The organism is Herbaspirillum sp. GW821-FHT09A12 (assembly GCF_059418325.1).
In genome coordinates this window covers 55,880-161,463 of the sequence record NZ_JBWKPR010000011.1, presented here as the reverse complement: position 1 = coordinate 161,463, position 105,584 = coordinate 55,880, and the positions used below count along the sequence as shown (strand labels likewise).

Below are 105,584 nucleotides of genomic sequence, written 5' to 3'. Positions count from 1 at the left end.
GGTCGCCTTCTTTGGCTTACTTTTCTTGGCGAGACAAGAAAAGTGAGCGGCTGCCGGGCCGCCCCCGGCGCTCCGCTCCGACCGGAGAGAGAAAAGACTAAAGCCAGTACATCTGCACGAAGCAAGAGCAGACTACCAAAAGTACATCGACCAGCAGCAAGAGCAGACTACCCAAAACAACAAAACAAAAAACCGCATAAGCATCCATAGAAATATTCGTGTCTCAAGAAAAGCCGCCTTCCTATACTGGGACTCCCCAAAATCCACCAGAATAAAAAATGAAGAAATTCCTGAAGCTCTTGGCAATCTCGGCCACCCTGCTGGCAGCGACCAACGCACTGGCCCAATCGAAAGAGGTCGTCATCGCCTACCAGGACATGGTGGTGCCATGGCGCTACGCCCAGGATGCGCAGGCGCTGGAAAAGAAGACCGGCTACAAGGTGAGTTTCCGCAAGCTGGCCAGCGGCGCCGACGTCATCCGCGCGCTGGCTTCGGGCTCGGTGCAGATCGGCGAGGCCGGTTCTGCGCCGATCGCTTCCGGTTTGTCGCAAGGGCTGGATATCCAGCTGTTCTGGATCCTCGACAACATCAATGACGCCGAGGCGCTGGTGGCGCGCAACGGCAGCGGCGTCAATTCGCTGGCCGACCTGAAGGGCAAGCGCCTGGCGGTGCCGTTCGTGTCGACCTCGCACTTTCACACCTTGCTGGCGCTGGAAAACGCCAAGGTCGACCCGCGCGGCGTGAAGATCGTCAACCTGCGTCCGCCCGAGATCGCGGCGGCCTGGGAGCGTGGCGACATCGACGCCACCTTCATCTGGGATCCGGTGCTGGCCAAGGCCAAGAAGAACGGCGCCGTGCTGACCACCTCCGGCAAGATCGCCCGTGAAACCGGCAAGGCCACCTTCGATGGCATCGTCGTCTCCAAGGCATTCGCCAAGGACAACGACGCTTTCCTGACCGAGCTGGTCAAGGTGCTGGCCGACACCGACGACAACTACCGCAAGAACAAGGCCGCCTGGAGCGCCGACTCGCCGCAGGTGAAGGCGGTGGCCAAGTGGTCCGGCGCGGAAGCGGCCGAAGTGCCGGCCAGCCTGGCATTGTATGAATTCCCGACCTTGCAGCAGCAGGCGTCGGCCGAGTGGCTGGGCGGCGGCGCGGCCAAGTCGCTGGCGGCTACCGCGGCGTTCCTGAAGGGCCAGGGTACGATCCAGAACGTGTTGCCGGATTATTCGGCGGGCGTCAATGCCACATGGGTACGCAAGGCGGCGCAGTGAGCCATTGCGCTCCCTTGAACGCCGGCCAACCCGCCGGCGGTCGGATCGAAGCGCACCGCTTGTCGGTGCGTTTTGCGTCTGCGCGGCCGGACGATCCGCTGGCGTTGGCCGGTGTCGACTTGTCCATCGCGCCGGGCGAATTCGTGGTGGCGCTGGGGCCGTCCGGCTGCGGCAAGACCACCTTGCTCAATTGCCTGGCCGGTTTCATCGGGCCTTCGCAAGGCGAGGTGCTGCTGGATGGCGAGCCGGTGGCCGGACCCGGCCCGGCGCTGGGCGTGGTGTTCCAGAAGCATGCGCTGATGCCGTGGCTGAATGTGGAGGACAACGTCGCGCTGGGTTTGCGCTTTCGCGGCCTGGGGCGCGCCCAGCGGCTGGCGGTGGCGCATGAGAAGCTGAAGCTGGTCGGGCTGGAGCGCCATGCGGCGTCGCCGGTCTACCAGCTCTCGGGCGGCATGCAGCAGCGCGTGGGCATCGCCCGCGCATTGGCCAACGATCCGCGCGTGCTGCTGATGGACGAGCCGATGGGGGCGCTCGATGCGCTCACCCGCGAATCGGTGCAGGAGTTGCTGGCGCAGCTGTGGGCGCGTACCGGCAAGACGATTTTCTTCATCACCCACAGCGTCGAAGAGGCGCTGTTCCTCGGCAGCCGCGTGATCGTGATGTCGCCGCGGCCGGGCCGCATCGAACATGATTTCGCATTGCCTTTCCTGAGCCGCTATATCGAGACCGGCGACGCGCGCGCGGTCAAGTCGTCGCCGGAATTCATCGCCTGGCGCGAGCGGCTGCTGCAACTGGTTCACGGAGGCAAGCCATGAGCAATGCCAATATTGTTGCCGAAGATATCGCCGTCGCGAACGATAGCCGGCAGGCCATCCCCGCGGCATTGCCGCCGGCGCGCACCTATCCGCGCCCCGGCAGCGGGCCGACCACCGCGATCACCGTGGTCACCGTGATCGCCGTGCTGCTGGGGTGGTGGGGCGTGACGGCCGCCGGCCTGATCGCGCCGCTGTTCCTGCCGCCGCCGTCGGCGGTGTGGCTGGCGGCGGTGCAGGCCTGGGAAGGCAACGTGCAGGGCGGTTTGCCGCTGCTGCAGCATATTGCCTGGAGCTTGTGGCGGGTGTTCGGCGCCTTCCTGCTGGCGGCCGTGACGGCGGTGCCGGTGGGCCTGCTGATGGGCGCCAGCCGGGTGGCGCGCGGCATCGTCGATCCCTTGCTGGAGTTCTACCGGCCGTTGCCGCCGCTGGCTTACCTGCCGCTGATCGTGATCTGGTTCGGCATCGACGAGACCGCCAAGCTGCTGCTGATCTACCTGGCCTGCTTCGCCCCCATCGCGGTCTCCACCCGCGCCGGCGTGGCCGGGGTGCCGGGCGAGCAATTGCATGCCGCGCTGTCGATGGGGGCCAGCCGCTGGCAACTGCTGCGCCACGTGATCCTGCCGGCGGCATTGCCGGACATCCTGACCGGCCTGCGCATCGCCATCGGTTTCGGCTGGACCACGCTGGTGGCGGCGGAGATGGTGGCGGCCACGGCGGGCCTGGGCCAACTGGTGCTCAATGCGTCGAACTTCCTGCGCACCGATGTGGTGGTGATGGGGATCGTGCTGATCGGTTTGATCGCTTACCTGTTCGACCTGGCGATGCGGCGCTTGTCGGATGCGCTTACCCCGTGGCGGCAGCACCGCTGAGCCACTTGGCGAACAGTTGCGCTTCGGCGCCGGCCTGCTGGCTGATGCCGAGATAATAGGGCGCCAGCGGCATGCGCATCTCCGGCAGCGGGCAGACCAGCCGTCCGGAACGCAGGTCGTTGTCGGCCAGCGAGACCGGCGACAGCGCCAGCCCCAGGCCATCCACGGCGGCCTGCAGCACGAAGTGCAGGTGGTCGAAATGCAGCATGGCCTGCGCGCGCGAGCGCTTCAGGCCGGCATGTCTTTTCCAGTCGTCCCAGTCGCGGCTCCTGCTGCGCGAGAGCAGCAGCGTGTGGCCGGCGATGGCGCGCACGTCGGGCAACGGGGCGTTCTTCAGCAACGCGGGCGAGGCTACCAGCAGCAGTTCGTCTTCGAGGAAGCGTTGCATCTTCAGCGTTTCGGGCCAATTGGTCTCGCCGCGCCGGATGGCGATGTCGAACGGCGAGGGCGCGCGGCCCACGGCGGCCACGCTGGTCACCACCTGCGGTTCGATGCCGGGATAGCGTTCGACGAAGCCCGAGAGGTGCGGGATCAGCCAGCGCACCGCGAAGGAGGGGCGCACGTTGATGCTGACCGAGCGCGTCGGCGCATCCCGCATCACGCGGCGCGCGGCGGTGGCCAGCATCTCCAGCGCCGGGCTGGCTTCTTCGAAGAACTGGCGGCCGCGCTCGGTCAGCGCCACCTGGCGGATGCGGCGCTCGAACAGCGGCATGCCGAGGTAGTCTTCGAGGTTCTTGATCTGGCGGCTGACGGCGCCGTGGGTGACGTTGAGTTCTTGCGCCGCCAGCGTGAAGCTCTGGTGGCGCGCGGCCGCGAGGAAGGCGCGGATGGCGTTGAGCGGGAGGGTGAGATCGGCCATGCGTCAGATTTTATCACGCATGGATGGAATTAATATCGTTTGTCAGGCTGCCGTCGCGCCCCGCATGATGGCGTCCATGACCTCACCCGAACTTCGCCAGGCCGATCTCGATTCGCGCCACGCTGCATTCTCGCTGTCGGCCGCCTTGCCCTGCGATATCGTGCTCTACCTGCTGCTGCCGATGTATGCGGAGCAGTTCCATGTGACGCTGGCCGAAGTCGGGCTGCTGCTGGCGGCCAACCGCCTGGTACGCATCGCCGGTTATCGCTGGGTGGCGCGCTTCTATGCCCAACGCGGCGACCGGCCGACCTGCATGCTGGCGGTGTGCGCCGCCATCCTGTGTGCATTCGGTTACACCGTGGCCAGCGGCTTTTGGGCCTTGCTGCCGCTGCGCCTGTTGTGGGGCATGGCGTTCGCCGGACTCAACCTGTCGACCCAGGCCATGTCGACCGCCAACCCGATCGGCGCGGCGCGCCGTTCCGGCCGTTCGCGCGGCGTGATCGCCATCGGCCCGATGCTGTGGCTGCCGCTGGCGGCGCTGCTGGCCAGCCATTACGGGCCGCGCATGGTGTTCGCGCTGGTGGCGTTGACCGCCATGCTCGGCTTGCTGGCCGCGCGCCGCCTGCCGGCCCACGCCTATCCGGAACCGCCGGCGCGGCGCTGGAAGCTGCCCAATGCGCTGGACTGGTGGTCTTTCCTCGAAGGCCTGACGCTGGACGGCTTGTTCATCGTCGGCCTGTCCTACATGAGCAAGCAATCGTTTTCCGAACATGCCGAACTGATCGCCGGCGTGCTGATGGCCTTGCGCTATTTCGGCGAGATCGTGCTGAGCCCGCTGGGCGGCTGGCTGGCCGAACGCTTCGGCGCGGTGCGGGTGCTGGTGGTGCTGTCGCTGGCGACTTGCGCGGCGCTGGTCGGTTTCGGCGGCGGCGCGCTGTGGCTGTTCGCCGGGCTGATCGTGGTGCTGCGCGCCTTGCAGTTGCCGCTGTTGGCACCCATCGTCGCGGCGCGCACGCCGCCGGCCGAGCGGGTCCATGCCTTGGCCGGCCGGGCCATCTGGCGCGACATCGGCGCCGGGCTGGGGCCGATCATGGCGGGCTTGCTGCTGCCGGTGATGTCGTCGCTATGGATCTACAGCCTGGCGGCATCCGCGCTGGCGCTGGCAGCCTTGGCCTGCGGCCGCGAATCGGCGCCGGTCAAGGCGCAGGTTGCTGCCGAATAGTCGGGTCTTATACGCAAGTCGGGTGTTATACGCACGGCGGATATGCATGTGCGGATTGCTTCGTTCCAGCCGGAGCGGGGCTTGGCTAGGATGGCGCACATAGCCTGCCGCATTTCTGTTCCTATTCCTATTCCCCGGCGGCGGGCGTCACGACATTCGGAGCCAGCATGACCGACCACTACCTTCATCAGGAACTCGGCCCTATCGCCATCGAGCCGCTGCAGCCGACCGAGCGGAAACTGATCAGCGCGGTCTTCTTCCTCGGGCTGGCATTGCTGGGCAGCCTGTTCTTCCTGCAGCGCTGCTTCCCGCTGGCCGGTTGAGCGCCGGCCGCAATTCCATTTTTACAGTTTGCTGCACTCGCTGAGCATTTCCGCCTGCGAGACATTGCTGCCCGGCGGCACGCTGTGCGTGAGCCAGACATTGCCGCCGATGACCGAGCCCTGGCCGATGGTGATGCGGCCCAGCACGGTGGCGCCGGCATACACCACCACATCGTCCTCGACGATGGGATGGCGCGGGATGCCTTTGACCAGGGAGCCGTCGGGCTCCGACGGGAAGCGCTTGGCGCCCAGCGTGACGGCCTGGTACAGGCGCACGTTGCGGCCGATGATGGTGGTCTCGCCGATCACCACGCCGGTGCCGTGGTCGATGAAGAAGCTGGGGCCGATCTGCGCGGCCGGGTGGATGTCGATGCCGGTCGCCGAATGCGCGATGTCGGCCACCAGGCGCGCCAGCAGCGGCGCGCCCAGGCTGTGCAGCGCATGCGCCAGGCGGTGGTAGATGATGGCGGTGGTGCCGGGATAGCACAGCAGGATTTCCGAAATGCTGGAGGCGGCCGGATCGCCATGGTAGGCGGCCTGGATGTCGCTGACCAGCAGGTCGCGGATGGCCGGCAACTGGTGCGCGAAATCGCGCGTGATGACGGCCGCGCGACTGCGCAGTTCGGCTTCATCCTGCGGTTCGTCGGAGGCGAAATACAGTGCGCGGCGCACCTGTTCCTTCAATACGCACAGCGCGGCATTGAGCTGGCTGCCGACGAAATAGTCGATGGTCTCGTCGGACAGGTCGGTGTGGCCGTAATGCGTGGGGAACAGCGCCGCCTGCAGGTTCTGCAACAGCTTTTGCATCGCTTCGCGCGAGGGCAGTTCGCGGATTTCGCCGCGGTAGCGGATCTTGTTGGTGACTTCGCGCGAGGTGCGCAGGCCGGCGACGACGGCGGACAGGCCCAGCCCCGCCGTATCGGCCAGGGCGCTCAGTTCGGGAGTGTTCGAGGTATCCATGCCGGCATGCTATCAAAAATGCGCAAGCAGTGTCGGCGGCCGCCAAAATACCCGCCGGCAATGGAAGCGGGCGGGAGCGGGACGCGGGGCGGGCAAGAGAAATGAGGGGGGAGCGATTCGCGGCGCCCAGTCCTATCTGAAAAGTGGCGCCGCTCTGTGAATCAACTCTGGAACGACTATATCGCGTACCGGAAAGTTACGCCAATGCCATTTGGAAATATCCATATGCGACAGATGTTTTTGCCATGACAACTTCGCGGGCGGTTTCGATGCATGCCTGACAAGAGCGCGGAAATTATCATCCCGATCCCGTTTGTGCCCATATCCGTTCGCGATTTTTGCGCCGTATAATGCAAGGTCGCGAAAGTTGCCCATGGAAAACAAGAAAATACATTCGCTTACCTACGCCGCGCAGTATCGGAACTTCGATATCAGTATCGTGGGCCTCCAACTGGCCGACGGCTGGCGCTTGTCCGTGCAGATCAACAAATGGGGGCGCCCGCCGATGGCGCTCTGGCGCGACCGCGACAATGTCTATCCCGATTTCAATTGCGTGCGCACCGCGGGCCTGCAGTGGTCCAAGGAATTCATCGACGGCAGCATGCATTGAGCCTCGTTCTGCCTGCCTGAAATCCCGGCAGTTTTTCCCTTGCCGACTCTTCTTCGGCATGCGTGCCGCTGGCGCGCGCCGGGGCCACGGCAATAAAAAAGACGCCGCCGCGCCATGGTCATCGCGGCGGCGTCTTCATTGGCGGCGCGGAAGATCGATCAGGCCTTGAACTGCAGCGCGTTGGTCAGGTCGCCCATGGGTTTCTGGCCGCGCGCGATCATGGCGTCGTCGCGCTGTTTCAAGCCATCCAGTTGTTCCAGGCCGAAGGTGCGGGTGACCAGGCGCAGGATGGAGGCGGTGTCGTACACGGTGTGGTCGACGCTGCCCTTGCGGGCGAACGGCGACACCACCAGCGCCGGCACGCGCGTGCCGGGGCCCCAGCGGTCGCCCTGGGGCGGCGCCACGTGATCCCACCAGCCGCCGTTTTCGTCGACGGTGATGACCACCACCATGTTCTTCCATTGCGGGCTGGCTTGCAGGCTCTTGACGATGTGCGCGATGTGGCGGTCGCCGGAGGCGACGTCGGCATAACCGGCGTGCATGTTGAGGTTGCCCTGCGGCTTGTAGAAGGTCACCGGCGGCAGGCGGCCGGCTTCGGCATCGGCCAGGAAGCGGTTGGTGCGCGCTTCGTCGCCCAGGCCGCCGTCGCGCAGGCGCTTGTTGCGCTCGGCCGGATTTTCCGGGCCCAGGCTCTTGAAGTAGTTGAACGGCTGGTGGTGGTACTGGAAGTTGGGGATCTTGGGAATGCCCTTGGAATCCTTGAATTCATCCAGCGTGGCTTGCCAGGCGCCGGCGTACCAGGCCCAGTCGATGCCTTTCTTGTTGAGCTTGTCGCCGATGTGCTCGTGCGTCTGCGGCACCAGCACGCTGGGCTGGTTCGGTTCGGAATAGGCCGGGTTGTTGCGGTCGCGGGTCCAGGTCGGCCAGTACGGCGGGGCCATGGTGTTGACCGCGTAGCCATCGGGCGTGAGCGCGCTCGGGCCGAACTTGGGGGCACCTTGCATGGCGCCGGCCGGGCTGCCTTCGGCAGGCGTCAGTTCCGTGCCCAGCGGATCGTTGTTGACGGTCTTGGCCACCTGGGTGCGCGCGACCGAGCTCATCACATTCGGATAGTAAGGGGCGGTCGCGGCGATCAGGTAGTGGTGGTTCAGGAAGGAACCGCCGAATGCGCCCTGGAAGAAGTTGTCGCACAGCACGAATTCGCGCGCGATATCCCACAGGCGCAGGTTGTATTTCGTGTCGGCGTAATGGCCCATCACCAGACCGCCGGAATCGGCCCAGGCGACGAAGCCGTCGTTCTTGCCGCCGTTGATCTGCATCTGGTTCTGGTAGAACACGTGCCACAGGTCGCGCGTGACCAGGCCCAGCGGCAGCGCTTCGCCTTGCGGGCCCTTGAGCGCGAAGGGGGCGTTGGGAAGGTTGCTCTGGTACTGCTTGCCGGCTTCGTAGGTCACGCCTTCGACGACCTGCTCCTGGCCGAGCACGCCGTTCCAGGCCGGCGGCAATTGCTTCAATACGCTGCCGTCGCGGTCGCGCTGGGTATAGTCGGCGGGCTTGAGGCCGGATAAGGGCCTTTCGACGCCGGGGAAGTCGCCGAACAGGTTGTTGAAACTGCGGTTTTCGGCGTAGATCACGACGATGGTCTTGACGTTGTCGCGCAGGGCCTGGTCCAGCGCGGCGGCATTGGCCGGATCGCCGTTCGGGTATGGCACGCCGCCGCTTTGGCCATCGGTGGCGCAGGCGCTCAGGGCACCGCCGGCGCCGAGGGCTGCCATGCCGCCCATGCCGCCCAGGAAGCGGCGGCGGCTATTGTTGGGCGGGGCTGCGGATGCCGTGGCGGCGTCCTGCTGTTCGGGAATGGGCGGATTGCTGCCGCCACGGGCGGACTCGTCGTGGATGCTCATGGATGCTTCCTATTGGATATTGTTGTGGATGATGGCGCGGAACCGGAGCAGGATAGCGCAGCCATATGACAGGAATATGTCTTTTCAAAGACATGCATCCAGGGCCGCATCCGGGGCCGTTTGGCGGGACTGCGGGGGCTTGGGGAGGGCGGGGTTGAGGAAGGCGCGCGGAGCCGGTGAAAAAACTGGTAAATGTGACGCTGCCGCCATAATTTACAGTGACAAGATCATTACAATCACGCCACTTGCATAGGCATTCATAGGCATTGACGGACGCCGATGAGGGCAAGGCCGCGTGGGAATGCAGCCTTGTACAGGAGCCGCCCGGCTCCCGTTTCAGCGTCCGGTACTGATGGCAAACATCGATTTTTCTGGGGAATCCATGCTGCTCAAGACTTTTCAATACATCATCATCGCCGCCGGTTTCGGCGCCTGCATGCTGTTCATGCTGCTGCTGGCGCTGACCGAACCGCTGGTTTGAGCGCCGGCCGGGCTTTCTTCATTTGCGCAGGAAAGCCGGCTTGCCGGAACGGTTGACCACGATAAACAAGGCCATCAACGCCAGGAAGCCCGCGAACAGCAGGCCGGAGTTGAGGATCACGCGCGGGTATCCCAACGTACTGACGTTGATGAAGGGATAGGGATAGAAGCCCGACAGGGCGCCGCGCCACAGCGTGATGACCAGGTAGCCCACCGGATAGACCAGCCACAGCAGGGATTTCTTCAGCGAAGCCTGGAACACCGGTACAAAGAAAATCCAATAGACGATCGCCAGCAGCGGCACCACCGTGTGCAAGCTTTCGTTGACCAGCGAGCGGAACCCGGTGGGCGCCCATAGCTGGCGCAGCAGCAGGTTATAGGCGATGCCGACGAAGGTCAGGTAGGCCACCACCGCCGAGATCACCGAGGGCTGGCGAAAGAAGCGGCTGATCGGCGTCTTCAGCGACAGCGCCAGCGAGGTGAAGCACAGCGCGCCCATCAGAATGGTGAGGTTGGTCAGGTACATGGTGAGCCGGTCCAGCCCGTCGAGCACGCCGCCGCCGTGCGACAGCAGGCGGCCGAAGGTGATGTCGGTCTGCGCTACGAAGGCGAACCAGCTGATGGCTGCGATGGCCGCCGCCAGGGCGCGGGCGGCATTGGAGGTGCCCTCGGCGGGGAAGATGTTGGAGCCGAAGGAGTCCAGCGACTCCTGCGGAGGGATCTGGCGATGGCTCATGGCGTGGTCCGGGAGATAACGTTGACGTTGGCGTTGCGGTGCAGGCTGATGCCGGAAAATGGGCAGTTGCACAATCGCTGCATCATAAAACGATTTGGCCGTGCGCGCAGCCGGTATGACATTCACTTTCACCGCTTACAAGGTGTCACAAAATCCGGTGCGCCCGGCCGTCGCTTCACGGTCGGCGATCGGCAGGCGAGTCACGCGTCAAGGATGAGCGCGGGCCACGCTGAATCGAGGGATGTTTTTGGGCGGCGTTTTGGGCGGCGTAAATATCGCGGGCCTACGCCAAGGGGTGCTTCCATTTTTATTGCGCCGCCGTCGCCGCTTTGCACGCTCCAATGTGCGGCCGGGAAAAATTGCCATCGTCCGCAACGCCAGTAGAGGTGCGCGTTTCCGCGCATGGCGTGTCGCCTGCAGGCGACGGTTTTTTCCTGCAACTGTTACATCTTTTTTAGTTACAAGACGCGCGGAAATATAAATAATTTGCAGTGCATCCATCGCGCAGATTTCGGCAGCGCCACCTTCGTGAAGCGTCTGGACTTCACTCCATTTCTTGCCTTCCCGGCCATCGCGCAACACCGGCGAGGATGGCGTTCGCGATGCGCTTGTTCGCGCATGTGGAAACAGCGTTTTGCTGTTACAAAATTCTCGTGAACTTTCGAAAAGCTACTTTGCCGAACCGCACAGGTTTCTTGCATGGCAAGCATTTCCGGGATATCGCCGGCGCCCTGCAAGTTCATGAACCTGTTTATGCCGCGACGCGCATCTGGCATCAGTTATCCGGACCCGACAGAAGGTCTTTCGAATCCGCACGGCATCTGCATGCGAACCATTCGATCCACATGCGCGCCGCCTTGTTTCTTTCGTGCTTCCCGTTTTGCACGCTCTTTCAATTTCAGGAGATCACATGCTTCGCTCAGAATCCCTCTTCGGCAAACGTGAAACCAATTCGACCAATTCCCCCTTCAGCAATGCCGGCAGCGCCGTCTCCCATCCTGCGGGCAGCGCCGTCTCCAGCGTGCAAAAGCCTGGCCAATATCCTGCCTCGACCGGCACTGCGGCGCCCGCCGGCGAAGAAACCGGCAGCAAGCTTACCGTCGGCCCCAACATCAAGGTCAAGGGCGAGATCGAAGATTGCGACACGCTGGTCGTCGAGGGCCGTGTGCAGGCCACCATCAATTGCCGCGTGGTGCAAATCGCCGAACGCGGCGCTTTCAAGGGTTCGGCCGAAATCGACCTGGCCGAGATCCGCGGCGAATTCGATGGCGACCTGACGGTGCGCCAGAAGCTGGTGATCTACGCCAGCGGCAAGGTCACCGGCAAGATCCGCTACGGCAAGCTGGTCATTGAAGAGGGCGGCCAACTGTCGGGCGACCTCCAGGTCGGCGGCCAGGAACAGAAGGAATTGCTGCAGGCGGCCGTCAAGACTGCCTGAGCGCGCCAACTGGCGCCGGGCGTCGCGCAGGCGGCGTCATTTTGTTTCTTTTTTGAAATGTTTGGTGCGAATGGCCCGGAAAACCGGGGCATTCGCCCTTGCATTGCCATAAAACAGGGTGGAATTTTGTCTGTATGGGCTCGCCATGCGACAATAGCGCCTTTCGTCTTTTTGCCGGCAAAGGAAGCGCCGGCAGCGGCTTGCCGGATCATCCGCGCGGCTGGACGTTGGCGTTTTTCAGTTCATTCTCATGGCTCACCCGGAATACATCCTCACCCTGTCCTGCCTGGACCAGCGCGGCATCGTGCATCGCGTCTCGGGCTTTTTGGCCGACCACGGCTGCAATATCATCGACTCCGCCCAGTTCGGCGACGGCCAGTCCAAGCTGTTTTTCATGCGCGTGCATTTCTCGTCGGAAGACGCGGCGATGGGCGACGTTCAACTGCGCACCGATTTCGGCGTGCTGGGCGACGCCTTGCAGATGAACTGGCAACTGCACGATGCGACCAAGAAACCGCGCGTCATGCTGATGGTGTCCAAGATCGGCCATTGCCTCAACGACTTGCTGTTCCGCTACAAGAGCGGCCTGCTGCCGGTGGAGATCCCCGCGATCGTGTCCAACCACACCGACTTCTACCAGTTGGCCGCCAGCTACAACATTCCCTTCCACCATCTGCCGCTGGCCAGCGGCGCGTCGGCGCAGGCCAAGCGCGCGCAGGAAGAGCGCATCATGGAAATCGTCAACGCCAACCAGATCGACCTGGTGGTGCTGGCGCGTTACATGCAAATCCTGTCGCCGGAGATGTGCGAAGCCCTGCGCGGCCGCGCCATCAACATCCACCATTCCTTCCTGCCCAGCTTCAAGGGCGCCAAGCCGTATTACCAGGCGCATGACCGCGGCGTGAAGCTGATCGGCGCCACCGCCCACTTCGTCACCAGCGACCTGGACGAAGGTCCGATCATCGAGCAGGGCGTCGAGCGCGTGGACCACTCCATGGGCCCGGACACGCTGACGGCGATCGGCCGCGATATCGAATCGGTGGTGCTGGCGCGCGCGGTGAAGTGGTTTACCGAGCACCGTATCCTGTTGAACGGGCATAAGACGGTGATCTTCAACTGATCGCCTGAACCTGCCTTGCCACGCAAAAACGCCGTTCGGCCCGCAAGCCGAACGGCGTTTTTATTTGCGGCTATTTTCTCCGTCGTCCTGACGAAAGTCAGGACCCAGCGTCGTTCAACCGCCGTCGCGGCATTACAAACGCCGCTGGATCCCGGCCTTCGCCGGGATGACGCATTCAGGAAGCAGGATATTGTTCCCGCATCGCCCGCTTGTTGAGCTTGCCCACGCTGGTGCGCGCCAGCTCCGTCACAAACTCCACCCGATCCGGCACGCCGTAGCGTGAGATCTGGCCGCCGTCGGCGGCGGCCGTCACATGGCTGCGGATGTCTTCTTCGGTGACCTTGCCTGCGGCGTCCTGTTTCAGCACCACCAGCGCCACCGGGCGCTCGCCCCATTTGCCGTCCTGGATGCCGATCACAGCGGTTTCCGCCACGCCCGGATGGCGCGCGATGATCTCTTCGATCTGCAATGACGATACCCACTCGCCGCCGGTCTTGATCACGTCCTTGATACGGTCGGTCACCTGCAGGTAGCCGCGCCGGTCGATGTGGCCGATGTCCTGCGTGTGCAGCCAGCCGCCGCGCCACAGCTCTTCCGAGGCTTCCGGCTGGTGCAGGTAGCCTTGCGTGAGCCAGGGCGCGCGCACCACTACTTCGCCGGTGCTACGGCCGTCGCGCGGGCAGTCGCGCATGTCTTCGTCGACCGTGCGGATCGCCACCAGCGGCAGCGGCCGGCCGGTCTTCACGCGCAGCGCGGCATCGGTCTCGCCGCCGAGCTCATCGGTGGGTACATGGGCCAACGTCAGGATCGGGCAGGTTTCCGACATGCCGTAGCCGGTGAAGACATCGATGCCGCGTTCGCGCGCGGCCTGGGCCAGGCTGCTGGTCATGGCGGAACCGCCGATGATCATCTTCCAGCCGGACAGGTCGGCTTCCTTCGCGGCATCACAGCCCAGCACCATCTGCAGGATGGTCGGCACGCAGTGCGAGAAGGTGACTTTCTCGCGCACGATCAGGCGGCAGATGGTGTCCGGCACATAACGGCCCGGATAGACCTGCTTGAGCCCGGCCATGGTCGCCACGTAGGGCAGGCCCCAGGCATGCACGTGGAACATCGGCGTCAACGGCATGTAGACGTCGTCGCGGTGCAGGCGGCCCTGCTGCGGCGCCAGCGCCAGGCCGGCGGTCGCGCCCAGCGTGTGCAGCACCAGCTGGCGGTGGCTGAAGTAGACGCCCTTGGGCAGGCCGGTGGTGCCGGTGGTGTAGAAGGTGGTGGCGCGCGCGTTTTCGTCGAAGTCCGGGAAATCGTAGGCGGCGTCGGCTTGCGCCAGCAGCGCCTCGTATTCGCCGGCGAAGCCCGGGCCGTTGGGCGGCGGGGCGCCGTCGTCGGTGATCAGTACGCAGCGGGTGAGCGTGTTGAGTTCGCCGCGGATCTGCTTCAACACCGGCATGAAGTCGGAATTGACCAGCAGCACGTCGGCCTGGGCGTGGTTGAGCGTATAGGCGATCTGCTCCGGCGACAGGCGCACGTTCACCGTCTGCAGCACGCAGCCCATCATGGGGATGGCGAAGAAGCATTCCAGGTAGCGGTGGCTGTCCCAGTCCATGACGGCCACGGTATCGCCCGGTTGCAGGCCGATTTCCTTCAAGGCATTGGCCAGGCGCTGCACGCGGCGGTAGAACTCGGCATAGCTGTGGCGACGCTCGCCGTACACGATTTCCTGGTCGGCGGCGGTGGCCAATGCGCTGTGCAGCAATTGCTTGATCAGCAGCGGATAGCCGTAGGCCGATGGGGTGATGCCGGTGGGGTGGGACATGCCGTTCTCCTCTGGTTTCCCTGGCGCCGGGCCGGGACCTGTTTTTGGAATATAAGCGTCAGATGATAACGCCAACGGCAGCCCCGGATTGTCTGGCAGGCGATGAAATTTGCGGGCGGCAATGGTTCCCGGCGGGGCCGGGAACCAGTTTTCGCAGCTTACTCCCGCGCTTCCAGCGAGGTCACGGTCAGCGCGCCATCCACGCGCTGCGCGGTGAAGTTGACCTTTTCTCCTTCGCGGGCCTTGGCCAGCAGTTCCGGAGCGGCGCGAAACACCATGGTCATCGGCGGCATCTCCAGGTTGGGAATCTCGGCGTGGCGGATGGTCAGCTTGCCGGCGCCGGCGTCGACCTTGCGGATCTCGCCTTGCACTTGCGGCGCGGCGTCCTGCGCCAGGGCGCCGAGCGCGGGCAGCGCGAGCGCCGCGGCCAGCAGCAGGCGGGAGAGAGTAGGGATAGCGGTAGGCATGGGATCCTTTCGTTGCGGTCTGGACGATCAGCCGGGGATGGCTGCGTAATGGCGATAGGTGGACGTCGAGCCGTCGGCGGCCACCAGCAGCACCTCATACGCGGCGCGCGCCTGCGGGTTGCGCGGGTCTTCCATGCCGGGCGAACCGGCCGGCATGCCCGCCACGGCCAGGCCGGTGGCGCGCGGCTTATCCTTGAGCAGGCGCAGGATATCGGCGGCCGGCACATGGCCTTCGATCGCATAGCCGGCCACCTGCGCGCTGTGGCAGGAAGCCAGCCGATCGGGCATGCCGAAGCGGCGGCGGTAGACGCCGGTGTCGTCGACGTCGTGGCTGGCGACATCGAAGCCGGATGCCTGCAGGTGCGCCACCCACTGGCTGCAGCAACCGCAGTTGGCGTCCTTGTAGACGGCGATGCGCGGCCGGGATTGCTGCGCATGCGCCAGGGCGGGCAGCGCCAGGGCCGCCAGTGCGGCGAGGCTGAAGTGTCGTCGTTGCATGTGTTTTCCTTTGGATTGGAGAGGGATTAGGGCTTGTTAACATTTAATTTGCGAGATGCGTTGCCTCCAGAAGGCGGGGTGGCAAGGCGCGCGGTGAGGCTGGTAGTGGGCCACCAGCCTCACCGTGCAACGCGGGCAGCGGCAACCGTCACGCTGCCTTTCATGCCGGCATCGTAGTGGCCGGGTTGCAGGCAGCCGAATTGCACGGCGCCGGCACGGTCGAACTGCCACACAAGCTCGCCGCGCTGGCCGCCCTCCAGCGTGACCTGGTTGGCGTCGGCATGCTCCATGTCGGGGTTCTTCAGCATCGCCGCGTAATGGGCCTTGAGGTCGTCGGCGCTGCCCAGCACCAGCTCGTGCCGCAGCTTGCCGCTGTTGGTGACCACGAAGCGGATGGTTTCGCCTTGTTTCACTTGCACGCTGGCGGGCGAGAAGCGCATGCCGTCGGTCATGTCGACCTTGACGGTGCGCGCGGCGGCTCCGGGCTTGCCGGGACGGCCGATGGCGGCATCCCCGGCCTCATGCTGGTGCGGGGCGTGGTCCATGCCTTGCATGCCGGCGGCCAGCGCGGGCAGGGTTGACGTTGCCAGCAGGGTTGCGGCCAGCAGGCGAGTGGTGGTGGTGGTCAGGTGTTTCATCATGTTTCCTTTCGGTGGAGTGAGGGGGCAATGCATGTCATGGGGCGAAATTCAGTGGCCGTAGCCGGGTTTCGTTGCCGGCGCATGGTGCGGCGGCGGCGCGCCGCCTTTCCATTCGTAGGCCACGCTGCCGGCCGGCGCCCGGTACCAGCCGGGATCGCGGTAATCGCCGCGCGCCAGGTTCTTGCGCACCTTGACGGTGCTGAACATGCCGCCCATCTCGATGGCGCCGTAGGGGCCGTTGCCGGCCATCATCGGCAATGTGTTGTCGGGCAGCGGCATTTCCATTCCATCCATCGAGCCGCCCTTGTCGCCCATGGCCATGTAGTCGGGGATCAGCTTGCCGATCTTGGCGGCGAGGCCGGATTGGTCGACCCCGATCATGGTCGGCACGCCGTGGCCCATGGCGTTCATGGTGTGGTGCGCCTTGTGGCAATGCAGGGCCCAGTCGCCTTCCTCGGTGGCGTCGAATTCGATGGCGCGCATCTGGCCCACCGCGATGTCGGCTGACACCTCCGGCCAGCGCGAGGCCGGCGGCGTCCAGCCGCCGTCGGTGCCGGTGACGGTGAACTCGTGGCCGTGCAGGTGGATCGGGTGGTTGGTCATGGTCAGGTTGCCCACGCGGATGCGCACGCGGTCGTTTTGCCGCACCACCAGCGGGTCGATGCCGGGGAAGGCGCGGCTGTTCCAGGTCCACAGGTTGAAGTCGAGCATGGTGCTGACCTTGGGCGTGGCCGCGCCCGGCTCGATGTCGTAGGCGTTGAGCAGGAACACGAAGTCGCGGTCCACGCGCATGAAGTTGGGATCCTTCGGATGCGTGACCCAGAAGCCCATCATGCCCATGGCCATCTGCACCATCTCATCGGCGTGCGGGTGGTACATGAAGGTGCCGGCGCGGCGCGCGGTGAATTCATAGACGAAGGTCTTGCCCGGCGGGATGCCCGGCTGGGTCAGGCCGGCCACGCCATCCATGCCGTTGGGCAGGCGCTGGCCGTGCCAGTGCACCGAGGTCGCCTCGGGCAGCTTGTTGGTGACGAAGATGCGCACCCGGTCGCCCTCGACCACTTCGATGGTGGGGCCGGGGCTCTGGCCGTTGTAGCCCCACAGGTTGGCCTTCATGCCGGGCGCGATTTCGCGCACCACCGGCTCGGCCACCAGGTGGAATTCCTTGACGCCGTTCTTCATGCGCCAGGGCAGGCTCCAGCCGTTCAGGGTCACTACCGGCTGGTAGGGACGGCCGCCGGTGGGCGCCAGCGGCGGCTGGGTCTGCGCGCTTTGTTGCAGCGGCGCTTCAGGCAGGCTGGCCGCGCCGGCGCGGCTGACGGCCGATGCCGTCACCGCCAGGGCCGAGCCTTGCAGGAAGGCGCGGCGGCTGATGTTGGTATCGCTCATGGTTGTTTTCCTTGTCGGTTGTCGGTGGCGGCAGGGCCGCCCAGCGCCAGCTGCAGGCCGGCGTCGGCGATCCAGAAATCGCGCTCGGCCTCGATGGCGGCATTGACCGTGGCGGCCTGTTCGCGGGCATCGGCCAGCAGCTCGAACACGCTGATGAGCATGCCGTTGTAGCGCAGCAGGGTTTCATCGGAGACCTGGCGGCGCAGTGGCACGATGGCGTCGCGGTAACGGCGCGCCAGCGCGAAGGCATCCTGCCGCTCGCGCCAGGCCAGGCGCACCTGCGAGCGGGCGTCGAGCGCGGCGGCGGCCAGCTTGTGGGCGCTTTGCATATAGATCGCCTCGGCCCGGGCCACGCGCGCCTGGCCCCAGTCGAACAGCGGGATTTCAATGTCGACCTGATAGCCGATCTCGGGCGCCTTGCCGCTCTCCGAGGTGCGCAGTGCGCCCAGGTCGAGCACGTTGATGAAGCGGGTGGCGCGCGTCAGTCCCAGCGAATCCTGCAGGCCGGCCACTTCCAGCCGGGCAGCCTGCACATCGAGACGCTGCTCCATGGCCCGGCGTTCGATATCGGCCGCTTCCTCGATCTGCGCAGGCAAGTCGGGCAGCCGCTGCGGCAACGCGAAAGCGGGGGCCATGCCCAACAGGCGCGCCAGCGCTTCCTTGTCCTGCAGCGCGTCGCGCCGGGCGCGGGCCAGGCGGGTCTGGGCGTCGGCGTAGAACAGCTGCTCGCGCGCGGCATCGAGCTTGCTGAGATTGCCGCGCCCGGCCATCCTGGCGGCCAGTTCATGGGCGGCCTCGGCGGCCTGGTTGACTTGCTCCTGATAGGCCAGGCCCTGTTGCGAAGCCAGCGCCCGGTAATAGGCCTGGCGCGTTTGCGCGGCGGTACGCAGCAGCTTGTCGGCCAGCAGCAGGCGCACCTGGTCGAAGCGGCGCGCCTCGATGCGGGAGGCGGCCGGCATGGTGAAGAGCCTCATCAGCGCCAGCGACAGGCTGCGCTCGATCTTGATGTCGCCGCCGGCATGCGTGCGGGCGAACGAGAAGCCCGGGTTGGGCAGGCGGCCGGCTTGCACCAGGTCGGCCTCGGCGATGCCGAGATCGGCGAAGGCGGCTTGCAGGTCGGGATTGTTGATGAGCGCGATCTGCACCGCGTCGTCGGCATTGGCCAATTGCCCGGCTTGCAATAGCTGGGCGATGCGCGTTTCGCTGCGCCGGGTATCGTCGGCTGTGCGGTTCCAGGCGGGCGTGGCACCGAGCTTTTGCGCGGCGATGTCTTGCACCCGGCCGAAACCGCCATCCTCGGACAACGAGGCGCAGCCGGCCAGCAGCACGCAGGCGGCCAGCGCGCTCGCCCGCAGGGGGCGTGAAACTGGGGGAATCATGGAATCCTCTTCTGATGATGACCGTCATCCGCCGCGGGTGTTGTGGCCGGGCGGGGTGGGCGCACGCGCTAGCGTGCGCGATCAGGCATCAGAGGGAGGAAGGGGGCCGGTCGGGGTTTTCCGGCAGGTAGCCGACAAAGCCGGTGGCCGGCAGCGCGATGAATTCGCGCGAGGGAAGATCGGGGGCGGGCGGCGCGTCCAGCGCCAGCGGCAGTACCGCGCCGGTGGTGCAGGCGGCGCAGTAGCTGCAGGAAGCGTTCTTGTGCTGGGCGTGGGGCGCGTCGTGCGCGGGCGCCGTATTGGCGACTGCATCGGCAACCGCATCGGCAACCAGCGCGGCTTGCGCATGCTGGCCATGCTGGTGCGCCGTCGCCTGCGCATGTTCGTCCTGTTTCATGGCGTGCGCCGCATGCGCGCCGTGCCCGGCGGCAGCCGTTTGCAGCATGGCCGGCGCGCAGGCCTGCAGCACGGCGGCGAACCCCTGGACGGGGATCGCCAGCGCCAGCAGCCACAGCAGGAAGATTTTCGCGCGCAGGATCATGGCGGCAAGTATAGCACCAGGCGCTTACCCGACCCGCGACGGCACTCCGCGCACCAGTCGCAGGCCGTTGAACACCACGATCAGGCTGGCGCCCATGTCGGCGAACACCGCCATCCACAGCGAGCTCATGCCGGCCAGCGCGAGCGCCAGGAACACCACCTTGATGCCCAGCGCGATGGCGATGTTCTGCGTCAGCACCGCATGCGCCTTGCGGCTTAAGCGGATGAAATCGGGGATCTTGCGCAGGTCGTCGTCCATCAGCGCGACATCGGCGGTTTCCAGTGCCGTGTCGGTGCCGGCCGCGCCCATGGCGAAACCGATCCGGGCGCGCGCCAGCGCCGGCGCATCGTTGATGCCGTCGCCTACCATGCCGACCTCGCCATATTGCGTACCCAGCGCTTCGACGGCCTTGAGCTTGTCATCCGGCAGTTGGTCGCCGCGGGCGTCGTCGATGCCGGTCTGGGCGGCGATGGCTTGCGCGGTATGCGCGTTGTCGCCGGTCAGCATGACCACGTGCACGCCCAGTTGCTGCAGCTCGGCGACCGCCTCGCGGCTGCTCGGGCGCACCGTGTCGGCGACCGCCACCAGCAGTTGGGGCTGGGCGCCACGGCATAGCAGGGTGGTGGTCTTGCCCTGCTTCTCAAAGGCTTGCAGGCGCGCTTCCAGTGCCGGGCTGCACATGCCCAGTTCATGCACCAGGCGATGGTTGCCCAGGTGGTAGAGTTCGCCGCCGATGCGTCCTCGTACGCCGCGTCCGGCCAGCGCTTCGAAGTCGCTCACCTCCAGCGCGGCGGCGCCTTGTTGGGCGGCGATGGCGCGCGAGACCGGATGGTCCGAGCGCGCGGCCAGCGAGATGGCCAGTTGCAGCAGCGCGTCCTGGTCGGCAGCGGCGGCGAGCGACACCACGTCGGTCACCACCGGCTTGCCGAAGGTGATGGTGCCGGTCTTGTCCAGCGCCAGCGCGCGCAGCTTGCGGCCCTGTTCCAGATAGACCCCGCCCTTGACCAGGATGCCGTGGCGTGCCGCCGCCGCCAGCCCGCTGACGATGGTGACCGGGGTCGAGATCACCAGCGCGCAGGGGCAGGCGATCACCAGCAGCACCAGCGCCTTGTACAGCCAGGGATGGAAGTCGGCGCCCAGCAGCAGCGGCGGCAGTACCGCCACCAGCACTGCCATGGCGACCACCGCCGGGATATAGACTTGCGCGAAGCGGTCGACGAAGCGCTGGGTCGGCGCGCGCTGGCCTTGCGCCTGCTGCACGCTCTTGACGATGCGCGACAGCGTGGAATCGCCCTGGGCGGCGGTGACGCGCAGCACGAACGCGCCGTGCTCGTTGATGGTGCCGGCGAACACCGCGTCGCCCGGCTGCTTGGCGACCGGGATGCTTTCGCCGGTGATCGGCGCCTGGTTGATGCTGGTTGCGCCTTCGGTGATCACGCCATCGAGCGGCACGCGTTCGCCCGGCGCCACGCGCACGATGGCATCTATCGCCACCTCGCGCGCCGGCGTGCTGGCCCAGCTGCCGTCGGCGCCGCGCACGGTGGCGAGGTCGGGCGCCATCGCCATCAGGCCGGCGATGGCGTTGCGCGCGCGGTCCAGCGACAGCGCCTCGATCATCTCGGCCAGCGTGAACAGCACGATCACCATCGCCGCCTCCGGCCACTGGCCGATCACGGCCGCGCCGATGACCGCCAGCGACATCAGGAAATTCATGTTGAGCGAGAAGTTGCGCAAGGCGATCCAGCCCTTCTTCAGCGTACCCAGCCCGCCCAGCGCAATGCCCAGCAGGGCCAGCGCGATTACCGGCAGCGAACGTTCGTCGCCGCTGGTCCAGGCCACGATCTCGGAACCCAGCGCGGCGATGCCGGCCAGCCCCAGCAGGATCCAGCGGCGCGCCGGGATGCGGTAGGCCGCGGCCTGGTCGATGGCGCCGGCCTGCGCGGCGGAGGCGTCCAGCGAGTCGGACTTGACCGCCGGCAGCATGTCCAATGCCTTCAGGGTGGCGACGATGGGCGCAATGGACGGTAACTGGTGTTGCACCGTCAGTTCGCGCTGGATCAGGTTGAATTCCAGCGCGCCGACGCCGCTCATCTGCCCCAGCCGCTCGCGGATCAGCTTTTCCTCGGTGGGGCAATCCATCTTCTGGATGAAGAACACCGCCTCTTCGGCGTCGCCCGCCAGGCGCCGGGCCGCCGGCATTGGCGTTTGCAGCGCCTGGTGCGCGTGGCCGCCGCAACAGCTGCCACCGCCGTCGGCATGCGCATGGCTGTGGTCATGATGCGCGTGATCATGGTCATGACTGTGGTGGTGTCCATGCGGGTGTGCGGCCATCGCTTTTTCCTTTTCTCCAGTGCAGCGGATTTGTTTACCGGTTATATTAAAAACCCTGGAGTAACTACAAGGTCAAGCGCACCATGGATACACTGAAAATTGGCGAACTGGCAACGCTGGCCGATTGCCCGGTCGACACCATCCGCTATTACGAGAAGGAAACCCTGCTGCCCGAGCCGACTCGTTCGCAGGCCAATTACCGGCTGTATGGCGCGCGCCATGTCGAGCGGCTGCAATTCATCCGCCACTGCCGTTCGCTGGATATGACGCTGGATGAAGTGCGCGAGCTGCTGCGCCTGCGCGATGCGCCCGAGCAGAATTGCGGCGAGGTCAATGCCTTGCTGGACAAGCACATCGGCCACGTGGCCCAGCGCATCGAACAATTGAAAGCCTTGCAGGGACAATTGCACGTATTGCGCGCGCAATGCGACGCCGACCAGCCGGCGCGCGACTGCGGCATCCTGCAGGGATTGGCGAATCTGCCCGACGATGTAAAGCCCGCCAATCTCGGCAGCCACGGCGGCGGCTGCCACTGACCGGAGGGCATGGCAGGCCGATGGCGGCGTTGCGCCTGCTTGCCGTACCTTGGTACTGCCTGCGCCGGCGCGCCTTGCCCTCGGCCCGCCATGCCCTCCGGCCCCAGGAGAATCAGGCGAGTGTCAGCGCGCCAGCCAGGCCATCACTTCCGCGATCACCTCGTCCGGCTTTTCCCGCTGCGGAAAATGGCCGGCGCCATCGATCACCACGCGGCGGTAGCCGTTCCCGAACAGCTTGTCCTTGCCTTCCGAGGTCGAGGGATGGTTGGCGCCATCCTCGCCGCCGTGCAGCATCAGGGTCGGCACCATGATCACGGGTGTCTGCGCCAGCGTGGCCTCCAGCCCGGCATAGGCCGGATCGCCTTCAGCGAAGCCCCAGCGGTGGCGGTAGGAGTGCAGGCAGATGTCGGCCCAGTCGGGATTGTCGAAAGAGGCCGAGGTGTTGGAGAACTCGCTGTCGGCGAAGGACCATGACGGCGACCAGGTCGTCCACATGAAGCGGGTGAAGGCGCGGCGGTCCTGCTTCAGTTCGTCGGCCCCACGCGGCGTGGCGAAGAACCAGTGGTACCAGTAGTTGCGTGACTGCTGCAGCGACAATTTCTGGTCGGCGGTATTGGTGCCCCAGCCGACCGAGAGGGTGATGCAATGGCTGATGCGCTCCGGCGTCTGCGACGCGGCGATGTAGGCGGCGCGTGCGCCCCAGTCGTGGCCGATCAGCGCGTAGCGCTGCAGCCCCAAGGCATCGACGAAGGCCATCAGGTCGGAACCCAGCGCGGCCAGCTGGCCGCTGCGCGGGGTGGCGTCGGACAGGAAGCGGGTCGGCCCATAGCCGCGCAGGAACGGGCGGATCACCCGATAGCCCGCCGCGCGCAAGGGTTGCAGGAAGTGGTCCCAGGTGCGCACATCGTCCGGCCAGCCATGTACCAGCACCACGGCGGGCGCATCGGCCGGGCCGCTTTCTTCAAAGGCGATGCGCAATGTGTCGGTGTCGATGAAATTCAGGTGATTGCTGTGCGGCATGGCAGGCGTTCTCCGATGGATGCGGCGATATTCGCTGTGGTGACCGAGGATCTCGGGTAAATCATCGCAGCAGTGCCGCACCGGGACAATGTAAAAAAACCGGGCCGGGATGAAATTTCCTCATGCCAGGCGCGGCATGTCAGTCATTGCCGTCAGCCTGCAATCTTGCCCAGGATTCGATCCATCATCCACGCCGTGTGTGCGGCGCTGTCGCCGCAGGACGGATGGCGCGCGCCGCCGGCGAGGTGCGCGCGCATGTTGGCGACGTGATGCAACTGGATGTTTTCCGGATGGGGGATTTCCAGGCGTTCGATGCCGTCGGCAGTCGTCAATTGCAGCGCCTGCTCTTCAAATACCGAGAAGTCGATCTTGCCTGCGCTACCGGTGATTTCCACCCGGTCGGCGCGCTCGAAGCTACCGAAGTGCCAGCTCCCGCTGCCGGTCACCCCTGATGCGTAGCGCCAGCTGGCGACGACTGCATCGCATGCGCTGTACAGGCCCTGCTGGTTGACGCTGTTGCCGCAAGCCTGTGCGACTTCGCCGAAGAAATGGGAAAACAGGTCCAGGCCGTGGCTGGCCAGGTCGTCGAAATAACCGCCGGGCGCAATGCGCGCGTCGGTGCGCCAGCGGTAAGTTCGGTTGAGGTCGTCCGCGGCCGGGGTGCGCGCCAGTTGCCAGTGGAGATGGCGCGGCGTGCCGATGCGGCCATCTGCAAGCCATTTCCGAACCTGTTCGAAGCGCGGCAGCGAGCGCCGATAGTAGGCGACGAACAACGGCAATCCGGCCAGCCCGAATGCCTCGACCATGGCCAGGCATTCGGCGTGGCTGGGCGCCATCGGTTTTTCGACGCAACAGGGTTTGCCGGCGGCGGCGACCTTCAGCGCGTAGTGCAGGTGCGTGTCGGGCGGGGTGGCGATGTAGACGGCATCGATGCCGGCATCGGCGATCAGCGCATCGGCGTCGTCGAACCAGCGCGGCACGCCATGGCGGCGCGCATAGTCGGCCGCCAGCGCCGTGTCGCGCCGCATGACGGCGGCCAGTTCGAAGCCGGCTGTCTTCTGGTAGGCCGGGCCGCTCTTGCGTTCGGTGACGGCGCCGCAGCCGATGATGCCCCAGCGTAGCGGCTTCATGCGGCGGCCTTGGGCGCGTGTGCGCAGGATTCGTCCCCGGCGCCCAGCGCATCGAGGATGGGGCAGTCGGGCCGGTGGTCGCCGTGGCAATTGCGCGCCAGCGTTTCCAGTGTCGATTTCATCGCCTGCAGTTCGCGGATGCGCTGGTCGAGTTCACCGATATGCGCCTCGGCCAGTTGCTTGACCTTGCGGCTGGAACGCGACTGGTCCAGCCACAGGCCGATCAGGTCGGCGATCTGCTTCATGGAAAAGCCGAGCAGGCGCGACTGGCGGATGAAGCGCAGCAGGTGCACGTCGCGCTCGCGGTAGACGCGGTAGCCGGCATCGGTGCGACCGGCCTTGGGGATCAGGCCGGTCTCTTCGTAATGGCGGATCATCTTGGCGCTCACGCCCGAAGCGTTGGCGGCTTCTCCGATATTCATGATGTCATTCCTGATGAGGTTTCCAGCGGCGCAGCAGCAGCGCGTTGCCGACCACACTGACGCTGGAGAAGGCCATGGCGGCGCCGGCCAGCATCGGGTTGAGCAGGCCGAAGGCCGCCAGTGGAAGGCCGACCAGGTTGTAGATGAAGGCCCAGAACAGGTTCTGGCGGATCTTGCCGTAGGTGCGGCGCGAGATATCGATGGCGTCGGCGGCCAGGCCGGGGTCGCCGTGCATCAGGGTGATGCCGGCCGCCTGCATGGCGACATCGGTGCCGGTGGACATGGCGATGCCGACATCGGCCGCGGCCAGCGCCGGGGCGTCGTTGATGCCGTCGCCGACCATCGCCACCACGGCGGGTTTGCCGCCGATGCCGTGCTGCGCGCGCAGCGCGTCGACGGCCTGCGCCTTGTCGGCCGGCAGTACCTCGGCGCGGAAGTCGTCGATGCCGAGCTGTGCCGCCACTTGCTGCGCGGCGCCACGGTTGTCGCCGCTCAGCATGACGGTGGCGATGCCCAGTTGTTGCAAGGCCTGTACGGCGGCGGCGGCGCCCGGCTTGATCTCGTCGCCGAAGGCCAGCAGGCCGAGTACCTCGGCGCGTTCGCCATCCTTGCGCGCCAGCCAGGACAGCGTGCGGCCTTGCTGCTGGAGCGTGTCGGCGCGCTGTTGCAACGACTGCGTCGGCGCTTGCAGTTCCTGCATCCAGCGGCTGCTGCCCAGGTAATAGGGCACGCCATCGATGCAGCCTTCGATGCCGCGGCCCGCCACGCTGCGCACTTCGGCCGCTTGCAGATGCGGCAGGCCGGTTTGCGCCGCGGCAGCATCGACGACTGCGCGGCCCAGCGGGTGCTCGCTGCCGGATTGCAGCGCCGCCGCCAGCGCCAGCAGTTGCGCATCGTCCTGCAGCGCCTGCCATTCGGTCAAGTGCGGGCGGCCCACGGTCAGCGTGCCGGTCTTGTCGAAGGCGACGACATTGATGCGATGCGCGATCTCCAGCGCCTGCGCATCCTTGATCAGGATGCCGTGGCGCGCGGCCACGCCGGTGCCGGCCATGATCGCGGTCGGTGTGGCCAGCCCGAGCGCGCAGGGGCAGGCGATCACCAGCACCGCCACGGCATTGAGCAAGGCCTGCTCCCAGTCGCCGGCATACAGGCCCCAGCCCGCCAAGGTGACCAGCGCCAGCACCAGCACGGCCGGCACGAAGACGGCGCTGACCTTGTCCACCAGCCGCTGGATCGGCGCCTTGGCCGCCTGCGCCTGTTCCACCATGCGCACGATCTGCGCCAGCACGGTCTCGGCGCCGACGGCGGTGGTTTCAAGCAGCAGCACGCCATCGGCATTGATGGCGCCGGCGGACACCTTGTCGCCGGGTTGCTTGTCTTGCGGGCGGCTTTCGCCGGTCAGCATGGATTCATCCAGATGGCTGCGGCCTTCGCGCACCACGCCGTCGACCGGCACCCGTTCGCCGGCGCGCAGCACCACCAGGTCGCCGACCCGTACTTCGGCCAGCGCCACGTCGACATCGCGCCCGTCGCGGCGCACACGCGCACGGTCCGGACGCAAGGCATTGAGCGCGGCGATGGCGTCGGCGGTCTGGCGCTTGGCGCGCGTTTCCAGCCATTTGCCCAGCAGCACCAGCGTGATCACCACCGCCGCGCTTTCGAAGTAGAGATGGGGCGCCGCCATCGCGTGGCCGGGCATGGCTTGCGCACCCAGCCATTGGTACAGCGACAGGCCGTAGGCGGCGCTGGTGCCCAGCGCCACCAGCAAGTCCATGTTTCCCGTGAACGCGCGCAGCGCGCCCCAGCCGGCGCGGTAGAAGCGCCAGCCCAGCCAGAACTGCACCGGCGTGGCCAGCAGCCATTGCCACAGCGGCGGCAGTTCGAACCGGATGCCGAACGGCATCAGCAGCATCGGCAGCACCAGCGGCAGCGACAAGGCGGCCGACAGCGCCACCGGCCACCAGGAGGGCAGGGCGGGACTTGCTTTCTTCCGTGGCGCATCTTCGGGCCGCGCATGCGCGCTGGCCTGGTAACCGGCTTTTTCTACGGCGGCGATCAGGGCGGGGAGGGGGATGTCGTCCAGGGTCGAGATGCTGGCCGTTTCGGTGGCGAGGTTGACGCTGACGGCCGACACGCCCGGCACCTTCTTCAAGGCCTTCTCGACACGGTTGACGCAGGAGGCGCAGCTCATGCCTTCGATATCGAGACTGAATTCACGGGTGGTGCTGGTCATGGCAAAAACTCCGGGGAGAGGATGGTCATGGCTGCATCATCATCCTTCCCATCATGGTAAGGTCAAGCGGGATTTTCGCATGGATTGGTGTTTGGAGTACTTGACCTTACCATTGTTGGAAGGTTTAAGCTTATGCTCGTCTACTTCACTTTCTGAAAGGAACCAGCATGAGCACGACATTCACCGTCAACGACATGACCTGCAACCACTGCGCGAGTGTCATTACCAAGGCCGTCAAGGATGTCGATGCCAACGCCAAGATCGACATCGCCGTGGCAGAAAAGCGCGTGGTCATCGACAGCGCGCTGCCGGCGCAGGAGTTTGCGGAAGCGATCGCGGAGGCGGGTTATACGCCGGTTGCTGCCTGATTGCAGTTGGCGGGAAGAGACATTTTGCTTAAACAAGCCGTCATCCCGGCGCAGGCCGGGATCCAGCGGCGTTTGCCGTATTTCTCCAGCCACTGGCACGACACTGGATCCTGACTTTCGTCAGGATGACGGCGCGCGAGGGATTGAGGTCGGCGGATACGATAGAGCTTATTTGCTCAACAACCGCATCGCCCGCTCCAGCCCATCGATGGTGAGCGGGAACATGCGCTCGTTCATCAACTGGCGGATCAGCGCGATCGACTGCCGGTATTGCCACAGCCCTTCCGGTTCCGGATTGAGCCAGGCGAAGCGCGGGAAGGCGGCCGTGAAGCGTTGCAGCCAGACCGCTCCCGCCTCGGCGTTGTTATATTCCACCGAGCCGCCCGGTTGCGCCACTTCGTAAGGGCTCATGGTGGCGTCGCCGACGAAGATCAGCTTGGTGTCCGGCGTGTACTTGCGCAGCACGTCCCAGGTCGGGAAGCGTTCGGCGTGGCGGCGCCGGTTGTTCTTCCACAGGTAGTCGTAGACGCAGTTGTGGAAGTAGAAGAACTCCATGTTCTTGAACTCGGTGCGCGCGGCCGAGAACAGCTCCTCGGTACGCGCGATGTGGTCGTCCATCGAGCCGCCGACGTCGAACAGCATCAGCACCTTGATGTTGTTCTTGCGTTCGGGCTGCATGCGGATGTCGAGATAGCCGGCATTGCTGGCGGTGGCGCGGATGGTGTCGTCCAGCGCCAGTTCCTCTTCCAGCCCGGAGCGGGCGAACTTGCGCAGGCGGCGCAAGGCCACCTTGATGTTGCGCGTTCCCAGTTCGCGCTCGCCGTCGTAGTCCTGGTACTCGCGCGCATCCCATACCTTGACCGCGCTGCGGTTCTTGCCGACCCCGCCGATGCGGATGCCTTCCGGGTTGTAGCCGCCATGGCCGAAGGGCGAGACGCCGCCGGTGCCGATCCACTTGCTGCCGCCTTCGTGGCGCTCCTTCTGTTCTTCCAGCAGTTGCTTCAGGCGCTCCATCAGCTTGTCGTAGCCGAACTTCTCGATGGCCGCTTTCTGTTCCGGCGTGAGCTCGCGCTCCAGTTTTTTGAGCAGCCATTCCAGCGGGATCTCGGGCTTCTTCTCGAACAGGGTTTCGATGCCCTTGAAGTAGGCGCCGAAGGCGCGGTCGAACTTGTCGAAATTGGCCTCGTCCTTGACCAGGGTGAGGCGGGAAAGATAGTAGAACTCATCCATCGACGGCGCGATGACCTGCTTGTCCATCGCTTCGAGCAGGGTGAGGAATTCCTTGATCGAGGCCGGCACGCCGGCGTCTTTCACGGTAAAGAAAAAATCGATCAGCATCGACGTCGGCCGCGGGCGTTCAGCGCCCCAGCTTGTACTGCAAGTGGCGCCGCACGGAGGGCCACTCGGATTCGATGATGGAGAACACCACGGTATCGCGCAGCGAGCCGTCCGGCATGCGCTGGTGGTTGCGCAAGATGCCGTCCTGCTTGGCCCCCAGGCGGGCGATGGCGGCGCGCGACTGCTGGTTCATCCAGTGGGTGCGGAATTCGACGGCGATGCAGTGCATGTCTTCGAAGGCGTGCGTGAGCATCATCAGCTTGCATTCGGTATTGATGCCGGTGCGCTGGGCGCTGGCGGCGTACCAGGTGGAGCCGATTTCGACGCGGCGGTTGGCGGCGTCCGCATTCATATAGGTGGTCATGCCGCACAGCGCGCCGGTGTCGTTGCGCCGGATCACGAAGGGCAGCATGCTGCCTTGCTGTTGCAAGTGCAGGCGGCGCTCGATCTCGGCGCGCATGTTCTCCGGCTTGGGGACGGAGGTGTACCAGAGCTTCCACAGCTTGCCGTCGGAGACCGCGGCGATCAGGGCATCATGGTGTTCGAGGGAAAGCGGTTCGACATTGGCGAAATGGCCTTTGAGCGTGATCGGCGAGAGGAATTGCATGGCGTCTCCGGGGCGGGTGGCAAGCTAGCGGTTGTTGCGCGACATGAACACCAGGCGCTCGAACAGGTGGACGTCCTGTTCGTTCTTGAGCAGCGCGCCGTGCAGCGGCGGCACGGCGGCCTTGCCATCCTGGCTGTGCAGCGCCTCGGGCGGGATATCTTCCGCCATCAGCAGCTTGAGCCAGTCGATCAGTTCCGAGGTCGACGGTTTCTTCTTCAGGCCGGGCACGTCGCGCACTTCATAGAAACTCTGCAGCGCCTGCGCCAGCAATTCGCGCTTGAGGTGCGGGAAGTGCACGTCGACGATCTGCTGCATGGTGTCCTTGTCGGGGAACTTGATGTAGTGGAAAAAGCAGCGGCGCAGGAAGGCGTCGGGCAATTCCTTCTCGTTGTTGGAGGTGATCACCACCAGCGGCCGGTGCCTGGCCTTCACCATTTCACGCGTCTCGTAGACGTAGAACTCCATCCGGTCGATTTCGCGCAGCAGGTCGTTGGGGAACTCTATGTCGGCTTTGTCGATCTCGTCGATGAGCAGCACCACCGGTTCGGGTGAAGTGAACGCCTGCCACAGTACGCCCTTGACGATGTAGTTGTGGATGTCCTTGACCCGTTCGTCGCCCAGTTGCGAATCGCGCAGGCGCGAGACCGCGTCGTATTCATACAAGCCCTGCTGCGCCTTGGTGGTGGACTTGATGTGCCATTGCAGCAGCGGACGGTTCAGCGCCGCCGCCACTTCCTCGGCCAGCATGGTCTTGCCGGTGCCGGGTTCGCCCTTGATGAGCAGCGGGCGCTGCAGCGTCAGCGCGGCGTTGACGGCCAGTTTGAGGTCGTCGGTGGCGACGTAGGTGGCGGAGCCGGTGAAGCGTTCCGGGCGTGCGGCATGGTCGGGCATGGGCGCGGTCCTTGGTGAGGTCTCAATTGTCGAGCCGCGCCGTCCTGTGCATGGTGCATGGCGATGCGGGCAGGCGGGCGCGATGATGTGGTTCCGTGCGGCCAATTTCCTGCGCCGGGTGCTGCGGCGCAAGACATCGGCTGGTCAATTTGAACGAGTATAAGGGAAAACCCGGGTTGGCTCCGTGGGTTGAAATTTGCGGATTCGCCCTTATTTAGGGAATTCCGCATGCATAACGCTGACAAGACACATGAAATTCCTGTTCTTCAAAATGCTGGTGGTGTGGAGACGCCTGCGGCACGGCATGCAGGCCCGCTACATGGCCCGCCATGATGCCGGGCTGCAACTCGACAGTTTGATGCGCCGCGCCGATCCCGCATCGGCCTGGCATGAGCGCGCCAACTGGCTGATCGACGTCGCCGAGTGGCTGCGCCACCGGCCCGCAGTGTCCCTGCTGGACCGCCAGGCCTGGAGCAAGGTTCGCAGCCAGCGGCTGGCATTCATGCTGGACTGGCTCGACCAGCACCGCGAGGTGCGCCGCAACGTGCAGAATGCGATGCAAAAGACCCTGCGCGAGGCCAACGGGCCGGAGTTGTTTTCCACCACCGGCCTGCCGCATGAGCCAGGCTTCTTCGGCGAACTGGCCGAGCGCCTGGCGCGCATGGTCCTGCCGCGCCATCTGTCCCCGACCGACCTGTCTTCGCTCTTCACCGCACTGTTTCCCGATCCGGACGATGCCAACTGGCTGCTGGAACTGGACAATGAACTGCTGGTGCGGCTATGGAAGCTGTTTGCCGACGACGGCATTTCGCACATGTACTGGCAGCAGATCGAAGAGGCCATTACCTACCTCACCACGACGGTCATCGCCGACGGCATCAGCCCGGCCTTTCGCCAGCGCCTGGAACCCAAGATGCCCATGCGCGCCACGCCTTTCCTGGCGCTGCGGCGCGAGATCGAGGCCTGGCTGCGCACCAACCCCTACGACCTGGCCGCGCTGCGCAGCGTGCGCATGCTGGTGGCGGTGTGCCATGCGCAGACCGACCGCATCTATGCCCACCTGGATGAATACGGCGTCTCGGTCAGCCTGGTGTACCGCATCGAGCGCATGCGCGCGCATCTGCAGCGCATCGGCCGCCTGATCGATGTGCGCGCGGCCGTGCCCGGGGAACCGGGCGCGGGGCGCGTGCAGTTGTTGCTGGCCGACCTGATTTCGGCGCACCACAACCGCGGCTCGGTGCGCGGCCTGATGCGCCGCAGCTTCGCCCTGCTGGCGCGCAAGATGGTCGAGCGCAACGCCAACCACGGCGAACAGGCCATCGCGCGCGATGCGGCCGGTTACCGCAAGGTGGTGATGGGCGGCTTGCTGGGCGGCGCGGTATTGGCCGGCACGGCGCTGCTGCAGATCGGGGTGGCCAGGCTGGGCACGGCGCATTTCTTCGAGGGCGCGCTGGCGTCGCTCAACTATGCGGCGAGCTTCCTGCTGATTGCCGCCGTGGGCGGTGTGCTGGCCACGCGCCAGCCGGCCGTGGCGGCGCCGATGCTGGCCTCGCATATGGGCGAGCTGGATGCCGATGGCATGCGTGGCCTGATCGCGGAAGCGGGCTTGCTGCTGCGTTCGCAATCGGCCGCCATTTTCGGCAACCTGTTGGCGGTGGCGCCGGTGGCGGCCCTGGTTTGCGCGGCCGGCTGGTTCCTGTTCGGCGTGGTGCCGATGGGAAGCGGGCAGGCGCATGCCGAGTTGGCTTCCCTGTCGCTGGTCGGCCCCACGCCGCTCTATGCCGCGCTGACCGGCGTGCTGCTGTGGCTGTCGAGCCTGGCGGCGGGGTTCGCCGACAACTGGTTCGCCTTGCGCCGTGTGCGCGAAATCATGTCCAACCAGCGCCGCCTGGTGCATGCGCTCGGCCCTTTGCGCGCCGAGCGTTGCGCGGCCTGGCTGGAACGCAATGTCGCCACCATCTCCGGCAGCGTGGTGCTGGGTTTGCTGCTGGGGATGACGCCGGTGCTGGCGGAGTTCTTCGGCCTGCCGCTGGAGGTGCGCCAGGTGACGCTGGCCGCCGGCACGTTGGCGGCAGCGGCATTCAGCCTCGGTTGGCAAGCGCTGGCCACGCCGGCATTCTGGCTGGCCGCCGGCGGCGTTGCCATCAGCGCGCTCTTGAGCGTGGGGGTGGCGTTCGCCTGCGCGTTGACGCTGGCCTTGCGCGCGCGCGACGTGCCGCGCCGCATGCGGCGCTTCGTGCAGCGGGCGGTGTTGCGCCGCTTCGTCATCGCGCCGGCATTTTTCATCTTTCCCGAACGCGCCGGGGCGGGCGCCGATGCGGCAGTGCACGATGAGGCGGACGGTGGCGAGGATGAGGATGGGGACAACGGTGCAGACGATGGCGGCGAGACCACGGCCGATATCGCCGACGGTGCGCAAACACAGGCCGAATGGCCCGGCGAGAGCGCCCGCGACAGCGAACGCAACGTCCATCCCGAGGGGTTGCGGCGGCACGGGTGAGCCACGGGTGAGTATTGATTGATTGCCAAGGCTATACCCGTCATATTGCAGTGCATATATTGGGGTATTTCCTGCAAGCCCGCTCCGGGCGGGCTGTTGCGCCGATTTTCAGGGCGCCGGGGAATGGGTGACTATGCTGAGTTTATTAGGTTAGAATCAAACGGTTTTTTGCGTAAGCAGGGGGAGTGGAGAGACATGCTTAAGCCGAAAGAACGGTTGAGCCACAGTAAAACAGCCAAACCTGCCGAACCAGTGTGCAAATGAACCAGTAAGACAAATTGCCGCCGGTTGCAAAAGATTCGTTTCGGAACCTGCTCTAAGTCCAATTTACTTACCCTGCGAACATGAAAAAACACCTCGTGCTTCTTGCCTTGAGCGGCGTTGTCGGCAGTGCGTCTGCGGCGGACATCGTCGGTAATGCCAAAGCTGCTGAAAATAAAGTGTCCATGTGTATCGGATGCCACGGCATCCCCGGTTACAAAGCCACCTTCCCTGAGGTCTACCAGGTACCCATGCTGGGCGGCCAATCCCCCAAATACCTTGAAAACGCGCTGCGCGCCTACCAGAAGGGCGAACGCACGCATCCGTCGATGCGGGGCATCGCCGGCAGCCTGTCGGACCAGGATATCGCCGACCTGGCCGCCTATTATTCGCAGCAGAAGTGAGGGGACGCACGAGATGAACAACATGATTACCCGCATGGCCGCGGCGTTGGCCGTATTGTCCGCCGTTGTTTTGCCGGCCCAGGCGGCCGACCTTGTCGCCGGCCGCGCGCTGGTCGAGAAGTACAACTGCGCTTCCTGCCACGGCAAGGACTACAATTCGCCGATCGATCCTTCCTATCCCAAGCTGGCCGGCCAGCATGAGGATTACCTCAAGCATGCGCTGATGGCGTACCGCCGCGGCGACACCGCCATGAATGGCCGCACCAACGCGATCATGGCGGCGCAGGCCAAGCCGCTGACCGATCGGGATATCCAGAATATCGCCGCCTATCTGCATAGCCTGCCGGGCACGCTGGTGCTGCGCAAGTAAGCGGCGCCAGTAAGCGGCGCAATTGCCGGCGCCATGAAAAAGCCACGCAAACCGCGTGGCTTTTTCGTTTGATGGCGCCGCAAGTCAGGCTTGCGCGCGGCGCTTGATGCTGTCGATATAGGCCGCGCCGTCCGGCGGCAGGCCGTTGCGCTGGGAATTCCAGATCATCTGGCCCAGGCATTCCATGATCTCGTGATGCGCCTCATGCTCGGAGCCGCGACGCTGCGCCAGCATCTGGAACGCGGCACGGATGCCGGGCGGCTGGTCGATGGAAATCTGTTCGGTAATCGAAAGATGCATCGACAGGTGCAGGAAAGGATTGGACTGGCCGCGCTCCACCGAATAGTCGGTGGCGATGGCCTGTTCGACGTCGCCCAGCGCTTCTTCATATTCCGGATGCTGGATGATCCAGTCGCGTGCGATCGCTTCGAGCGGGGTCAGGACTTCGTGGCCCCGATGCTTGCGGTAAGCGTCGCAGAAAAAGCGGCGGACATCGTGCTGGGAGGGGGTGAACATGGTGCGGGGAAACGAAAGTTCAAACCTCTATTTTACGCCGCATCGCGTTTGGCTTCAGGGCCGCCATGCGCCAAGGGAAGCGCATGGCGACATCATTTCCGAGCGCCACGGCGGGATTGGCTTGAGGCAATGTTGTTGCCGGAGACCCAAAGGCGATATGCCTGCCTATATGCCCTTTTGCGGCAGCGGCGTCTTCTGCTTGAATTCGCACAGGTCGGCGATCACGCAGTTCCAGCATTGCGGCTTGCGCGCGATGCAGGTGTAGCGGCCGTGCAGGATCAGCCAGTGGTGGGCGTCCTGCATGAATTCCGGCGCCACGAACTTCATCAATTTGCGCTCCACCTCATCCACATCCTTGCCCGGCGCCAGGCCGGTGCGGTTGGAGACGCGGAAGATATGCGTATCGACCGCAATGGTCGGATGGCCGAAGGCGGTATTCAAGACCACATTGGCGGTTTTGCGGCCTACTCCCGGCAAGGCTTCCAGCTCCTCGCGCGTTTGCGGCACCTCGCCGCCGTGCTGCTCGACCAGGATGCGGCAGGTTTCGATCACGTTCTTGGCCTTGGTGCGGAACAGGCCGATGGTCTGGATATAGGGGATCAGCTTGTCAACGCCAAGCTTGTAGATTTTCTGGGGCGTGTTGGCCACCGGGTAGAGCTTGCGCGTGGCCTTGTTGACCGAGACATCGGTGGCCTGGGCCGACAGCAATACCGCGATCAGCAGTTCGAACGGTGTGCTGTATTCCAGCTCGGTGGCCGGCGTTGGATTGGCCAGGCGCAGGCGTTCGAAGATTTCGCGGCGTTTGGTCGGATTCATGGATGTCGTTTTTCTTGTGGCGTTGGTCGGCGATAAAAACGGGAAAAGGGAAAAGGCGAAAAGAGCGGCAAGGGCTCAGGACTTGCCTGCCTGCTCCTGTTCGGCTTGCAGTTTTTTCAGGCGGGCGCGCTCCAGCGCCGCCTGGATGATGGCTTTCTTGCGCGCCTGCTCGGCTTGCTGCTCGGGCGTGCCGGTTTCGGCGGCTGCCACTTCCTTGAGCTTGGCGGCGGCCTTGGCTGCGAGGCGGGCGTCATTCTCCGCCTTGTCGCGCTCGAGGCGGATGCCGCGCCAATCGTGGCGCGCACGCGCGGCGTTCGCCTGCGCTTGTGTCCAGGCTTGCCAGCCGGTGCGGCCCGGTGTGGCTTCTTCCATGGCGATGCAGTCGACCGGGCAGGGCGCCACGCACAGTTCGCAGCCGCTGCAGAGGTCGTCGACCACGGTATGCATCTGCTTGGCCGCGCCGACAATGGCATCGACCGGGCAGGCCTGGATGCACAGCGTGCAGCCGATGCAGGCCTGTTCATCGATCACCGCCAGCAAGCGCGGCTGTTCCCGGCCATTGGCCGGATTCAGCGGGAGGATCGGTTGGCCCAGCAATTGCGCCAGCCGGGCAATGCCCTCGGCGCCGCCGGGCGGGCACTGGTTATAGGCGGCGCGGCCGTCGGCGATCGCTTCGGCGTAGGGGCGGCAGGCCGGATAGCCGCATTTGGTGCACTGGGTTTGCGGCAGCAGGTCTTCGATCCGGTCGGCGAGATCGGGCAGGGCAGGCGGTGTGGTGGCGGATGGCGGCACGGCGAGGCAGTTCGGCAAACAACGCAAAGGTCACATTATCCGGGGAAACCGGCGCGAAGTCATGCCATCCGGCTTAGGGCAACGCTGAATAAGTCCCCCGCGCGTGCCGCATCTCTGGATTGGGCGGTCTGCGGCGTTGCAAATCCTCGCCGGGCCACCAGCCCGTCTGCGGTTTGCGCCTTGCAGCCCATCCCAATCCAGAGCGCGTCGCACACGGGGACTTATTCAGCGCTGCCTTAGAACCTGTTTGCGATCCCGTCCGAGCTTGCTCAAATACCCTTTCAGGCGGTCTGCGGCGTTGCAAAGCCTCGCAGCCCATCCTGATATGGCATTCGATCAACTCCCGGCGAGATCATCAACAGGTTCTTAGAACGGTTGGTTATTTGGCTGAACTTCGACGCGCCGCGGCCATCCATTCCCAGTATCCGGATGCGCGGCACGGCATCCGTTCCCCAACCACATCGGCATCGCCCCGGCGAGAGCGCACCATGATCAAGTTCCCACATCCGACGGCAGGCGGACGTTCCCTTGAAGTCGACTTCTTCCGCGGCGTGGTGCTGCTGATGATCGTGGTGGACCACATTTCGGGCAGCATGCTGGGCCAGTTCACCTTGCAGCGCTTCGCCATCTTCGACGCCACCGAGGTATTCGTCTTCCTGGCCGGCTACGCCACTGCCGCCGCCTATACCGCCATCGCCGACGAGAAGGGCGATGGGGCCGCGCGCTGGCGCTTCCTGCGGCGCGGCTGGCAGCTCTACCGTTCCTTCCTGCTGACGGTGGCGCTGATGCTGGCCATGGGCCTGTTGTTTACCGCCTTGCGGCTGCATGCGCCCACGGTCGAGTACACCGATATCGGCACCTTCATCGACGAACCCCTGCAGATCGGCATGGAGATGATCCGGCTGGCGCGCCAGCCCTATCTGTCGAGCATCCTGCCGATGTACATGCTGTTTGCGCTGGCCTCTCCGGTGATCGTGCCTTCGGTGCGCCGCCGGCCCTGGCTGACGGTGGCGGCCAGCCTGGCGTTGTGGGGCGTGGCGCCGCTGCTGGCGCCATTGTTGCCGGCGGTGTCGCCCACCGGCTGGACGTTCAACCCCTTCGCCTGGCAACTGCTGTTCGTGATCGGCACGGTATGCCGCCTGCATCCGCTGAAGAGCTACCAGCGCGAGGATGCCGACGCCGTGCTGCGCCGGCGCAAGCTGACCCGGGTTGCCGCGGCGGTGGCGATCGTTTTCCTGTGCGTGCGCATGTTCGTGGAGTTCGATCCGGGCCCGGTCTTCAAGCAGAACCTGTCGTCGCTGCGCGTGGGCAGTTTCATGGCGGTGCTGTGGCTGGTGGCGATGATGGTGCGCCAGGGCTGGATCCTGCAATTGGCCGAGCGCCTGCCGCTGGTGGTCACGGTTGGCCGCAATGGGCTGGTGTGCTTTGTCTCGGGGACGATGGTCTCGCTGCTGGCCGATATCCTCCTGTATCTCGCCACCGATGGGCAGCCGGGGAATTGGTCGGGCCTGATGGCCGATCTGTCGGCCATCGCCGCGATGCTGGCCATCGGCGTGCTGGCGCAGGCCTGGAAGGATTACCGCCGCGCCAGGCAGCGCCGCGCGCATGGCCTGCACGCGCATTGAACCGGCCGCGCAAAAAAGAGCCGGCGCCGCCATGACAGCGGACGCCGGCTCTTTCTCTTTTCTTGCCGTACTTGCGGAACTGCCGGATCAGGCCTTGCTGCGGATGAACTCGGCGATCTTGGGGCAGACGATCTCGCGCCAGCGGCGGCCCGAGAAAATCCCGTAGTGGCCGGCCTTGGGCACGGTGAAATGCTGCTTGCCCGCCTTGGGGATGCCGCTGCACAGCGCGTGCGCCACCTCGGTCTGGCCGGAGCCGGAAATGTCGTCCAGCTCGCCTTCGATGGTAAACAGCGCCACCGACTTGATGTCCTGCGGCCGCACCGGCTTGCCTTCGATCTTCCAGGCGCCGCGCGCCAGGTCGAAATCCTGGAACACGATCTTGATGGTCTCGAGGTAGAACTCGGCCGGCATGTCCAGCACGGCGTTGTACTCGTCGTAGAACTTGCGGTGCTCCTCGGCCGAGGCGTCGTCGCCGTCGCGCAGGTGCATGTAGAAGTCCCAGTGGCTTTGCGCGTGGCGGCGCGGGTTCATCGCCACGAAGCCGGCGTGCTGCAGGAAGCCCGGATAGACCTTGCGGCCGAAGCCGGGATAGTTGGCCGGCACGCTGTAGATGACGGTGTTTTCAAACCACGAATAGGGTTTTTCGGTGGCCAGGTCGTTGACCGAGGTGGGCGATTTGCGGGCATCGATCGGGCCGCCCATCATGGTCATGCTCTTGGGCAGCTTGGGATCGTTGTCGCTGGCCATGAGCGCAATGGCCGCCAGCACCGGCACGGTCGGCTGGCACACCGAGATCACGTGCACGTCCGGGCCCAGCAGGCGGATGAAGTCCTGCACATAGTAGACGTAGTCGTGCAGGTGGAAGTCGCCTTGTTCGATCGGGACCATGCGGGCATCGGTCCAGTCGGTGATATAGACGTCATGCTGCTGCAGCAGCGCGCGCACGGTTTCGCGCAGCAGGGTGGCATGGTGGCCGGACAGCGGCGCCACCAGCAGCACGGTCGGCTGCTTGAGCGCGGCGATCTGGCGTGCGCCCAGATCCTTCCTGAAATGGATCAGGCGGCAGAAGGGCTTGGTCTCGACGACTTCCTCGACGATGCCGGTGGGCTTGCCGTCGACTTCCACTTCATGGATGTTGAACTGCGGCTTTTCGTATTCCTTGGACAGGCGGTACAGCAGCTCGTAGCCGGCGGCGATGCGCTGCGAAAAAGGCGTGTGGGCGAGCGGGGAAACCGGATCGGAAAACAGTTTTGCCGAGGTTTCCGCCCATTGCATCATCGGGTTCAGAAACGTACGGTTGAATTCATGCAGTTGATAAAGCATAGCTGACCTTTATACAAGCGCTGGCTGGCCGCGCCGCTCGGTGGACGGACGCATGGCGCCGCCGGTGGCGGATTGGCGCGGGGGAGCCAAGCATGTGCAACAAACGTTTGGCGATGGTTTTACGATGACGCGACGCATTGAGTTGCATTTTTGTCAACATGTCGATGTTGCGACGCAATAGCATAGCACGCTTTATTCAGGGGCTTTTATGCTGGTAAGACCAAATACAGAAAACCCGAATGAAAGTTTGGCGGGCAGCCAAAGATTCGCGGCGCGGAAATGAAAAAAGCCCCTGCATGGCAGGGGCTTGAGGGATTTTTTGCTTTTGGGTAATGCTTGGAGAAGACCTGTGCGCCGCTCCGGTTCAGTCGAACACCGGGGTTTCCACGCCCAGGATCTTGTGCAGCTTGGGCGAGGTGGTGGTGTACTGCATGTGGATCTTCTTTTCCGGGAAGATGTAGGGCGCGGCGCCGAAGGCGGCCAGCGCGGCTTCGTGGAAGCCCGACAGGATCAGCTTCTTCTTGCCCGGATAGGTGTTGATGTCGCCCACGGCGAAGATGCCCGGCACGTTGGTCTCGAACTTCTCGGTATCGACCACCTTCAACTGCTTGCGCTCGATGTCCAGGCCCCACTCGGCGATCGGGCCCAGCTTGGGCGACAGGCCGAAGAACACCAGCAGCATGTCCAGCGGCAGGCGGCGGGTGACGCCGTCGGCGCCGGTGACCTTGACCTCGGCCAGCTTGCCGTCCTTGATCTCGGTGCCGGTGACCTGGCCGACCAGGAACTGCATCTCATACTGTTCGCACAATTCCTTCATCTTGGCCACCGATGCCGGCGCGGCGCGGAATTCTTCGCGACGGTGCAGCAGGATCACCGATTCGGCCTTGCCGACGAAGTTCAGCGCCCAGTCCAGCGCGGAGTCGCCGCCGCCGCAGATGACGATGTTCTTGCCTTCGAACTTCGCGGGATCCTTGACGCGGTAGAACACCTGCGAACCGTCGAACTGCTCGATGCCATCGACCTTCAGCGTGCGCGGCTGGAACGAACCGACGCCGGCGGCGATGAAGATGGTCTTGGTGATGAATCGGGTGCCGGTGGAGGTTTCAACGTCGAAACGGCCGTCTTCGCGCTTTTGCACCAGGGTCACTTCCTGGCCCAGGTGGAAGGTCGGCTCGAACGGTTCGATTTGCTTCAACAGGTTGTCGGTCAGTTCCTGGCCGGTGCAAACAGGCACGGCCGGGATGTCGTAGATCGGCTTGTCCGGATACAGTTCAACGCACTGGCCGCCCACCACCGGCAGCGAATCGATCACATGCGCCTTGATTTCCAGCAAACCGAGTTCGAACACCTGAAAGAGGCCGACCGGGCCGGCGCCGATGATGATGGCATCGGTTTCGATGGGGCCTTGGGCAACTGCGCCCTTGACGTTGTTTTCCATGATTTTCCTGATATTCCTGTTCAATTATCTGAAAGCAAAATGCAAGCGGTTGCGCATCTGGCTGGCGGTGAAGAGCCTGGCTGGATGCGCAACCGCATGCTGAAGCTGCTAAGGGCGCTGCTGTTCTATCCTGAAGCGTCGCGAACGATCAGCGCTTCAGGTATTGCAGCTTGTCGGTCTTGTCCTTCCATTCCTCGGCTTCGTCCAGCGGAGCCTTGGTCTTGGTGATGGACGGCCAGTTGCGGGAGAGGTCGGCGTTGAGCGCGATGAATTGCTGCTGGTCGGCGGGCACGTCTTCTTCCGCGTAAATCGCGTTGACCGGGCATTCTGCGACGCATACCGCGCAGTCGATGCATTCGTCCGGATCAATCGCGAGGAAATTGGGGCCTTCGCGGAAGCAATCCACCGGGCAAACATCCACGCAATCCGTATAGCGGCAACGGATGCAGGAATCGGTGACAACGTGGGTCATAACTGTCCTATCTGTAAATATTCTTAAAACCGATGGCTAACTGCGCCGCAATTGATGGCAATATGGCACGGTTAAAATCATTCTGCGGCTGGCTGGCGTCATACGATCCTCGCTGTGCTCCATGCCTGTTTTCCATGCCCGTTTTCCATGCCGTTTCCGGCGGCCGAAAATCCCGTGCGCAGCCTGCTGCAAAGCCTTGTATTTTAAGGTAATTCGATTTTTCCCACAAATGAGGCTTATACAGATTACGTATAAGTAAATAAACAATGCAGCGATAGCAAAAGCCGCCGCCAATGCCGGTCGCACGCCGCCGTAAGCAGGTTCCTGGGCCTTTGGGCCGGGTCGCCGGAGCGTGCGGGCAGGGCGGGGCAGCACGCTGATGAACCGCCTGATTCAAGAAAAGGATGTCCCGGCGTGAACGCTGAACAGCCCAAACAAGCATATCGTTTCCGATTTTCCTCCCTGCTGGCCGGCCTGGCCGCGGCCGTCGCCCTGAGCCTGGCCCCGGCCGCAGGCGCCGCCGAGGCCATCCGCATTGGCGAAATCAACAGCCACAACAGCCTGTCGCCGGTCGGCCAGGCCTACCGCAACGGCCTGGCGCTGGCGCTGGAAGAAATCAATGCCGGCGGCGGCGTGCGCGGCCGGCCGCTGGAACTGGTGGCGCGCGACGACAACGGCGATGCCGAGCAGGCCGCCCGCAACGCCCGCGAGCTGGTGCGCGAGCAACATGTCGCGGTGCTGACCGGCACCATGCTGTCCAATGTCGCGCTGGCGGTCGCGCGCGAAGCCGCGCGCGGCAAGACCGTGCTGGTGGTCGGCGATGCCTTGTCGGACGCCATTACGCTCGACAAGGGCAATCGCTACACCTTCCGGGTACGGCCTTCCACCTACATGCAGGCCGCCATGCTGGCCGAGCAGGCGGCCCGCATGCCGGGCCGCCGCTGGGCGGTGGTGGCGCCCAACTATGAATACGGCCAAAGCGCCGTGGCCAGCTTCAAGCTGTTGCTCAAGCAGGCGCGCCCGGATGTCGAGTTCGTCAACGACCAGTGGCCGGCGCTGGGCAAGATCAAGGCCGACGATGTGGTGCGGGCGATCCGCCAGGCCCGTCCGGACGCCATCTTCAACGCCACCTTCGGCGACGACCTGCAAAAGTTCGTCCAGGCCGGCAACCGCCAGCAACTGTTTGCCGGCACGCGCGTGGTCTCCATGGCGTCGGCCGGCGCCCAGAGCCTGGACCCGGCGCAGAGCGAAGCCATCCGCGACTGGATCGCGATCGGCTACCCCTGGGACCAGATCGCCACGCCCGAGCACCAGCGCTTCCTTGAGGCTTACCTGAAGAAGTTCAACCAGCGTCCGCAACTGTCGTCGGTGTTCGGCTACACCACCATGATGGCCATCGCCGCCGGCCTGAAGAAGTCCGATGCCGCCGACGGCGAAGCGCTGGTCGACGCGCTGCGCGGCCTGCAACTGGAGTCGCCGCTGGGGCCGATCGCCTTTCGCGCGCTCGACCAGCAGGCCTCGATGGGCGCCTTCGTCGGCCAGGTATCCCAGAAGGACGGCCACAGCAGCATGAGCAACTGGCGCTATCTCGATGGCGCCGCCTACATGCCCAATGCCGTCTATGTGCGCAGCCGCCGTCCCACTGCGGCCATGAGATAGGCCTCGCGCGGGCAAAAGCCCCATGCGTTGCGGGGATTTGCTTGTTTCGATCCGGGTTAAGATAGCGGCCACGGCGCAATCCGGCCCATGTCGGATTGAAAATCTGTCCAGGGCCACGCCGATCGTCAACACCTCAGCATGCGGTCGCGGCCGCATCGGAATTTCATGATCATCACTTCCTTACTCGATACCGACCTGTACAAATTCACGATGATGCAGGTGGTGCTGCATCATTTTCCCGGCGCCCAGGTCGAGTACCGTTTCAAGTGCCGCAACGAAGGCGTCGACCTGACCCCCTACGTCGACGAGATCCGCGCCGAGATCGCCGCCATGTGCCGGCTGCGCTTCAAGGAAGAGGAGCTGGGCTACCTGCGCAGCCTGCGTTTCATCAAGAGCGACTTCGTCGATTTCCTCGATCTGTTCCACCTCAACGAGAAATACATCACGGTGCAGCCGGCCGCGTCCGGCAACGGCGAGATCGAGATCAGCGTCAAGGGGCCGTGGCTGCACACCATCATGTTCGAAGTGCCGGTGCTGGCGATCGTCAACGAAGTCTATTTCCGCAGCACCCAGCGCTCGCCCGATTTGGCCGAAGGCCGCGAGCGCCTGCGCAAGAAGATCGCGCTGATCACCGACGATGGCGAACTGGCCGGCTGCAACATCGCCGACTACGGCACGCGCCGCCGCTTTTCGCGCAGCTGGCATGCCGAAGTCATCGCCGAGATGAAGCAGACCATGGGCACCCACTTCGCCGGCACCTCCAACGTCATGTTCGCCATGCAGCACGACTTGACGCCGCTGGGCACCATGGCGCATGAGTACCTGCAAGCCTGCCAGGCGTTGGGCCCGCGCCTGCGCGACTCGCAGACCTTCGCCTTCGAGATATGGGCGCGCGAATACCGCGGCGACCTCGGCATCACGCTGTCCGACGTGTATGGCATGGACGCTTTCCTGCGCGACTACGACATGTATTTCTGCAAGCTCTTCGACGGCGCCCGCCACGATTCGGGCGACCCGTTCGAATGGGGCGAGCGCCTGATCCAGCACTACCGCGACAACCGCGTCGACCCCGCCGGCAAGGTGCTGGTGTTTTCCGACAGCCTGGATTTCGACAAGGTGCGCGCGCTCTACCTGCGCTTCAAGGACCGTGCGCGGGTGGCCTTCGGCGTTGGCACCAACCTCACCAACGACCTCGGTTACACGCCGCTGCAGGTGGTCATGAAAATGGTCCGCTGCAACGACCAGCCGGTCGCCAAGCTGTCCGATACGCCTTCCAAGAACATGTGCGACGACCTGGCCTATGTGAATTACCTGCGGCAGGTGTTCGAGATCAAGGGCTGAAACCGGGGAGGGCATCCGCCGCATCGGCAAGCACACTTGAAAGTTTTTTGATCCTGCCCCGGTTCGCCCGCAGCCATCGGTTCGGCTGCTATAGTGTGGCTCCGCCGGTTGCGGTCGAATCCGTCCGACCCGGCGTCAGAACCTGTTCACCACACTGCCGGGACGATATTTGCAGACCAGAGCCTTTGCGATCGCCGCTGCCGCTTTCGCCACGCCATCGTTGACGTTCGCCGCTGAACTAAACGGCGCCGCCATGTCCGTCGCCTGGGCATTGCCGTTTGCCGGCGTGCTGCTGTCGATCGCATTGCTGCCGCTGTTGGCGCCGGCATTGTGGCACCACCATTTCGGCAAGATCGCGGCCGGCTGGGCGCTGGCCTTCTTGCTGCCTTTCGCCGCCGCGGCGGGCGCGCATGCGGCGCTGGCGGTGACAATGCATGCACTGCTGGCCGAGTATCTTCCCTTCATCATCCTGTTGACCGCCTTGTTCGCCGTGGCCGGCGGCATCTGCGTGCGCGGCAACCTGCACGGCACCCCCGCGCTCAATACCGGGCTGCTTGCATTGGGCACGCTGCTGGCCAGCGTGATGGGCACCACCGGCGCCGCGATGCTGCTGATCCGGCCGCTGATCCGCGCCAATGACAATCGCAGGCATGTGGTGCATGTGATCGTGTTCTTCATCTTCCTGGTGGCCAATGCCGGCGGTTCGCTCACGCCGCTGGGCGACCCGCCGCTGTTCCTGGGTTTCCTCAAGGGCGTCGATTTTTTCTGGACTGCGCGCCATGTTTTCCCGCAGATGGCTTTGCTGTGCGTGGCGCTGCTGGTCATCTTTTACTTCCTTGATCGCCATTACTTCCTGAAGCGGGAGGAGCGCAAGCCGGCCGGTTCCGATCCGACGCCCGATTCGCCGCTGCGCTTCGAAGGCAAGTTCAATTTCGTGCTGCTGGCCGTCATCGTGGCGCTGGTGCTCATGAGCGGGATCTGGGCGCCGGGCGTGGCCTTCGAGGTGCTGGGCACGCCGCTGGAATGGCAGAACCTGGCGCGCGATGTGGCGCTGGTCGTGGTGATCTTGCTGTCGCTGAAACTGACGCCGGCGGCGGCCCGCGCCGGCAACGAATTCAGCTGGGGGCCGATGCTGGAGGTGGCCAAGCTGTTCGCCGCCATCTTCCTGACCATCGTGCCGGTCATCGCCATGCTGCGCGCCGGCGAGCAGGGCGCCTTCGCGGCGGTGGTGCGCGCGGTGACCGGCCCCGACGGCCGGCCCAACGACGCCATGTATTTCTGGATGACGGGTTTGCTCTCGTCCTTTCTCGACAACGCGCCGACCTACCTGGTGTTCTTCAACACCGCTTCCGGCGATGCGCGCGAGCTGATGGGGGCGATGGCGTCGACGCTGACGGCGATTTCCGCGGGGGCCGTCTTCATGGGCGCCAACAGCTACATCGGCAATGCGCCCAATATGATGGTCAAGGCCATCGCCGAAGAGCGCGGCATCCGCATGCCATCCTTCTTCGGCTACATGGCGTGGTCTTGCGGCATCCTGGTGCCGTTGTTTGTCGTCATGACCTTTATCTTTTTCATTTAGAACCTGTTGATGATCTCGCCGGGAGTTGATCGAATGCCATTTCAGGATGGGCTGCAAGGCGCAAAACGTAGCCGGGCCGGTGGCCCGGCGAGGCTTTGCAACGCCGCAGAGCGCCTGAAAGGGTATTTGAGCAAGCTCGGACGGGATCGTAAACAGGTTCTTAGGGCCCGGCATGCCATCCGCAGCGGGCTGAACCACCACGAACAAGCAGAGAGACAGCAATGAAACAAAAGATCTTCGTATCCCGCGCCATTTTCCCTGAAGTCCTGGCGCGCCTGGAGCAGCATTTCGATGTCGAATCGAACCAGGAAGACCGCATCTTCAGCGCCGACGAACTGCTGGCCAAGGCCAGGGGCAAAGATGGCTTGTTCACCACGCCCAGCGAGCCGGCGACGGCCGCGCTGTTCGCCGCCAATCCGCAGTTGAAGGCCGTGTGCAACATGGCGGTGGGCTACAACAACATCGACATCGCCGCCGCCACCCAGGCCGGCGTGATGGCGACCAATACGCCCGACGTGCTCAATGAAACCACCGCCGACTTCGGCTGGGCGCTGATGATGGCGACCGCGCGCCGCATCACCGAGTCCGAGCATTTCCTGCGTGCCGGCCAATGGAAGAAGTGGAGCTACGACAGCTTCGTCGGCCCCGATGTGCATGGCGCGACGCTGGGCATCATCGGCATGGGCCGCATCGGCCAGGCCATTGCGCGCCGTTCGCTGGGATTCGACATGCAGGTGCTGTACCACAACCGCTCGCGCCTGAAGCCCGAGCAGGAAGCGCATGCCAACAACGCGCAATATGTCGGCAAGGAAGAACTGTTGAAACGCGCCGACCATGTGGTGCTGGTGCTGCCGTATTCCAGGGAAACCCACCACACCATCGGCGCGACGGAGCTGGCGCTGATGAAGCCGACCGCGACGCTGACCAATATCGCCCGCGGCGGCATCGTCGACGATGTCGCGCTGATCGACGCGCTGCGCGCCGGGCGCATCGCCGCCGCCGGCGTCGACGTGTTCGAGAACGAACCGGCCTTCAAGCCGGAATTCCTGTCGTTGACCAACGTGGTGCTCACGCCCCATATCGCCAGCGCATCGACGCCGACCCGCCTGGCCATGGCCAATTGCGCGGCGGACAACCTGATCGCCGCCTTGTCGGGGCAGACGCCGCCCAACCTGCTCAATCCGGAGGTCGCCAAGGCCTGATATGCATTGAATCGGATCGGCATGGAAAACGGGCGCGCTTGCATGGCAGGCGCGCCCGTTTTGTTTGCTTTGCCGCATTCCGCCCAAAGGGCAGGAGGCGATCAACCCTTCAAGTCATTGAACAGGTCGATATATTGCTGCTGCGCATCGGCTTGCGCCGTGCCCTTGACCGCAGCCCACGCATCGTATTTGGCGCGCGCCACGAAGTCGGTCATGCCGGGGCGTTCGCCGCTCACGTCGCCGTTGCTGCCTTGCTTGTACAGGCCGTACATCTTCAGCAGCGTCATGTTGTCGGGGCGTTCGGGCAGGCTCTTGGACTGCGCGACAGCGGCTTCGAATTGCTCTTGCAGGGTGCTCATCGTCGTCTCCTCCGGGCCGCTCAGACGGCCAGCAGTTCGACTTCGAAGATCAGCGTGGCGTTGGGAGGGATCACGCCGCCCGCGCCGCGCGCGCCATAGCCCAGGTCGGCCGGGATGGTCAGCTTGCGCACGCCGCCGACCTTCATGCCTTGCACGCCTTCGTCCCAGCCCTTGATCACGTGGCCGGCGCCCAGCGGGAACGCGAACGGGTCGTTGCGGTCCTTGCTGGAGTCGAATTTGCTGCCGGCGCTGCCGTCGGCATTTTGCAGCCAGCCGGTGTAGTGCACGGTGACGTGGCTGCCGGCCTTGGCTTCATCGCCCGAACCGGCTGTGATTTCTTCGTATTGCAGCCCGGAAGCTGTGGTGACTGTAGACATCGTGTTCCTTTCTGGATGGAGGGGATTGCGGTCGATTCGGTCGGGGCGGGCAGCCCTTTTTCCTTGGTCTGGTGGGGGCTGCCAGCCGCCCCGGCTGCGGGAGTCGACCGGAACGGCTGGCAGTGTAAACCAAAACCGGGATTTTTTTCGGAATGCGTCAGCCCGCTGTCAGCCGGATCGCATTTGCATGCGTTAAGGTGGCGGGACGTGTCTTGGGAACCTGTTCCTGCTCTCTCCGAGAGCCGGAACAGGTTCCGGCACGATGAGATCAGGCTTTTTTGTGTAAAGTTCGTCATGCTGCGTCGATTTAGTCAACTTTTTTCTGTTTTTCTCCGCGCAGCATGCCTTTCGGCCATCCTGGCGGCTTCCGCCCAGGCCAACGTGGTCGTGGTGCTCAATTCGGGCGATGCTTCGGTTTCGCTGCTGGACCAGACCACCCACAAGGAAATCTCCACCTTTTCGGTCGGCAAGGAGCCGCACCACCTGATGGCCACGCCGGACAACAAGTCCCTGATCGTCGCCAGCGCCACCGGCAACCAGTTGCTGTTCCTCGATCCCAAGACCGGTGAAGTCCAGCGCCGCCTGCGCGACATCGTCGACCCTTACCAGATCGGTTTCTCGCCGGACCAGAAATGGTTCGTGGCCACCGGCCTGCGCCTGGACCGCGTCGACGTCTACAGCTATGACGGCACCAACCTCAAGCTGTCCAAGCGCATTCCGCTGGCCAGGACGCCCAGCCACATCGCCTTCGACAGCGGCAGCACCACCGCCTTCATCACCCAGCAGGGCAGCGACCAGGTCAGCGCCATCGACCTGGCCACCCAGCAGGTGAAATGGACCCTCCCGGTCGGCAAGCTGCCGGCCGGCATCATGATGACGCCCGACAACAAATACCTGCTGGTGGGCATCATGGGCAGCGATTATGTGCAGGTGATCGACTGGCGCACCCAGAAACTGGTCAAGCAGATCAAGACCGGCGCCGGCGCCCACAACTTCCGCGCCCAGGGCGACAAGCGCTTTGTCTATGTCTCCAACCGCGTCGCCAACAGCATCAATGTGATCGACATGCAGACGCTGGAAAACATCGGCGTCATCAAGGTGCCGGGCGGCCCCGACTGTATGGAAGTGACCGACGACGGCAAGACCATGTGGGTTACCCTGCGCTGGATCAAGAAGGTGGCGGTGATCGACCTGGCCAGCCGTTCGGTCACCAAGGTGATCCCGGTCGGACGCTCGCCGCATGGCATCTACCTGTATAACCGTGCGCCCGATGTCTGAGCGCATGGCCTGAGTGCGGCGGCTCGATGAAATATTCTTTTTCCAAAAGACAACTCAATGGCCTGGTCCTGGGCGCCATGCTGGCGGCCGGCCAGGCCTTGGCACAAGCGCAGCAAGCGACCCAGGCATCGGCCACGGCCGCCGCTTGCAAGGGCACGATTTACCTGACCTTCGATACCGGCAGCCAGTCGCAGGCCGAACTGATCGAACAGACGCTGCTGCGCCACCATATCAAGGCCACCTTTTTCCTGGCCAACGAGAAGACCATCCACGGCGACTATTCCCTGGATCCCGGCTGGCAACCGCTCTGGAAGCGCCTGGCCGAAGAGGGGCATGCTTTCGGCACGCATACCTTCGACCATGTCTACGTGGTGCGCGACTTGCCGGACGGTAAAATCGAAGTGCGCCCGCAGTTCGGCGCCCAGGCCGGCCGCAAAGAGCAGTGGACGCCGGCGCAGTACTGCGAAGAAATGCAGCGCGTGGACAAGCGCTTCGAGGCGCTGACCGGCCGCAAGCTCGATCCGCTGTGGCGGGCGCCGGGCGGCAAGCTCACGCCGAATCTGCTCAAGGCCGGCCAGGCTTGCGGCTATGCGCACGTGGCATGGGCGCCGGCCGGTTTTTCCGGCGATGAACTGCCCAGCGACAAGTTTCCCAATGAGATGCTGCTGAAGAAGGCCTTGAACGGCCTGAAGGATGGCGATATCTTCCTGGCGCACATGGGCATCTGGTCGCGCCGGGATGCCTGGGCGCCGGCCGTGCTGGAACCGCTGATCACCGGGCTGGAGCAGAAGGGATTTTGCTTTGCCACGCTGCGCGACCATCCGGCTTACCGGCATTTGTTTGCCGGGGCGGGGAACGCGCCACGGCGTCCCTGATCGAAACGGGGGCCGCCGGGCACGATACCTATCGTATAAGACAGACTCATGATCCAGACCATTACAGACCTTTTTGCCGCCGTCCAGGGCTGGCTGTTCGAAACCATCGTGCAGCCGCTGGTGTTTTTCATCGGCATGGGGGAGTTCGTCGAAGAAGCCTTCACCGGCACCGAGTGGGTGCTGGTCGGCATCTGCGAGCTGGTGATCCTCTTTCTCATCCTGCGTCCGCTGGAATCGATGATCCCGGTGCACAAGATCACCGACCCTTACGCGCGCTGGAACGATTTCATCTACACCGTGCTGCAGCGCCTGGGCGTGATCCCCATCCTCGCCTTCCTGCTGCTTGACCCGACGCTGTCGTACGCGGCCGAGATGCTGCACCTGGAGGGCTGGGGCACCTTCAACCTCGACCAGATCTGGCCGGGCGTGACCGACCGCGCGCTGGTCAGCTTCCTGCTCTACCTGGTGGTGCTGGACCTGTGCGAATACGCGTATCACTGGGCCCAGCACAACGTACGCTGGATGTGGGCGCTGCATAGCCTGCACCACAGCCAGCAGAACATGAACCTGTGGAGCGACGACCGCAACCATGTGCTGGACGACCTGGTGCACGATATCTTCCTCGGCCTGGTGGCGCTGCTGATCGGCGTCGAACCTTCGCAATACATCCTGCTGGTGTCGCTGTCGCGCATGCTGCAAAGCCTGCAGCATGCCAACGTGCGCATCCATTTCGGCCGCATCGGCGACCGCCTGCTGGTGTCGCCGCGTTTTCACCGGCTGCACCACGCCATCGGCATCGGCCACGAAAGCCACGGCCGCAACTCGCTGGGCGGGCATAATTTCGCCGTGCTGTTTCCGGTGTGGGACATGTTGTTCCGCACCGCGCATTTCGGCGAGGGTTTTGCCCATACCGGCGTGCGCGACCAGTTGCCGCCGCCCGCCGGGAAAGGTCGCGACTACGGACGCGGCTTCTGGATGCAGCAATGGCTGGGCATCAAGCGCCTGGTCGAGTTCTCGCGCAGGAAGGCGCGCTGATGCGGCTGCTGCTGTCCTCCTTCGGACGCGCGCTGCTGTCGCAGTTGCACATCCGCATGCTGCTGCTGACGGTGCTGCCGTTCGTGTTCTCGGTCGGCATCTGGGCGGTCGGCCTGTGGCTGGCGCTGCAGCCGATGATCGACTGGCTGCAGGATTACTTCGTCGTCCACAGCATGTTCGGCATCGCCGGCAGCGTGCTGAGCTGGTTCGGCATGGGCACCCTCAAGACGGTGATCGTGCCCATGCTGGCGATGTGGGCGCTGCTGCCGCTGATGATTTTGACGGCGCTGGTCTTCGTCGGCCTGTTTACCATTCCCGCCATCGCTCGCCATATCGGCGCCCGCCATTACCCGCAACTGGAACTGCGCCGGGGCGGCAGCTGGTGGGGCAGCCTGTGGACTTCGCTGTGGTGTTTCGCGGTGTTCGTGGTCGGCTGGCTGGTGACGTTGCCGGTGTCGCTGATCCCGCCGCTGGCCTTCGTCGTCCACCCCTTGCTATGGGGCTGGCTGACCTATCGCGTGATGGCTTACGATACCCTGGCCGACTACGCCAGCGCCGACGAGCGCCGCGCAGTGTTGCGCCTGCACCGCTGGCCGTTGCTGGTGATCGGCACCATCGCCGGCGCCATGGGCGCGGCGCCCACGCTGTTGTGGCTGGGCGGGGCGTTGTCGGTGATCTTCTTTCCGCTGCTGGCTGCCGGCGCGATCTGGCTGTATGTGCTGGTGTTCGTGTTCACCGGCCTGTGGTTCCAGTACTACTGCCTGGAAGCATTGCAGCGCTATCGCAGCGGCCAGCCGCCGGATGATCCGGGCGGCGATGACCTGATCCGGCCGGCGGCGGACATCATCGATGCCGGGCCGCGCTGAGCGGCGCATGCATTTCCCGATGCCGGTCCGCGTCGGCGTGCATCGGCGTGCATCGGGGGAATCGGGCATAATCCCCGGAGTTTGATCAACCCCATTGGCAGAGCGGACTCATGGCATTCGGACTCATCATCATCGGCGACGAAATCCTTTCCGGCCGCCGCATCGACAAGCATTTCCCCAAGGTGCTCGAACTGTTGTCGGAGCGCGGCCTGCAATTGGGCTGGGCGGAATACGTGGGCGACGAGCCGGAACGCATCACGGCCACCTTGAAGCGCACGCTTGCCGCCCGCGACATCGTGTTTTGCACCGGCGGCATCGGCGCCACGCCGGACGATCACACGCGCCAATGCGTGGCGGCGGCCTTGGGCGTGCCGCTGGTCCTGCATCCGGAAGCGAAGGAAAAGATCCAGGAGCGCATCGCCGACATGTCGCGTGAAACCGGCATCGGGCCCGACTACGACGCGCCGGAAAACCTGCACCGCCTGAAGATGGGCGAATTCCCGCAGGGCGCCTCCATCATTCCCAATCCTTACAACAAGATTCCCGGGTTCTCGGTGCGCAACACCAGCGGCGAAGGGGCGCATTATTTTGCTCCCGGCTTTCCGGTGATGGCCTGGCCGATGTTCGAATGGGTGCTGGAGAGCAATTACGCCGACCTGTTCCATCGCCGCGCCTGGGCCGAACGGTCGATGCTGGTGTTCGAGTCGGCCGAATCGACGCTGACGCCGCTGATGGAGCTGATCGAGACGCAATTCCCGCTGGTCAAGGTGTTCAGCCTGCCGCACGTGGGCGACGAGAAGACGCGCCGCCATATCGACCTGGGCGTCAAGGGCGACCCGCAACAGGTCGAGCCTGCGTTCGAGAAGATGCAAGAGGGCTTGCGCCAGTTGAAGGCCGAATTTCAGTTGAATAACTAGGCGCCTGGGCAAGTCATTGGCGCTCCCATTCGGGGGCGTTCGATTTTCCGGCCGTTTCGCATGGGAACGCAGCCCGATCCCGGACAAAAAAATGCCCCGGCGGCGCCGAGGCATTTAACGGTATCGTAGGAGGATCGGATACCGAGGAGACAATCTTTTCACGCCGGCCCGGCGACGGTTTGCTGCGAGGGCCATTTACTGCTGCCTGTGTTACTGCCGCCTGTGGGCATGCATGCGGAATCGATTGGTTTGCCGTTTCGGCCATCCCCGGGCCACGGCATGCAGCTTTGCCGCAGGCGATGCGCCTGGGGGGCCAACTGCGAACATTGAACGGAAGAACTGAAAAGCGAACCGGCCAAACTTCATCATAGACAAAAACTTCTTGCCTGGCTCGCGTTTTTGCAGCGCCGGCGCAACAGTTGTTGCATGCGTGGGCGCCAGTGCCCGCTTGCCATGCTTATTTCCTGCTTGCCTTGGTTGCCTTGGCGGTGGTCTGCGACAACTGGTCTACGGCATTGGTGACGTTGGCTTCGATCACTTCGGCGGCTTGCTTGGCGCTTTTGGTGAACTGCTCATAGCCGGCATTGAGATTGCCGATCGTCGCTTTGAGCAGGGAAACGGCTTGCTCGGAGCCGGCCGGCGCGTTCTTGGCCGCTTCGTCGATCAGCGAGATGACTTTGCGGTTGGCTTCCGCGATCTGGGCCTCGGCGGTCTTGGTCAGTTCGGCCTGGGTGCTGGAGAAGATGCTGCTCAGGTGGCGGCCGTAGGCGACGGATTTTTCGACCGTCGGCTGGGCCTGGGCCGTGGACAAGGAGAAGAACTCTTGCGGATCCTTGGCCGCAAACAACTTTTGCGCGGTGGCCTGGCCTTCTTCCAGTGAAGATTTTGTCGCTTTCAGGTTCAGATCCACCAATTTCTCCACGCCTTCAAAGGTCTTGCTCGCCAATTGGCTGAACAGTGCGATCTGTGCTTCGACATTGGCTTTGGCTGCGGCAGAAAATTGCTCGGTGTAGGTGGTCATGTTGGTACATCCTTTGGTGTGATGGGTTGATGAAAAGGGCTGTGACTAAAGGACTCTGACTACAGTGATTGCTTACGGACCGATCTGAACTGAGGGGAAGGGATCTCCGATGTAATTTCTTATTTGAATATGATGCGTTGCACAAAACGATTCTAGTTTAAAAAGACACAAAGTCAATGACTTTCATGCCATGAGAAACATGATTTTTGACGTGTGATGACTTACGTTTCTTCAGTGGTGTTACCAGTCAGGAATTGATCAAAATAATTAGATTCAAATGCCAAAGATTTGAGTGATTTGGCTTCATTTTTTGCTCGCTCCGGAGGCATTTGCTCAACGGCGGAGGTGCTACCATCCTGCATCGCGTCATTGACGCATCCGTGGCTTGGCTTCCCTTGCGTTCCTTGCGCCTTTGCTTTTTCCTTTGCCTTTTCCGTCCAAACTGTTTCCTGGAAATCCGGTTTGAAAGCTTTCTACAGCGACCATTTCGTACTGCCATTGCCGCCCGGCCACCGCTTCCCCATGATCAAGTACCGCATGATCCGCGAAGGTGCGGCGCGGGCGGTGCCGGGGCTGGAGTTTCATGAAGCCCTGCCGGCTTCTGACGGCGAACTGGCATTGGCCCACCATCCCGATTACGTCGCGCGCGCCAGTCGCGGCGAGCTGAGCGCCGCCGAGCAGCGCGATATCGGTTTTCCCTGGACGCCGCAGATGGTGGAGCGCTCGCGCCGTTCGTCCGGCGCCACCATTGCCGCTTGTCGCGCCGCCTTCAGCGAGGGCATTGCGGTCAACCTGGCCGGCGGTACCCACCATGCCTATGCCGACCGCGGCGCCGGCTTTTGCGTGTTCAACGACTCGGCCATCGCCGCACGGCTGATGCAAGCCGAACGGCGCGCCTCGCGCGTGGCCATCGTCGATCTCGATGTCCATCAGGGCAACGGCACGGCCTCCATTCTGGCGCGCGACGATTCGGTGTTTACGCTCTCCCTGCACGGGGAAAACAACTACCCCTTCGAGAAGGAGCGCAGCGACCTCGACGTGGCCTTGCCGGACGGGGTGGGGGATGACGACTATCTGGCCGCGCTGGCGGCGGCGCTGGACAAGCTGCAGGCGCATTTCGCGCCGCAGTTGCTGATCTTCCTGGCCGGCGCCGATCCCCACGAGGGCGACCGGCTCGGCAAGATGAAGTTGAGCATGGCGGGCTTGGCGGCGCGCGACCAGGCGGTGTTTTCGTTCGCCCGCCTGCACAAAATCCCGGTTGCGGTTACGATGGCGGGCGGTTACGGCCGAGACATAGAACAGACAGTGGCCGTCCACATACAAACGATAAAACTCGCCAAGCTCCATGCCATTGACTGGAACAATGGACGCGGCGACTGAGACCGCGCATAGGCGCGCCGATCCTGGAAGAAGAAATGATGCACTCCGCCGCCGGCAGCAGCCGGCAAAAGCAGGTCTTGCTGAGCCTGGTTCCCCTGGTGTTCGTATTGATCTGGAGCACCGGCTTTATCGTGGCCAAATTCGGCTTGCCATACGCGCCGCCGCTGACCTTTCTGTTGCTGCGTTTTGTCGGCGTGCTGGCGGTGCTGTTGCCGCTGGTGTGGTTGTCCCGCGCGCCCTGGCCGCACGGCCGCATCCGCCATGTGGCGGTGGCGGGCGTGCTGCTGCAGGCGGGTTACCTGGCGGGGGTGTGGTGCGCGATCAAGATCGGCATGCCGGCGGGATTGTCGGCGCTCATCGTCGGACTGCAACCGATCCTCACCGCGTTCGCCGCGCCCTTGCTGGGCGAGTCGGTGCGCAAGCGGCAATGGCTGGGGCTGCTGCTGGGGCTGTGCGGGGTCGGGCTGGTGGTCGCCAACAAGATTTCGCTGATCGGGCTGTCGGGCGCCAGCATCGCGCTGTGCCTGTTCGCGCTGGTCTGCATCACGGCGGGGACCCTGTACCAGAAACGCTACTGTTCCCATTTCGATCTGCGTACCGGCACCGCGATCCAGTTCCTGGCCTCGGCGCTGGTGGTGCTGCCGTTCGCCATCGCCATCGAGGGGCTGGACTGGCGGCTTAGCCAGGTGTCGTGGACGCCGCAATTCGTCGGCGCCTTGCTGTGGTCGATATTGGCGTTGTCGATCGGCGCCATCTTCCTGCTGTTCGCGCTGATCCGCCGCAGCGCCGCCACCAGCGTGACCAGCCTGCTGTACCTGACGCCGCCGACCACCGCCGTGATGGCCTGGCTGATGTTCGGCGAAGCCTTCAGCCTGATCGGTGCGCTGGGCATGCTGATCGGCGTGATCGGGGTTGCCTTCGTGGTGCGCAAGTAGGGGCGTCAGTCGGCGCCGGCGCTGTCTGCCATCAGCGGCATCAGCGTCACCAGTTTCAGGTCCGGCCGGTTGGCCACGCGGAAGTTGACCTGGCGATAGCTCAGCTCGCCCAGCTGCGGATGGTGGAAGCGGCGTTCCCCGCCTTCGCGTTCGACCACGTCCTGCAGGCGCCAGGCGCGCTTGAAAAGCGCGTTGCGGGCCGACAGTTCCTCCACCATCGCCGCTATCTGCGGGTCGTCCAGCAACTGCGCGCAATCGGCGCGGAACTCGGCCACCACGCGGCGCGCGCGCTGTTCCCAGTCTGCGGTCAACTGGCGCGCCTGTTCCGTGCAGAACATGAAGTGCAGCAGGTTGCGGTTGCCCGCGCGGGTATCGAGCCAGCCGGTGAACAGCTTGCGCGCCGCCGGGTTCCAGGCGACCGCGTTCCAGTAGCGGTCCATCAGATAAGCGGGCGCGCGGACATTGCGCACCACCTCCAGTATCTCGGGGGCGATCACCGATTCGTCGCCATGCTCCGGCAAGACCGGATCCTTTTTCCCCGCCAGTTCGAACAGGTAGGCGCGCTTGGCGCGCGGCAGGTGCAGCGCTTCGGCCAGGCGCGACAGCGCCTGCGGCGACACCGAGTCGGTGCGGCCCTGTTCGATCCAGGTGTACCAGGTCACGCTGATGCCGCACAACTGGGCCACTTCTTCGCGCCGCAGGCCGGGCGTGCGGCGCCGTCCGCCCAGCGACAGTTGCGGCAGGCCGGCTTGCGCAGGCGGCGTTTGTTCGCGTTGGGTCTTGATGAAGGCGCCGAGGGCGCGGCGTCTGGCCAGGTCGTTATCCATGCGGGTTTGCGGTCAATGAAGGCGTGGAAGGATTGTTGCGCAGCGGCGAAACTATTGCTTTCAGTAATAGTATAAATGCCCAACTTGTAACAGGATAAAAAAAGTCTAGACTGGCTCATCTCATCCCACCACCGCAACAACAGGAGCCAAGCAAATGCGTAGCCATCAAGAAGTCGTGACAGAACAATTCGGATCCACCGCCGCCGCCTATCTCACCAGCGCGGTTCACGCGCAGGGCGCAGACCTGCAGGAGCTGGCGCAAATCGCCGCCGCCATTGCTGATGCGCGCGTGCTGGACCTGGGCTGCGGCGGCGGCCACGCGAGCTTCGCGGTGGCGCCGGTGGCGCAAAAGGTGATCGCCTACGACTTGTCGGCGCAAATGCTGGAGGTGGTCGCCACGGCCGCGCAAGAGCGCGGGTTGGACAATCTGGCCGTGCGCCAGGGCAGCGCCGACCGGCTCGACTTTCCCGACGCCAGTTTCGACCTCGTGTGCACCCGCTTCAGCGTGCACCACTGGCGCAACGTGCCGCAGGCCCTGCGCGAGGTGCTGCGCGTGCTCAAGCCGGGCGGCCGCTTCATCGCCATCGATACGGCCGCGCCGGCCGACGTGCTGGCCGATACCTATGTACAGGCCATCGAGCTGCTGCGCGACACATCGCACGTACGCAACATCAGCCTGAATTCGTGGCGCAAGCTGCTCGGGCAGGCGGGTTTTGCGATCGCATCGGACAAGACCTGGAAGCTGCGCCTGGAATTCGACAGCTGGGTGGCGCGCATGCGCACGCCGGCCGACAATGTCACCGCCATCAAGGCGCTGTGGGACAGCGCGCCGCAAGAGGTGAAAGACTATTTCGCGCTGGATGGCGCCTATTCATTTTCGATCGATGTCGCCATGCTGGAGGCGCGCAAGCCCTGATCCCGATCCGGCGCGTTGCCCGCGCCCATCCCCCAGGGATGAGCTTGCCCGAGCGGGCGTGGGGTTTCCTTGCGTTTGCGGTCAACGGCGCCGCCTCCTTTGCCGTTATTCCTGCCATCCCGGACGATGATGGCATGGCGTGCTTGCAAGCGACGCGCCGCTTTTCCCAAAACAGGCATGTGGCGCGCTGTCCATCCGCCTTTTTGCTGGCCCGGTGCAGTTTTACGCTGGTATCATGTGTCGGTTTTTGCGCTGGTGCTGGCAAATCCGCAGTCAAAGGGACGCAAGGAATCGTTGTAAATTCGCCGTAACCATCAGAAAAACATGGGGCTGCTCAGGGGAGAGGGGCCCGGCGATAAGTAGAAAGTCGTTTAATTATCGACGCTAACTACTTAATTCTCTTGCGAAATTTCTGCTTTTTGCTACACTGCCAACGTTTCTCTTATGTATTATCCGGGTTAATTTGGGGGGAGATCCACCTATGTTCAAATCAGCGCTGGCCATTTTTACAACGTTAATATTCATCCACGCTGGTCTGGCTCCCGCCCATGCCCAGACAACCGCTGCCACCAAAAAAACCGTCGTCAAGAAGGCCGCTCCCAAAAAAGTGGTCGCCAAACGCACGGTAACGACCACCAAAACTGTCGCCAAAGGCTCGCTGAACAACCGCGAGAAGCTGGTGCGCAAGGTCACCACGGTCAAGGGCCGCCGCCATGTGAGCTACCAGCGCGTATCGGCTGCGCCGTCGATCCCGGCCGTGCCTCCGGTCATGACCGCCGGCGACCTGGCCGGCCTGAACATGACGCAGGACCCGCTGGCGCTGCGTTCCAACGTGGCGCTGGTGATCGACCAGGCCAGTTCGCAGGTCTTGTTTGAAAAGAATTCCAGCGTAGCGCTGCCGATCGCCTCGGTCACCAAGCTGATGACCGCCTTGGTCGTGGTGGAAGCGCACATGAACATGGAAGAAGTGCTCAGCGTCACCGACGACGACGTCGACCGCGAAAAGCACAGCAGCTCGCGCTTGCGCGTGGGCGCGCAACTGAGCCGCGACGACATGCTGCACATCGCCCTGATGAGTTCGGAAAACCGTGCCGCTTCCGCGCTCGGCCGCAACTACCCGGGCGGCCTGCCGGCCTTCGTGGCGGCGATGAACGCCAAGGCCCGTTCGCTGGGCATGCAGGATACCCATTATGTCGATTCGACCGGCCTGTCCAGCCAGAACGTCGCCAGCGCGCGCGACCTGGCCAAGCTGGTCGTGGCGGCTTACCAATATCCGGTGATCCGCCAGTACTCGACCGATTCCAAATACATGGTCGAACCGAGCGGCCACGCGCTGCAGTACAACAGCTCCAACCGGCTGACGTCGAGCAAGGACTGGGACATCGGCCTACAAAAGACCGGCTTCATCAACGAAGCGGGCCACTGCCTGGTGATGCTGACCCGCATCGAAGGCCGTCCCATCGTGATGGTGTTCCTCGACTCCAAGGGACGCCTGTCGCACGTGGGCGACGCCACCCGCATGCGCAAGTGGCTGGTGGAAGATGCGCCGAAGAACCTGACCCGGGTGAAGATGGTGCGTGCCGACCAGGGGTGATCCCGGGTCTTGCCGCCGGCGCCCGGGCGCCAACGAAAAAGCGAACCGAAAATGGTTCGCTTTTTTTATGCCTGCGTGATTTATGCCTGCGTGCTGGATGAGGGGCGCGGCGAAAGGATTGTTTCCCTCAGGTTCAACCCCGGCTGCTGTCGAATCCCAATGCCGAGGAAATCTGGTTGGCCGTGCTGACCAGGTCTTCCACCCATTCCTCCTGCAAGCGATCGGCCGGCGCCGAAATCGACAGTCCCGCCACCAGCTTGCCGGAGTCGTCGCAAATGCCGGCGGCCATGCAGCGCACGCCCAATTCCAGCTCCTCGTTGTCGCGCGCATAGCCGAGCGCGCGCACCATGGACAATTCGCGCTCCAGCTTGGAGAGATCGGTAATCGAATTCTTGTTGTGGCCGGCCAGCCCGGTGCGGGTCGCATAGGCGCGCACCGCCTTGGGATCGTCCACCGACAGGAACAGCTTGCCGGTCGAGGTCAGGTGCAGCGGCGCGCGCCCGCCGATGGCGCGCACCACCTGCATGCCGGAGCGCTCGGAGAAGGAACGGTCGATGTAGACGATCTCGTCGCTCTGGCGCACCGACAGGTTGATGGTCTGGTGGGTCTTGCGGTGCAGGGCGCGCATAAAATCGAGCGCGGCTTCGCGCACCGACAGGCGGCTCTTGACGATATTGCCCAGCTCCAGCAGGCGCATGCCCAGGCGGTAGGTGCCCGGTTCCACGCGGTCGACGAAACGCTTGACCACCAGGTCGTTGAGGATGCGGTGGGCCGTCGATGGATGCAGCTTGGTGGCGGCGGACAGCTCCTTGAGGCTGACCGGATCGGGATAGGCCGCCAGCGCGTCGAGCAGCGACACCATGCGCTCGATGACCTGGATGGAAATGTTGTCCGTCTCGCCTGCCGCTTCTTTTTTCATGGTGCAGTCTGATGCGTTGCAATAGGACAGTTATACCACATTGTGAAAACAACAAAAAGTTCGGTCGTGCTTTTATGTGGGCGATTCACTAGCCTGTTGTCCCGCAGGAGGCATCTGCTCTGGGCCAGGCCGGTCCGGCACCAACGTTCGCTCACTCTCCGCTTTGGCCTGCATCCGCTGTCCTCCCGATGAGGTATTGCATCAAACGCCGCAACGGCGAAGGGTTTCCAGTCTGACATCATCATCATCGTCTGCGCTTGCTATCCGTTTTGATATAAAGACGCCGCTCTTTATTCAGCGCTCCTGATCTTGCATATCTGTTTTTTGCATAACTAGAGAAGAAAGTATTCGTTCTTTTTTGTAAGGGCGCTCATTAACCTGTGCTCTCCAAACAAAAACGCATGAAGACAACACTCATTGGGAACGGATATGAAGCTCAAGAACATCATCAAGACGATTGCGGCCGCACTGGTGCTGGCGCAGGTTGCACATGTGGCCCAGGCGGCCGACATCTCGTTGCTCAACGTCTCTTACGACCCGACGCGCGAACTCTATGCCGACTATAACAAGGCCTTTTCCAAATACTGGAAGGAAAAGAGCGGCGACAACCTCACCATCAAGGCTTCGCACGGCGGTTCCGGCAAGCAGGGGCGTTCGGTGATCGACGGCATCGATGCCGACGTGGTGACCCTGGCGCTGGCCTACGACATCGATGAAATCTCGGAAAAGGCCAAGCTGCTGCCGGCCGACTGGCAAAAGCGCCTGCCGCACAACAGCTCGCCCTATACCTCGACCATCGTGTTCCTGGTGCGCAAGGGCAACCCCAAGCAGATCAAGGACTGGGATGACCTGATCAAGCCGGGCGTTTCGGTCATCACGCCCAACCCCAAGACTTCCGGCGGCGCCCGCTGGAACTACCTGGCGGCATGGGCCTACGCGCAAAAGAAGGGCGGCAATGACGCCGCCGCGCGCGAGTACATCGGCAAGCTGTTCAAGAACGTGCCGGTGCTGGATTCCGGCGCCCGCGGCGCCACCATCACCTTCGTCGAGCGCGGCATCGGCGACGTCCTGCTGGCGTGGGAAAACGAAGCGCTGATCTCGCTCAAGGAATGGGGCCCGGACAAGTTCGACATCGTCGCGCCGTCGATTTCCATCCTGACCGAGCCGCCGGTGGCGTTGGTCGACAAGGTGGCGGACCGTCGCGGCACCCGCAAGGTGGCCGAAGAGTACCTGAAGCACCTGTACTCGGAAGAGGGCCAGGAAATCATCGCCAAGAACTACTACCGCCCGATCGACCCGAAGATCGCCGCCAAGTATGCGTCGCAGTTCCCCAAGCTGAACCTGGTCACCATCGACAAGGATTTTGGCGGCTGGCAGAAGGCCCAGAAGACCCACTTCGCCGATGGCGGCACCTTCGACCAACTGTACGCGCCGAGCAAGAAGTGATTTGACCGCAAGTCATGCAGGCCGCCTGAGCCGGCCTGCAGCCAACACAAGCAGCTAAACAAGTAGCTGGTACAAGCAGGCGATGCGCCTGACTATCGAAGCAAGAAAGCAAGTAAAGCAGACCGACATGACCATCCTGTTGCTGGCCGGAAGCCCCTCGGCGCCATCCCGTTCCACCCGCCTGTTGAACCACGTCGGCGATAAGCTGGTGCAGCTCGGCCATCGTTACGCGCGCCTGGAAGTGCGCGACCTGCCGGGCCAGGCCATCCTGCGCGCCGACTGGAACGATGCCCAGATCAAGGCCGCGCTGTCGACGGTGGAAGAGGCCACCGCGGTCGTGATCGCCACGCCGGTCTACAAGGCCGCCTACAGCGGCATCCTGAAAGCCTTTCTCGACCTGCTGCCGCAGTTCGGCCTGACCGACAAGCTGGTGCTGCCACTGGCCACCGGCGGCAGCCAGTCGCACATGCTGGCGCTGGACTATGCGTTGCGTCCGGTGCTGTCCTCGCTCAATCCCAAGCATGTGTTGCCCAGTATTTACGCCACCGAAGCCCAGGTCACCTGGAGCGAGGAAGGCGGGCTGACCCTCGATGCCCCCATCGCCGCGCGCGTGGAAGAAGGCGTGGCGCAGCTCTCGGCCAGCCTCCTGGCGCTGCACAAGGCGGCGCCGCAGGAGTTCCGCGAAGTCCCGTTCTCGCAAGTGCGATGTAGCATTTGAGCGGCGCCTGAGGCGCGCCGGCAGCAGGCGGCGAAGCGGCCGCGGCAATCCTTGACCCGATAAAACAACCGGCTGGTGCGGCGGAAGGCCGCCTGCACGCCCAAGAACTGGAGAGCATCCTTGAAAGCCTATAGCGACAAGAACACATCCAAGCAACGCCGCGCCGCCCTGGCGCGTTTGTCGGCCGCCACGTTGGGGGCGCTGGCGATTGCCGCCGGCGCCGTGACGAGCGCGCAGGCGCAGGAAGCCAAAGTGCTGCGCATCGGCTACCAGAAGGCCGCCAATACGCTGGTGCTGTTGAAGACGCACGGCACGCTGGAAAAACGCCTGCAGCCGCTGGGCGTGGAAGTGAAATGGGCTGAATTCGCCGCCGGCCCGCAATTGCTGGAAGCCTTGAATGTCGGCTCGGTCGACTTCGGCTATGTCGGCGAAGCGCCGCCGGTGTTCGCGCAAGCCGCCGGCGCCGATTTTGTCTACACCGCGTATGAGATCCCGACGCCTGACGCCGAGGGCTTGCTGGTGCCCAGGAACTCGCCGATTAAAAGCGTGGCCGAACTGAAGGGCAAGAAAGTCGCCTTCAACAAGGGCTCCGACGTGCACTGGCTGGTGGTGGCGCTGCTGAAGAAGGCCGGCCTGGCTTATAGCGACATCCAGCCGGTCTACCTGGCGCCGGCTGACGCCCGCGCCGCCTTCGAGAAAGGCGCCATCGATGCCTGGGCCATCTGGGATCCGTTCCAGGCCGCCGCCGAGAAGCAAGTGGGCGCGCGTCGCCTGGCCAGCGGCGTGGGCGCGGTGAACCACCACCAGTTCTTCCTGAGCGCGCGCGCCTTCGCCGCGAAGAATCCGCAGATAGAAAAGATCCTGCTGGAAGAAATTACCCGTGAAGGCCAGTGGGTGCGCGCCAATACCGCGCAAGCCGCGGCCCAGTTGGCGCCGATCCAGGGCCTGGATGCCGACATCATCGAAACCGGGCTGAAGCGCTACGCCCACATTTTCAAACCGGTCGATGCCGGCGTGCTGGCCGAGCAGCAGAAGATCGCCGACGCCTTCTTCGAACTCAAGCTGATCCCCAAGCCGCTCAAGGTCAGCGACGCCGTATTGAAATAAACGCAATCAATGAAATAAACAACGCGAGGCGGCGCAGGTCCGCCTCACAGGAGTCCCGCATGAACGTATTCTGGTTTATCCCCACCCACGGCGACAGCCGCTACCTCGGCACCTCCGAGGGCGCGCGTCCGGTCAGCCACGACTACATGAAACAGGTCGCGGTGGCGGCCGACACGCTGGGTTACGACGGCGTGCTGCTGCCCACCGGGCGTTCCTGCGAGGACGCCTGGGTGGCCGCCGCCAGTTTGATCGACGCTACCCGCCGCCTCAAATTCCTGATCGCGGTGCGTCCCGGCCTGACCGCGCCGACGCTGTCGGCGCGCATGGCCGCCACCTTCGACCGCCTGTCCAACGGCCGCCTGCTGATCAACGTCGTCACCGGCGGCGATCCGGTCGAGCAGGAGAGCGATGGCGTGTTCGGCAGCCATGCCGAGCGCTATGAAATCTCCGACGAGTTCCTGAAGATCTGGCGCGATGTGCTGACCAAGACGCATACCGGCGGCGCCACCGATTTCGACGGCAAGCACCTTAAAGTCAAAGGCGCCAAGGCGCTTTATCCGCCGCTGCAAACACCTTATCCGCCACTGTATTTCGGCGGTTCTTCCGATGAGGCGATCGATCTCGCCGCAGAACAGGTCGACGTCTACCTGACCTGGGGCGAGCCGCCGGCGGCGGTGGCCGAGAAGATCGCCAGCGTGCGCGAACGCGCTGCCAGGGCGGGCCGCACATTGCGCTTCGGCATCCGCTTGCATGTGATCGTGCGCGAGACCAACGAAGCCGCATGGCAGGCCGCCGATGAGCTGATCAGCCGGCTCGACGATGAAACGATTGCCAAGGCGCAGGCCAACTTCGCGCGCATGGACTCCGAAGGGCAGCGCCGCATGGCGGCCCTGCACGGCGGCCGCCGCGACAAGCTGGAAGTCAGCCCCAACCTGTGGGCCGGCGTCGGCCTGGTGCGCGGCGGCGCCGGCACCGCACTGGTGGGCGATGGGCCGACCGTGGCGGCGCGCATGAAGGAATATGCCGACCTTGGCATCGATACCTTCATCCTGTCCGGTTACCCGCACCTGGAAGAGTCTTACCGGTTCGCCGAACTGGTGTTCCCGCTGCTGCCGCGCAACCAGCGCGAAGGGCTGCCGGGCTTCAACCTGACCGGCCCCTTCGGCGAGATCGTCGGCAATACCGAAGTGCCCAAGTCCGCGCCGGTGCGCGTGTCGGCGAGCTGAGGCGGTCATGACGAGCGCAACCTCCAATTCCGTGGTCGATGCCGCCGGCGTGCCGGCCGAACGCGCGAGCAAATCAAAGAGCCAGGCCGGCAAAGGCCAGGGCTGGAAAAACGGTAGCTGGATAGGCTGGCTGCTGCCGCTGGCGCTGGTGGCCTGGTGGGAAATCGCGGCCCAGGCCGGCTGGCTGTCCAGCCGCATCTTGCCCGAACCGTGGGCGGTGCTTAAAGCGGTCTGGAACCTGTCGGCGTCCGGCGAACTGTGGCGCCACCTGGCCGTGAGCAGCGGCCGCGCGGCTTCCGGCTTTGCCGTGGGCGCCGGGCTGGGCCTGGTGCTGGGGCTGCTGTCCGGCAGCCTGCGCTCGGCCGAACTGCTGCTCGACACCACCTTGCAGATGGTGCGCAACATTCCGGCGCTGGCGCTGATCCCGCTGGTGATCCTGTGGTTCGGCATCGACGAGACGGCCAAGCTGTTCCTGGTCTCGGTGGGCGTGTTCTTCCCGGTCTACCTCAATACCTTCCACGGCATCCGTTCGGTCGACAAGGGGCTCATCGAGATGGCCAAGAGCTATGGCCTGTCGGGCTGGGCGCTGTACCGCGACGTGATCTTGCCGGGCGCCTTGCCGTCCATCCTGGTCGGGCTGCGTTTCGCGCTGGGGCTGGTGTGGGTGCTGCTGATCGTGGCCGAGACCATTTCCGCCCAGGCCGGCATCGGTTACATGACCATGAACGCCCGCGAATTCCTGCAGACCGACGTGGTGCTGGTGGGCATCCTGCTTTATGCCTTGCTGGGCAAGCTGGCCGACAGCGCGGCGCGTGCGCTGGAACGCTTCTGGCTGCGCTGGCATCCGGGCTATCAATCAACCTAGACCCGGCAGTCGAGCGCTTGCCATTTTCTGAGGATGAGCATGAAAACAATCTTTGGCAGTATCAATATAGTTCTCTCCGGTGGTGAGAGCGCTATGCATGCGCCGCGTCGTCGCGCCTTGCCTGGCACGCCGATCACGGCGCCGGCGAATGCATTCAACTGCCGGATCTAGGTTGAACCAACAGGAGAACCCGATGCATATCCATGCGCAGGAAAATCAAGCAGTCAGCCGCACCGCCGCCGGCAACCGGGGCATCGGCATCCGCCTGCAGGCCTTGTCGAAGTCGTTCGGCGGACGCGAAGTCCTGCACGGCATCGACCTCGCGATCGAGCCGGGCGAGTTCGTCGCCATCGTCGGCCGCAGCGGCTGCGGCAAGAGCACGCTGTTGCGCCTGGTGGCGCAACTGGACGAGGCCAGCCAGGGCGAGGTGATCTACGGGCAAGGCCAAGGCGATCCGGAGATCCGCATCATGTTCCAGGACTCGCGCCTGTTGCCGTGGAAGCGGGTGCTGGCCAACGTGGCCCTGGGCTTGCCCAGGCAGGCCGCGCCGCAAGCCCTGCAGTCGCTGCGTCAGGTCGGTCTGGAGCAGCGCGCCGGCGAATGGCCGGCAGTGCTCTCGGGTGGGCAACGGCAGCGCGTGGCGCTGGCGCGCGCCCTGGTGCACGATCCGCAACTGCTGCTGCTGGATGAGCCATTGGGCGCGCTGGATGCCTTGACCCGCATCGAGATGCAGCAACTGATCGAATCGATCTGGCAGGAGCGCGGTTTCACCGCCTTGCTGGTCACGCACGACGTGCAGGAAGCGATTGCCCTGGCCGACCGCGTGCTGCTGATCGAAGACGGGCATGTCGCGCTGGACCAGCGCATCGAGCTGGCGCGCCCGCGTTCGCGCGGCCAGGCGCAGTTCGCGCTGCTGGAAGAAGCGATTCTGGCGCGTGTGCTGCGCCATCCGGGCAGCGAGCAGCCGGCCGCCGGGCAAGCGTTGGAACTGTTCGCGCCGCGCGGCGTGCAGCAGGTGCAGTGGGCAGTGTAAGCGTTATCTGATCAACCGCATATCAACCGAATTTCAACCATCGCGGCGAGGCAGGTGCCGGCGCCGCATCATCCACCAAGGAGCACAGCATGACCATCCAAGCCATCAACGTACGCAACCAGTTCAAGGGCAAAGTCAAAGCCATCATCGAAGGTTCGGTCGTGTCCGAAGTCGATGTCGAAACCCCGGCCGGCATCGTCACCTCGGTCATCACCACCCGTTCGGTGAAAGACCTGGGCCTGACCATCGGCAGCGAAGTCGTCGCCCTGGTGAAGGCGACCGAAGTCTCGATCGCCAAGCTGTAAGAGGTTCCAAGGTTCAACGGCGGCCGGCAGCCGCCGCATGCCGCTCCTTTAGCGGGAGCGGCGCATCTTTTCATGGAGCAGCCCGGATGACATCTCAGGCACTGGACGCTTATCTGGAGCGCCTCAACAATGCGTCGCATACCGCGTCGAAAGTATGGTTGGACGAGCAGCAGCGCGCGGTCGGACGCTATTTCAACACCTCGCTGACGTCGGCCTTCCAGCCGGTGCGGGCTTTCGGCGACGGCGGCATCATCGCGTACGAGGCTTTCGCGCGCAGTTATTCCGAGTTCGATGACGGGCTGCATCTGTGGAAGCTGCTCGACCATGCCGCCAGCGATGACGAGTCGGTGGAGCTGGACCGGCTGTGCCGCATGCTGCATGCGATCAACTATTACCGCCAGGCCGGCCCGGATGGCGATGCGCCCGAGCTGCACCTGTCGGTGCACGCGCGCCTGCTGGCGGCGGTCAACAACAACCACGGCGTCGCCTACCGGCGCATCCTGTCGGTGCTGGAGCTGCCGCATGAGCGCATCGTGCTGCAACTGCCGGTGGTCACCCCCAACCAGCGCTGGCTGCTCAACTATGTGCTGGACAACTATCGCCGCAACGGTTTTCGTCTCGGGGTCTCGGCCAACAGCCCGCTGGAGGCGCTGGGCCTGCTGGACAAGGTGCGGCCCGACCTGATCAAGGTCGATGCCCGCGAACTGCCCGATCCCGACAGCGTCGGCCTGCTGCTGCTGCGCGCGGCGGAGCAGGGCGTGCGCATCTTCTTCAAGCGCGTTGAAAACCGCGAGGTGTTCGACAAGCTGGAGCAATATGGTAGCGCGCTGGCCCAGCCCATCCATGCACAAGGTTACTTGTGGGATACCCCGGGGGCGCGTTTGCTGGCGCCAGGGGCAGGTGTGCAGGCGGCCTGACCCGGACTATAGTGGACAGCGCTACCTCCATGTCCGCACCCTTGCGCGAGGCTTCCATGAGCACATCGTTTTCCCGTCCCGCCATCGTTCCCGCCCATTTGGCGCGGCTGGCCGATTATCGCGTGCTGGTGGCGCCCGGCCTGCACGGCAGCGGGCCGGAGCATTGGCAATCACGCTGGCAGCGGCTTTATCCGGCCTTCGAACGCGTCGAGCAAGTTCATTGGAGCCAACCCGACCTGCCGCGCTGGTCGCAGCGCCTGGGGGAGGTGCTGGCGCAATCCGAGCGGCCGGCGGTGATCGTGGCGCACAGTTTCGGCTGCCTGGCCACGGTGCATTGCGCCGCCGCGCTGCAGGCTGAAGCCGGTTCCGCCTTTCCTATCGCGGCGGCGCTGCTGGTGGCGCCTGCCGATCCCGGCAAGTTCGAGGTCGGCGACCAGGTCAGCTATCGCCTGAGGTTTCCCGCGCTGGTGGTCGGCAGCGAAAACGATCCGTGGATGAGCGCGTCGCGGGCCCGGCAATGGGCCAAGACCTGGGGCGCGTCTTTCCATCAGGCCGGGGCGTTGGGGCATATCAATGCCGAATCGGGCCTGGATGACTGGCTGGCGGGGCAGGAATTGCTGCTGGGTTTGCTGGGGCAGGCAAGGCCGTCAGGTTGGTGATCTGCGTCGTTATTCCGGCATAAAAATTTCTTTGTGGTAACTACAATTCCCTTGGCGGATTTCCTTGTCTGCCACCTTGTCTTTATGCGGTTTTCATCTAAAGGAATGCGAAAAATTTCGTTCTCTTTATAACTATCGGGTGCGATTATCGGCTCCCTATAGTCGCATTTGTAATAAAAAGAGAACGTCCCCATGACCGCTTCAACTGTATCCATTCCGGCGCCGCAGGCTGTGGGCGGGGCTTTCAGGCCCGCCCGGCCCAAGCGCGTGCTACCGGGCTTTCGCCTGTCGGTGGGTTTCACCATCTTCTATCTGGCGCTGATCGTCCTGATCCCGCTGTCCGCGATTTTCCTCAAGACCTTCACCCTGACTTGGGAAGGCTTCGTGCAAGCGGTGACTTCGCCGCGCGTGATGGCTTCCTATCGCCTGACCTTTGGCGCCTCGCTGCTGGGGGCGTTGATCAACGTGATATTCGGCGGCATCGTGGCCTGGGTGCTGGTGCGTTACCGCTTTCCGGGCAAGCGCATCATCGACGCCCTGGTCGACCTGCCGTTCGCGCTGCCGACCGCCGTGGCCGGCATCGCGCTGACCACGCTGTATGCGCCGAACGGCTGGCTGGGCAGCCTGCTGGCGCCGCTGGGCATCAAGGTGGCGTTCACGCCGCTGGGCGTGCTGGTGGCGCTGACCTTCATCGGCTTGCCGTTCGTGGTGCGTACCGTACAGCCGGTGCTGGAAGAGGCCGAGCGCGAGCTGGAAGAAGCCGCCGCCAGCCTGGGCGCCAACCGCTGGCAGACGTTTACGCGGGTGATCTTCCCGACGGTGCTGCCGGCGCTGTTGACCGGCTTCGCACTGGCCTTCGCGCGCGCCACCGGCGAATACGGTTCGGTGGTCTTCATCGCCGGCAACATGCCGATGGTGTCGGAGATCACGCCGCTGTTCATCGTGACCAAGCTGGAGCAGTACGACTACGCCGGCGCCACGGCCATCGCGATGGTGATGCTGATCGTGTCGTTCCTGCTGCTGCTGACCATCAACCTGTTGCAAGCCTGGACCCGCAAGCGCGGCCAGGCGGAAAGGGCCTGACATGAGCGGAGCTGCAACTTCCATTGCCGCCGGCGCGATCAACCGCGGCGAGCCGCCGCTGACGCCGGGCGCCACGCTGGAACCGTGGTGGGTGCGCGCCCTGCTGATCGGCATCGCGCTGGTGTTCCTGACGCTGTTCCTGTTCGTGCCGCTGGTATCGGTGTTCTACGAGGCGCTGAAAAAGGGCTGGGACGTCTATGTCGCTTCCATCGTCGAACCCGACGCCTGGTCGGCCATCAAGCTCACGCTGCTGACGGCGGCCATCGCCGTGCCCCTGAACCTGGTGTTCGGCGTGGCCGCGGCCTGGTCCATCGCCAAGTTCGAGTTCCGCGGCAAGAACCTGTTGCTGACGCTGATCGACCTGCCGTTCTCGGTCTCGCCGGTGATCTCGGGCCTGATCTATGTGCTGCTGTTCGGCATGCAAGGCTATTTCGGCCCGTGGCTGCGCGAGCATGACATCAAGATCCTGTTTGCCGTGCCCGGCATCGTGCTGGCCACCGTGTTCGTGACTTTCCCGTTCGTGGCGCGCGAGCTGATCCCGCTGATGCAGTCGCAAGGCAACGAGGAAGAAGAGGCGGCGCTGGTGCTGGGCGCTTCCGGCTGGCGCACCTTCTGGCATGTGACCCTGCCCAACATCAAATGGGGTTTGCTGTACGGCGTGATCTTGTGCAATGCGCGCGCCATGGGCGAGTTCGGCGCGGTATCGGTGGTCTCGGGGCATATCCGCGGCGAGACCAACACCATCCCGCTGCAGGTCGAGATCCTTTACAACGAATTCAACATCACCGGCGCCTTCGCGGTGGCTTCGCTGCTGGCCTTCCTGGCCCTGGTGACGCTGGTGATCAAGAGCGTGGTCGAGTGGCGCATCCAGCATCAACTGGCCGCCGGCAACCGCGAATAAGAGGAGCAGGACATGAGCATCGAAGTCAAACAGATCAACAAGCGTTTCGGCAATTTCATCGCGCTGGACAACGTCTCGCTGAATTTCCCCGCGGGCGAGCTGACCGCGCTGCTGGGCCCGTCCGGTTGCGGCAAGACCACGCTGCTGCGCATCATCGCCGGACTGGAATCGCTTGATTCCGGGCAGGTGCTGCTGGATGGCGAAGACGCCTCGGCGCGCCATGTGCGCGAGCGCCAGGTCGGGTTCGTGTTCCAGCACTATGCGCTGTTCAAGCACATGACGGTGTTCGAGAACATCGCCTTCGGCCTGCGCGTGAAGCCGCGCAGCCAGCGGCCTTCGGAAGCGGCCATCCGCGAGAAGGTCAAGAGCCTGCTGGAGCTGGTGCAGCTGGACTGGCTGGCCGACCGTTATCCGCCGCAACTCTCCGGCGGCCAGCGCCAGCGCATCGCCCTGGCGCGCGCGCTGGCGGTGGAGCCGCGCGTGCTGCTGCTGGACGAACCCTTCGGCGCGCTCGATGCCAAGGTGCGCAAGGAGCTGCGCCGCTGGCTGCGGCGCCTGCATGACGAACTGCATGTCACCAGCATCTTCGTCACGCACGACCAGGAAGAGGCGCTGGAAGTGGCCGACCAGGTGGTGCTGATGAACAAGGGGCGGGTCGAGCAGATCGGCGCGCCGGCCGAGGTGTACAACCAGCCGGCCTCGCCCTTCGTCTATGGTTTCCTGGGCAACGTCAACCTGTTCCACGGCCGCCTGCATGAAGGCGTGCTCGACACCGGCGCGGCGCGTTTCGACGCGCCCGGCCATGGCGATGCGCGCGATGTGGCCGGCGTCGGCTTCGTGCGTCCGCACGACATCGAGGTGGAGCGTTATTCGCCCGGCGCCGAAGGCATCGTGGTGCAACTGCGCCGTTCGCACGCCATCGGCCCGCTGGCCCAATTGGAACTGGAGCGCGACGATAACGCGCAACTGATCGAGGCGGTGATTTCCAACGAACGTTTTTCCCAGTTGAACTTGAAGAGCGGCGAGACCCTGGTGGTCAAGCCGCGCCGCTTGCGGGTGTTTGCCGACCAGGACGGAGGGCAGGCGCAATGAATTTCCAGCAACTGCGATCCATCCGCGAAGCCGCGCGCTGCGGCTTCAACCTGACCGAAGTGGCCAACGTGCTGTTCACCTCGCAGCCTGGCGTGTCGCGCCAGATCCGCGAGCTGGAAGAGGAGCTGGGGGTCGAGATCTTCGAGCGCAATGGCAAGCGCCTGACCGGTTTGACCGAGCCCGGCAAGGGCATCCTGGGCATCGTCGAGCGCCTGCTGCTGGAAGCCGAGAACCTGCGCCGCGCCAGCAAGGAATACTCCGGCGAGCAAAGCGGCACGCTGTCGATCGCCACCACCCACACCCAGGCGCGCTACGTGCTGCCGCGCGTGGTGCAGGCCTTCCGCACGGCCTTCCCGCAGGTGCGCATCGCGCTCCAGCAAAGCGCGCCCGAGCACATCGCCGAGTGGGTGATTTCGGGCAAGGCCGACATCGGCATCGCCACCGAAGGCCTGTCGCAGTTCAAGGAGCTGGTGTCTTTCCCCTGTTATACCTGGAGCCACGTGATCGTGGTTCCGCAGGGGCATCCGCTGTTGGGATTGGAGCGGGTCGCGCTGGAAGACTTGTCGACCTGGCCGCTGATCACCTATGACGTCGGCTTCACCGGCCGCGGCCATATCGACGAGGCGTTCCGCCAGGCCGGCATCGAGCCCGATATCGTGCTGACGGCGATGGACTCCGACGTGATCCAGCATTACGTGGCGCTCGGATTGGGTGTGGGCATCGTGGCGTCGATGGCGGTGGACCAGGCGAAGCACCAGGATCTGCTGCCGATCGGCGCCTCCCACCTGTTCAAGCCGAATATCGCGCGGCTGGCGGTGCGCCGCGGCGCCTACCTGCGCGGTTATGCCTTCGACTTCATCCAGGAGTTCGCTCCGGAACTCAAGCGGGCTGATATCGTCAGCGCGCTCAACGAAGCCAGCGCATAGTGTAATGAGCCGCTGACAAAATGCCGCTGAAAAAACACCGCTGGCAAGGCGCGCCGACGCAGACAGTACGAAGGTACGGCAAGGAGGCGCGACGCGGCCAGCGGCGTTTTTTCAGCGGCTCTGAATAGATTTGCGATAGACGATGAAGCCGGAATCCACCGCCACCGTATCGTACAGGCGGCGTGCCGCGGCGTTGGTGTGGTGGGTGTGCCAGTAGACGCGCTCCGCGCCGGCTGCGGCGGCGCGCCGGTAGAGCGCTTCAATCAGCGCCCGGCCCACGCCCTTGCCGCGTGCGGCTTCAACCGAGAACAGGTCTTGCAGGTAGCAGGTAGGGCCGATCAGGATGGTGTTGCGGTGGTAAAGGTAGTGGGCAATGCCCAGCAGGCGGCCTTGGCTTTCGGCCACCAGCGCATGCACCGGCTCAGCCTCGTCGTGGATGCGGGCCCAGGTGGTATTGGTGATTTCCAGCGGCAGGGCGGTCGGGCCGGCGCGTCCGTAGAAGGCGTTGTAGTCGTCCCAGAGTATTTTCCATTGCGCAAAGTCTTCGCGCTGCGCTTGCCTGATCAAGATGCCTGCGGCCTCGGCTTGTTCCATGCCTTCTCCTGTCCCGTGGAAGGCACAGTATATAGACACGCGCGCAGGACGTGAAAAAGCCCGGAGGCAATCGCCTTCGGGCTTTTTTGCATCCGGCGGATGCCGGAAGGACTGCGCTGCCGCTTAAGCCTTGTTGACCTGGGAGGTCGTGGTGCTGCTGGAAACGGTATTGGTCGGCTGGGCCACGGGCTGGCTGGCCACCATCAGGTCGGCGAACGATACGCCTGACTTTTTCGCCGGCTGGGGCTGGGCCGCGTGAGCGGTTGCGTTATGGCTGGAAGAGACGGAATTGATCGGCATGGTGTTCATCCTCAGGAAAGCGTGTGCCACCGGGTCGTAAGAACCTGTTCATGATTTCATCGGGGCCGTCCAAATGGCCTTTCAGGCGGTCTGCGGCGTTGCAAAGCCTCGCCGGGCCGCCGGCCCGTCTGCGTTTTGCGCCTTGCATCCCATCCTGAAATTCCATTTGGCCGACTCCCGCCGAGATCATGCACAGGTTCCAAGGCCCAGACTCGAATGTTGCCGGGAAAGTATAGGCGGGCCGGAGGCGGGAGTGATGCGCCTGTCGCGATTTTTAACCCAAAATTACAGGTCTTTACGTCAACAGGCCTTGGCGCGCCACGCTCATTTGCGCATGCGCGCTGCACAGTTGTCGCGCAGTGCGGTGTCTTCCGGCGCATCGTCATCGGCATCGCCGCTGTGGGCCGGGGCGCCTTGGCGTACGCAACCGCGGTAGCGCGCCACGTAGCGTTCGAACTCGGCACGCGCCTGGGCGCGCGGCATGGAGGCCAGCTTGCGGATGAATTCGCGGCCGCCGATCTCGAAGTGCTGGTAGTCGATCGGCTCTTTCCAGTTGCCGCCCCAGACCAGGAAGCCGTGGTCGTAGAACACGCCGACCAGTTCCTCGGCCTGGCCGGGGCGCGGCGGCGTGCGCTGCAGGTAGTCCGCGCCGGCTTGCGGCGGCAGCACTTGTTGCTGCGGGCTGCCGGCTTTGCTCACATAAGGGTTTTGCAGGGGATTGATGTCGATCGCGGCGCCATAGGCGTGCTTGGACCAGGCGCCGCCGCCGGTCATGGGGCGGCCGTTGAAGGCGGAAGTATTGTTGGCCGCCATCGATTTTTCATCGTCGCCGTCGAAATTTTCCAGCGGCATGGCGCTGGCCAGCGGCGTTGAACGCAGCAGCAGTTCGCCGAACAGCGATTCGACCTGCGGGGCGACGGCGTCGAGCACTACTACCGAGCCGCTGCGCGTGGCGCCGTCGAAATCGGTGTAGTCGAAGCTGACCGTCGACAGGCGCGAGCAGGGCACGGGATTGGCCGGCGTGATCACCTGACGCGCTTTCATCGCGGCGCATTGCGCCGCGGAAACCGGGACGATATCGGCGTGCGCGGCCGGCGCGAAGGCGAGGCAGGCCAGCATGGCGGGGGCGGCGGCCCACGCGCCGGCACGATTGAAACGGGAGGCGATGATTGGGATCATAAGTCGCGATGATACGGGGTTTTTACGCCGATTTGAGCCGTCATGACGGTAAATTCCCGCCTTGGATGGCTGACATGAATATGCGTCGTTCTCTGACAGGCGGGTATGGCTGAAACGGGAATAATTAAACCGCATCCCACGCTGATTGATGACATGCGTTCCAAGATCAGGTTCCAACATCAGAAGGAGTCGAATGTCGGCAAACCGATGAACTTCGGCAAATCCATCATTAACAACCTTTGGAGGCAAAATATGCTGATTCGCCACACACTCTTGGCTGCTGCCGTATTCACCACCGTTCTGGCCGGTTGCAACAAGCGCGACGAAGCGCCGGCCGCGCCGCCGGCGGCAAGTTCACCGGCCGAGCCGTCCATGCCACCGGCTAGTCCGGCCACTCCGGCTGCGCCATCTGCCGCGCCGCCGGCCGATGCGCCGCCTGCGGCTCCACCGGCTTCCGGCGATAACAGCGCCGGCGGCGAGAAGAAGTAGGCCGCACCGCGCACCGGATAAGCGCCATCACAAAACGCGGCGGTCAACGCTGCATCGCAAGTCCCCTGCAGTGGGAACAGCACTGCATACGCCGCGACGGCATGCCGTCGCGGCGTTTTACATTGGTCAAGAGAAACCGCGGCGCCGGGCCGCTGGGGCGCTCGGCAAACGTCGAAAATATCGCCGAACTTTTTTTTCAGGCCTTGACTCCTAGAGGTGGTTGAACTGTTCCTTCAACCTCCCTCTTGCGAGGGAACTTGCCCGCGGTCATTTGCTGCGGGCTTTTTTTTAGCGAAGCGTGCTTGCGCGCAGGCCGGTCAGGCGCGGCCTGCGCTTCATTTGGAGGGCGGCTTTTTCATGATCGCGATCATCGCGCCGAAAGCCGGCCCCATGTTCGCTTCCAGCGTGGGATACATGCGCGAGATGCTGCCGTCGAGGTACAGCGCATCGCTGCACTTGAGCTCGTCGCGCAGGAACACTGCGAAATCGTAGAAGCTGATCGGATTGCGTGCGATGGCCAGCGTCACCATTCCCTGCGCGTCCAGGCACACGGCATTGCGCACGACTGCGTTGGGCGAGTTGGGATCGAAGCGCGGGTTGATCTGGCCGGCCACGATCATCAGCGGCCCGGATTGCGTGGCGTAGCGGCTCAGCGCGCTCCAGCGTTCGGCCTCGGCTGAGAACGCCGAGGTTTCCACGATGTATGCCTTGTCTTCGCCCAGGATGAATACGCCATTGGGCTGCATGTAAAAGTTGCCGTAGGCATTCTGGCGCGTGTTGAGCTTGCGCAGCACGTTGCCGTTCTCGATGTACAGGCCCAGCGGCTGCAGCTGCTTGTCGTAGATGCCGGCGTTGGTGGCGCACAGCATTTCCTGGTTCTGCGCGCGCAGCAGGGTATCGAGCCGCACGAAGGTGCCCAGCGGCGTGCCGGCCTCGTCCTTCCAGTAGGTGCGGATGATGTCGGTGCGCGGGTCGGCGCGGCAGGCACTGATGAAGGTTTGCCGGTATTGGTACTGTTTCAGGTCGGCGGCCTGCGCCGGCGCCGGGCCGGCGAAGGCCAGGAGCGTGGCGGCCAGCAACGGGACGGCCAACCGCGGGGCGCAAGGCTGGCCCGGGCGCGGACAGGGACGGCGCAAGGTAAAGGGGAAAAAGGGAAAGCGCATCTGGTTGTGCAGGTCTGGCGGTTTTGTCCCGTCTTGAACATTCGCGGAAAGGGGCGGGGGCTTATTGTAAATGCCTCTAGAGAGAGCCGGCCATAGGAAAAGTTCTGCGTTCGGCAACCGGCTGTTGGGCGGACGTTTGCGGGGACGGGCGGGGACGCCGATGGTGCGCTGCGGAGAGGGCCGTGATTTTCAAATCCAAATAAATAACGAACAAAACGTGTGAAAAATCGAATTTAAAGGGGTAGAAATGACGGGGTATGCCGATTTCTCAAAAAAAAGTTGTCGTATATGACGGCAGTGTTACACTCTGCCCCCATGCGCCGACCGGGACCCGAAATAATAAGGGTCAGAGAATCGGCGTCCAATGTGCGCAAGCATTTGCTGCCGCCCCTTGAATCGAAAATACATGGAGGAAACGTCAATGAAATCCGCAAATCGTCTGACCAAGATCACTCTGGCCGTCTCCGCAGTTGCCGCAGCCGCCGCCTTCTCGGGCGCCGCGCACGCTGAAACCGTCAAGATCGCCATCGCCGGCCCGATGACCGGCGCCGTTGCCCAATATGGCGACATGGTCAAGGCCGGTGCGCTGACCGCCGTGGAGCAGATCAATGCCGCCGGCGGCGCCAATGGCAACAAGTTCGAAGTGGTGCTGATGGACGACGCCTGCGAACCGAAGCAAGCCGTGGCCGTGGCCAACAAGATCGTCAGCCAGGGCATCAAGTATGTGATCGGCCATGTGTGCTCGGGCTCGACCATCCCGGCTTCCGACATCTATGAGAATGAAGGCGTGGTGATGATCACCCCGTCGGCCACCGCGCCGCAGCTGACCGAAGCCAAGCCGCACAAGTACATTTTCCGCACCATCGGCCGCGACGACCAGCAAGGCCCCGCTGCCGCCCGTTACGTGATCGAGAAGTTGAAGCCCAAGAAGGTCGCCGTGCTGCACGACAAGCAGTCCTACGGCCAGGGCGTGGCGACTTCGGTCAAGACCGCGCTGGATGCGGCCAAGGTGCCTGTGGTGCTGTTTGAAGGCATCAATGCCGGCGACAGCGACTACTCCGCCATCGTCACCAAGCTCAAGTCGCAAGGCGTGGACTTCGTCTACTTCGGCGGCTACCACCCGGAAATGGGCCTGATCATGCGCCAGGCGCGCGAGCAGGGCGTCAAGGCCGTATTCATGGGCCCTGAAGGCGTGGGCAACAAGGACATCACCGCCATCGCCGGCCCCGCTTCCGAAGGCATGCTGGTGACCCTGCCGGCCGACTTCGCCGCCGATCCGGCCAACGCCGCGCTGGTCAAGGCCTTCACCGCGCAAAAGCGCGATCCGAACGGCCCGTTCCAGATGCCGGCCTACTCGGGCGTGAAGATCATCGCCGACGCCATCGCCGGCGCCAAGTCGACCGATCCGACCAAGGTGGCTGCCTACATCCACGCCAACAGCTTCAAGACGCCGATCGGCACCGTGGAATACGACAAGAAGGGCGACCTGAAGTCGTTCAACTTCGTCGTCTACACCTGGCACAAGGATGCCACCAAGACTGAAGCGAAATAATCGCGCCCGGTCTGGTTGGCCCGATCGTACCGGCCTGACGTCAAACCCGAAATGCCCCATCGCTGTCAGGATGGGGCATTTCCATATCATCCCTTCCTATGAATGAATTGCTCCCACAACTGACCCAGCAGCTCGTCAACGGGCTTTCCCTGGGCGCGATCTATGCGCTGATCGCCATCGGCTACACGATGGTCTACGGGATCATCGGCATGATCAACTTCGCCCACGGCGAAATCTACATGATCGCGTCCTACGTCGGCCTGGTCACGCTGACGGCCATCGGCGTGCAAAGCGGCTACCCCTTGCCGCTGCTGTTGGGCGGCGCGCTGATCGTGTCGGTGCTGGTCACCGGCCTCTACGGCTGGACCGTCGAGCGGGTGGCCTATCGGCCCTTGCGCGGCGGGCCGCGCCTGGTGCCGCTGATCTCGGCCATCGGCATGTCGATCTTCCTGCAGAACTATGTGCAGATCGGCCAGGGCGCGCGCGACATGTCGGTGCCGGTGCTGATCTCCGGCGCCCTCGAGTTCCAGATGGGCAGCGACTTCACCGTCACCGTGCCTTACTCGCGCATGGTCATCGTCGGCGTCACGCTGATGCTGATGGTGGCGCTGACCCTGTTCATCGCACGCTCGCGCATGGGCCGCGCCTGCCGCGCCTGCGCCGAGGACATGGGCATGGCCAACCTGCTGGGCATCGACACCAACCGCGTGATCTCCTTCACCTTCGTGCTGGGGGCGATGCTGGCGGCGGTCGGCGGCGTGCTGATCGCGCTGACCATCGGCAAGCTCAATCCCTACATCGGCTTCATCGCCGGCATCAAGGCTTTCACCGCCGCGGTGCTGGGCGGCATCGGCAGCATTCCCGGCGCCATGCTGGGCGGCGTGCTGCTCGGCCTGGCCGAGACTTTTGCCGCGGGTTACCTGCCATCGGAATACAAGGACGTGGTGTCTTTCGGCCTGTTGGTGCTGATTCTCCTGTTCCGTCCCACCGGCCTGCTTGGCAAGCCGAATATCGAGAAGGTCTGAACCCATGGGCCGTAATCTCCAAGGAGGCATGATGCCTGTCACTTTCAAGAACGCCGTGGCGGCGGCGCTGGTTACCGCCGTATTGACGATCCCGCTGCTGGGCATGCAATTGCGCTTCGAAGGCTATCGGGTGGTGTTGCATACCCACTGGACGCCGGTGCTGCTGGCCATGCTGGCGGTATTCCTGTTCCAGCTGGCCAAGCCGGCGCTGGCGCGCGGGCGTGCCGGCATCCGGCTGCCGGCCTTGCCGCGCATGCAGCCGCGCAGCCAGCGCATGGCCGTGTCGCTGCTGCTGCTGGTGGCGCTGGTGTGGCCGTTCTTCGGCTCGCGCGGCTATGTCGACGTGATGACGCTGGCGCTGATTTATGTGGTGCTGGGGCTGGGGTTGAATATCGTGGTCGGTTTCGCCGGCCTGCTGGATCTGGGGTACGTCGGCTTCTATGCGGTCGGCGCGTATACCTATGCGCTGCTGAACCAGTATTTCGGCTTGAGCTTTTGGGAATGCGTGCCGCTGGCGGCCGCCGCTTCGGCGACGTTCGGCTTCTTGCTCGGTTTCCCGGTGCTGCGCCTGCGCGGCGACTACCTGGCCATCGTGACGCTGGGCTTCGGTGAAATCATCCGCTTGCTGCTCAATAACATGACCGGCCTGACCGGCGGTCCGGACGGCGTTTCCGGCATCCCCAAGCCGACCGTGTTCGGCATCGAGATGGCGCGCAGCGCCAGCGTCGAAGGCGGCACCACCTTCCATGAACTGCTGGGACTGACCTATCAGGGCGGCCACATGGTGATCTTCCTGTACTTCCTGGCGCTGGCGATGGTGCTGTTCACCTACTTTGTCACCGGCCGCCTGTTGCGCATGCCGATGGGCCGCGCCTGGGAAGCGTTGCGCGAAGACGAGATCGCCTGCCGTTCGCTGGGCATCAACCCGACCAAGGTCAAGCTCTCGGCCTTCACGCTGGGCGCGGCCTTCGCCGGCCTGGCCGGTTCCTTCTTCGCGGCGCGCCAGGGGCTGGTGACGCCGGAATCCTTCACCTTCATCGAGTCGGCGCTGATCCTGGCCATCGTGGTGCTGGGTGGCATGGGTTCGCAACTGGGCGTGATCCTGGCCGCCATCCTGCTGACCGTGCTGCCGGAACTGGCGCGCAGTTTCGCCGAATACCGCATGCTGATCTTCGGCCTGGTGATGGTGCTGATGATGATGTGGCGTCCGCAAGGGCTGCTGCCTGCCACCCGTCCGCATGTGGAGTTGCCGCAATGAGCCAGCCAATGAAAACCCTGCTGGACGTCGCCGGCCTGTCGATGCGCTTCGGCGGCCTGCTGGCCGTGGATGGCGTGTCGCTGTCGGTGATGGACAAGGAAGTCTTCGCCATCATCGGCCCCAACGGCGCCGGCAAGACCACCGTCTTCAACTGCATCAGCGGTTTCTACCAGCCGAGCTCGGGCGACATCCGCCTGGGCGGCACGTCGATCGCCCGCCAGCCCAGCCACCAGGTGGCGCAGCAGGGGCTGGTGCGCACCTTCCAGAACATCCGCCTGTTCAAGTCGATGACGGTGGTGGAAAACCTGCTGGTGGCGCAGCACCACCAGGTCAACACCAACCTGCTGTGGGGGCTGCTGAATACCCCGTCGTATCGCACATCGGAGAAGGAAGCGCTGCGGCGGGCGGCCTATTGGCTCGACCAGCTGGGCCTGACCGCGCTGGCCAACCGCGAGGCCGGCACCTTGTCCTACGGCTTGCAGCGGCGCGTTGAAATCGCCCGTTGCATGATCACCAAGCCGCGCCTGCTGCTGCTGGACGAGCCGGCTGCCGGCCTCAACCCGCAGGAGAAGCAGGAGCTGAGCCAACTGATCGACCGCCTGCGCCGCGAGCATGGCGTGGCGGTGCTGCTGATCGAACACGACATGAGCCTGATCATGGGCATTTCCGACCGTATCCTGGTGATGGAACACGGCAAGCCCATCGTCACCGGCACGCCGGAACAGGTGCGCAGCGACGAGCGCGTGATCAAGGCTTACCTGGGAGAAGAATGATGCTGCAGTTTGAACAGGTGCATACGCACTACGGCGCCATCGAAGCGCTGCACGGCGTGTCGCTCAACATCGACAAGGGGGAGATCGTCACCCTGATCGGTGCCAACGGCGCCGGCAAGACCACGCTCCTGATGACGTTGTGCGGCCGCCCGCGCGCCTCCAGCGGTCGCATCGTTTTCGAAGGGCGGGACATCACGCAACTGCCCACGCACGAGATCATGCGGCTGGGCATGGCGATCTCGCCGGAAGGGCGCCGCGTGTTTCCCAGCCTGACGGTGCTGGAGAACCTCAAGATGGGCGCCTTCTTCGCCAAGGACAGCGAGATCGAGCAAGGCATCGAATACGTCTTCGGCCTGTTCCCGCGCCTCAAGGAGCGCGCGGCCCAACGCGCCGGCACCATGTCCGGCGGCGAGCAGCAGATGCTGGCCATCGGCCGCGCGCTGATGAGCCGTCCGCGCTTGCTGCTGCTGGACGAACCGACGCTGGGCCTGGCGCCGCTGGTGATTGCGCAGATCTTCGAGATCATCCGTACCATTCGCGCAAGCGGGGTGACGGTGTTCCTGGTCGAGCAGAACGCCAACAAGGCGCTGGGCGTGGCCGATCGCGGCTATGTGCTGGAAAACGGCCATGTGGTGCTGGCCGACACCGGCGCCAACCTGCTGGCCAACAGCGACGTGCGCAAGGCTTACCTCGGGCACGGCTGAGCGGCTGCGCCGGCGGCCTTGCTGCGCGAGGTTCCGCTGAGGCTGGCGATGTCGCCGATGGAGATATCCTGAACCCGCTTTTTCCGGGATGACGCATTCAGGACGCGGTATCGCTCATATCGTTCAGTAAGCAGCGAATCCAAACGCCGCTACGAATCCCTATTCGTAGCGGCGTTTTTCTTGCATTGAAGACGCGCTCGGTTCCCCTTGGCGGAACCGCATCCGGCGTCGCATCTCCCCATCCTTTAGCGTGAATGATCGACCTTCTGTCAGAGAAGGCGGCAACGCGTCGTTTTGAAATTATTGGAAAGTTTTGCAGAAATGTTCTGTCTGCGGGAGTCCACTCGGACTGGGGCGATATGATCGTGCGCCATCTTTTCATTCATGGATTAACCGTCAGTGCCAGCCGATCCGCGGCGAGGCTTGATACACGACGTAATGCACGGTCGAAACCGAGGCCGCACAACAGCAGGGGCAGAGCGACATGCTCGGTCTGCGCCCGCAATAGCAAGGAAATAGGTTGTCGGCCGATGTGGCCCGATGTGTCCATGGGTCACATGACAAGCTAATCCTGTTCAGTCAACGCTAAGCGAATTTTTCCATATCGACGATTGCTCGGTAGGGGCGAACTCACGCTTGTACATTGATAAAGGGTGACAATGAATCGCGTATTTCACACCATCTGGAGCCATGCGTCGGGTACTTGGACAGTGGTGTCCGAACGGACGTCGGCCAAAGGCAAGCGTAACAGCGGAGGGCGCTGCGCGGCGCCGGCCAGGACGAAAAATCGGTCGGGCGTGGCAGGCATGGCGGGCATCCGGCTGCTGGCACTTGGCGTGGCGCTGGCAGGCGCCACGCCAAGTGCGATGGCCGATGCCGTGCTCAATTCATCGGCCGGCATTGCCATTGGGTATGGAGGTGTTGGTGCAAGCACTGGCGTCGGCGGGGACATCGCTATCGGCGGACTAGCGTCCGCTAACAGCGGTGCTTCGCATAATGGAAATTATGCGACGGCAATCGGCGATGTGGCGCACGCTGCAGGCCCGGGGACGATAGCGCTAGGTAACCAGGCGAGGGCGACGGCATCCAATGCCATCGCCTTTGGCTCCGGTTCCGCAGCAAGCGGCGTAAATGGAATAGCGATAGGTAACGGAGCGAATGCGACGGCATCCAATACCATCGCCTTTGGCTCCGGCTCCGTAGCAAGCGGCGTCAACGGCATAGCGATCGGCGGTGGCGCCAAGGCCACCGGCGACAATTCGTATGCGGCTGGCATGGGCGCGCAGGCTTCGGGCAGCCGTGCCTTTGCGGGCGGCGTCGGTGCGCAGGCCTCAGGCGTCTCATCGATTGCCTTGGGGGACAGCGCCAATGCGTCCAATACCAGCGCGGTGGCTATCGGCGCTACCAGCACGGCGACCGGTAGCGGCGCGGCGGCGCTCGGCTTGTCGGCTGCGGCGGCCGGACAGAGTTCGCTGGCCGCCGGCAATGCGGCCAGGACCTATAACTTGGGCGATGTTGCCCTGGGCCGCAATGCCGTGGCCGGCGTATCGGGCGGCGGGATCACCACCAATACCGCGGTCGGCAGCAGCACTACTGCGACCGGCGGCAACGCCTTCGCCGGCGCCAATGCGGCGACGGCGTCGGGAGCGTCGTCGGTGGCGCTGGGCGATACCGCCCGCGCTACGAACGCCAATGCCATCGCCCTGGGGACGAATGCCATTGCCAGCGGCGGGGGCGCCATTGCGCAAGGCGCCAATGTGCAGTCCAGCGGCACCTCGTCGGTGGCCGTGGGCGCCGGCGCCAGGGCCACGGCCAACACGGCGACGGCACTGGGCGGCAGTGCTACGGCTACGGCGGCATCGGCTACGGCGGTGGGCGCCGGCAGCCAGGCGCTGGACGGCAATACGTTTGCCGGCGCCGCAGGCGCCATTGCGTACAACAGTGGCGGCGTGGCCTTGGGCTACAACGCGATCGCCGGCATTTCCGCCGGCGCGGGCAGCAACGATACGGCCATCGGCGCCACGGCCAAAGCAACCGGCGGCAGCGCGTTTGCGGGCGGCTTTGCGGCAAATGCCGCGGGCGCCTCCGCGGTGGCCATGGGCGCGTCGTCATCGGCCTCCGGCAGCAATGCCGCGGCGCTGGGGGCGAATACGCAAGCCGCCGGCAATAATTCGCTGGCCGGCGGCAGCGGTGCGATCGCCTATAACGCCGGCGATCTGGCCTTGGGCTACAACTCGGTTGCCGGGGTGCAGGGTTCGGGCTTACTGGTTAACGATACGGCCATCGGCGCCGGCGCCCGGGCCACCGGCGGCAATTCCTTTGCCGCCGGCAATGCGGCCAAGGCGCAGGGCGCTTCGTCGGTGGCCATTGGCGACGCTGCCAACGCGCTCACCGCAGGCGCGGTCGCGATCGGCCAGAATGCGACGGCCCAGGGCGGCAAATCGGTGTCGATCGGCGTGGGCAATACCGCCAACGGCAATGGCGCGGTGGCCATCGGCGACCCCAACAACGCCATCGGCCAGGGCGCGGTGGCGATGGGGTATGAGAACAATGCCAACGGCCAGGGCGCGGTGGCCATGGGCAGCGGCAACAGCGCCACCGGTCAGGGCGCGATTGCGATGGGCAATAACTCGCAAGCGTCGGGCGGCGGCAGCATCGCCTTTGGCGATACTGCGCAGGCCACGATCAATGGCGGGGTGGCGCTGGGCTCGGGCTCGGTGTCCGACCGCGTGATTGTGCAAGGGACGGGGACGGTGGCCGGCAGCGCGGTCTCTTTCAATACATCGGATCAAACGCTGCTGGGGGCGGTCTCGGTAGGCACCGGAACGTCTTATCGCCAGATCACGAATATGGCCGATGGCACGCAACCGCACGATGCCGTGACTTTGCGGCAGTTGCTCGGCGCACTCAGCACATTTGCCGTGACACCGACCAAGTATTTCCATGCCAATTCGACTGAACGGGATGCGTCGATATCCGGCACCAATTCGATTGCCGTCGGCCCGAACACGGTGGTCAATGACAATAACGGCGTGGGCATCGGCAATGGTGCATTAGTGCAGGCGGGGGCGCCGGGCGGCGTGGCCCTCGGCCAGGCCGCCACCGCTGCCGCGGCCGATGCGCTGGCGCTGGGCAACGGCACGACAGCCAGCGGCAACCAGTCGGTGGCCCTGGGTTCCGGCGCCAACGTGAGCGGCGCCGGCAGCCTGGCGCTGGGTTCCGGCGCCAAGGCCACCCATGACAACAGCATTGCGCTGGGCGCCGGTTCGCAAACGGCGGTCGGCGCCCAGAGCAACTATATTGCGTTTGCCTTGGCGGCGCCGCAAAGCTCGGTGGGCGAAGTGAACGTCGGCAATCGCACCATCGGCGGCGTGGCGCCGGGTGTGCTGGGCACCGATGCGGTCAACGTGACGCAGGTGACGGCGGCGATCGATGCGGTGACCGCCGGCGTCAGCAAATACTTCCGCGCCAATTCAACGCTGGCCGACAGCACGGCCAGCGGCACCGATAGCGTTGCCATCGGCCCGTTGTCGGTGGCCGGCGGCGCCGGCAGTTTTGCCGCCGGCAAGCAGGCGCAGGCGCTTGCCGACGGTACGGTGGCGATCGGCCAGAACGCCACTGCCAGCGGTGGGCAAGCGGTGGCGATCGGCGAGGGGAATACCGCGACGGGGGCCGGCGCGGTGGCGCTGGGCAGCGCCAATACGGCAACCGGCCAGGGCGCGCTGGCATTGGGCAATGCGTCGCAGGCCACGGTGGCGGGCGCGTTGGCCTTCGGCGATACGGCCCTGGCCAATCAATCCAATGCCATTGCCCTGGGCGCCAATGCGAAGGCGAACAACGCCAACAGTGTGGCGCTGGGTGCCGGTTCGGCGACCTCGGTCGGTGCGCAGAGCGGTTACACGGCGTATGCGCTGGCGACGCTGCAAAACTCGGTAGGCGAAGTGTCGATCGGTTCGGCCGGCGCGGAACGCAAGCTGACCAATGTGGCGGCCGGCAGCGCGGATACCGATGCGGTCAACGTGGCGCAATTGAAAGCGACCAATGAGAGGCTGGTCGACGTGCAACAGGATGCCTTGCTGTGGGATCCTGCGGCCAAGGGCGGTGCCGGCGCCTTCAGCGCCAACCGCCAGGGCAGCGGCCCCAACCAGATCACCAATGTGGCGGCCGGCGCGGTCAATGCGACCAGCACGGATGCCATCAACGGCAGTCAGCTGTTTGCCCTGGCCGGCGACACCAGCGACACCTACATCACCAATCATGGCAGTGGCATCAAGTATGTGCGCACCAACGATACCGGGCTGAGCGCGGACGATGCGCATGCGTCGGCGCAGGGGGCGACGGCGCTTGGCTACAACGCTGCGGCATCCGCCGCGGATGCGCTGGCCCTGGGACGCGATACGGTCGCCAACCAGGTCAACAGCGTGGCGCTGGGCGCCAACGCCAAAACTTCGGTCGGCGCGCAGACCGGTTACACGGCGTATGCGCTGACGGCGCTGCAAAACTCGGTGGGCGAAGTGTCGATCGGCGCGGTCGGCGCGGAACGCAAGCTGACCAATGTGGCGGCCGGCAGTAACGGCACCGATGCCGTCAACGTCAATCAACTGGCAGCGGTGAATGCCAGGATCGACAGCGGTGTGGTGGGGCCGTTCGTTTCCGATAAATCGGTGACGTCGGTGCAGCCGGTGTCGTCGGGGGCGAATGCCTTGGCCGGCGGTTTCGGCGCTACCGCGACAGGGGCGGCTTCGGCGGTAATCGGCAATCAGGCGACCGACAATGGCGTCGCCAATTCGACGGTGCTGGGCCAGGGGGCCAGCATCGCGGCCGGCCTGACCGGCTCCAATGTGGCGCTGGGCCAGGGCTCGACGGTGACGGCGGCGGCGGTGCCGACCGGTAACGTCACGCTGATGGGGACGACCTATGCTTTCGCCGGCAATAATCCGGCCGGTGTGGTCAGCATCGGGGCTGCCGGGGCCGAGCGGCAGCTCACCAATGTCGCGGCCGGCCAGTTGTCGGCGACTTCCACCGATGCGGTCAACGGCTCGCAATTGTTTGCGACCAATTCCGCGCTCAACAACATCGCCAACGGCGGCGGCATCAAATACTTCCATGCCAATTCGGTGCTGGGCGACTCTGTTGCGGGCGGCGCCGACTCGGTCGCCGTCGGGCCGCTGGCGCTTACCTCCGCCGCCAATGCGGTAGCGATGGGCAACGGCGCCAATGCGTCGGTGTTCGGTGGCGTGGCGCTGGGCTCCGGTTCGGTGTCCGACCGGACGATTGCGGCGGCGAACGGCACCATCTCGGTGGGCAAGTCGGGGATTCCTTACAACACGGCCGATCGGGTCTTGCTGGGGGCAGTCTCGGTCGGTCATGCCGGATCGTATCGCCAGATCATCAACGTAGCCGACGGCACGCAATCGCAGGACGCGGTCACGGTACGCCAGCTGAGCGGCGCGCTGCAATCATTTGCGACCACTACCACCAAGTATTTCCATGCCAACTCGACCGGCGCGGATTCGCTGGCGGTGGGCGCCGATTCGGTGGCGGTGGGGCCCAATACGGTGGTCAACGGCGATAACGGCATCGGCATCGGCAACGGCGCCGTAGTCGATATGGCAGCCGCCGGCGGCATGGCGATCGGGCAGAGCGCGCAATCCCTGCAGGCCGATGCCATGGCGCTGGGCAGCGGCGCCATCGCCAGCGGCGCGCAATCGATTGCCCAAGGTTCCAACGCCCAGGCCACCGGCGGCGCCAGCATCGCCATCGGTTCCGGCGCCAACGCCGCGCATGCGGACAGTATCGCGCTGGGCTCCGGATCGGCCACGACCGTCGGCGCGCAAACCGGCTACGTGGCCTATGCGCTGGCGGCAGCGCAGACTTCGGCCGGCGAAGTCAACATCGGCAACCGCAAGATCACCGGCGTGGCGGCCGGCAGCGCCGATACCGATGCGGTCAACGTCAGCCAGTTGAAGGCGGTGGCGGCCGGCATCCAGGGGGCCGGCGGTGGTTCCGGCTCCGGTTCCAGTGTCGGGGATATCGACAGCGCCATCTCGCAATCGAAGCAATACACGGACAGCCAGATCGGCAATCTGCGCGGCGACCTCGACAAGTACCGCAGAGATGCCAACGGCGGCACGGCATCGGCCATGGCAGTGGCCGGCTTGCCGCAACCCGGGGCGCCGGGCAAGAGCATGCTGGCGATTGCCGGCAGCACTTATGAAAGCCAGACCGGCCTGGCGTTGGGCTTGTCGACTTATACCGAAAACGGCCGCTGGATCGTCAAGGCCGCGGCAACGACAAATAGCCGCGGCAAGAGCGGCGCGGTGGTAGGCGCCGGCTTCCAATGGTGATGCCACCGGACGCAACGCATTTCATCGATAAGGCTTAAATATGGAACATGTTGCTTGCGCAGTATCCGCAGTCGATCTTTGCCCGCCGGATTGTCGTGTCACTTTATAGGAAGAGAAAAATGGCCTTATACCAAGCATTCAAGAAGTCCGCCTGCGTCGCCGCGTTGTCGCTGGCGGCCATCGCCGCATCGCATCAGGCATTGGCGCAATCGACCGCGTCGGTCGATACCGCCGTCGTGGCGGCGACGCGCTGGGCCGTCCTGGCGGATGCCAATCAGGCCGAACAGATGTGGGGACTGAGCGGTCCCATCATGCAAAAAGACGTCAGCAAGGAAGACTGGGCCAAGTACCTGGCATCCTTGCAAAGCGAACTGGGCCGCATCGGCGAGCGGGAGTGGGTGCAGGTCGTACGCATCAGCAATCCGGCCAACTTGCCGCCGGGCGAGTATGTCAATGTAGTGTTCGCCTCCCGTTTCGCCAAGGCGCCGACGGTGGAAAAAGTCTCGCTGGTGCAGACATCGGGCCGCTGGACGCCGGTCGGCTACGTGGTGACCAGGCTGGAGTCATCCCCGGCTGCCGTTCCGGCGGTCAGATAAACGCAGCGTTGCTGCGCATGGGGTCTCTTGTCGCCTTGCCTGATGGCGTGGATGGCAGGGCTCCTGTTGCATTGCCGTATCGATCCGTCAGGTGCAAAATACAGGCATTCTGGGCGGATGCAATGGCGTGGCCGAGGGCGGCGCCATTTGCGCCAAGTGTGTTGTGACGGTGTCCGTAACATGATACGGAGGCAATGATGACGGCGAATGATTCCTTGACTTTACAGATGCTCGAATGGATACAGGAGCGGCCCCATCCTTATGCCGAAATCCTGGAGGTATGGCGAACCACTTGCCCCAGGCTTTCCATCTGGGAGGATGCCTGCGCGGATGGCTTGATTGAATGCCCGCAAGGATATTCCGGCGCTGTGACGGTATCGGAAAAAGGCCGGAAATTGCTGTCTGAAGGGATGTCCGGGAAGCCTGCCTGAGGCTGGGGAACTGGCGTTGATTGGCAAGATCCAGGGCGGGTTATGATGATCCCGCAGCGGGCCTGCAGCGCCCGGTTTGACTTGCTTCATCCCGCAATGTGCAGTTGCCCGCCCTGAACGGCGCAGATGCCTGTCTCGCCAATGCTTTTCTCTTTTCTCTTTTCTTATTTGCGGCGGCTTATCTGCCGCATTCCAGATGTGCTTCCCCAAACCGGCACGCCCCGGTTTTGGGAAATATCCCGAAGCCGATCGGGACGATCTTCATATCCGTAAAACAATCCCCCATCCGACCATCTCATTGCCGACCCTCGGACGTTGTTGGATCGATTGCCGTTCATCGGCATCCCCCGTGGAATCAAACGTCCGCGCTGTCCTGCAGCAGCGCCGCTTGCGCTGCCGCTTCGTCGAAGATGTCGGATGACGGATTCTTGTAGGCCTGCGGCGTTGCGCCCAGGCGGCCGGACAGTTCCTGCGCCAGCGCCAGCAGCTTGCCGCGCAGCACTTCGCTGGCGGCCGGGTCGAAGCGCAAGGACAGGCCGAAGATGGTCATCGCGCCCACCAGCGCGTTGCCGGCGCCGAACACCGGCACCGACATGGAAGAGGAGAGCGGATTGTTGATGCCCACCGAGATGCACACATAACGCCCGCCCGAGCGCGCCGCGTTGCCCGGCACCGAGAAAAAGCGCAGCACCTGGGCGCTGGAGGTCTGGTCGATGGCAAACAGCGAGCCGGCCTTGACGGTTGCTTTCACCGATTCCGGCGATTCCGCCGCATACAGGCACAGCCGCTGGCTGTGCTGGCGAATATAGAAAGCGGTGCTCTCGCCGGTTTCGCGCACCAGCTTGTCCAGCGTGGGGACGATGAAGTCGGCGTAGTCGAAGCTCGCCTCGAAGGCCTTGCCCAGCTGGTAGGCGCGCGGGCCCAACTGGTAGGCGCTGTCGGCGCGCTGCACCACATAGCCTTCCTTGATGAAGGACATCATGTAGCGGTGGATCACGCTTTTGAAGAGACCGGTGTGCTGCTCCAGTTCGGTCAGCCCCAGCGGGCCGGATACCTCGATGAACGCGTTCAGGATCGCCAGGCTGCGCTCGGCCCCGAGGACGGTACGGTCGGGCCCAGTATCTTTTTCCTTCTTTGTCGTTGTCTCTTTCTGTTTTTTCATAAAGCGATTTCAAATTCGGGAATTGGGCGAGAGTAACACCTTTTTCAGGGCTGGCGCGATGCACCAAAAAATAACCGCCGGCGCGATTTTCGCACTGCCAATGGGATTGCCCTGCGCTTCGCAATGGATTTTGCACTGCATCGAAGCATTTTCTAAGTATATGAAAATTAAAGAGAAATTATGCTTGTTTAAAAATCATAATGAAATTATGATTTATTTCAGGGTATGTTGATCGTTCAATCTGGGAAAGGAAAGAAAATGATGTTGAGCTTTATCAGGAAGACTCACCTTGGAATGGCGGCCGCGGTCGTTTCGCTGGCTTTTTCCACTGCGGCGCATGCCGACCGGCTGGCCGACATCAAGGCGCGCGGTTCGTTGATCTGCGCTACCTTGACCAGCAGCGAACCGCTTGGCTATCCCGATCCGCAGACCCGCCAGGTCGTCGGTTTCGACGTCGACATGTGCGGCGCCGTGGCCAAGCAACTGGGCGTGAAGCTGGAGCACAAGGGGGTGTCGGTCGAAGCGCGCATTCCCGAGCTGACGCTGGGGCGTGTCGACCTGGTAGTCGCCGCGCTCGGTTATACCAAGGAGCGTGCGCAGCAGATCGATTTCACCTCCGCCCACTACCAGACGCCGATCAAGCTGATCGCCCACAGCGGCGCAGGTTACAACAAGATAGAAGACCTCGCCGACAAGCGCATCAGCGCCAACAAGGGCTCCACGCCTGAATTGTATGCCCGCCGCCTGTTCCCCAAGGCGACCATCCTGACCTTCCAGGACACGCCGGCCGCCTTCCTGGCGCTGGCGCAGAACAAGGTGCAGGGCCTGGCGCTGTCGCAGCCGTCCGGTATCCGTTTCGTCAACGAATCCGATGGCAAGTACAAATTCCTCGAAGGCGCACTGGCCTGGGAACCCACCGCGATGGGCGTGAAAAAGGGCGAGCCGACGTTGCTGGCGGCAGTCAACGATGCGCTCGACAAGCTGGAGAAGTCGGGCGAGACCGATGCGCTGTGGACCAAGTGGTTTGGCCCGCAGACCAAGTTCAATATCCCGCGCGAGAAGAAGCTGACCCCGATCTCCAGCATCCAGTAAGCAAGGCCGCTCTGGCATGGATATCCCAGGGGCGCCGGCGGCCATCGCCGGTGTTCCCGGCGCTGGCTTGGCGGCCGCCGCTGTCGATGGCGTTGCGGTGATAGCATGTCGGGCCTGGAACAAATTGACCCCCATCCACGGGGAGCCGCGCCAGGCGCGGTTTTCATGAAAATGCAAGTACACACAGAAATCAGAAGCGGCGCGCAGCAAGACGCCGACGGCTTACCTGCCAAGCAGCGCATCCTCGCCATCGCCACTGTGGTGCTGGCGGTGGCTATCGCGGTGCTGGATGGCTCGATCGCCAACCTCGCGTTGCCCTCCATTGCGCAAGATCTCAAGGCTACCGAGGCCGATGCGATCTGGATCATCAACAGTTACCAGATCGCCATGGCGGTGTTCCTGCTGCCGCTGGCTTCGCTGGGCGAGGTGGTCGGTTATCGCCGGGTCTACCTCACGGGATTGGTGTTGTTTACCCTGTCTTCACTGGCCTGCGCGGCCAGCGGCGACATGCTGCAACTGAGCCTGGCGCGGGTGCTGCAAGGCATTGGCGCGGCCGGCATCCTGAGTGTAAACACGGCGCTGATCCGCTTCATTTATCCCAGCCGGCTGCTGGGCCGCGCCATTGGCTACAACGCGCTGGTGGCCGGCACGGCGACGGCGCTGGGGCCGAGCGTGGCGGGCTTCATTTTGCACTTCGCTTCCTGGCACTGGCTGTTCCTGATCAACATCCCGCTGGGGCTGCTGTCGCTGGCCATCGGCTGGAAGGCGCTGCCGTTCAATCCGCTGTCGAACCGCAAGTTCGATATGCCCAGCGCGCTGGTATGCATGCTGTTCGTGGGGTTCCTGCTTTACACGGTGGACGCGATCGGCCATGTGCAGGGATGGCAGGCGGTGCTCGCCTGCGCGCTGTTGACCGTGGCCAGCCTGGCGGTGCTGCTGAAGGTGCAGTCGCCCAGCGCGCCCATGCTGCCGCTGGACTTGCTGCGCATTCCGCTGTTCGCGTTGTCGATCGGCACGTCGTTCTGCTCGTTTGCCGCGCAGATGGCGACCTTCGTGATGCTGCCCTTCATGCTGCAGAACCATCTCGGCATGAGCGCCGCCCGCGCCGGGCTGCTGCTGACCGCGTGGCCGATTGCGGTGGCGCTGACCGGGGCGGTGGCGGGCAAGCTGTCCGACCGCATGTCGGCCGGGCTGCTGGGCGGCATCGGCCTGGCCATCATGTGCGCCGGCCTGCTGGCCTTGCTCACGGTAGGGCACGGCACCGCCGATCCCACCATCGCGGCATTGTTTGCGGTCTGCGGCGTCGGCTTCGGCCTGTTCCAGTCGCCCAATAACCGCACGCTGATCAGCTCGGCGCCGCGTTCGCGCACCGGCGGCGCCAGCGGCATGCTGGGCACCGCGCGCCTGACCGGCCAGACCGTCGGCGCATCGGTGGTGGCGATGATGCTGACATTGTCGGCGTCGCCCTATGCGCTGGTGTTGTGGTGCGCGGCCGGGCTGGCGGGCGCGGCATCCGTGGTCAGCCTGTCGCGGCTGCGTTATCACCATCATTGAGTGCGGCGGCGAAGCGCAAGGGGAAATAAAAAAGCGAACCGGACATGCCCGGTTCGCTTTTTTGTATGTGACGAGAGGCGGGGGGACTGCGCCCTTTTGGGATTGCGCCCTGTTCAGATGACCCCGCGGCGCATCTGGTCAAGTTCGATCGATTCGAACAAGGCCTTGAAATTGCCTTCGCCGAAACCGTCGTTGCCCTTGCGCTGGATGATTTCATAGAACACCGGGCCGATCACGTTCTGCGTAAAGATCTGCAACAGCAGGCCCTGGCCGGCGGTGGGGGCGCCGTCGATCAGGATCTTCAATTCGCGCAGCGCGTCCAGGTCTTCGCCGTGGCCGGGGATGCGGCGCTCGACCAGGTCGTAATAAGTGCCGATGGTGTCCTGCAGCGGCACGCCCCGTCCGCGCAGCTTGCGCACGGTCTGGTAGATGTCGTCGGTGCCCAGCGCGATGTGCTGGATGCCTTCGCCGTTGTACTGCTTGATGAATTCCTCGATCTGCGACTTGTCGTCGGCGCTCTCGTTGATGGGAATGCGGATCTTGCCGCAGGGGCTGGTCATGGCGCGCGACTTCAGGCCGGTCATCTTGCCTTCGATATCGAAGTACTTGATCTCGCGGAAATTGAACAGGCGGGTGTAGAACGACGACCAGGTGTCCATCGCGCCGCGCACCACGTTGTGGGTGAGGTGGTCGATATAGGTCAGGCCCACGCCCTTGGGATTGCGGTCGACGCCGGGCAGGAACTGGAAGTCGATGTCATAGATCGAGCCGCTATTACCGTTATCGCCATAGCGGTCCACCAGGTACAGCAGCGAGCCGCCGATGCCGCGAATGGCCGGGATGTTGAGTTCCATCGGTCCCAGCTTGGCCTCCACGCCTTCGGCGCCCAGCTCCAGCGCGCGCTTGTAGACGAAGGCCGCATCCTTGACGCGAAACGCCATGGCATTGACCGAGGCGCCATGCACCTGCGCGAAAGCGGCGGCGTTGCTGCCGGGTTCGGCATTGAGGATGAAATTGATCTGCCCCTGGCGATACAAGGTGACGTTCTTGGAGCGGTGGCGCGCCACCGCAACGAAGCCCATCAGTTCCAGCACCGCGGCGATGGCGGTGGGATCGGCCGCGGCGTATTCGACGAACTCGAAACCGTCGGTGCCCATGGGATTGTCGAACAGGTCCTGCGGCTTGGCGGCGGGGATGAGATTGCTGTCTGCGTGGCCCATGAGTCGTCTCCTTGTGTTGGGGAATCAGTTAGGCGCTTCCCGGATCGCGGGGCGCCATGCTTGCCGTTTTGGCATGGATAGGCGACTGCGGCAGGCCGATTCCCTGTGTTTTAAAGGGAGAGCTGCGATATTGCCAGCTCATGGGAGGAGTTTATTGTGCCGTTGATGCAATATGTGATTGTTCTTTGCGTAATATGGCCGATAATACGCACAAATAATTCTTAAATATGGATTTTGGAGGGATAAATGAGCATCATCAATGTCGACCGCTTCGACCTCGCCCTGCTGACCGAGCTGCAGCGCGACGGACACATCACCAACAGCGCCCTGGGGCAGAAGGTGCACCTGTCCACATCACAGATCAGCCGCCGCGTGCAGCGGCTGGAAGAGGCCCATGTGATCGAGCGCTACACTGCCGTGCTCGATGCCGCCGTGGTCGGCCTGGGAGTGACCGCCTTCACCACCGTCACATTGGACCGCCAGGGCGAAACCCGCGGCGAGTTGTTCGAAAAGTCGGTGGAGGCCATGCCGGAAGTGATCGAATGCTTTTCCATCACTGGCGAGGCCGATTATATCCTGCGCATCGTGGCGTCCGACCTGGCGAGCTTTTCCGAGTTCATGATGACCCAGTTGCTGCGCTTGCCGGGGGTGACCAATGTGAAGTCCAATATCACCCTGAAGAAGGTCAAGCAATCGCACGAGCTGCCGCTGGAGCATGTGATGCAGCCGGTGAAGTCGCGCCAGCGCATCCGGTTTTCGCAGTAAGCCTTAGATATTTTTCCCCGGCGCGAATTTGAAAGCAAGCGCCGGAGTGCGGCATGCTCCGGCGCTTCGTAGACTGCGTACATGACCAGTCACGATCGAAGGAGCGCATCATGCATACCATGGCTACCCAACATCCCCGTCGCAACGCCCAGGCCGTCCCGCCAGCAGCGGACGCGGCGGCGCCTGCCTACGCCGGCGACGAAGCGCGCTGGCAAGCCGTGCAGTGCCGCGACAAGGCGGCCGACGGCCATTTCTATTACTCGGTGCGCAGCACCGGCGTCTATTGCAAGCCCTCGTGCGCGGCGCGGCCGGCCTTGCGCAAGAATGTCGCTTTCCATGACAGCTGCGCGGCCGCCGAGGCGGCGGGTTTTCGCGCCTGTAAGCGCTGCAAGCCCGACCAGCCGCCGCTGGAGGAGCGCCAGGCGCAGGCGGTGGCGCGGGCTTGCCGCATGATCGAGCAGGCCGATGCGCCGCTTGCGCTGGAAGCGCTGGCCGACGCGGTGGGCCTGAGCCGCTACCACTTCCATCGCCTGTTCAAGGCGCACACCGGCGTCACGCCCCGTGCCTATGCCGACGGCCAGCGCGCCGAGCGCATGCGCAGCCGCTTGCCGGGCAGCGCCAGCGTGACCGAAGCGATGTACGACGCCGGCTTCAATTCCAGCGGCCGTTTCTACGAACAGAGCGACGAGCGGCTGGGCATGAAACCCAGCGCCTACCGCCAGGGCGGCAGCGGCGAACGCATCCGTTTCGCGGTGGCGCAATGCTGGCTGGGCGCGTTGCTGGTGGCGGCTACCGCCAAGGGCATTTGCGCCGTCGCGCTGGGCGACGATCCGGAGGCGCTGGTGAGGGAACTGCAAGACCGTTTCCCCAACGCGGAGCTGGTGGGCGGCGATGCCCAATTCGAGCGGATGCTGGCGCAGGTACTGGGTTTCATCGAGGCGCCGGAACGCGGGCTGGATTTGCCGCTGGATGTACGCGGCACGGCATTCCAGCAGCGCGTATGGCAAGCGCTGCGCAGCATTCCGCCCGGCGTCACCCTGAGTTATTCGGCGCTGGCCGAGCGCATCGGCAGCCCGGCCGCGGTGCGCGCCGTGGCCAGCGCCTGCGCCAACAACAACATCGCCTTGCTGATCCCTTGCCACCGCATCGTGCGGCTGGACGGTTCGCCCTCCGGCTACCGCTGGGGCGTGGAGCGCAAGCAGGCCCTGCTGGAGAAGGAGCGCGCCGCCAAACCATGACCTTCGACCTGTTCAGCGATCTTCCCGCACAGCCTGCCCGTGAGCCGATCACGCAAGGGGCGGTGCTGCTGCGCGCATTCGCAGCGGAGCAAGCGAGGGAACTGGTGCAAGCCGTCGAGCTGGTCATCGCGCAGTCGCCATTGCGCCACATGCAGACGCCGGGCGGCTTTCGCATGTCGGTGGCGATGAGCAATTGCGGCCAATACGGCTGGGTGACGGATCGCCGCGGCTACCGTTACCAGCATGAGGACCCGCTCTCGGGCCAGCCCTGGCCCGCGATGCCGCCGGTGTTTGCGCAACTGGCCGCGCGCGCGGCGCAGGAAGCCGGCTTCGACCACTTCGCACCGGACGCCTGCCTGGTCAATCGCTATGAACCCGGCGCGCGCATGTCGCTGCACCAGGACAAGAACGAACTCGACATGGCGCAGCCGATCGTCTCGGTGTCGCTCGGCTTGCCGGCGACCTTCCTGTTCGGCGGCATGGAGCGTTCCGGGCGGCCGCGCCGCATGCGGCTGGAAAGCGGCGATGTGGTGGTGTGGGGCGGCCCGGCGCGGCTGCTGTTCCATGGCGTCGATCCGCTGGCCGAGGGCGAGCATCCGTTGACCGGACGCTGCCGCTACAACCTCACATTCCGGTGCGCGCGCTGAGACATCGGGCGCAAATTTTCGAGTCAAAAGACAAGTCGCGCTGACAGGCATAAAATTGCGGTTTCCCTCCGATCTGAAGCCCAAGCAGCCGGTGACGGAGTCATCCCACCTTGTAGGAAAATAAATAATGACTATGGAGACAGCACTCGACAATCCGCCGCCGATGCCGCCCGCATCGGCCCCGCAGCCGGCCGAAAAGACCGGATTCCGGGTACTCGGCGCAATCAGTTTTTCGCATTTCCTCAACGACATGATCCAGTCGCTGCTGCTGGCGATCTATCCGCTGTTGAAGGGCAATTTCCATCTCAGCTTCGCCCAGATCGGCCTGATCACGCTGACCTTCCAGGTCACCGCCTCGCTGCTGCAGCCGCTGGTCGGCCTGTACACCGACAAGCACCCGAAGCCGTATTCGCTGGCTATCGGCATGGGTTCCACGTTGTGCGGCCTGCTGCTGCTGTCGGTGGCGCCCAACTTCGGCGTGCTGCTGGTGGCGGCAGCGCTGGTGGGCACCGGTTCATCGGTGTTCCACCCGGAAGCCTCGCGCGTGGCGCGCATGGCGTCCGGCGGACGGCATGGCCTGGCGCAATCGCTGTTCCAGGTGGGTGGCAACGCCGGCAGCGCCATGGGGCCGTTGCTGGCGGCGTGGATCATCATTCCCGGCGGCCAGGCCAGCATCGCCTGGTTTTCGATCGCGGCGCTGGTGGCGATCGTCGTGTTGCGCCAGATCGGCCATTGGTATGCGCGCCAGCAAAGCGCCGCCAAGGGCCAGGCAAAGAAGAAGGGCGCGGCCTACGTTGCGCTGCCCAAGCGCAAGGTGACGCAGGCGGTGGGCATCCTGCTGCTGCTGATCTTTTCCAAGTACTTCTACATGGCCAGCCTGTCGAGCTACTTCACCTTCTACCTGATCAGCAAATTCCAGCTGTCGGTGCAGGATGCGCAGATCCACCTGTTCGCCTTCCTGTTCGCGGTGGCGGTCGGCACCGTGGCCGGCGGCCCCATCGGCGACCGCATCGGCCGCAAGGCGGTGATCTGGAGCTCGATCCTGGGCGTGGCGCCGTTCACGCTGATGCTGCCCTACGCCGACCTGTTCTGGACCGGCGTGCTGTCGGTGATCATCGGCCTGATCCTGGCCTCGGCGTTCTCGGCCATCCTGGTGTTCGCGCAAGAGCTGATGCCGGGCAAGATCGGCACGGTCTCGGGGCTGTTCTTCGGCTTCGCGTTCGGCATGGGCGGCATCGGCGCGGCCTTGCTGGGCAAGCTGGCCGACCTGACCGACATCTATTTCGTCTACCAGGTGTGCGCCTTCCTGCCGCTGATCGGCTTGCTGGCGGCGTTCCTGCCGAAGATGCAAAAGGTGGAGGCGGCGCCCGCCGCAGCCTGACGTTTAAGCCTGTACGCACGGCACGGCCGGGAGCGGGGAAGCATGATGCTTCCTTGCCCCGGCCGTGCCGTTTTTGGGGGCGCCCAAGAAAAAAGGCCGGAGCGCATAGCACTCCGGCCAACCGTTCTGCGAGGGAAGCAGAAGAGATGAAAGCTTGCCGCGCGCGCTTCAGGCGCCGGCCAAACGCGGCCTGTGGCCGTGGCCCGCACCATCCATGTAGCGCGCCACCGAGAGATCCTCGGAAGCGATGGCCGGGCGGCGGCCTGAAATCAGATCCGACAGCAGTTGGCCGGAGCCGCACGACATGGTCCAGCCGAGCGTGCCGTGGCCGGTGTTGAGGTACAGGTTCGAGACCGGCGTGGCGCCGACCACCGGCGTGCCGTCCGGCGTCATCGGGCGCAGGCCGGTCCAGAAGCTGGCCTGGGCGGTGTCGCCGGCGCCCGGGAACAGGTCGTTGACCACCAGTTCCAGCGTGGCGCGGCGCTTGGCGCGCAGGGTCTTGTCGTAACCCACGATCTCCGCCATGCCGCCTACGCGGATACGGTCGTCGAAACGGGTGACGGCGATCTTGTAGGTTTCGTCCAGGATGGTCGACACCGGCGCGGCGGCGGCATCCACGATCGGTACCGTGATCGAGTAGCCCTTGAGCGGGTAGACCGGGATCTCTGGCAAGGCCGGCACGTCGCGCAGCAGTTGCGGCGAGTAGGAGCCGAGCGCCACCACATAGGCATCGGCCTGCACCAGTTCCCTGCCGCATACCACGCCGGCGATCTTGCCGCCGGCCATGGCCAGCGCGTCGATGGCAACGCCGTAGCGGAACTTCACCCCCAGTTCTTGCGCCATCGCCGCCAGGCGGGTGGTGAACAGCTGGCAGTCGCCGGTTTCGTCATTGGGCAGGCGCAGGCCGCCGGCCAGCTTGCCGCGCACCCTGGCCAGTGCCGGTTCGGCGCGTTCGAGCTGGTCGGCCGACAGCAGTTCATACGGCACGCCGGCGTCTTTCAGCACGGCGATATCCTTGGCGGCGCCGTCCAGTTGCTCTTGCGTGCGGAACAGTTGCAGCGTGCCTTGCTGGCGGCCTTCATAAGGGATGCCGGTAGCGGCGCGCAGGTCGCGGAAGCAGTCGCGGCTGTATTCGGCCAGGCGCACCATGCGTTCCTTGTTGACCGCGTAGCTGGCGGCATTGCAGTTGCGCAGCATCTGCCACATCCAGCGCAGTTGGCGCAGCGTGCCGTCCGGGCGGATCGCCAGCGGGGCGTGTTCCTGGAACATCCACTTGAGGGCCTTGAGCGGAATGCCGGGCGCGGCCCAGGGCGAGGCGTAGCCGGGGGAGATCTGGCCGGCGTTGCCGAACGAGGTTTCCAGCGCCGGGCCGTCCTGGCGTTCCAGCACGGTGACTTCGTGGCCGGCGCGGGCCAGGTACCAGGCGCTGGTGACGCCGATGACACCGCTTCCGAGAATGACGACACGCATGGCAAGCCCCGCTGAATGTGTATGTGCTGAAGAACAGCTTGTTGAGTAGAGTATTCCGCTATGATATTGAGGAATATGTAGTGATTGTTTCTATATTTATTTGTAAATTCGAGAATAAATAATGAAAAATGATCATTAACGGGAAAGAACGACAAAGCCAGCGAAAAAATCAGCGAGAAAGCCCATGAGAACCCAGCAGCAATCGATCCGCACCCTCGACAAGCTTGACCACCGTATCCTCGCCGCGCTCCAGAAGGACGGCCGCATTTCCATGAAAGAGCTGGGCGAGCTGGTCGGCCTGTCGGTCACGCCCTGCATCGAGCGGGTGCGCCGCATGGAACGCGACGGCGTGATCACCGGCTACTACGCGCGCGTCAATCCCGAGTCGCTGGGGGCGACCTTGCTGGTGTTTGTCGAAATCACGCTGAACCACAAGTCGGGCAATATGTTCGAGCAGTTCCGGCGCGAAGTGCTGCGCATTCCCGAGGTGCAGGAGTGCCATCTGGTATCCGGCGATTTCGATTACCTGATCAAGGCGCGTATCCGCGGCATGGCTGAATACCGCAAGCTGCTGGGCGATATCCTGCTGCAGTTGCCGGGCGCGGCGCAGTCCAAGAGCTATGTGGTGATGGAAGAGATCAAGGAAACCCTGGCGCTGCCGGTCGACGAATGAGCAGGAGAGGGGCATGCCCTGAGGAATGGCGCTAACTGTAAGGGCGGCCTGGTCCCGGATTCCAGTTGCCGCCTGCGGAAGCAAAGCGGTTGCCTCGTCCTGAGCGCCAAGGCTCGCATCAATCGTGGCGGCCGATCATTTTCCCTGCGCTTGATCGCCCGCAATGCCGGTTTTCAGTGTCAGCAGACGCTTCCCCTGTTCTGCGCCTTGCATATCCATATAGCGTTTTTCCGCCATTTGTTTCATGCGCTCGATATCGTCAGTGGCCTGTTGTTCCGATCTGGCAGCATATGCCTTGTAATTTCTCTCGGCCTTGGTGACGGATGACGTTTTCAGCACGCGTTGGAAGGTCTTTTGCTGAAACAGAACCACGTAATAAGTCAGGGTATCGGGATTGAGCAACAGGCTCGCGCCGTATTGGCCGTTGTAAGTGGAGCGCAATTCCAGCAATGCCGGATTGGCGACCAGCGATTGCAGTTCGCTGATGTTTGTCGTTGTCGTCGCACTGGCCGGGTTTTCCGCGGCGGCCGGTTTCCTGGTCTTGGCGAGCGACCAGGGCGTGGCCGGCAGGGAGCAAAGCACGATGGCCAATGCGATAGCGAAGCGGCAAGTCGGCATGTAAATCTCCTTTGTGATGTTTTGGTTTTGCCCCGGCGTACGCGTCATCAATCGGTTTCTTCCGCCGTGGCCTGGTTGCCATCGATGATCTGGAACTTGCGCATTTTTTCCCACAAGACCTTGCGGCTGATGTTCAGGTAATTTGCCGTGTCCTGGCGGCGCCAGTTATGCGCGTCAAGCGCTGCGATGATTCTTGTTCGGTCGGCGTTGTCCCATTTCTTTTTGTCTCCGGGGTTGTCGCTATTGTCGGCTTCGATCCGGCTCTTGCGCAGCAAGTCGAACACGCGGTTGATGGCGTCCCTGTTCCAGTCGCCGAATTGGCGGTGGATGATCGTGACGCGCTCGGCGATGTTGCGCAACTCGCGCACATTGCCTTGGAACTGCGTTTGTGCGACCTGTTGCCGCAGCCATTCCGGGATTGCCGGCGGCGCCCGGTCAGGCGTTTCACCGCCGAGTGTGCGCGTGACAATGGCGCTGAAGATGGCCAGCTTATCGACAGCGCCGCGTTCTTCTATCGTAGGGACGTGCAGCTCGATCACCGCCATGCGGTAGTACAGGTCGGAGCGGAACATCTCCAGCCGCACCAGTTCGCGCAGGTTACGGTTGGTGGCCGCGACCAGGCGGAAATCGATATTGGTCTCGACGGTGGCGCCCAGGCGCGTCACCTTGTTCTGCTCCAGCACGCGCAACAGCTTGACTTGCTGATACAGCGGAAGGTCGCCGATCTCGTCGAGAAAGAGCGTCCCTTTGTCGGCCTGTTCGAAATAGCCTTTGTGCGCCAGCATGGCGCCGGTAAAAGCGCCCTTGGCATGACCGAAGAAATGCGATTCGAACAAGCCGTCCGGAATCGCGCCGCAGTTGACAGCGACAAAAGGGCCTGCTCCATAGCGGCTATGATTGTCGTGCAGCAGCCGGGCAATGCGCTCCTTGCCGACCCCGGTTTCGCCGGTGACCAATACATTCGAATCGCAATCGGCAAAGACCTTCGCCTCGTTCAGCAAGGCTTGCATGATGGCCGATTCTGCGATCAGCGGATCGTGCGGTTGTACGTTGATGGCGTGGCTGTGCATTTCTCCCGCCAGGCCGAATACCAGGCGGCGCAATTCGGAGCAGGTGAAGTCGAGCATCAGGATGTGCGAATACTCCGGCGGATAAACCCGCGAATCGTAGGCGCGCGGCGCTTCCGCCACCCAGATGACCGGCATGCCATGCGTTTTTTGCCATTCGTCGGCGTTGAAGCCGAAGCGATCGATCACGGTGACCGAGATCACGGCCAGGGAAGGCGCCTGCGAAACCTGTTCCTGCGTCAAATCGGTATTGTCGGCCCGGATCACATCGATTTCAAAACTGGCGAGGCAGCGCACGATGCGGTCGAAAATATCGGATTTTCCCTCCCATACGTAGACGTCGATGTTTTCCTTGAGTGTTTTGTTCTTCATCGCACTTCCTTCAACAGTCGGATGCGGCCGCCGGCCTTATTGCGCCGATATGCCGGACGTCTTTTGCCGTGCCTTGAATTCGCTTTGCCGTTGCGCAAGCAGTTCGCGGATTTCGACCAGGCGGGTATGCAGGTTGAACGCCAGAATCCACAGTTCGTTGATCAGGCGCCACAGCACCAGTACCAGCAAGGTCGCGCCGACCGACAGCGCCGCGCGCATGGCGCCGTTTTCGGGCAAGGTGAAGGCGGTAAACAAACTGCCGATGCCGGCGCTGATGATGATCACCAGGCCCACGCCGTAGGTCAGCCTGATCAGCAGCGGCGTTACCAGATGCTCGAAATTGATGTGGCTGCGCACGCCGTTCAGAAATCCTGTTTTTTTCATGGTCCAGAACCCATCAGTGTTAATAAACCAGTTTGACATTTGATCCTCCGCCGCAGTTGAGATCGATTAAGTTCACATCCACCAAGCCGATATTGATGCCCAGCAGGTTGTTGAGCAGGCCCGCCAGGGTGCTGCCCAGGCTATTCAGGATCGGCGTCAGCAGGCTTTGCACCAGGCCGAGCAGGGTCAGCAGCACATTGCTGACCGTATTGCCGCCGCTGGTCTGGTTGCCGCTTAATTGATTGGCCAGCGTGCATTGGTTGTAGTTGCCGCTCAACAGGCAGCCGACATTGCCGAGCAGATTGCCCAACAGGTTGACCACGCTGGTCAGCAGGCCGCTGACCAGATTGCCGACGCTGTTGAGCAGGCTGATCACGCCGGCGCCCAGGGAGTTGGTCAGCAACTGATTGACGCTGGCGCCCAGACTATTGACAAACGTGGTGAGCGACGTCAGGGAGGTGTCCAGCGTCTGTACCGCCGTATTGAGGATATTGCCGGTCGCGCTCAGCAGATTCTGCGCCAGCGTGATGTTGGTGATGCCGCCTTGCCCCTGATTGAGCAACTGGCCCAGCACGGTCGCCACCACGGCCTGCAGGATATTGCTGACGGTGGTGCCGAGTTGCAGGTTGTTGTTGCCGACGGTTGCCGTTTGTCCTTTGCTGAGCGTCACGCTGCCGGTGTTGTTCAGACCGGTGATGGCGAAGCTGGTGGTCACCTTTGCCGCGCCGTTCAGGAGATTGACCAGCGTCGCGGGCGTCAGGGCGCTGTCGCAAGCGCCCTGCGTCGAAAAGATCGAACCGGCATTGACGGTGCCCACGCAGACCTTGAGTATCGGCGCCGATACCGCGATGGTGGCGGTGTCGTTGCCATTGCTGTCCTTGGCGGTGCACATGTTGGTGATCGTGCCCTGGCCATTGACGACATCGATGACCATGGGCAGATCGACGTTGAGCAATCCCGCCGTCAGCCCGTTGGCCGTCACCTTGCTATATAGCCGGACCTGCGAGGTATAGGCCGTCGTGCCGACGCCGCCGATGCCGATCGACGGCGGTTCGACGATGCCGACCTGCAACTGGGTTTGGAGGATGCCCGGGACGTTGATAGTGAGCGGCAGCGCGGCAAAGTTGTGACTGTTGGCTACGCCGATGGCGGTGCTCAGCAATTGCAGCGCATTGATGTCGAGCTGCAGCGCGGCTTCGCCGTTGGCCGCATCCGCAAGCACGAACAGGCCGCCGCGGCCGGTGCTGTCGGAGATGATCTTGACCAGCTGGCCGCCCGCGGCCTGCAGGCCGAGCGCGCTCAGCAGGTTCTGCTGGCCGAGGACGATCGACATCGCACCCAGCAAGGCTTCCAGGGTACAACTGCCGTTGCTGCAGCCGGCGGTGTTGAGCAGCACCGCCTGCTTGATCGTGGCGACATCGGCCGTCAGCGGAATCTGAAAGCCGAGCGCGTTGAGCAGGCCGCTGGGCGTCACCGACACATTGGCCAGGCCGTTGTAGGAGACCAGCCCGGTGCCGTTGATGTTCACGCCCAGAGCGCTGAGCAGACCCGGCACCACGCCATTATTAATTTGTATTAACTGGGAGCCGACGGAAAAGACCGCGATCGGCGCCGATGCCGTGGCGATTGCCGTCGCGCTGATCTGCTGTGCGCCCCAGGGACCGAAGAAGTTGCGGACTGAACGCCGCAGCAGCACGCTGACCGCGGTCGGCTGCGGTTGTCCCGAGGGGGCAATGCCTCCAGGATACGCCAGATAGTTCGGCGAGGCGGGGATGGCAACCGGGTCCCAGTTGCCGCAAGTGACGGTCAGCGTTCCGGTAAAGCCCTGGGCAACCTGTGCATTGGCGCTGGCGACCTGGAATACCGTAGCGCATCGGTCATTCGTCAAGGCGTTCGATCTGGGCAGTTGCTGCGCACCGGCAATGGCGGCGAGATCCGCGATTTTTTGCAGGTCGCGTTTCTGGAAGAACAGGTAGCCGATATCGATCGAGGCCAGCAGGATGACCATGACCGAAATGAAAATTGCCGTCATCACGACAATCGAGCCGTGCTGGCGATGACGTGCCGCCACCGTGCATTGCCGCACCGGCATGCCGGGAGCTGATGAACGCGAGGGCGCGGGTGTGGTCATGGCGATCTCACTGGCCGCCGCCGATTTTCTGGATCTTGTTGCCGTAGGACTCAGGGATCGGGTATTTGTAGCTGTTCAGATAGCGTTGCCAGCTAAGTTCCGCCGTCGGCCCCAGCGTCGGCAGGGTGGGGGCCGCCTGGCTGCCATCCGCCTGCATTTGCAGCATGGCGCTAGTGGCGTCGCCTATCTGCGCCGGCGGTTTTTGGCTCGCAGGCATGTCTGCCGCCGGCGGTTTATTGTTGAGCGCTTCAGGTTCCCGCGATTGCGCGATTGCCGCCGACATGATGCCGGACGAGAGCGCGATCAATCCCCAGAATACGAATCTGCCTGTACGGCCTGGCCTGTTTGCTGACATGATGCCCCTCTCGGTGTGCAATGATTCAACGCATTACGCCCTGTCCATCCCGTCCGGTGTGCTCATCTTGCTGGTGCTGCCGTATTCACTCCGCTGTCTTCATTCCCGATCAATCGCCGCGGCGAAACCGCTCCAGCATCGACTGCATGAAGCCGACGCTGTTGTAGTCGGGCGCTGCCATGGTTCTCGTTACGGCTGCCGTGCTGATTGGCGTGATCGGCATGATTGCCGTCGTTGCGGTGACGGTTTCTGCCGTTGCGACCGCGACTGCTTTCGGCGGCGCTGTCTTGCCTTGCGCCGGCAGCGGAATCGGCTGTCCGCTGATTTCTCTGGCCTGGCGGAAGATTTCGGCGCGCGCATCAGGCGGGATCTCGGCCCGCTTCATCAAGCCATCGGCTTTGCCCGCCTCGTCCGTCAGCAGTAAAAACAAGGCCAGGTTGCTGAGGACCTTGCGATTGTCCGGGTCCAGTTCGGCTGCCTGCATCAGCGGCAGCCGCGCAGCGCGACGGTCGTCGCCATGCAGCAGGGCATAACCCAGGTCGCTCAGCACCGTCGCATTGACGGGGGAGAGTTGATTGGCTTTCCTGAAGTTCGCAGCGGCGGCAGCGTAGTCGCCGCGTTGCGCCGCCAGCAAGCCCAGGCCGTGCCAGGCGGCAGTCGCTTCCGGACCCGGCAGCAATTGCCGGTATTGCACTTCGGCGGCTGTCGTTTCGCCGGTCAGCCGCAGCGCATCGGCCCGCATGCGCTGCACTTCGGGCGAGCTGCCATAAGCGTTCTGATAGGCGTCGAGATGGGCCAGCGACGCGAAGTACAGGGAGCGCGCCTGCATTTTCCGGATCATCTCAAGATAGACCTGCTTGTTGTCCAGGCTGGGCTTTTCCTCTTCCGCCTGCTGCCGCTGCAAGGCCGCCTCGTTCTGTGCCGCGTAACCGCCGGCCGAGTTGCTCAA

General features: G+C 64.0%; 100 protein-coding genes. 56 read left to right on the top strand and 44 right to left on the bottom strand.

Annotation, left to right across the window (positions count from 1 at the left end; genetic code table 11):
• The first annotated feature begins 278 nt into the window (after positions 1 to 278).
• The 3 genes from tauA to AC07N6_RS19705 are packed head-to-tail and all read left to right on the top strand — an operon-like array spanning position 279 to position 2,958.
• Positions 279 to 1,274: a taurine ABC transporter substrate-binding protein gene (gene tauA / locus AC07N6_RS19715; RefSeq protein WP_494783195.1), complete on the top strand. Its 996-nt coding sequence runs from the start codon at positions 279 to 281 to the stop codon at positions 1,272 to 1,274.
• Entirely contained in the window at positions 1,250 to 2,089 is an 840-nt protein-coding gene (locus tag AC07N6_RS19710) for a taurine ABC transporter ATP-binding protein (protein ID WP_494783194.1), read from the top strand. Before tauA ends, AC07N6_RS19710 begins: the two co-directional genes overlap by 25 nt.
• On the top strand, positions 2,086 to 2,958 hold the full coding sequence (locus AC07N6_RS19705; RefSeq protein WP_494783193.1) for an ABC transporter permease subunit: 873 nt from the start codon (positions 2,086 to 2,088) through the stop codon (positions 2,956 to 2,958). The genes AC07N6_RS19710 and AC07N6_RS19705 overlap by 4 nt, the downstream gene beginning before the upstream one ends.
• Here AC07N6_RS19705 and AC07N6_RS19700 read toward each other — a convergent pair.
• Positions 2,933 to 3,817 (bottom strand): LysR substrate-binding domain-containing protein, encoded by an 885-nt coding sequence (locus tag AC07N6_RS19700; RefSeq protein WP_494783192.1) that lies wholly within the window; start codon positions 3,815 to 3,817, stop codon positions 2,933 to 2,935. The two genes, AC07N6_RS19705 and AC07N6_RS19700, sit on opposite strands and share 26 nt — an antisense overlap.
• 76 nt (positions 3,818 to 3,893) lie before the next feature.
• On the opposite strand from AC07N6_RS19700, the gene AC07N6_RS19695 reads away from it, so the two are divergent.
• Positions 3,894 to 5,039, top strand: a complete 1,146-nt coding sequence (locus AC07N6_RS19695; RefSeq protein ID WP_494783191.1) for an MFS transporter — start codon at positions 3,894 to 3,896, stop codon at positions 5,037 to 5,039.
• 167 nt (positions 5,040 to 5,206) lie between these two features.
• On the top strand, positions 5,207 to 5,362 hold the full coding sequence (locus tag AC07N6_RS19690) for a hypothetical protein (protein ID WP_494783190.1): 156 nt from the start codon (positions 5,207 to 5,209) through the stop codon (positions 5,360 to 5,362).
• A gap of 21 nt (positions 5,363 to 5,383) precedes the next feature.
• Here AC07N6_RS19690 and epsC read toward each other — a convergent pair whose 3' ends face one another.
• Entirely contained in the window at positions 5,384 to 6,322 is a 939-nt protein-coding gene (epsC, locus tag AC07N6_RS19685) for a serine O-acetyltransferase EpsC (protein ID WP_494783189.1), read from the bottom strand.
• Positions 6,323 to 6,695: 373 nt separating this feature from the next.
• Between epsC and AC07N6_RS19680 the strand changes: the two genes are divergently transcribed.
• Complete coding sequence (locus tag AC07N6_RS19680; RefSeq protein WP_494783188.1) at positions 6,696 to 6,932, top strand: hypothetical protein; 237 nt, start codon at positions 6,696 to 6,698, stop codon at positions 6,930 to 6,932.
• Positions 6,933 to 7,090: 158 nt separating this feature from the next.
• On the opposite strand, the gene AC07N6_RS19675 is transcribed toward AC07N6_RS19680, so the two are convergent.
• The 3 genes from AC07N6_RS19675 to AC07N6_RS19665 form a co-directional block, all read right to left on the bottom strand.
• A complete protein-coding gene (locus tag AC07N6_RS19675) occupies positions 7,091 to 8,836 on the bottom strand; it encodes an acid phosphatase (protein ID WP_494783187.1) in 1,746 nt (581 codons plus the stop codon).
• A 499-nt stretch (positions 8,837 to 9,335) separates the two neighbouring features.
• A complete protein-coding gene (locus AC07N6_RS19670; protein ID WP_494783186.1) occupies positions 9,336 to 10,052 on the bottom strand; it encodes a Pr6Pr family membrane protein in 717 nt (238 codons plus the stop codon).
• A 207-nt stretch (positions 10,053 to 10,259) separates the two neighbouring features.
• Positions 10,260 to 10,553 (bottom strand): hypothetical protein, encoded by a 294-nt coding sequence (locus tag AC07N6_RS19665; RefSeq protein ID WP_494783185.1) that lies wholly within the window; start codon positions 10,551 to 10,553, stop codon positions 10,260 to 10,262.
• Between the two features lie 409 nt (positions 10,554 to 10,962).
• Here AC07N6_RS19665 and AC07N6_RS19660 point away from each other — a divergent pair, with 409 nt between their 5' ends.
• Complete coding sequence (locus tag AC07N6_RS19660; RefSeq protein ID WP_494783184.1) at positions 10,963 to 11,490, top strand: bactofilin family protein; 528 nt, start codon at positions 10,963 to 10,965, stop codon at positions 11,488 to 11,490.
• A gap of 250 nt (positions 11,491 to 11,740) precedes the next feature.
• Positions 11,741 to 12,610 (top strand): formyltetrahydrofolate deformylase, encoded by an 870-nt coding sequence (purU, locus tag AC07N6_RS19655; RefSeq protein ID WP_494783183.1) that lies wholly within the window; start codon positions 11,741 to 11,743, stop codon positions 12,608 to 12,610.
• 175 nt (positions 12,611 to 12,785) lie between these two features.
• Here purU and AC07N6_RS19650 read toward each other — a convergent pair whose 3' ends face one another.
• The 8 genes from AC07N6_RS19650 to AC07N6_RS19615 form a co-directional block, all read right to left on the bottom strand.
• Complete coding sequence (locus tag AC07N6_RS19650) at positions 12,786 to 14,426, bottom strand: fatty acid--CoA ligase (protein WP_494783182.1); 1,641 nt, start codon at positions 14,424 to 14,426, stop codon at positions 12,786 to 12,788.
• Between the two features lie 158 nt (positions 14,427 to 14,584).
• Entirely contained in the window at positions 14,585 to 14,893 is a 309-nt protein-coding gene (locus tag AC07N6_RS19645; protein WP_494783181.1) for a copper-binding protein, read from the bottom strand.
• Between the two features lie 27 nt (positions 14,894 to 14,920).
• Positions 14,921 to 15,391 carry a DUF411 domain-containing protein gene (locus AC07N6_RS19640; RefSeq protein WP_494783180.1) on the bottom strand — a complete coding sequence of 157 codons (471 nt, stop codon included), beginning with the start codon at positions 15,389 to 15,391 and terminating at the stop codon, positions 14,921 to 14,923.
• Between the two features lie 119 nt (positions 15,392 to 15,510).
• Positions 15,511 to 16,029, bottom strand: a complete 519-nt coding sequence (locus AC07N6_RS19635; protein ID WP_494783179.1) for a cupredoxin domain-containing protein — start codon at positions 16,027 to 16,029, stop codon at positions 15,511 to 15,513.
• 51 nt (positions 16,030 to 16,080) lie between these two features.
• On the bottom strand, positions 16,081 to 17,421 hold the full coding sequence (locus AC07N6_RS19630) for a multicopper oxidase family protein (protein WP_494783178.1): 1,341 nt from the start codon (positions 17,419 to 17,421) through the stop codon (positions 16,081 to 16,083).
• Positions 17,418 to 18,800, bottom strand: coding sequence for a TolC family protein (locus AC07N6_RS19625; RefSeq protein WP_494783177.1), 1,383 nt, complete (start codon positions 18,798 to 18,800; stop codon positions 17,418 to 17,420). Before AC07N6_RS19625 ends, AC07N6_RS19630 begins: the two co-directional genes overlap by 4 nt.
• A gap of 88 nt (positions 18,801 to 18,888) precedes the next feature.
• On the bottom strand, positions 18,889 to 19,341 hold the full coding sequence (locus AC07N6_RS19620) for a hypothetical protein (protein WP_494783176.1): 453 nt from the start codon (positions 19,339 to 19,341) through the stop codon (positions 18,889 to 18,891).
• Between the two features lie 24 nt (positions 19,342 to 19,365).
• On the bottom strand, positions 19,366 to 21,672 hold the full coding sequence (locus tag AC07N6_RS19615) for a heavy metal translocating P-type ATPase (RefSeq protein ID WP_494783175.1): 2,307 nt from the start codon (positions 21,670 to 21,672) through the stop codon (positions 19,366 to 19,368).
• Between the two features lie 83 nt (positions 21,673 to 21,755).
• Here AC07N6_RS19615 and cadR point away from each other — a divergent pair, with 83 nt between their 5' ends.
• Positions 21,756 to 22,208 carry a Cd(II)/Pb(II)-responsive transcriptional regulator gene (gene cadR, locus AC07N6_RS19610; protein ID WP_494783174.1) on the top strand — a complete coding sequence of 151 codons (453 nt, stop codon included), beginning with the start codon at positions 21,756 to 21,758 and terminating at the stop codon, positions 22,206 to 22,208.
• Positions 22,209 to 22,331: 123 nt separating this feature from the next.
• On the opposite strand, the gene AC07N6_RS19605 is transcribed toward cadR, so the two are convergent.
• From AC07N6_RS19605 to AC07N6_RS19590, 4 genes are all read right to left on the bottom strand, one after another.
• Entirely contained in the window at positions 22,332 to 23,228 is an 897-nt protein-coding gene (locus AC07N6_RS19605) for an alpha/beta fold hydrolase (RefSeq protein WP_494783173.1), read from the bottom strand.
• A gap of 152 nt (positions 23,229 to 23,380) precedes the next feature.
• Positions 23,381 to 24,358 carry a Gfo/Idh/MocA family protein gene (locus AC07N6_RS19600; RefSeq protein ID WP_494783172.1) on the bottom strand — a complete coding sequence of 326 codons (978 nt, stop codon included), beginning with the start codon at positions 24,356 to 24,358 and terminating at the stop codon, positions 23,381 to 23,383.
• Entirely contained in the window at positions 24,355 to 24,780 is a 426-nt protein-coding gene (gene cueR / locus AC07N6_RS19595; RefSeq protein ID WP_494783171.1) for a Cu(I)-responsive transcriptional regulator, read from the bottom strand. The genes AC07N6_RS19600 and cueR overlap by 4 nt, the downstream gene beginning before the upstream one ends.
• A gap of 4 nt (positions 24,781 to 24,784) precedes the next feature.
• Positions 24,785 to 27,013, bottom strand: a complete 2,229-nt coding sequence (locus AC07N6_RS19590; protein ID WP_494783170.1) for a heavy metal translocating P-type ATPase — start codon at positions 27,011 to 27,013, stop codon at positions 24,785 to 24,787.
• A gap of 167 nt (positions 27,014 to 27,180) precedes the next feature.
• On the opposite strand from AC07N6_RS19590, the gene AC07N6_RS19585 reads away from it, so the two are divergent.
• Positions 27,181 to 27,381, top strand: coding sequence for a heavy-metal-associated domain-containing protein (locus AC07N6_RS19585; protein WP_494783169.1), 201 nt, complete (start codon positions 27,181 to 27,183; stop codon positions 27,379 to 27,381).
• Positions 27,382 to 27,549: 168 nt separating this feature from the next.
• Here AC07N6_RS19585 and AC07N6_RS19580 read toward each other — a convergent pair whose 3' ends face one another.
• From AC07N6_RS19580 to AC07N6_RS19570, 3 genes are read right to left on the bottom strand one after another with little or no spacing between them, the layout of a single operon-like run.
• On the bottom strand, positions 27,550 to 28,719 hold the full coding sequence (locus AC07N6_RS19580; protein WP_494783168.1) for a vWA domain-containing protein: 1,170 nt from the start codon (positions 28,717 to 28,719) through the stop codon (positions 27,550 to 27,552).
• Positions 28,720 to 28,738: 19 nt separating this feature from the next.
• Positions 28,739 to 29,326, bottom strand: coding sequence for a GNAT family N-acetyltransferase (locus tag AC07N6_RS19575; RefSeq protein WP_494783167.1), 588 nt, complete (start codon positions 29,324 to 29,326; stop codon positions 28,739 to 28,741).
• A gap of 24 nt (positions 29,327 to 29,350) precedes the next feature.
• Positions 29,351 to 30,217: an AAA family ATPase gene (locus tag AC07N6_RS19570; protein WP_494783166.1), complete on the bottom strand. Its 867-nt coding sequence runs from the start codon at positions 30,215 to 30,217 to the stop codon at positions 29,351 to 29,353.
• Positions 30,218 to 30,467: 250 nt separating this feature from the next.
• On the opposite strand from AC07N6_RS19570, the gene AC07N6_RS19565 reads away from it, so the two are divergent.
• The 3 genes from AC07N6_RS19565 to AC07N6_RS19555 all read left to right on the top strand — a co-directional run bounded on the left by AC07N6_RS19565 (position 30,468) and on the right by AC07N6_RS19555 (position 33,752).
• The gene (locus AC07N6_RS19565; RefSeq protein WP_494783165.1) at positions 30,468 to 32,717 is read left to right on the top strand and encodes a site-specific recombinase; all 2,250 of its coding nucleotides are present in this window, start codon (positions 30,468 to 30,470) and stop codon (positions 32,715 to 32,717) included.
• Between the two features lie 344 nt (positions 32,718 to 33,061).
• A complete protein-coding gene (locus tag AC07N6_RS19560) occupies positions 33,062 to 33,382 on the top strand; it encodes a c-type cytochrome (protein ID WP_494783164.1) in 321 nt (106 codons plus the stop codon).
• 13 nt (positions 33,383 to 33,395) lie between these two features.
• Positions 33,396 to 33,752: a c-type cytochrome gene (locus AC07N6_RS19555; RefSeq protein WP_494783163.1), complete on the top strand. Its 357-nt coding sequence runs from the start codon at positions 33,396 to 33,398 to the stop codon at positions 33,750 to 33,752.
• Positions 33,753 to 33,836: 84 nt separating this feature from the next.
• Here the strand turns inward: AC07N6_RS19555 and AC07N6_RS19550 are convergent, their stop codons facing one another.
• The 3 genes from AC07N6_RS19550 to rsxB form a co-directional block, all read right to left on the bottom strand.
• The gene (locus AC07N6_RS19550; RefSeq protein ID WP_494783162.1) at positions 33,837 to 34,268 is read right to left on the bottom strand and encodes a DUF1841 family protein; all 432 of its coding nucleotides are present in this window, start codon (positions 34,266 to 34,268) and stop codon (positions 33,837 to 33,839) included.
• A 165-nt stretch (positions 34,269 to 34,433) separates the two neighbouring features.
• Positions 34,434 to 35,084, bottom strand: coding sequence for an endonuclease III (gene nth / locus AC07N6_RS19545; RefSeq protein WP_494783161.1), 651 nt, complete (start codon positions 35,082 to 35,084; stop codon positions 34,434 to 34,436).
• Between the two features lie 75 nt (positions 35,085 to 35,159).
• Positions 35,160 to 35,876, bottom strand: a complete 717-nt coding sequence (gene rsxB / locus AC07N6_RS19540; protein ID WP_494783160.1) for an electron transport complex subunit RsxB — start codon at positions 35,874 to 35,876, stop codon at positions 35,160 to 35,162.
• Between the two features lie 488 nt (positions 35,877 to 36,364).
• Here rsxB and AC07N6_RS19535 point away from each other — a divergent pair, with 488 nt between their 5' ends.
• On the top strand, positions 36,365 to 37,501 hold the full coding sequence (locus AC07N6_RS19535; protein ID WP_494783159.1) for an OpgC domain-containing protein: 1,137 nt from the start codon (positions 36,365 to 36,367) through the stop codon (positions 37,499 to 37,501).
• Positions 37,502 to 37,588: 87 nt separating this feature from the next.
• Here AC07N6_RS19535 and AC07N6_RS19530 read toward each other — a convergent pair whose 3' ends face one another.
• From AC07N6_RS19530 to fdxA, 3 genes are all read right to left on the bottom strand, one after another.
• On the bottom strand, positions 37,589 to 38,824 hold the full coding sequence (locus AC07N6_RS19530) for a polyhydroxyalkanoate depolymerase (protein ID WP_494783158.1): 1,236 nt from the start codon (positions 38,822 to 38,824) through the stop codon (positions 37,589 to 37,591).
• A gap of 364 nt (positions 38,825 to 39,188) precedes the next feature.
• On the bottom strand, positions 39,189 to 40,262 hold the full coding sequence (locus AC07N6_RS19525) for an NAD(P)/FAD-dependent oxidoreductase (RefSeq protein WP_494783157.1): 1,074 nt from the start codon (positions 40,260 to 40,262) through the stop codon (positions 39,189 to 39,191).
• 148 nt (positions 40,263 to 40,410) lie between these two features.
• Positions 40,411 to 40,734: a ferredoxin FdxA gene (gene fdxA / locus AC07N6_RS19520; protein WP_494783156.1), complete on the bottom strand. Its 324-nt coding sequence runs from the start codon at positions 40,732 to 40,734 to the stop codon at positions 40,411 to 40,413.
• 414 nt (positions 40,735 to 41,148) lie between these two features.
• Between fdxA and AC07N6_RS19515 the strand changes: the two genes are divergently transcribed.
• The 4 genes from AC07N6_RS19515 (at position 41,149) to AC07N6_RS19500 (ending at position 46,518) form a co-directional block, all read left to right on the top strand.
• Complete coding sequence (locus AC07N6_RS19515) at positions 41,149 to 42,393, top strand: ABC transporter substrate-binding protein (protein ID WP_494783155.1); 1,245 nt, start codon at positions 41,149 to 41,151, stop codon at positions 42,391 to 42,393.
• Positions 42,394 to 42,558: 165 nt separating this feature from the next.
• Positions 42,559 to 43,734, top strand: a complete 1,176-nt coding sequence (pncB, locus tag AC07N6_RS19510) for a nicotinate phosphoribosyltransferase (protein WP_494783154.1) — start codon at positions 42,559 to 42,561, stop codon at positions 43,732 to 43,734.
• Between the two features lie 253 nt (positions 43,735 to 43,987).
• Positions 43,988 to 45,316, top strand: coding sequence for a sodium:proton antiporter (locus AC07N6_RS19505; protein WP_494783153.1), 1,329 nt, complete (start codon positions 43,988 to 43,990; stop codon positions 45,314 to 45,316).
• A gap of 221 nt (positions 45,317 to 45,537) precedes the next feature.
• On the top strand, positions 45,538 to 46,518 hold the full coding sequence (locus tag AC07N6_RS19500) for a 2-hydroxyacid dehydrogenase (RefSeq protein WP_494783152.1): 981 nt from the start codon (positions 45,538 to 45,540) through the stop codon (positions 46,516 to 46,518).
• Between the two features lie 101 nt (positions 46,519 to 46,619).
• On the opposite strand, the gene AC07N6_RS19495 is transcribed toward AC07N6_RS19500, so the two are convergent.
• Positions 46,620 to 46,877 (bottom strand): acyl-CoA-binding protein, encoded by a 258-nt coding sequence (locus AC07N6_RS19495; protein ID WP_494783151.1) that lies wholly within the window; start codon positions 46,875 to 46,877, stop codon positions 46,620 to 46,622.
• Between the two features lie 20 nt (positions 46,878 to 46,897).
• Entirely contained in the window at positions 46,898 to 47,254 is a 357-nt protein-coding gene (locus tag AC07N6_RS19490; protein ID WP_494783150.1) for an FKBP-type peptidyl-prolyl cis-trans isomerase, read from the bottom strand.
• A 294-nt stretch (positions 47,255 to 47,548) separates the two neighbouring features.
• On the opposite strand from AC07N6_RS19490, the gene AC07N6_RS19485 reads away from it, so the two are divergent.
• The 5 genes from AC07N6_RS19485 to AC07N6_RS19465 all read left to right on the top strand — a co-directional run bounded on the left by AC07N6_RS19485 (position 47,549) and on the right by AC07N6_RS19465 (position 52,225).
• Positions 47,549 to 48,532, top strand: a complete 984-nt coding sequence (locus AC07N6_RS19485) for a YVTN family beta-propeller repeat protein (RefSeq protein WP_494783149.1) — start codon at positions 47,549 to 47,551, stop codon at positions 48,530 to 48,532.
• A 26-nt stretch (positions 48,533 to 48,558) separates the two neighbouring features.
• Positions 48,559 to 49,407 carry a polysaccharide deacetylase family protein gene (locus AC07N6_RS19480; RefSeq protein ID WP_494783148.1) on the top strand — a complete coding sequence of 283 codons (849 nt, stop codon included), beginning with the start codon at positions 48,559 to 48,561 and terminating at the stop codon, positions 49,405 to 49,407.
• 48 nt (positions 49,408 to 49,455) lie between these two features.
• Positions 49,456 to 50,442 carry a sterol desaturase family protein gene (locus tag AC07N6_RS19475; RefSeq protein WP_494783147.1) on the top strand — a complete coding sequence of 329 codons (987 nt, stop codon included), beginning with the start codon at positions 49,456 to 49,458 and terminating at the stop codon, positions 50,440 to 50,442.
• A complete protein-coding gene (locus AC07N6_RS19470; protein WP_494783201.1) occupies positions 50,442 to 51,308 on the top strand; it encodes an EI24 domain-containing protein in 867 nt (288 codons plus the stop codon). The genes AC07N6_RS19475 and AC07N6_RS19470 overlap by 1 nt, the downstream gene beginning before the upstream one ends.
• 110 nt (positions 51,309 to 51,418) lie before the next feature.
• Positions 51,419 to 52,225 carry a competence/damage-inducible protein A gene (locus tag AC07N6_RS19465; RefSeq protein WP_494783146.1) on the top strand — a complete coding sequence of 269 codons (807 nt, stop codon included), beginning with the start codon at positions 51,419 to 51,421 and terminating at the stop codon, positions 52,223 to 52,225.
• 457 nt (positions 52,226 to 52,682) lie between these two features.
• Here AC07N6_RS19465 and phaP read toward each other — a convergent pair whose 3' ends face one another.
• On the bottom strand, positions 52,683 to 53,246 hold the full coding sequence (gene phaP / locus AC07N6_RS19460) for a TIGR01841 family phasin (RefSeq protein WP_494783145.1): 564 nt from the start codon (positions 53,244 to 53,246) through the stop codon (positions 52,683 to 52,685).
• Between the two features lie 522 nt (positions 53,247 to 53,768).
• Between phaP and AC07N6_RS19455 the strand changes: the two genes are divergently transcribed.
• Both AC07N6_RS19455 and AC07N6_RS19450 read left to right on the top strand, forming a co-directional pair.
• Positions 53,769 to 54,626 carry a histone deacetylase family protein gene (locus tag AC07N6_RS19455; protein ID WP_494783200.1) on the top strand — a complete coding sequence of 286 codons (858 nt, stop codon included), beginning with the start codon at positions 53,769 to 53,771 and terminating at the stop codon, positions 54,624 to 54,626.
• Between the two features lie 35 nt (positions 54,627 to 54,661).
• Positions 54,662 to 55,561 carry a DMT family transporter gene (locus AC07N6_RS19450; RefSeq protein ID WP_494783144.1) on the top strand — a complete coding sequence of 300 codons (900 nt, stop codon included), beginning with the start codon at positions 54,662 to 54,664 and terminating at the stop codon, positions 55,559 to 55,561.
• Positions 55,562 to 55,566: 5 nt separating this feature from the next.
• On the opposite strand, the gene AC07N6_RS19445 is transcribed toward AC07N6_RS19450, so the two are convergent.
• Positions 55,567 to 56,388, bottom strand: a complete 822-nt coding sequence (locus AC07N6_RS19445; protein ID WP_494783143.1) for a helix-turn-helix transcriptional regulator — start codon at positions 56,386 to 56,388, stop codon at positions 55,567 to 55,569.
• A gap of 154 nt (positions 56,389 to 56,542) precedes the next feature.
• On the opposite strand from AC07N6_RS19445, the gene AC07N6_RS19440 reads away from it, so the two are divergent.
• On the top strand, positions 56,543 to 57,304 hold the full coding sequence (locus tag AC07N6_RS19440) for a class I SAM-dependent methyltransferase (protein ID WP_494783142.1): 762 nt from the start codon (positions 56,543 to 56,545) through the stop codon (positions 57,302 to 57,304).
• Positions 57,305 to 57,785: 481 nt separating this feature from the next.
• Entirely contained in the window at positions 57,786 to 58,898 is a 1,113-nt protein-coding gene (gene pbpG / locus AC07N6_RS19435) for a D-alanyl-D-alanine endopeptidase (protein ID WP_494783141.1), read from the top strand.
• Between the two features lie 133 nt (positions 58,899 to 59,031).
• On the opposite strand, the gene AC07N6_RS19430 is transcribed toward pbpG, so the two are convergent.
• Positions 59,032 to 59,817, bottom strand: coding sequence for an IclR family transcriptional regulator (locus tag AC07N6_RS19430; RefSeq protein ID WP_494783140.1), 786 nt, complete (start codon positions 59,815 to 59,817; stop codon positions 59,032 to 59,034).
• A gap of 429 nt (positions 59,818 to 60,246) precedes the next feature.
• On the opposite strand from AC07N6_RS19430, the gene AC07N6_RS19425 reads away from it, so the two are divergent.
• The 13 genes from AC07N6_RS19425 (at position 60,247) to AC07N6_RS19365 (ending at position 72,095) form a co-directional block, all read left to right on the top strand.
• Positions 60,247 to 61,263, top strand: a complete 1,017-nt coding sequence (locus AC07N6_RS19425) for a sulfate ABC transporter substrate-binding protein (protein ID WP_494783139.1) — start codon at positions 60,247 to 60,249, stop codon at positions 61,261 to 61,263.
• Between the two features lie 127 nt (positions 61,264 to 61,390).
• Positions 61,391 to 61,981, top strand: coding sequence for an NADPH-dependent FMN reductase (ssuE, locus tag AC07N6_RS19420; RefSeq protein WP_494783138.1), 591 nt, complete (start codon positions 61,391 to 61,393; stop codon positions 61,979 to 61,981).
• Between the two features lie 120 nt (positions 61,982 to 62,101).
• A complete protein-coding gene (locus AC07N6_RS19415; protein ID WP_494783137.1) occupies positions 62,102 to 63,088 on the top strand; it encodes a sulfonate ABC transporter substrate-binding protein in 987 nt (328 codons plus the stop codon).
• A 59-nt stretch (positions 63,089 to 63,147) separates the two neighbouring features.
• Positions 63,148 to 64,314, top strand: a complete 1,167-nt coding sequence (gene ssuD, locus AC07N6_RS19410) for an FMNH2-dependent alkanesulfonate monooxygenase (protein ID WP_494783136.1) — start codon at positions 63,148 to 63,150, stop codon at positions 64,312 to 64,314.
• Between the two features lie 7 nt (positions 64,315 to 64,321).
• Positions 64,322 to 65,179: an aliphatic sulfonate ABC transporter permease SsuC gene (gene ssuC / locus AC07N6_RS19405; protein WP_494783135.1), complete on the top strand. Its 858-nt coding sequence runs from the start codon at positions 64,322 to 64,324 to the stop codon at positions 65,177 to 65,179.
• A 193-nt stretch (positions 65,180 to 65,372) separates the two neighbouring features.
• On the top strand, positions 65,373 to 66,212 hold the full coding sequence (locus tag AC07N6_RS19400; protein WP_494783134.1) for an ATP-binding cassette domain-containing protein: 840 nt from the start codon (positions 65,373 to 65,375) through the stop codon (positions 66,210 to 66,212).
• An 89-nt stretch (positions 66,213 to 66,301) separates the two neighbouring features.
• Complete coding sequence (locus AC07N6_RS19395; RefSeq protein ID WP_006464491.1) at positions 66,302 to 66,517, top strand: TOBE domain-containing protein; 216 nt, start codon at positions 66,302 to 66,304, stop codon at positions 66,515 to 66,517.
• 86 nt (positions 66,518 to 66,603) lie between these two features.
• Entirely contained in the window at positions 66,604 to 67,434 is an 831-nt protein-coding gene (locus AC07N6_RS19390; RefSeq protein WP_494783133.1) for an EAL domain-containing protein, read from the top strand.
• Between the two features lie 56 nt (positions 67,435 to 67,490).
• A complete protein-coding gene (locus AC07N6_RS19385; RefSeq protein ID WP_494783132.1) occupies positions 67,491 to 68,093 on the top strand; it encodes an RBBP9/YdeN family alpha/beta hydrolase in 603 nt (200 codons plus the stop codon).
• Positions 68,094 to 68,285: 192 nt separating this feature from the next.
• The gene (gene cysT / locus AC07N6_RS19380) at positions 68,286 to 69,176 is read left to right on the top strand and encodes a sulfate ABC transporter permease subunit CysT (protein WP_494783131.1); all 891 of its coding nucleotides are present in this window, start codon (positions 68,286 to 68,288) and stop codon (positions 69,174 to 69,176) included.
• Between the two features lies 1 nt (position 69,177).
• Positions 69,178 to 70,077, top strand: a complete 900-nt coding sequence (gene cysW / locus AC07N6_RS19375; RefSeq protein ID WP_494783130.1) for a sulfate ABC transporter permease subunit CysW — start codon at positions 69,178 to 69,180, stop codon at positions 70,075 to 70,077.
• Between the two features lie 12 nt (positions 70,078 to 70,089).
• Positions 70,090 to 71,169, top strand: a complete 1,080-nt coding sequence (locus AC07N6_RS19370; protein ID WP_494783129.1) for a sulfate/molybdate ABC transporter ATP-binding protein — start codon at positions 70,090 to 70,092, stop codon at positions 71,167 to 71,169.
• A complete protein-coding gene (locus AC07N6_RS19365) occupies positions 71,166 to 72,095 on the top strand; it encodes a CysB family HTH-type transcriptional regulator (RefSeq protein WP_494783128.1) in 930 nt (309 codons plus the stop codon). Before AC07N6_RS19370 ends, AC07N6_RS19365 begins: the two co-directional genes overlap by 4 nt.
• A 111-nt stretch (positions 72,096 to 72,206) precedes the next feature.
• On the opposite strand, the gene AC07N6_RS19360 is transcribed toward AC07N6_RS19365, so the two are convergent.
• From AC07N6_RS19360 to AC07N6_RS19350, 3 genes are all read right to left on the bottom strand, one after another.
• A complete protein-coding gene (locus AC07N6_RS19360; RefSeq protein ID WP_494783127.1) occupies positions 72,207 to 72,689 on the bottom strand; it encodes a GNAT family N-acetyltransferase in 483 nt (160 codons plus the stop codon).
• Positions 72,690 to 72,812: 123 nt separating this feature from the next.
• Positions 72,813 to 72,989: a hypothetical protein gene (locus AC07N6_RS19355; protein ID WP_494783126.1), complete on the bottom strand. Its 177-nt coding sequence runs from the start codon at positions 72,987 to 72,989 to the stop codon at positions 72,813 to 72,815.
• 324 nt (positions 72,990 to 73,313) lie between these two features.
• Positions 73,314 to 74,168 carry a M15 family metallopeptidase gene (locus tag AC07N6_RS19350; protein WP_494783125.1) on the bottom strand — a complete coding sequence of 285 codons (855 nt, stop codon included), beginning with the start codon at positions 74,166 to 74,168 and terminating at the stop codon, positions 73,314 to 73,316.
• Positions 74,169 to 74,273: 105 nt separating this feature from the next.
• On the opposite strand from AC07N6_RS19350, the gene AC07N6_RS19345 reads away from it, so the two are divergent.
• Complete coding sequence (locus AC07N6_RS19345; RefSeq protein WP_494783124.1) at positions 74,274 to 74,657, top strand: hypothetical protein; 384 nt, start codon at positions 74,274 to 74,276, stop codon at positions 74,655 to 74,657.
• A gap of 335 nt (positions 74,658 to 74,992) precedes the next feature.
• On the opposite strand, the gene AC07N6_RS19340 is transcribed toward AC07N6_RS19345, so the two are convergent.
• Positions 74,993 to 75,748 carry a phosphodiester glycosidase family protein gene (locus tag AC07N6_RS19340; RefSeq protein WP_494783123.1) on the bottom strand — a complete coding sequence of 252 codons (756 nt, stop codon included), beginning with the start codon at positions 75,746 to 75,748 and terminating at the stop codon, positions 74,993 to 74,995.
• A gap of 493 nt (positions 75,749 to 76,241) precedes the next feature.
• On the opposite strand from AC07N6_RS19340, the gene AC07N6_RS19335 reads away from it, so the two are divergent.
• The 8 genes from AC07N6_RS19335 (at position 76,242) to AC07N6_RS19300 (ending at position 88,506) form a co-directional block, all read left to right on the top strand.
• Positions 76,242 to 77,372 carry a branched-chain amino acid ABC transporter substrate-binding protein gene (locus tag AC07N6_RS19335; RefSeq protein WP_494783122.1) on the top strand — a complete coding sequence of 377 codons (1,131 nt, stop codon included), beginning with the start codon at positions 76,242 to 76,244 and terminating at the stop codon, positions 77,370 to 77,372.
• A 98-nt stretch (positions 77,373 to 77,470) separates the two neighbouring features.
• On the top strand, positions 77,471 to 78,397 hold the full coding sequence (gene livH / locus AC07N6_RS19330; RefSeq protein WP_494783121.1) for a high-affinity branched-chain amino acid ABC transporter permease LivH: 927 nt from the start codon (positions 77,471 to 77,473) through the stop codon (positions 78,395 to 78,397).
• A gap of 31 nt (positions 78,398 to 78,428) precedes the next feature.
• On the top strand, positions 78,429 to 79,655 hold the full coding sequence (locus tag AC07N6_RS19325; RefSeq protein WP_494783120.1) for a high-affinity branched-chain amino acid ABC transporter permease LivM: 1,227 nt from the start codon (positions 78,429 to 78,431) through the stop codon (positions 79,653 to 79,655).
• Complete coding sequence (livG, locus tag AC07N6_RS19320; RefSeq protein WP_494783119.1) at positions 79,652 to 80,428, top strand: high-affinity branched-chain amino acid ABC transporter ATP-binding protein LivG; 777 nt, start codon at positions 79,652 to 79,654, stop codon at positions 80,426 to 80,428. The genes AC07N6_RS19325 and livG overlap by 4 nt, the downstream gene beginning before the upstream one ends.
• A complete protein-coding gene (locus tag AC07N6_RS19315; RefSeq protein ID WP_494783118.1) occupies positions 80,428 to 81,132 on the top strand; it encodes an ABC transporter ATP-binding protein in 705 nt (234 codons plus the stop codon). The genes livG and AC07N6_RS19315 overlap by 1 nt, the downstream gene beginning before the upstream one ends.
• Before the next feature lie 659 nt (positions 81,133 to 81,791).
• On the top strand, positions 81,792 to 87,479 hold the full coding sequence (locus AC07N6_RS19310; RefSeq protein WP_494786273.1) for a YadA-like family protein: 5,688 nt from the start codon (positions 81,792 to 81,794) through the stop codon (positions 87,477 to 87,479).
• 119 nt (positions 87,480 to 87,598) lie between these two features.
• Positions 87,599 to 88,075 carry a DUF4019 domain-containing protein gene (locus tag AC07N6_RS19305; RefSeq protein ID WP_494783117.1) on the top strand — a complete coding sequence of 159 codons (477 nt, stop codon included), beginning with the start codon at positions 87,599 to 87,601 and terminating at the stop codon, positions 88,073 to 88,075.
• A 194-nt stretch (positions 88,076 to 88,269) separates the two neighbouring features.
• A complete protein-coding gene (locus AC07N6_RS19300) occupies positions 88,270 to 88,506 on the top strand; it encodes a hypothetical protein (protein ID WP_494783116.1) in 237 nt (78 codons plus the stop codon).
• Between the two features lie 355 nt (positions 88,507 to 88,861).
• On the opposite strand, the gene AC07N6_RS19295 is transcribed toward AC07N6_RS19300, so the two are convergent.
• Entirely contained in the window at positions 88,862 to 89,668 is an 807-nt protein-coding gene (locus AC07N6_RS19295; protein ID WP_494783115.1) for an IclR family transcriptional regulator, read from the bottom strand.
• Between the two features lie 258 nt (positions 89,669 to 89,926).
• Between AC07N6_RS19295 and AC07N6_RS19290 the strand changes: the two genes are divergently transcribed.
• The gene (locus tag AC07N6_RS19290; RefSeq protein ID WP_494783114.1) at positions 89,927 to 90,760 is read left to right on the top strand and encodes an ABC transporter substrate-binding protein; all 834 of its coding nucleotides are present in this window, start codon (positions 89,927 to 89,929) and stop codon (positions 90,758 to 90,760) included.
• Positions 90,761 to 90,931: 171 nt separating this feature from the next.
• Positions 90,932 to 92,314: an MFS transporter gene (locus AC07N6_RS19285; protein ID WP_494783113.1), complete on the top strand. Its 1,383-nt coding sequence runs from the start codon at positions 90,932 to 90,934 to the stop codon at positions 92,312 to 92,314.
• 113 nt (positions 92,315 to 92,427) lie between these two features.
• Here AC07N6_RS19285 and hppD read toward each other — a convergent pair whose 3' ends face one another.
• Positions 92,428 to 93,534, bottom strand: a complete 1,107-nt coding sequence (hppD, locus tag AC07N6_RS19280) for a 4-hydroxyphenylpyruvate dioxygenase (RefSeq protein ID WP_494783112.1) — start codon at positions 93,532 to 93,534, stop codon at positions 92,428 to 92,430.
• 246 nt (positions 93,535 to 93,780) lie between these two features.
• Between hppD and AC07N6_RS19275 the strand changes: the two genes are divergently transcribed.
• From AC07N6_RS19275 to AC07N6_RS19260, 4 genes are all read left to right on the top strand, one after another.
• A complete protein-coding gene (locus AC07N6_RS19275; RefSeq protein ID WP_494783111.1) occupies positions 93,781 to 94,299 on the top strand; it encodes an Lrp/AsnC family transcriptional regulator in 519 nt (172 codons plus the stop codon).
• A gap of 119 nt (positions 94,300 to 94,418) precedes the next feature.
• Entirely contained in the window at positions 94,419 to 95,537 is a 1,119-nt protein-coding gene (gene ada, locus AC07N6_RS19270; protein WP_494783199.1) for a bifunctional DNA-binding transcriptional regulator/O6-methylguanine-DNA methyltransferase Ada, read from the top strand.
• Positions 95,534 to 96,184: a DNA oxidative demethylase AlkB gene (gene alkB / locus AC07N6_RS19265; protein WP_494783110.1), complete on the top strand. Its 651-nt coding sequence runs from the start codon at positions 95,534 to 95,536 to the stop codon at positions 96,182 to 96,184. The genes ada and alkB overlap by 4 nt, the downstream gene beginning before the upstream one ends.
• A 133-nt stretch (positions 96,185 to 96,317) precedes the next feature.
• Complete coding sequence (locus AC07N6_RS19260) at positions 96,318 to 97,565, top strand: MFS transporter (protein ID WP_494783198.1); 1,248 nt, start codon at positions 96,318 to 96,320, stop codon at positions 97,563 to 97,565.
• A gap of 168 nt (positions 97,566 to 97,733) precedes the next feature.
• On the opposite strand, the gene AC07N6_RS19255 is transcribed toward AC07N6_RS19260, so the two are convergent.
• On the bottom strand, positions 97,734 to 99,089 hold the full coding sequence (locus AC07N6_RS19255) for a D-amino acid dehydrogenase (RefSeq protein ID WP_494783197.1): 1,356 nt from the start codon (positions 99,087 to 99,089) through the stop codon (positions 97,734 to 97,736).
• A 130-nt stretch (positions 99,090 to 99,219) separates the two neighbouring features.
• Between AC07N6_RS19255 and AC07N6_RS19250 the strand changes: the two genes are divergently transcribed.
• Complete coding sequence (locus tag AC07N6_RS19250; RefSeq protein ID WP_141913218.1) at positions 99,220 to 99,708, top strand: Lrp/AsnC ligand binding domain-containing protein; 489 nt, start codon at positions 99,220 to 99,222, stop codon at positions 99,706 to 99,708.
• 135 nt (positions 99,709 to 99,843) lie between these two features.
• Here the strand turns inward: AC07N6_RS19250 and AC07N6_RS19245 are convergent, their stop codons facing one another.
• From AC07N6_RS19245 to AC07N6_RS19220, 6 genes are all read right to left on the bottom strand, one after another.
• Entirely contained in the window at positions 99,844 to 100,374 is a 531-nt protein-coding gene (locus AC07N6_RS19245; protein WP_494783109.1) for a DUF2968 domain-containing protein, read from the bottom strand.
• Complete coding sequence (locus AC07N6_RS19240; RefSeq protein ID WP_494783108.1) at positions 100,374 to 101,765, bottom strand: sigma 54-interacting transcriptional regulator; 1,392 nt, start codon at positions 101,763 to 101,765, stop codon at positions 100,374 to 100,376. Before AC07N6_RS19240 ends, AC07N6_RS19245 begins: the two co-directional genes overlap by 1 nt.
• A gap of 36 nt (positions 101,766 to 101,801) precedes the next feature.
• On the bottom strand, positions 101,802 to 102,149 hold the full coding sequence (locus AC07N6_RS19235) for a DUF4282 domain-containing protein (RefSeq protein ID WP_494783107.1): 348 nt from the start codon (positions 102,147 to 102,149) through the stop codon (positions 101,802 to 101,804).
• Positions 102,150 to 102,168: 19 nt separating this feature from the next.
• Complete coding sequence (locus tag AC07N6_RS19230) at positions 102,169 to 104,280, bottom strand: pilus assembly protein TadG-related protein (protein ID WP_494783106.1); 2,112 nt, start codon at positions 104,278 to 104,280, stop codon at positions 102,169 to 102,171.
• 7 nt (positions 104,281 to 104,287) lie between these two features.
• Positions 104,288 to 104,635, bottom strand: coding sequence for a DUF3613 domain-containing protein (locus tag AC07N6_RS19225; RefSeq protein WP_494786272.1), 348 nt, complete (start codon positions 104,633 to 104,635; stop codon positions 104,288 to 104,290).
• Positions 104,636 to 104,744: 109 nt separating this feature from the next.
• Complete coding sequence (locus AC07N6_RS19220) at positions 104,745 to 105,539, bottom strand: pilus assembly protein (RefSeq protein WP_494783104.1); 795 nt, start codon at positions 105,537 to 105,539, stop codon at positions 104,745 to 104,747.
• Between the last annotated feature and the right edge of the window lie 45 nt (positions 105,540 to 105,584).

What these genes read in the sequence shown, in the direction of transcription:
- tauA (WP_494783195.1), top strand. Translation starts at nt 279, where the DNA reads ATGAAGAAATTCCTGAAGCTCTTGGCAATCTCGGCCACCCTGCTGGCA.
- AC07N6_RS19710 (WP_494783194.1), top strand. Translation starts at nt 1,250, where the DNA reads ATGGGTACGCAAGGCGGCGCAGTGAGCCATTGCGCTCCCTTGAACGCC.
- AC07N6_RS19705 (WP_494783193.1), top strand. Translation starts at nt 2,086, where the DNA reads ATGAGCAATGCCAATATTGTTGCCGAAGATATCGCCGTCGCGAACGAT.
- AC07N6_RS19700 (WP_494783192.1), bottom strand. Translation starts at nt 3,817, where the DNA reads ATGGCCGATCTCACCCTCCCGCTCAACGCCATCCGCGCCTTCCTCGCG.
- AC07N6_RS19695 (WP_494783191.1), top strand. Translation starts at nt 3,894, where the DNA reads ATGACCTCACCCGAACTTCGCCAGGCCGATCTCGATTCGCGCCACGCT.
- AC07N6_RS19690 (WP_494783190.1), top strand. Translation starts at nt 5,207, where the DNA reads ATGACCGACCACTACCTTCATCAGGAACTCGGCCCTATCGCCATCGAG.
- epsC (WP_494783189.1), bottom strand. Translation starts at nt 6,322, where the DNA reads ATGGATACCTCGAACACTCCCGAACTGAGCGCCCTGGCCGATACGGCG.
- AC07N6_RS19680 (WP_494783188.1), top strand. Translation starts at nt 6,696, where the DNA reads ATGGAAAACAAGAAAATACATTCGCTTACCTACGCCGCGCAGTATCGG.
- AC07N6_RS19675 (WP_494783187.1), bottom strand. Translation starts at nt 8,836, where the DNA reads ATGAGCATCCACGACGAGTCCGCCCGTGGCGGCAGCAATCCGCCCATT.
- AC07N6_RS19670 (WP_494783186.1), bottom strand. Translation starts at nt 10,052, where the DNA reads ATGAGCCATCGCCAGATCCCTCCGCAGGAGTCGCTGGACTCCTTCGGC.
- AC07N6_RS19665 (WP_494783185.1), bottom strand. Translation starts at nt 10,553, where the DNA reads ATGGATGCACTGCAAATTATTTATATTTCCGCGCGTCTTGTAACTAAA.
- AC07N6_RS19660 (WP_494783184.1), top strand. Translation starts at nt 10,963, where the DNA reads ATGCTTCGCTCAGAATCCCTCTTCGGCAAACGTGAAACCAATTCGACC.
- purU (WP_494783183.1), top strand. Translation starts at nt 11,741, where the DNA reads ATGGCTCACCCGGAATACATCCTCACCCTGTCCTGCCTGGACCAGCGC.
- AC07N6_RS19650 (WP_494783182.1), bottom strand. Translation starts at nt 14,426, where the DNA reads ATGTCCCACCCCACCGGCATCACCCCATCGGCCTACGGCTATCCGCTG.
- AC07N6_RS19645 (WP_494783181.1), bottom strand. Translation starts at nt 14,893, where the DNA reads ATGCCTACCGCTATCCCTACTCTCTCCCGCCTGCTGCTGGCCGCGGCG.
- AC07N6_RS19640 (WP_494783180.1), bottom strand. Translation starts at nt 15,391, where the DNA reads ATGCAACGACGACACTTCAGCCTCGCCGCACTGGCGGCCCTGGCGCTG.
- AC07N6_RS19635 (WP_494783179.1), bottom strand. Translation starts at nt 16,029, where the DNA reads ATGAAACACCTGACCACCACCACCACTCGCCTGCTGGCCGCAACCCTG.
- AC07N6_RS19630 (WP_494783178.1), bottom strand. Translation starts at nt 17,421, where the DNA reads ATGAGCGATACCAACATCAGCCGCCGCGCCTTCCTGCAAGGCTCGGCC.
- AC07N6_RS19625 (WP_494783177.1), bottom strand. Translation starts at nt 18,800, where the DNA reads ATGATTCCCCCAGTTTCACGCCCCCTGCGGGCGAGCGCGCTGGCCGCC.
- AC07N6_RS19620 (WP_494783176.1), bottom strand. Translation starts at nt 19,341, where the DNA reads ATGATCCTGCGCGCGAAAATCTTCCTGCTGTGGCTGCTGGCGCTGGCG.
- AC07N6_RS19615 (WP_494783175.1), bottom strand. Translation starts at nt 21,672, where the DNA reads ATGGCCGCACACCCGCATGGACACCACCACAGTCATGACCATGATCAC.
- cadR (WP_494783174.1), top strand. Translation starts at nt 21,756, where the DNA reads ATGGATACACTGAAAATTGGCGAACTGGCAACGCTGGCCGATTGCCCG.
- AC07N6_RS19605 (WP_494783173.1), bottom strand. Translation starts at nt 23,228, where the DNA reads ATGCCGCACAGCAATCACCTGAATTTCATCGACACCGACACATTGCGC.
- AC07N6_RS19600 (WP_494783172.1), bottom strand. Translation starts at nt 24,358, where the DNA reads ATGAAGCCGCTACGCTGGGGCATCATCGGCTGCGGCGCCGTCACCGAA.
- cueR (WP_494783171.1), bottom strand. Translation starts at nt 24,780, where the DNA reads ATGAATATCGGAGAAGCCGCCAACGCTTCGGGCGTGAGCGCCAAGATG.
- AC07N6_RS19590 (WP_494783170.1), bottom strand. Translation starts at nt 27,013, where the DNA reads ATGACCAGCACCACCCGTGAATTCAGTCTCGATATCGAAGGCATGAGC.
- AC07N6_RS19585 (WP_494783169.1), top strand. Translation starts at nt 27,181, where the DNA reads ATGAGCACGACATTCACCGTCAACGACATGACCTGCAACCACTGCGCG.
- AC07N6_RS19580 (WP_494783168.1), bottom strand. Translation starts at nt 28,719, where the DNA reads ATGCTGATCGATTTTTTCTTTACCGTGAAAGACGCCGGCGTGCCGGCC.
- AC07N6_RS19575 (WP_494783167.1), bottom strand. Translation starts at nt 29,326, where the DNA reads ATGCAATTCCTCTCGCCGATCACGCTCAAAGGCCATTTCGCCAATGTC.
- AC07N6_RS19570 (WP_494783166.1), bottom strand. Translation starts at nt 30,217, where the DNA reads ATGCCCGACCATGCCGCACGCCCGGAACGCTTCACCGGCTCCGCCACC.
- AC07N6_RS19565 (WP_494783165.1), top strand. Translation starts at nt 30,468, where the DNA reads ATGAAATTCCTGTTCTTCAAAATGCTGGTGGTGTGGAGACGCCTGCGG.
- AC07N6_RS19560 (WP_494783164.1), top strand. Translation starts at nt 33,062, where the DNA reads ATGAAAAAACACCTCGTGCTTCTTGCCTTGAGCGGCGTTGTCGGCAGT.
- AC07N6_RS19555 (WP_494783163.1), top strand. Translation starts at nt 33,396, where the DNA reads ATGAACAACATGATTACCCGCATGGCCGCGGCGTTGGCCGTATTGTCC.
- AC07N6_RS19550 (WP_494783162.1), bottom strand. Translation starts at nt 34,268, where the DNA reads ATGTTCACCCCCTCCCAGCACGATGTCCGCCGCTTTTTCTGCGACGCT.
- nth (WP_494783161.1), bottom strand. Translation starts at nt 35,084, where the DNA reads ATGAATCCGACCAAACGCCGCGAAATCTTCGAACGCCTGCGCCTGGCC.
- AC07N6_RS19535 (WP_494783159.1), top strand. Translation starts at nt 36,365, where the DNA reads ATGATCAAGTTCCCACATCCGACGGCAGGCGGACGTTCCCTTGAAGTC.
- AC07N6_RS19530 (WP_494783158.1), bottom strand. Translation starts at nt 38,824, where the DNA reads ATGCTTTATCAACTGCATGAATTCAACCGTACGTTTCTGAACCCGATG.
- AC07N6_RS19525 (WP_494783157.1), bottom strand. Translation starts at nt 40,262, where the DNA reads ATGGAAAACAACGTCAAGGGCGCAGTTGCCCAAGGCCCCATCGAAACC.
- fdxA (WP_494783156.1), bottom strand. Translation starts at nt 40,734, where the DNA reads ATGACCCACGTTGTCACCGATTCCTGCATCCGTTGCCGCTATACGGAT.
- pncB (WP_494783154.1), top strand. Translation starts at nt 42,559, where the DNA reads ATGATCATCACTTCCTTACTCGATACCGACCTGTACAAATTCACGATG.
- AC07N6_RS19505 (WP_494783153.1), top strand. Translation starts at nt 43,988, where the DNA reads ATGTCCGTCGCCTGGGCATTGCCGTTTGCCGGCGTGCTGCTGTCGATC.
- AC07N6_RS19500 (WP_494783152.1), top strand. Translation starts at nt 45,538, where the DNA reads ATGAAACAAAAGATCTTCGTATCCCGCGCCATTTTCCCTGAAGTCCTG.
- AC07N6_RS19495 (WP_494783151.1), bottom strand. Translation starts at nt 46,877, where the DNA reads ATGAGCACCCTGCAAGAGCAATTCGAAGCCGCTGTCGCGCAGTCCAAG.
- AC07N6_RS19490 (WP_494783150.1), bottom strand. Translation starts at nt 47,254, where the DNA reads ATGTCTACAGTCACCACAGCTTCCGGGCTGCAATACGAAGAAATCACA.
- AC07N6_RS19485 (WP_494783149.1), top strand. Translation starts at nt 47,549, where the DNA reads ATGCTGCGTCGATTTAGTCAACTTTTTTCTGTTTTTCTCCGCGCAGCA.
- AC07N6_RS19480 (WP_494783148.1), top strand. Translation starts at nt 48,559, where the DNA reads ATGAAATATTCTTTTTCCAAAAGACAACTCAATGGCCTGGTCCTGGGC.
- AC07N6_RS19475 (WP_494783147.1), top strand. Translation starts at nt 49,456, where the DNA reads ATGATCCAGACCATTACAGACCTTTTTGCCGCCGTCCAGGGCTGGCTG.
- AC07N6_RS19470 (WP_494783201.1), top strand. Translation starts at nt 50,442, where the DNA reads ATGCGGCTGCTGCTGTCCTCCTTCGGACGCGCGCTGCTGTCGCAGTTG.
- AC07N6_RS19465 (WP_494783146.1), top strand. Translation starts at nt 51,419, where the DNA reads ATGGCATTCGGACTCATCATCATCGGCGACGAAATCCTTTCCGGCCGC.
- phaP (WP_494783145.1), bottom strand. Translation starts at nt 53,246, where the DNA reads ATGACCACCTACACCGAGCAATTTTCTGCCGCAGCCAAAGCCAATGTC.
- AC07N6_RS19455 (WP_494783200.1), top strand. Translation starts at nt 53,769, where the DNA reads ATGATCAAGTACCGCATGATCCGCGAAGGTGCGGCGCGGGCGGTGCCG.
- AC07N6_RS19450 (WP_494783144.1), top strand. Translation starts at nt 54,662, where the DNA reads ATGATGCACTCCGCCGCCGGCAGCAGCCGGCAAAAGCAGGTCTTGCTG.
- AC07N6_RS19445 (WP_494783143.1), bottom strand. Translation starts at nt 56,388, where the DNA reads ATGGATAACGACCTGGCCAGACGCCGCGCCCTCGGCGCCTTCATCAAG.
- AC07N6_RS19440 (WP_494783142.1), top strand. Translation starts at nt 56,543, where the DNA reads ATGCGTAGCCATCAAGAAGTCGTGACAGAACAATTCGGATCCACCGCC.
- pbpG (WP_494783141.1), top strand. Translation starts at nt 57,786, where the DNA reads ATGTTCAAATCAGCGCTGGCCATTTTTACAACGTTAATATTCATCCAC.
- AC07N6_RS19430 (WP_494783140.1), bottom strand. Translation starts at nt 59,817, where the DNA reads ATGAAAAAAGAAGCGGCAGGCGAGACGGACAACATTTCCATCCAGGTC.
- AC07N6_RS19425 (WP_494783139.1), top strand. Translation starts at nt 60,247, where the DNA reads ATGAAGCTCAAGAACATCATCAAGACGATTGCGGCCGCACTGGTGCTG.
- ssuE (WP_494783138.1), top strand. Translation starts at nt 61,391, where the DNA reads ATGACCATCCTGTTGCTGGCCGGAAGCCCCTCGGCGCCATCCCGTTCC.
- ssuD (WP_494783136.1), top strand. Translation starts at nt 63,148, where the DNA reads ATGAACGTATTCTGGTTTATCCCCACCCACGGCGACAGCCGCTACCTC.
- ssuC (WP_494783135.1), top strand. Translation starts at nt 64,322, where the DNA reads ATGACGAGCGCAACCTCCAATTCCGTGGTCGATGCCGCCGGCGTGCCG.
- AC07N6_RS19400 (WP_494783134.1), top strand. Translation starts at nt 65,373, where the DNA reads ATGCATATCCATGCGCAGGAAAATCAAGCAGTCAGCCGCACCGCCGCC.
- AC07N6_RS19395 (WP_006464491.1), top strand. Translation starts at nt 66,302, where the DNA reads ATGACCATCCAAGCCATCAACGTACGCAACCAGTTCAAGGGCAAAGTC.
- AC07N6_RS19390 (WP_494783133.1), top strand. Translation starts at nt 66,604, where the DNA reads ATGACATCTCAGGCACTGGACGCTTATCTGGAGCGCCTCAACAATGCG.
- AC07N6_RS19385 (WP_494783132.1), top strand. Translation starts at nt 67,491, where the DNA reads ATGAGCACATCGTTTTCCCGTCCCGCCATCGTTCCCGCCCATTTGGCG.
- cysT (WP_494783131.1), top strand. Translation starts at nt 68,286, where the DNA reads ATGACCGCTTCAACTGTATCCATTCCGGCGCCGCAGGCTGTGGGCGGG.
- cysW (WP_494783130.1), top strand. Translation starts at nt 69,178, where the DNA reads ATGAGCGGAGCTGCAACTTCCATTGCCGCCGGCGCGATCAACCGCGGC.
- AC07N6_RS19370 (WP_494783129.1), top strand. Translation starts at nt 70,090, where the DNA reads ATGAGCATCGAAGTCAAACAGATCAACAAGCGTTTCGGCAATTTCATC.
- AC07N6_RS19365 (WP_494783128.1), top strand. Translation starts at nt 71,166, where the DNA reads ATGAATTTCCAGCAACTGCGATCCATCCGCGAAGCCGCGCGCTGCGGC.
- AC07N6_RS19360 (WP_494783127.1), bottom strand. Translation starts at nt 72,689, where the DNA reads ATGGAACAAGCCGAGGCCGCAGGCATCTTGATCAGGCAAGCGCAGCGC.
- AC07N6_RS19355 (WP_494783126.1), bottom strand. Translation starts at nt 72,989, where the DNA reads ATGCCGATCAATTCCGTCTCTTCCAGCCATAACGCAACCGCTCACGCG.
- AC07N6_RS19350 (WP_494783125.1), bottom strand. Translation starts at nt 74,168, where the DNA reads ATGATCCCAATCATCGCCTCCCGTTTCAATCGTGCCGGCGCGTGGGCC.
- AC07N6_RS19345 (WP_494783124.1), top strand. Translation starts at nt 74,274, where the DNA reads ATGGCTGAAACGGGAATAATTAAACCGCATCCCACGCTGATTGATGAC.
- AC07N6_RS19335 (WP_494783122.1), top strand. Translation starts at nt 76,242, where the DNA reads ATGAAATCCGCAAATCGTCTGACCAAGATCACTCTGGCCGTCTCCGCA.
- livH (WP_494783121.1), top strand. Translation starts at nt 77,471, where the DNA reads ATGAATGAATTGCTCCCACAACTGACCCAGCAGCTCGTCAACGGGCTT.
- AC07N6_RS19325 (WP_494783120.1), top strand. Translation starts at nt 78,429, where the DNA reads ATGCCTGTCACTTTCAAGAACGCCGTGGCGGCGGCGCTGGTTACCGCC.
- livG (WP_494783119.1), top strand. Translation starts at nt 79,652, where the DNA reads ATGAGCCAGCCAATGAAAACCCTGCTGGACGTCGCCGGCCTGTCGATG.
- AC07N6_RS19315 (WP_494783118.1), top strand. Translation starts at nt 80,428, where the DNA reads ATGCTGCAGTTTGAACAGGTGCATACGCACTACGGCGCCATCGAAGCG.
- AC07N6_RS19310 (WP_494786273.1), top strand. Translation starts at nt 81,792, where the DNA reads ATGAATCGCGTATTTCACACCATCTGGAGCCATGCGTCGGGTACTTGG.
- AC07N6_RS19305 (WP_494783117.1), top strand. Translation starts at nt 87,599, where the DNA reads ATGGCCTTATACCAAGCATTCAAGAAGTCCGCCTGCGTCGCCGCGTTG.
- AC07N6_RS19300 (WP_494783116.1), top strand. Translation starts at nt 88,270, where the DNA reads ATGATGACGGCGAATGATTCCTTGACTTTACAGATGCTCGAATGGATA.
- AC07N6_RS19295 (WP_494783115.1), bottom strand. Translation starts at nt 89,668, where the DNA reads ATGAAAAAACAGAAAGAGACAACGACAAAGAAGGAAAAAGATACTGGG.
- AC07N6_RS19290 (WP_494783114.1), top strand. Translation starts at nt 89,927, where the DNA reads ATGATGTTGAGCTTTATCAGGAAGACTCACCTTGGAATGGCGGCCGCG.
- AC07N6_RS19285 (WP_494783113.1), top strand. Translation starts at nt 90,932, where the DNA reads ATGCAAGTACACACAGAAATCAGAAGCGGCGCGCAGCAAGACGCCGAC.
- hppD (WP_494783112.1), bottom strand. Translation starts at nt 93,534, where the DNA reads ATGGGCCACGCAGACAGCAATCTCATCCCCGCCGCCAAGCCGCAGGAC.
- AC07N6_RS19275 (WP_494783111.1), top strand. Translation starts at nt 93,781, where the DNA reads ATGAGCATCATCAATGTCGACCGCTTCGACCTCGCCCTGCTGACCGAG.
- ada (WP_494783199.1), top strand. Translation starts at nt 94,419, where the DNA reads ATGGCTACCCAACATCCCCGTCGCAACGCCCAGGCCGTCCCGCCAGCA.
- alkB (WP_494783110.1), top strand. Translation starts at nt 95,534, where the DNA reads ATGACCTTCGACCTGTTCAGCGATCTTCCCGCACAGCCTGCCCGTGAG.
- AC07N6_RS19260 (WP_494783198.1), top strand. Translation starts at nt 96,318, where the DNA reads ATGGAGACAGCACTCGACAATCCGCCGCCGATGCCGCCCGCATCGGCC.
- AC07N6_RS19250 (WP_141913218.1), top strand. Translation starts at nt 99,220, where the DNA reads ATGAGAACCCAGCAGCAATCGATCCGCACCCTCGACAAGCTTGACCAC.
- AC07N6_RS19245 (WP_494783109.1), bottom strand. Translation starts at nt 100,374, where the DNA reads ATGACGCGTACGCCGGGGCAAAACCAAAACATCACAAAGGAGATTTAC.
- AC07N6_RS19240 (WP_494783108.1), bottom strand. Translation starts at nt 101,765, where the DNA reads ATGAAGAACAAAACACTCAAGGAAAACATCGACGTCTACGTATGGGAG.
- AC07N6_RS19235 (WP_494783107.1), bottom strand. Translation starts at nt 102,149, where the DNA reads ATGAAAAAAACAGGATTTCTGAACGGCGTGCGCAGCCACATCAATTTC.
- AC07N6_RS19230 (WP_494783106.1), bottom strand. Translation starts at nt 104,280, where the DNA reads ATGACCACACCCGCGCCCTCGCGTTCATCAGCTCCCGGCATGCCGGTG.
- AC07N6_RS19225 (WP_494786272.1), bottom strand. Translation starts at nt 104,635, where the DNA reads ATGTCAGCAAACAGGCCAGGCCGTACAGGCAGATTCGTATTCTGGGGA.